This is a genomic window from Streptomyces sp. WP-1 (assembly GCF_030450125.1).
Lineage (GTDB): Bacteria > Actinomycetota > Actinomycetes > Streptomycetales > Streptomycetaceae > Streptomyces > Streptomyces incarnatus.
The window spans coordinates 7,338,194-7,450,497 of record NZ_CP123923.1 but is presented as its reverse complement, the minus strand read 5'-3'; the positions used below and the strand labels follow the sequence as shown (position 1 = coordinate 7,450,497).

The following is a 112,304-nucleotide window of genomic DNA, read 5'->3' as shown; positions in this document are numbered from 1 at the left end:
TCCCGTCCGCGCGGCGGGTCCCAGCGGGTGAGACTGGAGTCATGGCATCCGAGAGCACGCACGGCGAGGGCGCCGAGCTGGGCCGCTTCCTGCGCGCCCGCCGCACCCAGACCAGTCCCGGACACGTCGGCCTGACCGTCGGCACCGGCATCCGCCGCACCCCCGGCCTGCGCCGCGAGGAGCTGGCCACCCTCGCCGGCATCAGCATCGACTACTACGTACGACTGGAACGCGGCAAGGAGACCCGCCCCAGCCCCGCCGTCCTCGACTCCCTCGCCCGCGCCCTGCACATGGACGACCAGGAGCACCAGCACCTGCGCGAACTCGCCGCCCGCGCCGCCCGGTACGCCCCGCAGCCGCCGCCCGCCCCCAGCCGCACGGTGCGCCCGCATCTCAAGCTGCTGCTGGAATCGCTGCGCCCGGACCCGGCCTACGTCATCAGCCGCAGCATGGACGTGCCGGCCTGGAACCCGGGCGGCCTCGCCCTCTACGCGGGTCTGGACGACTGGCCGGTCACGCAGCGCAACCTCGCCCGCTATCTCTTCCTGCACCCCGCCGCCCGCGACCTCTTCCCCGACTGGAACCGCCAGATCACCGGCTGCGTCGCCCGCCTGCGCGCCATCGCCGGCACCGCGCCCGACGCCCCTGACCTGACCGGCCTGGTCGGCGAACTCGTGCTCAAGAGCCCCGACTTCGCGGGCCTGTGGGAACGCTACGAGGTGACCGGACGCAAACCCGCGCAGAAGACCTTCCGGCACCCCCAGATCGGCACGGTCACCCTCACCTCCCAGTCGCTGCACGTCGAGGGCACTCCGGGACAGCGCATCGGCGTCTACACCGCCGAACCCGGCACCCCCGACCACGACGCCCTGCTCCTGCTCGACATGACCGCGCCCCGCCCGGAACACGGTTCCTCCCCGGGAGCGATCCGCCGGCAACCGTGAGCCACCGCCGCAGGGCGACACCCGCCCGGGGTCAGCCAGGGCGCGCAGGTCGGCCCCGCGAACGCCGGGTCAGGCAGGGCGTTCCGCGCGCGGAGCCTGCGCCGTGGCCCTCCCCTGAGCCGTTCGGCCTCCTCCGCCGTGGCGGCGGGCGGCACGACGAGCAGGTCCCGGCGGCCCCGCCCGGGAGTGAGCAGGCACACGGTGTCCCCGGCTCGCGACGGGCCCCTCCCGCGCGGGTGCACCGGCCGGTCCTCGACGGGCACGCCGTCACCGGACAGCGACCACATCGCGCCGTTCACGAGGACGCTGGTGACGTGCCCCCAGCGCGGCGGCAGCGCGGCGAGCAGTCCGGGGAGTTCGGCGGTCAGATCGTACGAACGCGGCCACCAGGCCCCGTCGACGCGCCGGACCGCGACGCCGCACCCGGGCCGCACGCCCAGGCGCAGCCGGGCGGCGGGCGGAGGGAGCGAGGGAGCGGTGATGGTCATGCGGAGTCCTGAGGCGAGGGCGGCCGGGGGCTCGCCTCGGCCGGGTCCTTCGCCGGGGACTCGGCGGGCGCGGGCCGGACCGGCGGCGCCGGGCGGGGCGCGGTCTCGCCCGGGTGGGTGCGGTCGGCCTGTGGTCTGCTGGTCTCCAGCCAGGAGCGGAGCGGGCGGGCGCCTCGCGCGGGGTCGAGCGTGAGGTGCAGGCGCGTCCCCGTGCCCGACGGGAACGCCGGGTAGCTGCGTTGCTCGCCCCCGGCGAACAGCAGCCGGAGGGCGTCGGCGACCTGGCGGGCGGCTTCGGCGTCCGGGGAGACGATGCGGACCTCGACCCTGCCCTCGGCGGGCGGACCGTCCGCGGCGTCCTGGGTCGAGGGCGCGGGGCGCGGCGGCACGAATTCGGTGGTCATCGGGCGGAACCTGTCCCGGGCCGCCGGGCGGCCCGTGCGGTGTCGCGCGGCCCTTGCCGTGCCGCGCGCCGAGGACGAGACCAGCCCTGTCACCGGAGTACGAAGGACCCTCGACCCTCCCCACCGTACTCCTGGCACCTTGCGGCACAGCCGTTTCCGGTCACGGGCGGCGTACGGTGGACCTACCGAGGGCATCACGCACTCCGGCCACCACGCCGGGTCGTCCCCGGCGAGCAACGGACTTCCGGGCCGCACCAGTGGTCGGCACGGAGACGGGTCGGCACCATGTCCCCTGCGATGACTCTCTCCCCGCTGGACATCCACCGGCGAAACCGCGGGGAGCGCACGCTCGTCACGCTCGCCGGGGACATCGGACCGGCCACGACGCCGCTGCTGCGGGCCGCGCTGGAGCAGTGCCTGCTGGACGGGGTCACCGTGATCGACGTCGACCTGGCCACGGTCGGCTCCTGCGACGCGCGGGGCCTGGACGTCCTCATGTCGGCCTCCCGGCGCGCCGGGCGGGTGCACACCCGGCTGCGGCTGCACCATGCGTGCGCCCAGATCGTCCGGCTCCTCGCGGCCACCGACCCCGCTTCGCCCCTCCTCGCGGCTCCCGCGAGTCCCGGACCGCTCGGCGCGTCCGGCGCATCCACGGACACGCTCACCGTGACGGGGACGCCCGGGGAACCGGCTCACCGGCCGGGCCGGCGGCCCCTCAAGGACGCGATCCGCGTGCGCCGGCTGACCCGGCGGCAGGCCGAGGACATGGGCGAGGACATCGCGGACCTGGCCGCGGTGTCCGTCGCGGGCACGCCCGGCGAGGCGTACCACGACCGTACGGACTTCCTGCGCCGCCTCGCGGTCACCGCCCGCCGTCCCGGCTTCACGTTGTCGGTCGCCGAGACGACGGAGCTGGTCGGGTGCGCCTTCGGTTTCCCGGTGGGCCCGGACGGCTCCGGCCGCCGGGGGTCCGACGCGACGCTCCAGGGGATCGTCCAGCGGCTCACCTCACGCGCGCGGTTCGTCGTCGTCACCCAGGTCGTGGCCCATCCGCACACCCAGAACCGTGAGATAGCCCGCTGCCTGCAACAGCGCCTGCTGGCGGACCGGCATGTCCCTCTCGGCGTCACCCTGCTCCATCCCGCCGACCGGGCGGGCCAGTCCGCCTTCTCGTCCTGGGGCTGGAAGAACATGGGCGAGGTCGTCGGGCTGCCCGGACCCGTCGCGCCCTGCGTGCTGGTCCTGCCTGCCGAAGGGCCGGTCCCGGCGGGCCGCTGATCCTTCGGGTGGGGCGATGAGCCGGGCGGTCGTACCGTCCGGATGGTCCCGTGGCCCGTTGGTGCGCCGTAGGGCCGCGTCCCGGTGCGACGTCGCCCGCCGCGCCGTACGTCAGGGCCGGGAGTAGCCTGGCAGGTACCGAGAGCTTTCGGGCCCGCGATCGCTGCGGCGCCGTTCCCGGCGAGTGACGATACGGGCATCCGGGGGCCGCCCGGGACGGGATCGCGCGATGGACGCCAGCAGCAGGCCCCCCGAAGACACGGCGCCCGGCGCCGGACACACGTACCGGATGCCCTTGCCCCGCCTGCGCCTCACGCCGGACGGCAGCCATGGCCCGCTGGACGGGGCGTGGTGGCCGCGCTGCGACGCGCTGGAGCTGGAACTGCCCGCGCTGGTCGGCTCCCTGGACCCGAGCACCGGCGCCGTCACCCGCGTCACCGTGGAGTCCGCGGCCTGGCCGGACGCCCCGCACAAGGTGATGACGGCACCCGGGCATGTGATCGAGGTGGCCCTGACCGACGGAGCCGCCGAAGCGCACGCGATCACCGTGGACTGCGGGACCGTAGGGCGCTGGGAACTGCTGGTCGTCCCCCCGGACGAGCCGGCCGGAGCGGCCGCCCAGCTGCTGGCCGCGGCCTCCGACCCCGCGAACCCTTTGTCGGCCCGGCGTCTGCTGGCCCTCACCGAGAGCGGCCCCGACGGACAGGCCCTGTGGGAGTCGGAGGGAGGAGCCGGACCGAGGTGAAGCAACCGGAGCCGGCCGGTCCCGTCCGACCGGCGGGACCGGGCGTCGACGACCCCGTGATGGAGCGATGGCACCGACAGACCCTTTGTCATCCCTGCCCGGCCTCCCGCGCAAGGCGAACCACAGCGGGGGAAAGGCGACGGCGGGACGGCGCGCGGACCGCTCCGAGAGCTTCGGGGAAACTCTTCTCGGACAGATCCTCGACAGCGCGCACGAGCTGCCGCCCCACCTCATCGGTCCCCTGGTCGCCGACGTGGTGGAACGGCTCGGGGCCCGCCGACCCCAGGTGCTGCTGCAGGACTACGGCCAGCTGCTGCCGGCCCCGCTGCCCGGTGACGGCCTCGTGGGCGGGGAACCGCACCGGATCGACGGCTCCGAAGCGGGCCGCTGCTTTCTCGACGCCCGGCCCGTCGAGGCGGCCGAGGCCGACGGGGTGCGGGTCCATCTGCCGCTGCTGGACGGCGGGGATCAGGTCGGGGTCATGGCGGTGACGCTGGACAGCGTCGACGACGGCGACCGCCGCCTGCTGCACAGGATCGCCGCTCTGGTCGCCGATCTGCTGGTGACCAAGCACGGCTACTCCGACCTCTTCTTCGGGGTACGACGCGGCGAACCGATGAGCGTCGCCGCCGAGATCCAGTGGGCCCTGCTGCCACCGCTGGCGATGATCATGCCGCGCATCGCGGTGGCCGGGATCCTGGAGCCCGCCTACGACGTGGCGGGTGACGGCTTCGACTACGCCCTCAACGGCGACGTCCTCCATGTGGCCATGATCGACGCGATGGGGCACGGCCTGGACGCGGCCACGATGGCCACCGTGACCATCGGCGCCTACCGGCATGCCCACCGCGCCGGGATCGGGCTGCCGGAGATCTACTCCTTCATGGACCGCGCCGTGGCGGACCAGTTCGGCTCCGAACACTTCGTCACCGCGCAGATGATGCAGCTGGACACCGCGACGGGCCATCTGCAATGGGTCGACGCCGGGCACCCGCCGCCGATGCTCGTACGAGATCACCGTGTCGCATGCCGGCTGACGGGCCCGACGACCCTCCCGGTCGGCTTCGGCGGTCCGGACCCGCGGATGAGCGAGGCGAGGCTGGAACCGGGAGACCGCCTCCTCTGCTTCACCGACGGGCTGACCGAGGAACACACGGCGGGTGAGAGCCGTTCGGGGAGGAGCAGTTGGTCGACCGGGTGAATCACCTGGAGAGGACCGGCCGCGGGATCCGGGCGGTGGTGCGCTGCCTGTCCCGCCATCTCGAGCGAGCGCGCGGCGGACACACCACCGACGACGCCACGCTGCTCCTGGTGGAGTGGCGCGGCTGACCGTGCCGCCGGGCACCCGCCTCGCCCGTTTTCAATATCTGTAGTGGCGACATGAGAAATCACTGCGGTGCCCGATGACTATTCCTGCGGCCGCACTCCGCACAGAAATATTCTCGTGATCGGGCCGCCATCGACGTGCTACTGTCGTCATCAGTTGCAGGTGTGGTTGCCAGAAGTTATTTCCGACGGCCGATCATCACGGCGACACGGAATACGCACAGGGCGTGTTCCCGACACCGTCTCCGAAGGGAAACAAAATGGCTACTGGCACCGTGAAGTGGTTCAACGCGGAAAAGGGCTTCGGCTTCATCGAGCAGGACGGCGGCGGCCCCGACGTCTTCGCCCACTACTCGAACATCGCCGCCCAGGGCTTCCGCGAGCTCCAGGAAGGCCAGAAGGTGTCGTTCGACATCGCGCAGGGCCAGAAGGGCCCGACGGCCGAGAACATCGTTCCCGCCTGACACAGCGGCACTGACGCATACTTCACAGCTGGGGCCCGCACCTTGGGGTGCGGGCCCCAGCTCGTTTTTTTCAGGGTCGATCCGACCCTGCTTTTCGGCTCGTTCTCGCGATTCTCTGCGCCGCTCCTTCTGCTGCGGAAATTCCTTGACACGCGCCCGCATCGAGGAAGGTTCCGCATGAACCGCACACGCACGACTCGAACGTACAACCGCTTCGGAGGAAGTTCCGCCGCGCGCCGCTCCGGCGGGTCCGGCGGGGCCGGAAAGCGACAGCCCCTCCAGGGTGAGTTCGCACTGCCGGTGACCGTCACACCCGCGTTGCCCGCCGTCGACGCCTTCGCCGATCTCGCCATGCCGAGGCAGTTGCTGAGCACCCTCGGGCAGGAAGGCGTGAGCGTACCGTTCCCGATCCAGGCGGCGACCCTGCCGAACTCCCTGGCCGGCCGGGACGTGCTCGGGCGCGGTCGCACCGGGTCGGGCAAGACCCTGGCCTTCGGGCTCCCGGTGCTGGCCCGCACAGCTGGGCGACGCGCCGAGCCGCGCCGGCCACTGGCCCTGGTCCTCGTCCCCACCCGGGAACTGGCGCAGCAGGTCACCGACGCGCTCGCCCCCTACGCCCGGTCCGTGCGGCTGCGGCTCGCCACCGTCGTCGGCGGCATGTCCCTCGGCAGGCAGGCCGGTGCGCTCCGTACCGGCGCGGAGGTGGTGGTCGCCACGCCCGGACGGCTCAAGGACCTCATCGACCGCGGGGACTGCCGGCTCGACGACGTCGGCATCACGGTGCTCGACGAGGCCGACCAGATGACCGACATGGGCTTCATGCCGCAGGTCACCGCCCTGCTCGACCTGGTGCGCCCCGGCGGCCAGCGGATGCTGTTCTCGGCCACCCTGGACCGCAACGTCGACCGGCTGGTCCGCCGCTATCTGAGCGACCCGGTGGTCCACTCGGTCGACCCGTCGGCCGGTGCCGTCAGCACGATGGAGCACCACATCCTCCATGTGCACGACACGGACAAGCACCGCACGACCACCGAGATCGCGGCCAGGGACGGCCGGGTCATCATGTTCCTGGACACCAAGCACGCCGTGGACCGGCTGACCAAGCACCTGCTGGACAGCGGTGTCCGCGCCGCGGCCCTGCACGGCGGCAGGTCCCAGCCGCAACGCACCCGGACCCTGGCCCAGTTCAAGGACGGACACGTCACCGTCCTGGTGGCCACCAACGTCGCGGCCCGGGGTATCCACGTCGACAGCCTCGACCTGGTCGTCAACGTCGATCCGCCCAGCGACCACAAGGATTACCTGCACCGTGGCGGGCGGACGGCCCGCGCCGGTGAGTCCGGCAGTGTCGTCACCCTCGTGACCCCCGGCCAGCGCCGGGGCATGACCCGGCTGATGGCCTCGGCCGGTATCACCCCGCAGGTCACCCCGGTCCGCTCGGGCGAGGCGGAGCTGAGCCGCATCACGGGCGCGCAGGCCCCCTCCGGCATTCCCGTGGTCATCACCGCGCCGGTCGTGGAACGTGCCCGGCCCACGTCCTCGCGGTCCCGGTACCGCCGGAGCCGTGCCGGTCAGGGCCGGCCGGGCGGTGCCGGGACGGGCCGCGGGGCACGGCGACAGTCCGGGGACGGCACTGCCACCCGGGCCGGCGCGGCCCCCGGAGCCGCCATGGCCTCCCGGTAGCCCCGGGGGCTTCGACAACCGCGACCCTGCGGCCTTACGACAACCGCACCACCGCGCACGTCCGACGACCGCGCGCCCCGCGGCCTCTCGGCGACCGCACCGGCCACCGAGCCGACCGGCCCCTCCCGAAGGAGACCCTCTTGACGCCAGCGCGGACGCACTACCGCGACGTAGTACGCGTGACCACGGTTGACGACATCGCGGGACCCGGTGGTCCCCGGGTGCCGGACGACATGACCGTCGAGGTGGCTCTGGCCCTCATGGCGGGCGCGCGGGTCGACTACCTGACCGTGTGCGACGGGGACGACCGGAGCACGGGTTTGATCACCCTGGTCGGGCTCACCGTGCTGCGCGAGAGTGCCGCGTACACGGACCGTATCCGTCTGCGGGACGTCCTCGGCGGCTCCCTGCCCCCGCTCGGCTCCCGCGCCGGGGCCCGCACCGGTGGCCGCGGTACGTACGGCCGGGTTCCGGGCGTCCTCGCCGTGTCGTCCTGATCCACCTGGCCTGAGGGCCCGTCACGACTCCTCCCGCGACCGCTCCCCTGTGAGGCCTGCCCCGTTTCGCGGAGCCGGGTGTGGCGGCCTCCATGGCTTCGTGCGCTGTGTCGTCGCCCGGTATCCGTTCGGCCTGGCGAGGAGCGGACCACCATCTCGGTCCCCCGGTGGGGGCTCTGCCGACGCGCGTCGGCAGAGCCCCCACCGCTATGTCACCGCCCGGGAGACACCACCGCCCCGGAGACGGCGCCTCACTGGTCGACGTAGGTGAGGTCGCCCACGGTCCACGCGCTCACGTCCTTGACGGCCACCCGGTACATCCCGCCCGACTGCGGGATCCCGAGGCTGCCCTGAAGGATCCGGGCGAGATGGAAGTGCAGGTACGCGGGCGCCTCCTCGCGACCGGGCCGGCTGTGCGGCGGTCGCCGCGCGAAGACGTCGGAGAACGGGCCGAGACGGTCCGAGTCCTTCAGCACCTCCGCCACCCGCTCCCGCCATACGGCCTCGGGAGCCAGCCGACCGGTGATCACGGCGCCGCCGACGACCACGGTCATCGACATCTGATTGCTTCGCTCGGACTCCACCGCGGCGGCAATGGCCATGAGCAACTCATCAGGGTTCCACATGACAGCAGAGTTTATTCAGTCCCCGCTTCCTTCCGCCGGGCCGGGCACCGGAACGAGAAGGTCCGGGGCGGCGGCGGGGACGGCCGATGGTGTTGAATCTTCCCCGGGGCCCTGGTGCCGTACGGCGCCGGGCCCCTCGACGCGTTGCACAGCGAGGTGACATGACATCGGACAATCCCCTGAATGATCGTCTGGACGACGACGACTACCCCGCGTACACGATGGGCCGGGCGGCCGAGATGCTCGGCACCACCCCGGCCTTCCTGCGCGCCGTCGGCGACGCCCGGCTGATCACTCCGCTCCGCTCGGAGGGGGGACACCGCCGGTATTCGCGGTACCAGCTGCGGATCGCCGCTCGCGCCCGCGAACTCGTGGACAAGGGGACCCCGATCGAGGCCGCGTGCCGGATCGTCATTCTTGAGGACCAGCTGGAGGAAGCGCAGCGCATCAACGCCGAGTACCGCCGTGCCGCCGACGAGGCGGCGGGCGACACCGGCTCCGGCTCCGGCTCCGGCTCCGGGTGAAATAGCCGACGGGGGCCGCCGTGCCCAGGGGCCGCGAGGAACCGTGCCGACGCCCCCGGGCCCGTACGTACGGCTCAGGCGGCGACGTCCCGCATCTCCTCACCGGACCAGGCCGGCCATACGGTCGGTCTCCCGCACCGGGTCTCCGGGGGCCCGCCGCACCCGGGGGGGGGGACGGCCTCAACTCTCCCGCCGTCCCGCCCGGGTGCGGAGGGCGCCGCTCGTCCAGGGCCGCCGTGGCAACCGTACGGCCGGGTTCCCGAACGGGACCATCGGAGCAGCGGAGTTCCGGTGCGCCGCGCGCCGGATCCCGGTGGCGGAGTACGGCCCGCGAGGAAGGGCAGTGTGGTGTGGTGGAGGGCATGAGGCCGGACGGAGAACACCGGAAGTGGCTGTCGGCGACGGATCCGGACCTGTGGCGCCGGGTCGTCGAGCAGCTGGACAAGGCCGTGGCCGTGACCGACCCGGCGGGACGCGTCGTCGCCGTCAACCCGGCCGCCGCGCGGCTGCTAGACCGGCCGGCCACGGCCATGCACGGGCAGGATCTGCACGACCTGTGCCACCGTGACCCGGCAGGCGCGCGGATCCCGAGGGAACACTGTCCGCTGCTGCGGGCCGCGGCCGGGGCGCGCTCGGCGCGCGGCGACGACTGGTGGCTCCGGGGTGACGGACGGCTCGTCCCGGTCTCGTGGTCGGCCACCCCCCTGATCCGGGACGGTGTCCTCCAGGGGATGGTCGTCCTGGTCGCCGGGACCACCGCCGACCGCTGTGCCCACGGCGAGCGCTCGGCGCCTGCGGAGCGGGCGGACCGTACGGACCAGGCGGATCGTACGGACCAGGCGGAACGAGCCGCCCGTACGAGCGCGCTGGAGAGCCTTGCCGAACGGTTGACCCTCGTCGCGGAGATCACCGATGTGCTCGGGCAGACCCTGGAGGTGGACGAGGCCCTCGCCCGGCTGAGCCGGCTCCTGGTCCCCCGGCTCGCCGACTGGGCGGCGGTGGATCTCCTGGCCGGGCCCCGGCAGGTGCACCGGGTGGCGGTGACGGGGCCCGAGGGCCGCGACGCCGGTCAGGAGGACTGGCACGGTCAGCTTCCGCCACCGGCCGGGGAGGCGTCCGCCTCACCCCTGGTCCGGGTGCTGCACGGAGGCGCTCCCGTGCTCCAGGAGCGGGCGGGCGCGGGCGTACTGCCCGGCTCCCCCCTGGCCGCCGTGCACAGCGCCTTCCTCACGGCGACGGGCGCGGCCTCCGTCATCACGGTGCCGCTGGGCACCAGACGGCAGGTAACGGGCGCCCTGACCCTGGTGCGTACCGATCCGGCCCGGCCCTTCGGCACCGGTGACCTGGAGGTGGCCGGGGACATCGGGCGCCGGGTCGGCCTGGTCATCGACAACGCCCGCCGGTTCGGCCGCCAGCGCGAGGTCGCCGAGGCCATGCAGCACAATCTCCTCGCCCCGCTGCCCGGGCACGGCCGGGTCCAGCTGGCCGCTCGTTACCAGCCCGCGCCGGCCGGTTCGCAGGTCGGCGGCGACTGGTACGACGCGTTCACGCTCCGGGACGGCACCCTGGCCCTGGTGATCGGCGACGTGGTCGGCCACGATCTGACCGCGGCGGCCGGCATGGCGCAGCTGCACGGCATACTGCGCTCCCTCACCTGGGACCACGCCGGGCCGACCGGTGCCGTGGTGGACCGTCTCGACAGCGCCATGCACGCCATCACCACCGTGCCGATGGCCACCCTCGTCCTGGCCCGGCTGGAAGGCCCGGACACCGGTCCGTGGACGCTGTACTGGACGAGCGCCGGGCACCCGCCGCCCCTGCTGCTGACTCCCGACGGCAACGCGCAGTACCTGGAGGCCGGTCAGGGGCTGCTGCTGGGAACCCAGTTCGGCGGTGCCCAGCGGCCGACCGCCGCCCACGCCCTGCCCGCGGGCTCCACACTCCTGCTCTACACCGACGGCCTGATCGAGGTCCCCGGAAGCGACCTGGACACCGGGTTCCGACGGCTGCGCCGCCACGCCCTCGCCCTCGCGGAGGAATCGCTGGACACCCTGTGCGACCAGTTGTCGGCCCGGGTGCCGGCCGGCAGCACCGACGACATCGCCCTGCTGGCCCTGCGCCTGCCCGGCGCCCCCTGATCCGGCGGGCTAACGCCGGGGCGCTCGTATCTCCGGGGCCGCGGCACCAGCGCGCGCGGCGGACGGGCCGTACGGCCGCGAGGGTGCCGCTTCCGGCGTACGGCCACCCACCCCCGGGACCGCGATGTCTCGACGGCGGAGCGCGGCGCCATGATCGGCGAGCAGCCGCCACTGGAGGCGCCGGGCCGGGTCCCGGGCACGGCCTTGGTTCTCGGGGCACGCCCGGGGGCGGCCCGGTCGGTCCGGCCGGGAGCCGCCGTCGCGGTGCGGGCGGTCTCCGGCGGGGTGTCACCCGGCGGCCTGCGACATGTCGGAGGGGGTGTCCGCGGCGATGCCGTGCTGTTCGCTCTCGGGGCGTCCCTGCTCGGGCAGCAGGAAGGTGACGGCGAGGAACGCGGCCAGGAGGCACGCCTGGACGATGAGGGCGCGCTGGAAGCCGCCGCCGAAGTCGCCGGTCTCGGCCCGGGCGAAGAACACGGAGCCGAACACGGCGACGCCGAGGGAGCCGCCGAGGGACTGGACGGCGGACAGGACTCCGGAGGCGGAGCCGATCTCGTCGTCATCGACGGCGGCGAGGACGAAGCTGAACAGGGCGGCGATGACCATGCCGGCGCCGATACCGGAGACGGCCACGCCGGGGGCGATGTCCCAGATCGTGAACGAGCCCGGGGTCAGGCCGTCGAGTTCGGCCCAGAGCAGGGCCGCGCCGGCGAGCTGGACGAGCGGGCCGGTCTGGAGGACCTTGCGGCCGATCCTGTCGGCGAGGACGGCGCCGCTGACCGCGCCGCCGATGGCCGTGCCCACCGCGAGCGGCAGGTTGCCGAGTCCCGCGTCACCGGCGGTGAAGTGCCGGCCGATCTGGAGGTAGAGGGTCAGCACGAGCTGAGTGCCGACGAGCCCGGCGAAGAACAGGGCGATGCCGCCGAGCCCGACGGTGAAGGCGGGTTTGCGCAGCAGGCCGGGGGCGACCAGCGGCTCACGGCCCGCCGCTGCGGTACGGCGCTGGTGCAGGGCGAACAGGGCGAACCCGATGGCCGAGGCGGCCATGCACAGCCACGTCCACAGCGGCCAGCCGTCCTCCTGCCCCTGGTTCAGCGGCAGGACGAGCAGCGCGCAGGACGCCGCGACCAGCGCCGCACCGGCCGAGTCGACGCTCACCGTGCGGTCACCGGCCTTCCTCGGCACGAACTTCGCGGCGACGATCAGGGCCGCGATGCCGATGGGCAGGTTGACCAGGAACACCGACCGCCAGCCCAGGCCGAAGAAGTCGCCCTCGACGAGGAAGCCGCCGAGGACCGGGCCGATGATGCCGCCGAGCCCGAGGACGGGGCCGAAGACCGCGAAGACCTTGGTGAGTTCCGGACCGGAGAAGTTCTCGCGCAGCAGGCCGAGACCCTGCGGCAGGAGCATCGCGCCGGCGGCGCCCTGCACCAGCCGGAAGACGATCAGCGACCCGATGCCCGGCGCGAGGGCGCACAGCAGCGAGGCGGCGGTGAAGGCGGTCAGGCCCAGCAGGAACATGCGACGCCGCCCATAGCGGTCGCCGAGCCGGCCGCCGAGCACGAGCCCGGCGCCGAGGGTGAGGGCGTAGCCGCCGATCACCCACCGCAGGCCGACGGGACCGGCGCCGAGTGATTTCTCCAGGTCCGGACCGGCGACGTTGACGATCGAGGCGTCCAGGAGATCCATGATCTCCGCGACGAGCATCACCGCCAGGATCAGCCACCGCCATCGGTAGGGCTCGGTGGTCCGGTCAGGGGCGGGGAACGGGTCACGCACGCCAATTACCTCCATGGTGAAGTATTTCTATGATGAAGGTAAAGTGGGCACGGTAGGTTGTCAAAGCGGCCCGGTCGGTGGACCGCACCGCGGAGAGAACGGCGGAGGGGCCTTCATGGAGGAAGTGATGCGCGACGGCGTCGCGGCACAGCGTGAGCGGCTGATGGAAGCGCTGCGGATCTACGGCGGCCACTACGCCGAACTCAGCCGGCGCTTCGCCGCCTGGCTGGGCCTGCACTCCACCGACGCGACCGCGGTCCTGCAGATCGCCGCCGCCGAAGAGCGCGGCACCCCCCTGTCACCGGCGCGGCTGAGCGAGCGCATCTCCCTGTCCACGGGAGCCACCACCGCGCTCCTGAACCGTCTGGAGGCGGCGGGGCACATCACCCGCGTCCGCGAACACTCCGACCGGCGCATCGTCACCCTGCGCAGCGGCGGGCACATCCAGGAGCGGGCGGACGAGTTCTTCGGCCCGCTCGCCGGCCGCCTCGACACCACGATGTCGCACTACCCGCCCCGGCTCCTGGAGCAGTTCGAGACGTTCATGGCCGACCTGAACGCCACCATGGACACCCACCTCGCGGAGCAGGGAACGGCGGCACCGCACTCCCCCGCCACCCCTCCCGACCGGACTCCCTGACCGGCCTGCACACTCGCAAACGTCCTGTTAGTACGGGACGAGGGGATCGGCGATCAGGTGCGGGCCGGGGCGGGCCCGAGGCTCGTTCCGGGCACCAAGATCATGCCGATTCGCCCCGATTGCCGGCGCGGCAGGTTCATCGGCAGCGGCCACCCTCCGGGGGAGGGCCGTACGTCGAGCCCCGCGACCTCCGCAGAGTCCGACCGACGAACAGCGGGCTGCCGGGCTGAGCGGCAGGGGTGTGGGTACCCGGACGCCGTCGCGCATCCGGTATGCACCGCCCAGCCGGACGCGGCCCGTGAGCCGGGAAGGACGCATCAGCAGCATGACCGCGCAAACCCCCCTCCGCCGCCCGCCTCCCCGCGGCGGCAGTGATTTCGCCCGCCTGTCCAAGAAGATCAACGCGGCCGGTCTGATGGACCGGTGCCCCGGCTACTACACCGTCCGGTCCATCGCCGTGGCCGTCGCCTACGCGGGTGGCTGGAGCGCGTTCGTCGTCATCGGCGCCGGCTGGTGGACCCTGGCGGTGGCCGCGTTCCTCGCCGTGATGTTCGGGCAGGTCGCTCTGCTCGCCCACGACGTCGCGCATCGCCAGGTCTTTCGCCGGCGTCGGCCCAGCGAGACGTCCGGCCGCGTCGCCGGGGCCGCGATCGGGATGGGCTACGGGTGGTGGCAGGACAAACACACCCGCCACCATGCCAACCCCAACCACGAGGACCTCGACCCCGACATCGCCCCCGACCTGCTGGTGTGGTCCCAGGACCAGGCGCGCGCCGCGACCGGACTGCCGAGGATCCTCGGCCGCCGCCAGGCGCTCCTCTTCTTCCCCCTGCTCCTGCTCGAAGGGGTCAACCTCCACGTCTCCAGCGCGCGGGCACTGGGCAACCGGGCCCTGAAGAACCGCGCCCTGGACGGCACGCTGCTCTACGGGCACACCGCCGCCTACCTGACCGCGGTGTTCCTCGTCCTCCCGCCCGGCATGGCGATCGCGTTCCTGGCCGTCAACCAGGCCCTGTTCGGCCTCTACCTCGGCTGCCTCTTCGCCCCCAACCACAAGGGCATGCCGATCCTCACCGGCGACGACCGCCCCGACTTCCTGCGCCGCCAGGTCCTCACCGCACGTAACGTACGCGGCAACTGGTTCACCGACCTCGCCCTGGGCGGCCTGAACCATCAGATCGAACACCACCTGTTCCCCAGCATGCCCAGCCCCCATCTGCGCAAGGCCCGGCCCATCGTCCGCCGCTACTGCCAGGACCTGGGGGTCGACTACCTGGAGACCGGGCTGATCGCCTCCTACCGGCAGGCGCTCGCCAGTCTCCACCGGGCGGGAGCCCCGCTGCGGCGAGCCCGTACCAGCAGCGCCCGAGCATGACGCACCCGCGCCCGCAGATGATCTCGCCGCCCTCCCCGAATCGGGCGGCAACCCCGTCGAACCGCTCACGCGAGTCGCCGACGTCACCGAGGCGTCAGGAGTGATCGAACAGCGTGACCACACTCCGCGGTGCTTCCCGGCCGAAGAAGACCTCCAGGTTCTTCGCCGAGCGGTCGGCGGCCTCACTGCCGCGCCGGAACAGCCGCTCCTCGTAGGCGGTGAGCGCGGCCTCGATGTCGGGTTGCTCGATCAGCTCGCTCGCCAGGTCGGCGCCGTCGTACATGGCGAGGTTCGCCCCCTCCCCGGCGAAGGGCGACATCAGATGCGCGGCGTCGCCGACGAGCGTCACGCCGGGCATCCTGTCCCAGGTGAGCCCGACGGGCAGGGCGTAGACGGGCCGGAGCCACGGTTCCGCGTCGCTGTGCGTCACGAAGGCGGTCAGCAGCGGCGACCAGCCGTCGAACTCGTCGGCGAGTCGACGGAGACCGGCGGACGGGTCGCCGAAGTCGATCGAACTCATCCACGCCTCGGGCTTGTTCAGCGCCACGTATCCGCGCACACGCCCGTCGGCGTAGCGATGGGCGATGATGCCCTTGCCCGGCGCGACCGCCATCAGTGTGCCGCTGCCGATCGCGGCCACGCTCGCCCGACAGTCCTGGTCGCCGTCGGTGGCGAGGGCGATCTCGACGAAGCACGTTCCGCTGTAGCGAGGCGTGGCGGGGGTAAGCAGCGGACGCACCTTCGACCAGGCGCCGTCCGCGCCGACGACCATGTCGGCGCGGGTGGCGGAACCCTCCGCGAAGGCCAGGTCGTAGCCGCCCTCCGCGCGGCGATGGAGCGAGGTGAGCTTGTGGCCCCACCTGATCGTCCCGGGCGCCAGCGCGTCGATGAGCAGGCGCCGGAGTTCCCCGCGGTCCACCTCCGGGCGGGCCGAGTCGGGGTTCGCGGGCATGTCGAACAGGATCGTGCCGTGGCGGTCGACGACGCGCTTGGCGTCCTCGCCCGGGCGGACCAGGGTGAGGAACTCGTCGTAGAGACCGGCTGCGCGAAGCGCGACCTGTCCGGTTTCCACGTGGATGTCGAGCAGGCCGCCTTGTGCACGGGTCTCCGCCGACGGCTCGCTCTCGTAGATCGTCGCGGCGACGCCGTGGGCCTGAAGCACTCGTGCGAGCGTCAGCCCGCCCAGTCCGGCTCCGACGATGGCGATGGTCTTCCGCATGCTGCGCTCCTGTGTCGCGCCGACACACGTCGGCGATGGTCAGCGCCGAAAGCGGGCGGGATGCCCGGTCTCGGCAAGGAGACGCTCACCGATCAGAACCATCTGCGTCGATGTATGCGCGATGTCCGGCGGGATGGATCCGCGGGGACATCGTTTTTCGCGACCCTGTGACTATAGCCCGGCGTCCGCCTCGCGATGACCGGGACCGGGCACGCTGCGACGGACGGCGCCGGCCCCGGAGTCTTCATCACCAACCCCCTTGGATCACGACGACGCGGGCGGTGTGCGGACTCAGGACGGCCGGGTGCGTCAGCCGGCCTGGTCGCAGTCCTCGCTCCCCCGGCCCGCGCACACCCCGGGCGGGAAGCGGCGCGCCCGGCGCCTGCCGATCCTGCCCGTCATCATGGTCCTGTCGGACGCGCTCCATCGCATCGGCACCGTCCGCCTCACCGGCATCCACGCCCTCGTGCCGCTGCACCGGGCCGGGGACGCCCGCGTCGAACTCGCCGAGACGGCCGACTGGTTCGCGCCCACGGGTCCGCGAGGCGGCGCTTGAACGCACGTACCGGCATATGGAGATCAAGCCCCTCAAGTCCGCCGGGACGACGATTCCGGGGCTCGCCCGTCCCCTCGCCGGTGTGGTGCAGTCCGAGGGCTGCGCCACGCGCTCGCCTTCCGTTGCGACGGGCGCGAGTGGGCCACGGACGTGGTCGCGTGGACGACGGAGGTGTTCGCGGACTCGATCCGGGCGGTCACGGGACTCTTGGGCCCGGTACTCATCACTCATCACGGTCTCTTCGGAGGTCTGATCCGAACCCGCGGGCGGCAGCGGCGCCCCGGCGACACCGACGGCACGGGCCAGCGCGGTCACCGCCCGGGGCATCCAGCCGATGTGCAGCACCGGGACCTGGGGCGCCGCCTGGTGAGGGGTCATCAGTCGAGACCCCGCACGATGTGGGCGTCGTCCGGGTCGTCCGGGTATCCCGCGAGGTGGAGGGGGCGTGGAGCGAGCCACAGGCCGCGTGCGCAGACCTCGCCGAGCCGGGACGGCACCCCCGAGCCGGGCTGTTGGGGGGTGGCCGGGCCGGGCTGGTCGCCGGGCGGTTCGGTGCCGAGGGCGGGTGCGGTGCTGTCCAGGGTGGTCATCGCTCGTTCCTCCTCGATCGGGTGGGTGCCTTTTCCGGTCAGTTCAGTGCCTGGGCCGGGTTCGCGGTGCGGGCTCCGGGCCGGGCGGCGAGGATCACGGCGCCGGTGACGGCGACGACGGCGGCCGCGCCCCACATGACGGCGGGCGCGTGTCCGGCGCCCAGGCCGAGTCCGCCGAGGACCAGGACCACGGTGTTGGCGCTTCCGGTGAGCTGCTCCATGCGCACGGTCACCCGGCCCCGGGTGGGGCCGTCCAGCGCGGACAGGCCGTCCTGGGTGAGCGGGCGGGCCGCTCCCGCGCCGAGGCCCAGCAGGGCGATGGCGATGATCACCGGCACCAGGCGGGACGTCGTCGCGAGCAGGACGAGCGAGGCGGCGACACAGGCGAGGGTGGCGGCCAGCAGCGGGGCGGCGGGCGTGGTGCGCAGCAGTTTCGCGGTCCAGCGGGCGACGAGCAGCGCCGCGACGTTGAACACCGCGAGCAGGACGCCGAACAGGGCGAGGGAGACCTTGGTGCGCACGAACAGCAGGTACGGGATGAAGCCGACGAACGCGGCCAGGGCGACACCGCGCAGGCACACGTAGTAGGCGATCCACCATCCCGCCCCGCCGGTCCAACCCCCGCTCGTCGCCGGAGCGTCGGCGTTGGGGGTGGTACGGGCGGCGGGGAGCCGTACGGAACCGACACCGGTGGCGGCGGTGGCGGCGGCCGCGCAGGCGAGCGCGGACAGCAGGAACACGGTGAGGCGGGTGTGCTGGAAGATCACGGCGCCGGCGATGCCGGAGCCCATGACGACCGCGAAGATCCAGCTCTGGGTGCGGGCCTGGATCTTCGAGGCCCGCTCGCGGTCCGGCTCCAGGACGCCCACCAGCGGCGACTCGACGCTCGCGGTGAGCGCGTAGCCGAAGCCGCTGAGGATCTGTCCCGCGACCAGGCCCGGCGTGCCGCCCGCGACCGTGCCGATCAGCAGCAGGCCCGCGGCCTTGACGATCTCCCCGCCGACCAGCAGGGTGCGGGGGCCGAACGCGGCGGAGAAACGGCCGACGAACGCCCCGGACACCATCACGGTGAACCCGTACAGGGCCAGCAGGGTCTGCGCGAGGGCGATGCCGAGGTGGTGCAGGTAGAGGAAGGCGAACAGGACCGGCAGATGGAAGTAGGCGCGGGAGATCAGCCGGTAGACGAACAGGGCGCGCAGGGCGCCGGGGCGGGGCGTGTCACCGGCCCCGTCCGGAGCGGCCTCGGCTCCGGACGGGGTGGCGGACCGGCGGGCGCTGCTCACTCCATGGCCCCCGAGGAGGCGAAGTAGTTCTTGTCGGCGCCGCTCTGGGTGGTGAACACCGAGGAGGAGTCCTTCGCACCGGGCAGCGGCAGGTGGACCGGGACCTGGGCGAGGCGGACCTGGCGGTCCTGGCCGCGCACCAGGAGGTCCTGGTAGGCGTCCCAGTCGCCGCCCGCGCACAGGTGGCGGTCGCCGGGGGCGCCGCAGCCCACGAGCGGCCAGGCGTCGGCGGCGGCGTAGTTCTGGAAGATGACGCGGCGCGAGCCGGTGGAGCGGTTGGGGCCGCTGGCGTGGACGGCGCGCACGTGGTGCAGGGTGATGGACCCGGCGGGCGCGGTCAGCTGGACGGCGTTGTCGAGCATGTCCTTGATCTGGGTGTGGTCCAGGGCGCCGGCGAAACGGCCGCCCTGGTTGTGGGAGTACACCTCCCCCAGGTGCGAGCCGGGCACGACCAGGAGGGGTCCGTTCTCCTCGGTCATGTCGTCCAGGAGGACACCGACGGCGACCAGGGAGTCGTTGGTGTGCGGGTAGAAGCCCCAGTCCTGGTGCCACTGGATGGCGTCGCCGGTGCCGGAGGGCAGCTTCAGGTTGATCTTGCTGCCGTACAGGCGCAGGTCGTCGCCGAGGAGGCCGGCGACGATGTCGAGGATGCCGGGGTGGCGCACCGTCGCGTCGTAGACCGGGTGGTGGCGGTGCGGCGACTTGACGCGCCGCACGTAGGGGCGGCCCTCGTGCTCGCCGATGTCGAGGATGCGGCGGTCGGCGTTCTCGTCGCCGGCCTGGGCGGCGAAGCTGTCGGTGACCTCGCGCAGTTCCTGGAGTTCGGAAGCGCTGAGGACGTTCTCCACCACGAGGTAGCCCTTGGCGGCGTACTGGTCGAGCTGCGTTGCGTCGAGAGCGGGCATGTCTCACCTCTGCGTCAGGAAAAGAGATGCGGGGCCGGGGCGGGATGCTCCGGCGGGGGCCGGTCCGTGTCGGTACGGGTGTCGTGACCGCACGGTGCCGGCCCCGGGAGGTCGGCCCGGGCGGACCGGCCGCTGGGTGGCCGGTGCCCCGGGGTGGATCAGGTCGGCTGCGGGACGGGCCGGGCACCCGGCGGGTGGCCGGGCCGTCCCGGGGACCGGCCCGCCGCCCGGGGGCGGTTGGGCCGGTCCGCTGCCGGTCAGGCGGTCGCGGGGACGGTGAGCTGTTCCGTGAGGAAGGTCAGGGTGCGCTTCCAGGCGAGCTGGGCCTGGGTCTCGTCGTACGTGCCGAGGAGGTTCTCGTCGTTGTGGAAGGCGTGACCGGCCGGGTAGAACTGCAGCTCGACGGGGGCGCCGGACTGGCCGCGGATCTGCCGGGCCAGGTCCTGGGCGCGCTCCGGCGGGGCGTAGGTGTCCTTCTCCCCGAAGTGGCCCAGTACGGCGGCCTTCATGCCGGAGAAGTCGGGGTCCTCGCCGGCGAAGACGCCGTAGAAGGGGACGGCCGCGGCGATCTTCTCGCCGGCGGCCGCGGCGAGCGCGAGCACGAAGCCGCCGCCCATGCAGAACCCGACGGTGCCGAGGGCGTCGCCCTTGACGGCCTCGTGCTCCAGGAGCCAGTCCACGGCGCCGACCAGGTCCGCGACGCCCTGTTCCAGGGGGAGGTCGCTCATCATCTTCCCGGCCTCGTCGGAGTCGTGGGTGGTACGGCCGCCGAACAGGTCGGGCGCCAGGGCGACGAAGCCCGCCTCGGCCAGCCGGTCGGCCACATCGGCGATGTGGTCGGTCAGCCCCCACCACTCCTGGATGAGGATCACGCCGGGCCCGCGGCCGGAGGCGGGCAGCGCGAGGTAGGCGTGGATCTCTTTGCCGTTGCGGACGAAGTGGGTGTTCTGCCGTGCCTGGGGGGCGCTCATCTTCTGCGGTTCTCCTTGAAGGGGACGGGTCCGGTGGCCTGGGCGGCTTTCGGGGGTGAAGGGGGGCCGGGGCCCCGCCGGGGCGGCAGGGCGTCAGCGGCTGGGCTGCAGGGCGCGCCGCACCAGCAGCGCGGTCAGCCGGCGTACGGAGTCCAGCGCGGCCAGGTCGCCGACCATCTCGCGGATGCGGACGGCCTGTTCGCCCGCCAGGGCGTCGGCGGTGATGCGGGAGAACTTGCCCCAGACCTCCTCGCCGGTCATGGGGTTCTGCGGGGTTCCGGTGGCGTAGCGCACGCGGCGGCGGAAGGTGCGCCCGTCGGTGGTCGTCAGGGTGACGACGCCGCCCCAGTTCTCCGGGTACTCGGCCTCCGCCACCGGGTCGGTCTCGACCTTCACCCGGTCGGCGAAGGCGTGGAAGCGGGTGTCGGCGAGCTGCTCGTCGCTGTAGCTGTCCAGGCCGGGCAGTTCGCCGTAGGCGGCCATGCCGAGGGTGAACTGGACGCTGAACTGGCCGCCGAGCGGGTCGACGGGGTGCACGATGGTGCCGACGTGCACGGCGCCGTGCGCGGACAGTCCCACCGTGACCTCGGCGATGTCGTCCGGGGTCAGGTTCTTCTGCCGCATGAGGAACTGGAAGGCTTCCAGCGGGGCGTGGATGAAGTAGCAGCAGTTGTACGACTTCAGGCCCACCTTCTCGATGATGTACCGGCTGCCGAGCCGGTCGGTGAGGCGCTCGACGCTGCCCTTGTCGGCGAAGACGTTCACGAAGCCCTTCGCGCCGTCCAGGACGGTCAGGGGTCCGGTCATGCCGCGCCGGGACAGGGCGACCGCGCGGATCCCGGCGGTGGTCGGGATGGCGGTGTGGATGCGCTTGACCGAGCCCCCGGACTGGGTGTACTCGATCAGGCCGCCGGAGAAGCTGCCCGCGATCGCCAGCGACTGCGCCAGCTCCTGCGGGTTCTGGCCGTGCAGAAGACCCGCGGCGATCGCGGCTCCGAAGGGGCCGGCCGCCGGCGGTGTGTGGTGCCCGCGGCGCAGGCAGTCCGGAGAGACCGCGTGCGCGGCGCGGAGCATGACCTCCAGGCCGGCGGCGGTGGCCCGCAGCAGCTGCTCCCCGGTGGCGTCGACTTCCTCGGCGACGGCGAGCGCGACCGGGATGATGACGGCGCCCGCGTGGGTCTGCACCATCTGGCAGGTGTCGTCGAAGTCCTGCCCGTGCCCGAACGTCGCGTTGGCGAACGCCGCGTGCTCGGGGTGCGTGCGCAGCCCGTGGAAGAGCACGGTCGACGAGCCCGTCGCGCCGAACTCGCGCACGTAGTCGTAGGCGGCCCGGCTCCACGGAAGCCGTGAACAGGCCAGCTGGAGACCCAGCTGATCGATGATCAGCTTCGTCACGTACTCCTGGACGGACGACGGAATTCCGTCGCGGTATATCTGGTGTGCGAACTCCGCGAGTGTCTCCGCCGCGGCGGCCCGGGATTCGTTCTCTGAAGGTTCTTTCCGCTGCTCCGGAATGAACACTGTCACCCTTTCCCTCCCCCTGGGGGATCGACTGCACCCTCGCCCCACGGAACTCAGACGCTCATGGGATCTCGAAGGCGCTCGACTGAGATATTCGCCGCAGGGAAAGAATCCGGTCAAGGTTGATCGGCGAATCAGTATCAGTGAAAGTTGATCCATACACGAAAGCAAGAAGGTGCCGGTCGGGTGCGGAGGGCCGTACGACGGAAAGCCACATGGAACACCACGGAAAAGAGCACGAAACAATGGCGTGCGACGAAAGAAAGGACACGGTCACGGGGCGGGCGCCGGAAAACGGGCGGGATGCCGGACGGGAGAAAAGCGGAATGGCGGGAACCGGAATGGCGCGGGGCCGCCGGGCCGGGCGAGGGGCTGCGCGCGCCTCGGTGAGGGAGAGACGCGCGCAGCCGTCCGCGGGGCGCCCTTCGGTGGCCGTGTGCACGGCGGGGGCGCGGGTGGGGCGGTGGGTCAGAACTGGAGGTCGCGGGTCCCGGGCCCGGTGTACAGCTGGGCGGGCCGGCCGATGCGGCGCTCGGGGGCGGTGGCCGCCTCCGTCCAGTGGGCGATCCAGCCGGGCGCGCGGCCGACGGCGAACAGCGCGGTGAACATCTCGACCGGGAAGCCCATGGCCCGGTAGATCAGGCCGGAGTAGAAGTCGACGTTCGGGTAGAGCTTGCGTTCGAGGAAGAACGCGTCGTTGCGAGCGATCTCCTCCAGCTCCAGGGCCATGTCGAGCAGCGGGTCGTGGGCCGCCTTCCCGCACACCTCGCGCGCCACCTCGCGGATCACGCGGGCGCGGGCGTCGAAGGTGCGGTACACCCGGTGGCCGAATCCCATGAGCCGGAAGGGGTCGTTGCGGTCCTTGGCCCTGGCCACGTACTTGCCCAGGTCGCCGCCGTCGTCGCGGATGGCCTGGAGCATCTCGATCACGGCCTGGTTCGCGCCGCCGTGCAGGGGCCCCCACAGGGCGGAGAGGGCCGCGCTGACGGAGGAGAAGAATCCGGCGTTGCTGGAGGAGACCAGGCGCAGTGTCGCGGTGGAGCAGTTCTGCTCGTGGTCGGCGTGCAGGACCAGCAGGGTCTCCAGGGCGTGGACCATCGCCGGGTCGGTGGCGACCGGGCCGTCACCGAAGCACATGCGCAGGAAGTTCTCGACGTATCCGGCCGACGGGTCGTACGGGCGCCGGGGCCGGTCCTCGATCCGGGCGAAGGCGTGGGCGGCCAGGACCGGCATCGTCGCGAGCAGATCGAAGCCGGCCTGCTCGATGGAGGACGCGCCGTCGGGGGCGAGCGAGGTCATCACGGAGGTCGCGGCGGCGAGCATCGCCATGGGATGCGTCCCGGCGGGCATCGCGTCGAACAGCGGCCCCCAGATCGGGTTCCCGGGCAGCGTGCTGGCCGCGATCCGGGACAGCCACTCCTCCTCCTGGGCGCCGGTGGGCAGTTCACCGGCGGTCAGCAGGTGGGCCGTCTGGAGGAACGTACACTTCTCGGCGACCTGCTGCGCGGGATAGCCGCGGTAGAGGAGGATGCCCGCGTCGCCGTCGATGTAGGTGATCTCGGACCGGCATATCGCGGTGTCGGCCAGGCCCGGGTCGTAGACCAGGTAGCCCTCGCGTGCCAGATCCGCCGCCGCGACGGCCGGGCGTCCCATCACCGGCTCGCTGATGGCGAGTTCGGCTTGTACGACGTTCTTCCCGGCGGCGGTCCGCGGCTCGGGTACCCCGGGCGTCTCGTGCGCTGTCCTGCTCATCCAGGTCGTCCCCTAGTTCGTGTGTCCGTGGGCTGCGTCGGCGGTGTGGGCCGGGTGGCTCACAGCGCCACGCTCAGGCGTTCGGCCAGCGCGGCCTTGTAGGCGTCGGTGTCGAGGACCAGGTCCGGGATGACGGGCAGCAGCAGCGAGGGCGGGTAGGCGCCGTCGCGCACCAGGTAGGGCCGCTCGAAGGTGAAGTCCACGATGGTGTTCGACGGGTTGACACCCTCGGCCTCGACATCGACGCACTCGTCGTCGCGGTCGTTGACGAGGACCGCGTCCACCGCGCCGCCGACGTCCGCGATCGCCTTCTCGCGGGTGACGACGAAGTTGCCCTGCCCCGAGAGGTTCGCCGAGGTCAGCGCGACCGGCCGGCCGAACACCTCCAGGAGGCGGTTCAGCGCGCAGGAGCGCTGGTACATCACCGCGACGGTGTTCGCGCCCATCGTCATCCGCGGCGAGAACGCGTACGTGAGATCGAAGATGAAAGAGATCTCCGCCGGCCATATCCGCTTCAGTTCGGGCAGCCCGAATCCCTCGGGGAATCCGACGTACTTTTCCGTGTCCTCGATCCTCGGCACCGCGAGTGTCAGCGGGCCGAATTTCGTGCGCTTCTTCGCCTCGAAGACACGGGCGATCGCCTTTTCGTTCTCCGCGTCACAGATCAGCACATAATTCGTCCGGCTCGGGACGACAACGACACCGCCGTCACCGAGAATGCCCGCCACCTCGGCCAGGGAAGACTCGGATTCCTCAAGGATCAGGCCCGCCATGACACCTCCATTCAAAGCCGCCGCTTACCGGCCGGACGCAGATCGCAGCCCGGTCTCGATCATTACCCAGTCTCCGCAGCGCCCCGCACCCGGTCAATCGTGATTAGCAAATCAATCAACATCCACAACCGGCGAAACGGGGCGCGCATACACAGCGGCGATACAGGTCCGCGACAGGGCGAGGGAAAGCGGTTTCGCGGGACGGTGACACAAAGCGAAGGAGCGGTCACGGAAACGGCTCGCCGGGGCGGGCGGGCAGGCCCGGCAGGGGCCCCGGCGTCGGAGCGTCATCAGCATGATGTTCAAACGTCTGATGTTTGTGTAGGTTGTTCCCATGAAACGCATCAACGCACCGCGCCGGACGGCCAGTCTGTCCGCCCAGCTCGTGGACAGTCTCCGCTCGCACATCGAGGCCGGGGGCTGGCCGGTGGGGTCCCGGATCCCCTCGGAACAGGCCCTCATCGAGGAACTCGGGGTCGGACGCAGCACGCTGCGGGAGGCGATCGGTGCGCTGGTGCACCTGGGGCTGCTGGAGCCCCGCGCCGGGGACGGCACCTATGTCCGCTCGTCCAGCGAGCTCCAGTCGGTCATGGTGCGGCGGGCGAGCGCCGCGCAGCGGGACAACGTGCTGGAGCTGCGCACCGTACTGGAGGAGTACGCCTCGGGGGCCGCGGCCCTGCGCCGCGACGAGGCACAGCTGCGGCAGATGCGGGAGCTGCTGGCCGACGCCGACGCGGCTGCCGCCGGTGCGGACACCGCCGCGGCCACGAGCGTGGACGCGCTGTTCCACCGGGCCGTGGTCCGCGCGAGCGGCAACGAGCTGCTGGTCGAGGTGTACGACTACCTCGGTACGGCGCTCACCTCGTCCCTGGGCGGTCTGACCTGGGACGCCGCCCACGCGGAGGACCACGCCCGGCTGCACCGGCGGCTGGTCGACGCGATCGAGGCCCAGGACGTGGGCGAGGCGCGCGAGGCGGCGGCCGCGGTCGTCCGGCTCACCCGCGACCACGAGAACGGCGCACCGGGAGCGACGCAAGAGCAGTGAGCTCTCGGGCGGACGTGGTGCCCGAACGCCGCCCCCATCCACAGGATTTCCCTGTCACAGAAGGAGATGCCCCATGCCCCTCTCCCGACTCCCCGCCGACGAACTGGACGCCCGCGCCCGCCGACGAGGCGCCCATCTGTACGCAACCGACGCGCAGTTCCGCGACACCGCGCCCCTGGACACCGTCACCGAGGCGATCCGGCGGCCCGGACTGCCCCTCGCCGCCCTGGTGGCCACGGTGATGGAGGCGTACGCGGACCGCCCCGCTCTCGGCGAGCGGGCCACGGAGCCGTTCACCGACCCGGAGACGGGCCGCACCGCGCCGCGCCTGCTGAAGCGGTTCGACACGCTCACCTACGGCGCACTGTGGGAACGGGCCGGCGCCGTGGCCTCCGAGTGGCGGCACCACCCCGAACTCCCCGTGCGACCCGGGGATTTCGTAGCCGTTCTCGGTCGCCCCGGCATCGAGTACACCGTGGTGGAGCTGGCCTGTGTGCGCTCCGGCGCGGTGTCCGTTCCGCTGCCGGCCGGTGCCTCCGCCGAACACCTGGGCCCCATCATCGAGCAGACCGGACCGCGGCTGCTCGCGGTGGACGCCGACCATCTGGACGTCGCGCTCCGGATCGCGGCGAACGCCCCCTCGCTGGGCAGGATCGTCGTCGTGGGCCACCGCCCCGAGGTCACCGCGCACCAGGAGGCCCTGGGCTCCGCGCGCGGCCGGGGCGTCGTCCTGGACACCTTGGCGTCGGTCATCGACCGGGGACGGGGCTTGCCCTCGGTCCCACGGGTTCCCGCGACGTCGGCGGCCGACGCGCTCAGCACGCTGATCTACACCTCGGGCAGTACGGGCACCCCCAAGGGCGCCATGTACACCGAGCGTGTGGTCAGCCAGTTCTGGGTCGACTTCGTGCCCGGCCAGGCGTCGTGGCCCGCCATCGTGCTGAACTATCTGCCGCTCAGTCACATGATCGGCAGGGGCGTGCTGTTCGGCACGCTCGCCAAGGGTGGCCTGGTCTGCTTCCCGGCGGCCGGCGACCTGTCGACGCTGTTCGAAGATCTCTCCCTGGTGCGCCCCACCGAGTTCGTCATGGTGCCCCGCATCGCCGACATGCTTCTGCGCCACCACCGGGACGAGCTGTCCCGCCGTGACGAGACGGGCCGGGACGCCACCGAGTCCGAGGAGCAGGTGACGGAGGAACTGCGGGAAAAGGTCATGGGCGGGCGCCTCTTATGGGCCGTCAGCGCCTCGGCTCCGCTCAGCACGGAGATGACGGCCTTCGTGGAGAGCTGCCTGCACGTGCGGCTGCTGGACGGCTACGGATCGACGGAGGCCGGGATCGTCTTCCTCGACGGCCGCGTGCTGTGCCCGCCGGTGACCGGCCACAAGCTGGCCGACGTTCCCGAGCTGGGATACTTCGGCACCGACTCGCCGTATCCCAGGGGCGAGTTGCTGATCAGGTCCGAGCGGCTCGTGCCGGGCTACTTCCGGCGCCCGGACGCCACCCGTGAGGTCTTCGACGAGGACGGCTTCTACCGCACCGGCGACATCATGGCCCGCGTCGGTCCCGACGAGCTGAGGTACGTGGACCGCCGCGCCAACGTCCTCAAGCTGTCGCAGGGCGAGTTCGTGACCGTCTCCCGGCTGGAGGCGCTCTTCGGCGGCAGTCCGGCCGTCCGGCAGATCTTCCTGTACGGCAACAGTGCCCGCCCCTGTCTGCTCGCGGTCGTCGTACCCACGCGGGACGCCCTCGACAGCGCCGCCGGTGACCCCCGGCGTCTCAGGGCGGTGCTGCGGGAATCGCTGCGGAGCCTCGCGGCCGAGGCGGGACTGAACTCCTACGAGGTGCCACGGGATCTCCTGGTGGAGAGCGAGCCGTTCAGTCAGGAGAACGGGCTGCTCTCCGGAGTGCGCAAGCCGCTGCGACCGGCCCTGACGAAGCGCTACGGCGAGCGTCTCGAAGCGCTGTACGCCGAGTTGTCCGACCGTGAGGCCACCGAGCTGGAGGCACTGCGCCGCATCGGCGCCGACGTGCCGGTCCTGGACACCGTGCTGCGGACGGTCCGGGCGCTTCTCGGGCAGGAGGACGCCGCCGTGGCGCCCGGCATCCGCTTCCTCGAACTCGGCGGTGACAGCCTCACGGCACTGTCGTTCTCCCAGACCTTGAAGGAGATCTTCCACGTCGACGTCCCCGTGGACGTGGTCATCAGTCCGGTCAACACCCTTCGGCAGGTGGCGGATCACATCGAGCGGGCGCTCGCGTCGGAACACCGTCGCCCCACCGCCGACAGCGTCCACGGCCCGGCCGCGACGCGACTCGACGCGGGCGATCTACGGCTGGACGCGTTCCTCGACCCCCGCACCGCCGCGCACCGGCCGGCCGGTCCGCTGCCCGAGGCCCGTACCGTCCTGCTGACCGGCGCCAACGGCTACCTCGGCCGTTTCCTGTGCCTGGAATGGCTGGAGCGCCTGGCCGAGCGGGACGGGACGCTGGTGTGCCTGGTCCGCGGCTCCTCCGCCGAGGCGGCCCGGGCACGGCTCGACGCGGCGTTCGACAGCGGCGACCCGGAACTCCTCAGGCGTTACCGCGAGGCCGCCGACGGGCATCTGCGCGTGCTCCCCGGCGACATCGGGGAACCGGGCCTCGGGCTCGACGAGGAGACCTGGCGGCGACTGGCCGACACCGTGGACCTGATCGTCCATCCGGCGGCACAGGTCAACCACCTCCTGCCCTATGACCAGTTGTTCGGCCCCAACGTAGGGGGAACGGCCGAACTGATCAGGCTCGCGGTCACGTCCCGGATCAAGCAGTTCACCTATCTGTCGACGGTCGCCGTCGTCTTCGGCGACGAGGCAGCGGCCGACGAGTCGGCGGACATCCGCACCGCCTGCGCGACCCGCGATCTCCAGGGGGCGTACGCCGACGGGTACGCGGCCAGCAAATGGGCCGGTGAGGTGCTGCTGCGCGAGGCGCACGACGCGTTCGGCCTGCCGGTCGCCGTCTTCCGCTCGAACCTGATCCTCGCCCACCCGCGTTACGCCGGCCAGGTCAACATCTCGGACGTCTTCACCCGCCTGCTGCTGAGCCTGTTGGCCACAGGGACGGCGCCCGGCAGCTTCTACGCCCGCGGCACCGGCGACGACGGCGGCGGACACTACGACGCGCTCCCCGTGGACTTCACGGCCCGGGCCGTCACCGCGCTGGGCGACGACGCACGGGCGGGCCACCGGACGTACAACGTGGTCAACCCGCACGAGGACGGCATCTCGCTGGACACGTTCGTCGACTGGCTGTCGGCAGCGGGCCACCCGCTGGCCCGTGTGGCGGACTACGCCGAGTGGTTCGGCCGCTTCGAGACCGCTCTGCGTGCGCTGCCCGACCGTCAGCGGCAGCAGTCGCTGCTCCCCCTGCTGCACGCCTTCGCCACTCCGCAGCAGCCGCTGCGCGGATCCGCCCTGCCGGCGGACCGGTTCCGCGCGGCGGTCCGGGCCGCGTCCCTCGACGGGACGGACGACATCCCCCACCTGTCACAGGAGTTGATCACCAGATACGTGACCGAACTAGGCACTGTCCGGCGGATCACGTGACTTTCTGGCTGGCTGCTCGTTGGATCGAGCATGGGTCGGGGGGATCTGACGAATCGCGAGTGGTCGCTGCTCGAGCCGCATCTGCCGTCCGCGGGCGGTCGGGGAGGCCGGTGGAGCGACCATCGCACAGTGATCAACGGGATCCTGTTCCGGGTTCGGACCGGTGTCCCGTGGCGTGACCTGCCGGAACGCTATGGGTCCTGGAAGACGGTCTATGAACGGCATCGCCGCTGGTCGGCGGACGGCACCTGGGACCGGATCCTGCAAGCTGTCCAGGCCGACGCCGACCTTGCGGGGCGGATCGACTGGTCGATGGTCGGAGTGGACTCGACGTCCTGCCGGGCTCACCAGCACGCGGCCGGCGCCCGCAGGGCCAGGCCGCGGGTTCCGAAAAAAGGACGACGCCCCGGCACCACCGCCCCGATGAGGGACTCGGACGGTCCCGGGGCGGTCTGACCTGCAAGATCCACCTCGCCGGCGAGGGTGGATGCCGTCCCATGGCCCTGCTGCTCACGCCGGGTCAATGGGGCGATGCCCCGCAGATGATCGAGGTCCTGGACCGGATCCGAGTCACCCGGCCGCTGGGCGGACGGCCCCGGACCCGGCCCGGTCACGTCAGCGGCGACAAGGCTTACAGTTCCCAGCGCAACCGCCGCTACCTGCGAAGACGCAGGATCAAACACACGATTCCTGAGCCGAGGGACCAGCGGGCCAACCGTCGGCGCAGAGGCAGCACGGGCGGCAGACCCGTCGGGTTCGACCGCGAGCGCTACCGGCGTCGCAACGAGGTCGAGCGGACCATCAACCGGCTCAAGCACTTCCGCGCTGTCGCCACCCGTTACGAGAAACGGGCCTACGTCTTCCACGGCACGGTCACCGCAGCAGCGATCCGCTTATGGCTCCGCCCATGATCCGCCGGACAGCTCCTAGGGGAGCGGCGCCTGATCTGACGTGACACGTGAACGCCGCGGTGCCCGTCATCGGCGACCCCAGGGCGCCGAGGCGGGCCCGCCTGGCACCGCGGCACAGACCGGAGGCGGCCGGGGCGGTTCTCCCCTCGGCCACACGCCCGGCCCGGGATCGCTCGGGGCGTGCGGGCGCCGCCGTCGGTCGTGGCGGCGCCCGTGGACGGGTCGAGGGTCAGCCGTTGCTGCCCCGCAGGACGGGGCCGGTGTACACGAAGTGCATGCGGAAGTTGGTGTTCTGGGTCAGCTGTTCCAGCAGATGGGCGACCCACCCGGAGATGCGGGCTATGGAGAACAGGGCCTCCCCCGCCCCCGGGCTCATACCGGCGACGAAGCACAGGGCGCTCACGGCGAAGTCGAGGTTGACCGGGACCAGGCCGGCCTCGCGGATGTCCGCGAGGGCCTCGCGCAGGGCGGCCATCCGCAGCGCGCCGCCCGCGGGCAGGTCGGTGTCCGGGGGCCACTCCGCGGCCATCCGCTCCAGCAGGATCGCCGCCCGCGGATCCCGCTGCCGGAACGCCAGATGCCCGATCCCCGGCACCGGCTGGTCCGAGGCGATCAGCTTGGCCACCTGTGAACAGCCCGGATTCTCGTGGTAGCGGCCCAGCAGCTCCTCCACCCGGTACGCCGCCGCGCCCGGTGCGGTGCCCCGCATCGCGCACAGCCCGGCCAGTACGGCCGCCTTCATGTCGCCGCCGACCGAGGCGACGATCCTGCTGCACACCGTCGGCGCCGCCAGCCCGTTCTCCGCCGCCAGATTCAGCGCCACGTCCACGAGGGACACCAGCGCGGGCGGCATCACCGCCCACCGCGACGCGGGCAGCAGCCCCTGTGCCAACGCCCCGGCCACTCCGCCGCGTTCCACCGGCGGCACCCCGGTCGCGCAGTACACGGCGTAGGCGATGAGCCGCTGCGCCTCAAGGGTGCAGTCCTCCTCGATCACACTGCTGTGCCCGGCCCCCGACAGGGCGGCGAACCCGGACACGATCCGGTCCAACGGCAGCGGGAAACGCTCCCGGTCGACATCGGCGACCGACCGCCACTCCCGCGGGAACGCCCACGCGCGCGGCACCGCGGGCAGCGCCTCCACGCTCGCTCCCCACAGCAGTCGGGACACGTTCTCGAACCCCATCCCCCGGCTCAGCAGCAGCACGTCGTAACCCCGGTAGAACAACCGGTCGTTACGGATCAGCGCGATGCTCGACTCCAGTACCGCCCGCGAGCCCTCCCGTTCCCGCGTCTTGCGCCCCCGCGCCGCAAGACGCTCGATGTCGTCGCGCCGGAACCTGCTCCCCCGCGCCCCGTCACTCGCTCTGCGCAGCAGCCCCCGGCTCGTGTACGCGTAGATCGTCTCCCGCTTCACGCCCAGCCGTCTCGCCGCCTGCTCCGTCGTCAGCCACATCCCGTCGTCCATCCCGGACTCCTCGACGCTCACTCCGCATGTCCCCCTCTGATCAATGTGGACGAGACCCTCACGTAGAAGTTGCGGAGCACCCACAGAACGTTGACACGAAGGTGTAAGTTTTCGGCCGGATCCTGCCACGCAGGCACCACCACAGCAACGCAACGACGGGGGCCCACAGGATGGGGACAGTTGCGCACGGAACCAGCCGGAGGAGTCGCCTCCTCGTACGCCGGCACACCCGCGCCGGGAGCGGCGCACAAGCGGCAGGGCCGCCGGCCGTGGAACGCGCCGGTGTGCCCGCTCACCAGGCGCGATCACCGTCCCACCGCCCGCGCGTCCCTACGGCCGGGAGGTTGGAGGAAGCCGGTGGACGGTGTGCGGGCCGGGGCGCGAATCGGCCTTCGCGCACCCCGGTCGGGGACACGCACCTCCCTCAGCGACGTGCTGGGCGGGGAGCGGTCGGCCGGTATCGGAAGGAGCGAATCCGGACACCGAACGCCGTCGAAGCGACCACGCACCGACTCGACAGGAGAACACCGCACGCGCCGACTTGACAGCAGATCACCGCGCACAGCGGTTTGACCCGGGAACGGATTGACAGCAACGAGCCGGACAACGCCAGGGACCAGCAGGCCGCTTACTCCCTCTTGCACTCCAACTCCACGTAACAACAGTGGTGTTGGGCAGCTCGGCAGTACGCCGGGGAGGCAGGGAGATCCAGGGGTCGTGGGCCGTGGCGCGGCTACGCAACAGGGGATGTCAACACTTCATGACCGGCACCAGACGCACAGCACGCGCGACCATCGCCGACGGACCAGCACCGGCGGCGTCCACGAACGACGACGCACCACAGCAGACACCGGAGCAGTTACCGGAGCAGTCACCGGAGCGGGAACGGGATCCGCGACCTGAGTCGAGGCCGGGCCGGGACGCGGAGGAAGGCGACCGGGAGACGGTTCTGACCCGGCTCTTCCAGACCCAGTACACGTCCCTGCTCCGCCTCGCCGCGAGCCTCGGGGCCGACGACCCCGAGAACATCGTCGCCGAGGCCTACTTCCAGCTCTGCAAGCGCTGGCAGCACCTGCACCAGAAGCAAGCCGCCACCGCCTATCTCCGCACCACCATCCACAACCTGACCCGCATGCATCACCGGCGCCAGCACACCATCCACCACCACGCCCGAGCCACCCCCACCGAAACCGTCCTGTCCGCCGAGACCACCGCGCTCCAGCACCACGACCACCACACTCTCCACCAGGCTCTCCGGCAGCTCCCCGACCGTCAGAAGCAGGCCCTCGTCCTCCGCCACTGGCACGACCTCAAACAGAACGAGATCGCCATCCTCCTCCAGGTCACCGTCGGCACCGTCAAGACCCACACCCACCGCGCCCTCACGACCCTCACCCACACTCTCGCGCCCCTCCAATGACCCGCCGGCCGCCACGGGGGCGGCCCGGCGTTGCCCACCGAGCGGGCTCCGTTCGGCCGGCGCGCACCGCAGAGCAGTGGGGCGAGCCAGGGCCGGGCGACCCGGCCTCAGCGGAGCGGACGCGGTGGTGCCAAGTCCCTGACGTAGCGCACCTCCGGCACCGCGACTCCGTCGACCGGCCAGTCCGAGGAGCCGCCGTCCGGCAGGAAGCCGGCGCGTTCGTAGAAGCGGCGGGCGCTGGTGTTGGCGGCGAGCACCCAGAGGACGAGGCGCTGGAAGGAGCGTTCCCGGGCGGCGGTCAGCGTCTGCCGCATCAGGGCCCTGCCGATGCCGGTGCCGAGGCGGTCGGGAGCGGCGTAGAGGGCGAGGAGTTCACCGTCCGAGGGTTCGCGGTCGTCCTCGCGGGAGGGGCCCAGCGCTGCCCAGCCGACGACGGTGCCGTCCTCCTCCGCGACGAGGTTCAGCACCGTGTCCGTGGCGCGTTCGAACATGTCGCGTCGCAGGCGGGCGTCCTCCGCGACCGTGAGCGCGTCCAGGTAGCCCTGCGGCACCATCCCCGCGTAGGCGGCCTGCCAGCCCTTCACCCGTATCGTCGAGACGCCGTGGATGTCTTCTTCACGCATGGGGCGCACCCGTATCATCCGCTGATCGTAACGGCCGGGTGGGCGCGGCTCCGGTGCGGTGAGCACGTCGTACGGGCTGCGCGTGGCCCGCGGTCACGACCCGCCCCGCCGGGCCCTGTCACTCGGCCGGGAGGTCAGCGGTTGCGTCCGACAGGGAGTTCCAGGTGAAGTTCGTAACCGCCCTGTGCGGTGGGGCCGGAGACGACGCTGCCGCCGAGGAGTTCGGCCCGCTGCGCCAGGCCGACCAGACCGTGCTGGGCACTCGGCAGCACCAGTGCCCGCCGGAGCGGGGCGGTGTTGGTGACGGTGGTGCGGACGCGGTCGCCGCGGTGGACGATGCGGACGGTCGCCGTGGCACCGGGGGCGTGCTTGCGCGCGTTGGTCAGCGCCTCCTGCACGGTGCGGTAGACGGCGCGCTGCAACGCGGGCGGTAGGCCCTCGGGCAGATCGGTCTCCAGTTTCGCCTCGATGCCGCTGGCGTCGATCAGCCGCTCCAGGTCGGCGAGGGACGGCTGCGGTGTCAGTTCGCTCGGGCCGCCGCCGGAGTCGCGCAGGACGCCGACCATGTGCCGCAGTTCGTCCAGGGTCTGCACACTCAGCCGGCGGATCGTGGCCGCGGCCCGCCTCGTCTCGGTGTCCCTGCTCCCCACCTGGAGCGCTCCGGCCTGTACGGCGATCAGGCTGACCTGGTGGGAGACCACGTCGTGCATCTCCCGGGCGAGCTGGGCGCGTTCCTCGGCGAGGACGCTCCGGGCGGTCAGCAGCCGTTCCTGCTCGCGGGCCGCGCCGATGTCGGCCAGGCGCAGGGAGAGTTCGCGCCGGGCCTGGACGAGCTGGCCCAGGAAGACGGGGGCGGCGGCGGTGGCCAGGGTGTAGCTGAGGTGGAAGAGGTTGTTGGTCTGGGACAGTTCGGTGGCGTCGAGGGAGGACCACGGCCAGGGCAGGTAGTCGATGACGGCATAGGTGAGGGCGCAGCCGGCCAGCAGGACGCGGTGGCGGTTGAGCGAGGAGAGCGTGTACAGCGCGGCCATGGGCGCGAGGACCGCGTCGGTGACCAGGGCGGTGGGGAGCGTGAGGGCGAAGGTCGTCAGGGGCAGCCGGCGGCGGGCGCCGAGGGCGAGCGCGCCGAGCAGCGCGCAGGCGGCGGACGGCTGGTCCGTGATGCCGACATGGGCCAGCGCGTCGACCAGCGCGAGCCCGACGAGGAGCACATCGAGCTGCCGGTCCGAGGGCCGTCGGGGGATCACCGGGCGCCGTCGCCCCCTTCCCGGGAGAGCAGACCGGCGCGCTCGGCGATCAGCACGGCCTGGACCCGGCTGCCGACCCGCAGTTTGCCGAGCAGATTGGTGACGTGGCCTTTGACGGTGCCGGTGCTCAGGTGCAGCCGCTCGCCGATGTCGGTGTTGGCCAGTCCCTCGGCCATGAGGGCGAGGACCGCGCGTTCGCGCTCGGTGAGCCGGTCGGTGAGGCGGACCGCGGTGGGCTCGCGCACACCGCGGTCGAGGTAGCCGTCGACCACCCTGCGCGTGACCTTCGACGACAGTACGGTCCCGCCCTGTGCCAGTGTGCGCACCAGGTGGGGAAGCTCCTCCGGGTCGGTGTCCTTGAGCAGGAAACCGGCCGCGCCCGAGCGCAGTGCCGTGGCCACGTAGTCGTCGGCGTCGAAGGTGGTGAGCATGGCGACCACCGGGGGCTCGGGCATGCGGCGCAGGTCGGCGAGCACGGACAGCCCGTCGACGTCCGGCATCCGGATGTCGAGCAGGACGACGTCGGGCCGCAGTTCCCGCGCCGCGTGCACGCCCAGACCGCCGGGCACCGCGCCGACGACCTCGATGTCGTCCGCCGCGTTGAGAATGTGCGTGAAACCCGTACGGATCAGGGCCTCGTCATCGATCACCATCACCCGGACCACGTGCGCTCCGCTCGTCGCCTGCCTCCGTGCGATGCCTACCCCCGCGGGGGCCCGCCGGGGACGGGCGGCGCGCGGTACCCGCCGATCGGCGGCACGGACTCAGCCGGTCGGCGGGGGCGCCCCGGGCCGGTCGGCGGGCGGGCGGCCGTCCGGTGGGCGGAGGTGTTTGCGGACGCGTGGCGGGGGGTCTCGGGACGGCTGCCGGAGTGGTTCGGGCGGTGCCGCGGTGAACCCATCGGTACATGGCCCGCAAAGCACCGGCTCGCAGAACGACACCGGCCCCCACCGCACCGACTCGCAGAGGGACACCAACCCCAACGGCGCCGGACCGCAGGGCGACACCGGCCACCGCGACACCGGCTCGCGGAGCGGCCCCGGCCCCCGAAACACCGGCTCGCGGAGCGACACCGGCCCCCGAAGCGCTCCCGGCCTCGTCGTCCCGTATGCCACCGCCGCCCGCGCGAGCCGGTCGCGCCGCCCCGGCTCCCGTCCGGGCCGGGAGCGTCCCGCCGGGGCGGCTCGTCGGGATCGACCTGGCCCGTGGGCTCGCGGTCTTCGGCATGTTCGCGGTCCATGTCGGTCCCGACCCGGCGGTGGGCGGCCCGGTGGGGTTCCTGCTGGAGGCGGCGAGCGGCCGCTCCTCCGCCCTCTTCGCCCTGCTGGCCGGATTCTCCCTGATCATCATCACCGGCCGCCCGGGGCCCCGTACCGGCCGGGCGGGCCGGCAGGCCGTGGCCACGGTCGTGATCCGCGCCGTCGTGCTGCTGGCGCTCGGCTACGCGCTGACCGCCCTGGGCACCGAGGTCGACGTGATCCTCAGCTACTACGGGGTGCTCTTCCTCGCCGCGCTCCCGCTGTACCGGCTGCGGGCCGGGACGCTGGCCCTCCTCGCCGCCGTGACCGCCCTGGTCCTCCCCCAGGCCCTGTACGGGATCCGGGCGGCCGTCGCGGACGGCGGCTGGGCGGACGCGATCACGGCCCACGACCCCCTGGCCCTCCTCACCGGCACGGGCGGCACCATGGACCTGCTGTTCACCGGGGACTATCCGGTGCTCACCTGGATACCGTTCCTGCTCGCCGGAATGGCGCTGGCCCGGCTGGACCTGCACCGCCCGCACGCCCGGTCACGGCTCGCGCTGACCGGCGGGGCACTCGCGCTGCTGGGCTACGGCGGCTCCTGGCTGGCCCTGCGCCTGGTCCCGCACGCCCTGCCCGCCCTCGCGTCCGCCACACACAGCCCGGCGTCGTCCCCCTGGTGGTGGTCCGACACCGCGGGCGAACCCGGGGGCCGCCCCCCGCCGGCCTGGCTGCTGGTGGCCGTCCCGCACAGCGAGACGACGCTCTCCGTCGTCGGCGGCACGGGAGTCGCCGTGGCCGTGGTCGCCGCCTGCCTGACCGTCGCGGAACGCACGCCCCGGCTCGCCCGCGCGGCCGGCCCCGTCGCCGCGGTGGGCATGATGGCGCTCACCTCGTACGTCCTGCACATCCTGGCGCTGTGGTTCTTCGACGACGTCTGGTACGTCCCCGCCATCGACGGCGACGGCATGTCCGCCCTCGCGGTGCTGGCCGTCCTCATCGCGGCCACCATGCTCCTGGCGACGGCGTGGACCCGGCGGTTCCGGCGCGGGCCCATGGAGCAGCTCCTGCACCTGCTCACCCGCCCGGCCAGGTCGGTCGGGTGAGGCGCCCGGCCTCACGCGTGCGTCGCGCCCGGGGCGGCGTGGTCGGCCACCCAGCGGTCGACGCGGGCCCACTGGGCGAGCAGCCACTCGCTGCGGGGGCCGTCACCCCGCGGAATGCGGCTGGCGGGTATGCGCCACCAGTGCGCCCGCACGGTGTCACGCAGCGGCAGCCGGGTCCACGCGGTGCGCGCCGAGTGGACGACGTCCAGGCCGGTGTGGGCGACGAAGACGACATCGGCCGTGGGCGCGGCGGCGAGCGCGGCGAGGGCACCGGCGTCCCTCGGCGGCAGGACATGGCGCATCCGCTCCGCGCGGCGCGCCCGGCCCGGCAGCCCCCGGCGGCGCAGCGAGGCGATCGCCCGCCGCCGTCGGCGCGGCGTGAAGTTGCCGCCCTCCGGGAAGACGACGAGCGCGTCACCCGGGCCCAGACCGGCCGCCAGCTCCCCGATCGCCTCCTCGTCGCGGCCGTCGAGGGACGGGAGGAAGCAGTGGGGTACCTGCCCGATCAGGACATCGAGAGCGGGGTCGGCGCGCAGGGTCCGCTTCAGGACGATGTGGGGGCGCAGTCCGGCCTGGCCGAGCAGCGTCTGCATCAGCAGGAAGGAGTCGCCGACGCCGGCGTGCCGTACGAAGACCAGCAGCGGCACCGCCGGGTCCCGGGACGGGGCTCCCGGCGCGGGCGTCACCTCCAGCCGGAGCCGGAAGACCGAATCGGCGGCCCGCCGCAACAGCCGTAGCAGCCGTTCCAGCACGGCGAACGCGTCCGCGACGCGGCGCTGCTCGCGGTGCCGCCGGTCGGGCAGCCGCCGGGCCCACAGCACGGTGGCGGCGACCAGCCCGCCCAGCTCCGCCAGCAGGTACAGCAGGGCGAAGCCGGTGATCCGCACGGGTCGCCACGGCTCGCGGGTGACGGGCGCGAGCAGGGCGCAGAGCACTCCGGCGGCGACGAGGAGCCCGGCTGTGACGGGGACGAGCGCGAGCAGCAGCGCGATGGTGGTCGCGCGGCGCAGACCGGTGACCGCCGCACCGGCCAGGCGCGCCGGGCGCCCGCGGGGTGCTCCCGTGCCGGTCACGGTGAGCCGAACGCGGTGTCGAGGTACCGGGAGGAGGCCGCGTAGGCGCGTTCGATGCGTTCGGCGGTCCGCCCGAAGCTACGGTGCCGCAGCTGCCGCAGTGTCGCCGTGCCCTCGTCGTGGCCCGACCCCGAGGGCAGCACATGGACCGTGACCCCGTCCGGGAGGTCCGCCATGTCACGGGCGAACCGGTGCCTGCGGGCGATCTCGAACGCCACCAGAGCCACCTGCCAGGGGGCGCGCGGTGGCGAGAGGGCCCGCTCGACGCGGCCCACCTGGAGGACGTACACCTCGGTCGCCCCGAGGGCCACGGCGCGGCCGACGGGAATGCTGTTGACGAGGCCCCCGTCGACGTAGTGCTCCCCGTCCATCCGGACGGGCGGCAGCAGTCCGGGCACCGCGCACGAGGCGAGCACGGCGTCCGCCAGCGGCCCCTCGGCGAACCAGTGCTCGGCGGCGCGCTCGATGCTCGCCGCGACGCACTGGAACGACAGGGGCAGCTCCTCGATGTGCGCGACCGGGACATGGGAGGTGAGCAACTCGCGCAGGGGCGTGGCCTGGTAGAGGTGCGTGCCGCTGCGCGCGGCGGTGCCCAGCCGGCCCAGCAGCGATCCGGAGAACACCCCGGCACGCCCCAGGCCGGTCCACAGGTCGGCGAGCCGGGCCACGGACGAGCTGGACGGATCGGCCGCGACGGCGGCGCCGTTGATCGCGCCGACGGAGGTACCGACGACGAGGTCGGGGCGGATGCCCGCGGCGAAGAGGGCCTTGAGCATGCCGACCTCGTACGCGCCGAGGGCGCCACCGCCGCCCAGCACGAAGGCGCGGGTCGGCGGGGTCGGTGGACGGGTGGTGCGGCTCTCCTCCATGACGGGAGGGTGCCCCGAGACGGCGCCGTCACGCGCGCGGGCCCCGGGGCGAGGTGCCCCGGGGCCCGGCTGTCGGTGGTTCGTGTCAGTGCTCGGCCGTGCCGTGGCCGCCGTAGGAGCGCCGCACCGCGTCCGCGGCCTTGTCGGTCTGGGCGTCGTACTTGTCGCCCGTGCGCTCGTCGACCAGCCGCTCGGCGCGCTCGACGCCCTTGTCGGCCTGGTCCGGGTGGCTCTCGGCCATCTCCTTGGCCTTCTTCGCGATGTCCCCGAGCTTGCCCATGAGTTACCTCCCGCAGTGCCTTTCGTACCTGACCGCGGGTACCCCGCGCGCCGGGCGGAATGCGTCGGAACCGGGAGCGGACACCAGTGCGCCCCGACCCCCGTTCGTGCTCAGGCCCGCGGTGCCGTGTCCGGGTCGGCGTCCCGTGCCGCGCGCTCCAGGCGGTCGCGGTAGTCCTCCCACCACGCCGGGTCGTCCGAGGCCATGTTGTCGTTGCCCTGGCGCACGCCGACGTCGCCGTCGATGAGTTCCCGGACGATATCGGCGTGTCCGGCGTGCCGTTCCGTCTCGGCGATCACGTGGACGACGGCGCGGTGCAGCGTCACCTCGTTCCTGCCGTCCGGCCACCACGGCACCTTGCCGGTCGCGTCGAGCGCCAGCGCCTCGATCGTGGCGTCCGCGTGCGCCCACGCGCGGTGGTACAGCTCCACGACGAACCGGCGCGACTCGTCGGCGGTGGCCCACATGTCCGCGTTCGGCTCGGCGTCCTCGGCCAGCCAGGGCAGCGGTTCGCCGGACGGCCGTCCGAAGACGTCGCCGAGGTAGCCGAGTTCCATGGTGGCGACATGCTTCACCAGGCCGAGGAGGTTGGTGCCGGTCGGGGTGAGCGGGCGGCGGCCGTCGTACTCCGAGAGTCCGTCGAGCTTCCACAGCAGGGCGTCACGGGCGGACTGGAGGTATCGACGGAGGTCGGCCTTGGCGTCTGGGGTCGTCATGGGGCCACTCTGCCGTTCCGCCCGTCGGCTGCGGCTCCATTCGGCCATCCGCTCGGCCATCCGCCCCGGTGGCACTCGCCCAACTCCCCGTCGTGGATCGGTGAGCGAGGCCCGGGTGATCACCGTCTGGAGGTCGGGCCCGGGACGGTGGTTCCGGCGGCGCGGGCCAGTACGTCGGCGGTCCGCGCTCCTGCCTCGACGGCGTGGCCGGCGGTGCTCGGCAGGCAGCGCTGCCGCTCGGGCACGAACTCGGTCATGATGACCCCGGCGTGATCGGTCGCGACCTCGTCGAGGGACGCCGGCCGGCCGTGTCCGATCAGTGCCGTGTGCAGCTCGCGCGAGCGCTCGACGTCCACCGCCGGGTCGGCGGTGCCGTGCACCAGCCACACCGGTACGGCCGGCAGCGAGCCGCTGTTCTGGAGGTCCTCGATCGGGACGGTTCCGGTGCTCGGGGCGGCCGTACCGTACGCGCCCGCGATCCCTACGGCGGCTCGCGGCCGCCAGCCGCCGAACGCCTCGGGGTTCAGCGCGACGCCCACCGCCGCCTTGCCGCCGAGGGACCAGCCGGCGAGCACGATCCGCTCCGGGTCCCCGCCGAGACCGGTCACGTTCCGTCGTACGAAGTCGGCCGACTCCCGCAGGTGCGCCCGGCCGCCGTCCGGGGCGTCGGGGCGCCAGTCCGGCACCAGTACGACGACGCCCCGCTCCGCCGCCGCGCGGGCGACCGGCGCGAGGACGTCCCGTTCGTCGGGGCCCCGGCCGTGCCAGAGCAGCACCGCGGGCACCGGCTCCGACGCGCCGGCGGGCTGATACACGTCCAGGAGCTTGCCACTGGGCCCGTACGTGAGCCCCTCCCTGACGACGACCTCCGTGGCCACCGCACCCTCCGATCGATCCCCTCGCGAACCAGGTCACGCTATCAATCGGCGGTGCGGCGGGGACAACGGCGGCCAGGGGCCCGGCACCACCCCCGCGTGCCGGCCCCCTGTCCGCCCCGGGATCAGCCCGGCAGCTGACCGCCGCAGGTGGAGGTCCAGTTGCCGAGCTCCACCTGGGAGGGGTCGTTGGCGCGGTGGGCGGCGTAGTACGCCTGGCTGACGGCGTTCTTGACGGCGGCACCGGTGTTCGGGCCGACGACGCCGTCCGCGCTCAGGCCGTGCTCGCTCTGGAAGTGCACGACGGCGTTGCGGGTGAGGGTGCCGAACTGGCCGTCCTGGCCGAGGCCGGCGCCGTCCACGTCGTCCAGGGCGCGCTGGAGGCAGGCGACGGCCGGGCCGCTGCTGCCGGTCGCGAGGTTGCCGGCGGCGTCGGCGGAGCCGACGGTCAGGGCGAGGGCGGCGGCCGCGCCCAGGGTGAGGGCGGCGGTACGGCGGGTCCAGGTGTGCATACGCATGATCGGTGTCTCTCCTCGGAATTGCGCGGATACCGGCCCGGCGGCGGACCTTCCTCGTCCGCCGTCCGGCCGTCTGCGTTCAGCTGCCGATGACGATGCGTCGGCGGGAGCGCCCGGGGCCACGGTTTCGTTTCTGGTCGAATCCCTTGCCGTGCGGCGGTGACGAGCCCAGGATCGGGAGGTGCTGAAGATCCGCTTCACCGATCAGGACCTCGCGCGTACCCGGATCGCACCGGCCGCGGACATGTCCTCGGAACTGGTCCTGAGCCTCCACATGCTGGCGACCCGCCGGTCCGAGGGCAGCCTCGGGCAGTGGCGCGAGCAGCTCGGCCGGCGCTGGCGGCCACGCTCGGCGATGCTGTTCGATCTGTTCTCGACGACGGACCTGCCGGAGTTCCTGACCGTACGGCAGGACGCCCGCGACACCGCCGAGGCCACCGCGGCCGGGCTGGACCGGACCGGCCGCGCCTACGTGAACGGGCTGGGCCGGCTGCGCCGGCTGACGCCGTTCGCCAGGGATCTGGCAGCCGGGGACCGCAGATCGCGGGTGCTGCTCGGCGAACTGACGGCGGAGTACCAGGCGGCGGCGATCACCCCCTACCGGGAGCGGATCGACCTGCTGGTGGCGGCCGAACACCGGTACCGGGCACGGCGGTTGGCGGCCGGGGGCCTGGACGAGGTGCTGTCCACGCTGCGCCCGGACATCCGGTGGGAGCGGCCCGTGCTGACCCTGCCGATGTCGCCCTGTCTGACCGAGGTCGACCTGGGCGGGCGCGGCCTGCTGCTCCAGCCGGCCGTCTTCGCGTCCGGGCGGCTGGTGATCGCCGGCTTCGAGGCCCCGCAGGAGCAGCCCGTGCTCATCTATCCGATACCGGGCGACCGGCACCTGCTCATGGACGACCAGGTCAGCCCGCCGCCCGCGCTGACGGCCCTGCTGGGCCGGACCCGGGCCGCCGCGCTCTGCACCCTGGCCGCGGGCGGCCCCCTGAGCACCACCGAACTGGCCACCGCCCTCGGCATCTCCCCGGCCACCGCCAGCCAGCACGCCGGCATCCTGGCCGACGCCGGCCTCACCACCAAGGAGCGGCGGGGCGGGACGGTGGTGCACCACATCACACTGCTGGGCGAGGTGCTGATGAAGGGAGACGTGGAGGGCGGTACGGCGCCCCGACCGAGCAGGCGGCTCACGGCGTTGCAGCGGCCGAGCAGGGCGCCGGACGCGCGGTGCCGACCGACCGTGCGCAGGCCCGACGGCACGCGGCCGTAAGCCACCTGGCGTGGGCCGACACCACCGTTCCGTTCCGGACGCAGGGGGGCATCGGTGCGCTCGTCCCCGCCCTCCTCCTCGGCCACCCGGGCACCGCCGGATTCTCGCCGGCTGTCTACTATGTCGTCCTCGCCGGGTCCCCAGCCCCCCTCCGGCGAACCGGCGCACCCCCGCACCCCGACCCCTCGCGCCGCCCGAGCCCCAAGGACGAGTCAGAACCATGCGCGTGCTCCTGGTCGAGGACGAAGAAGATCTCCGGCATGTCATCGAGGCCGGGCTGCGGGGCGCCGGATACGCCGTGGACGCCGTCCCCGACTGGCCGGACGCGGACGTCCTGCTCGACCTCGCGCCGTACGGCTGCGTGGTCCTGGACCGCATGGTGCCGTCCGGGGACACCCTGGACGCGCTCCGGGAGCGCAGGCGCCGGGGCTGGACGACGCCGGTGCTGTGCCTGACGGCGATGAACGAGGTCCCGGACCGGGTGGACGGCTTCCACGCCGGGGCGGACGACTACCTGGCGAAGCCGTTCGCGATGGTGGAGCTGGTGCTGCGGGTGGGCAGTCTCGTCCGCCGGGCACCGGACCGGACGCCCGTGCACCTGCGCCACGCCGACGTCGAGCTGGACGAGGCCCGCCGCGAGGTGCGCCGGGCCGGGATCCTGCTGTCCCTGACGCCCAAGGAGTACGCGGTGCTGCGCCAGCTGCTCCTGCGCCCCGAGGAGGTCGTCACCCGCTCGACGCTGATCGAGCAGTGCTGGGACGAGATGGCCGACCCCCTCTCGAACGTGGTGGACGCGGTGGTGGCGGGCCTCCGCCGCAAACTCGGACCGCCCTCGCCGATCCGGACCGTGCGCGGGCACGGGTTCCGGTTCACCGGCAGCGCGGATCCGGAGTGACGGGCGACCACCAGGGACAGCGCTCGGCGGGACGCCCGCGCCGGGCACCGCGGCGCGGGCTCCTGACCCGGCTCCTGACCGGGCGGCACGGCCGGCCCGCCACAGCGCGGCGCGCCGCGCGTCCGTCCCCGGCCCGCCGCCGCCTCGGCCGGCTCCAGTGGCGGCTGACACTGGCGTACACGCTGATCACGCTGGCCGGGGTGGGCGCGCTGTCGTGGCTGGTGATCCGTACCGACGGACGGTCCTGGCAGTCCGCCGAGTACGAGGACATGCACCGGCGGGCGGCGGTGGCCGTGTCGCTGATCTACTACACCGACGCGGGGATCCAGCTGGACGGCCTGTACGACGACGAGGCGACCAGCGCGGGCGCGCAGGTGATCGTGCTCCAGGCGCACGGGGACCGGCTGCGGCGGGTGTTCACCTCGCGCGGCCCCGGCGTGGACGTCGCGGCGGACGCGGTCGACCGGATCGCGCACCGGGCGATGGCCCACGACGACACCGAGAGCACACGGGCCCGTACCGGCGAAGGCGGTTCCGTGTACCTGCTGGCGCTGCCCTACTACCAGGACCAGTCGCAGAAGACGGCCGGCGCGGTGGTGGTGGCCGGTGACCCGGCGAAGGGGCAGGCCCAGCACCGGCGTCTGGCGGTGGCGGTGCTGTCCGGTTCGGGTCTGCTGGTCCTGCTGTCGGCGGTGACCGGATACGTGCTGTCGGGGCGGAGCATGCGGCCCGCGTGGGAGGCGCTGGACGCACAGGAGCGGCTGCTCGCGGACGCGGCGCACGAGCTGCGTACCCCGGTGGCGGTGATGCGAGGCTCGGTGGACATCGCGGACGCCGATCCGGGAGGTCTGCACTCGCATCTGCCGCGGCTGCGGCGGGCCGCGGACCGGATGACGGACGTCGTCGACAACATCCTCACCCGTGGCCGGCTCCAGTCGACGGGCACGTTCCGGCCGGTGCCGCTGCGGCTGGACCAGCTGGTCGAGCAGGTCTGCGAGGAACTGCCGGTCTCCCGGCACACCGTGACGACCTCGCTGGAGGCGTCGGTGGCGACGGCGGATCCGGCACTGGTGCGGATCGCGGTGCGCAATCTGCTGGCCAACGCCCTGCGGCACGGGCGGACTCCGGGGGATCCCGAGGACCGCGCCGAGGTGGACGTCATGGTGCGCGGTACGGCGGTGACGGTGGCGGACCGGGGCGCCGGGGTGGACCCGGACGGACTGCCCGGCCTGCTGGAGCGGTTCCGCTCCGACGGCGGCGGCACCGGCATCGGGCTGTCGCTGGTGCGGGAGGTCGCCGCCACGCACGGCGGGCAGGTGACGGTCCGGCGCAGACCGGGCGGCGGTTCGGCGTTCGTGCTGACGCTGGGGCCGCTCCAGCGGTCGGCCGGGCACCGCCGGACACCGCGTCCCTCATGAAATCCTCATGGTCGGCGGCCCAGGATGTGCGCGTCAGTACGACCGTTGCACAGGAGTCCGTGTGTCGAAGCACTCCGCTGTACCTTTCTTCCGCCGCACCAGCACCGTCGTCGCCGGTGCGGTCGGGGTCGCCGCCGCTCTCGGGGCGGGGCTGACGCTGTCCGACGTCTTCGCGGACACCCCGGCCGCGAAGGCGGCACCGAAGGTGGTGCTCCCCGCGGCCAACGCCACGTTCGACTACCAGATCGGCGGCGCGTACACCCCGGCCAAGGGCGTCACCGCCGTGTCGCGCGACCGGTCCGCGGAGCCCGCCAAGGGCCTCTACAACCTGTGCTACGTCAACGCGTTCCAGGCCCAGCCCGACGCGCTGAGCTGGTGGACGAAGAACCACCCCGACCTGGTGCTGCGGGACAAGGGCAAGCGTCCGGTGCTCGACCAGGACTGGGACGAGGCGCTCCTGGACACGTCCACGGCCGACAAGCGCTCCCGTCTCGCCGAGGTCGTCGGCGGCTGGATCGACGGCTGTGCCAAGAGCGGCTTCCAGGCCGTCGAGCCGGACAACCTCGACTCCTACGAGCGTTCCGGCGGACGGCTGACGAAGGCGGACAACTCGGCCTTCGCGAAGCTGCTGGCCGACCGGGCGCACGCCGCCGGTCTCGCCATCGGGCAGAAGAACACGGCCGACATGCTCCCGGACCGCACGAAGATCGGCTTCGACTTCGCCGTCGCCGAGGAGTGCGGGCAGTACAACGAGTGCGGTGAGTACGCCAAGGCGTACGCCGACCGGGTCTTCGTGATCGAGTACAAGGACAGCGGTTTCAGCCGTGCCTGCTCGGGCTTCGGCTCGAAGCTCGGCATCGTCCGGCGCGACCTGGACGTCTCGGTCCGCGGCTCCGAGGACTACACCTTCCGCACCTGCTGACCGGCCCCGGCGACGGGCGGCCGGTGCTCGGCCGCCCGTCGGTCCGCCGGGGCGCGGCGCCCCGGCGGACCCTCGGGGTCACAGGCTCGGCGGACACATGCGCCGGGCCTTTCCGCCCTTGATCACCGCGTCGACGCAGCCGCCGGGCAGGCCGGCGTGCGTCGTGGCGGAGAAGTTGGCGGTCACGGTCAGGGCGCCGTCGCCGAAGGCCGTCCGCTGCACCAGGCTGTCCGGCGTCAGCCGGCTGAAGCCGGTCATCGGCAGCGTGGCCGCGGCCTTGTGCAGCGGCTCGAAGTACTTTTGCAGCGCGGCGATCTGCTTGCCGTGCTCGTCCAGTTCGGACTGGTCGAGGACCAGGTTGAGCGGCACGTTGTACAGCATCGCCAGCAGCGCGCGGGTGCGGCTCTGGTCCGGCAGCTTCGACCAGGACAGCTCCCAGCGCTCGGTGCTGATCACCGAGTCGTGCAGCACGGTCTGGTAGAGCGGCACCCGGTACCTCGGGTCGTACATCGCCTTGGCGATGTCGTCCGGCAGGTGGACGGGCTTGAAGTAGACCCCGGGCGCCCCGGCGGGCGCATAACCGCCCCAGGTGGCCCGGTCCCGCTCCAGCGCCCACAGTCCGTCGGTGACGGGCGTGCCGGAACCGTGGCTGAAGGACACCACCTTGTTCGCCCAGGAACCGGCGCTCTCCGAGCCGAGGACCAGCTTCCCGTCGCCGGACAGCCGTGCCATGCGCTCCAGCCGGTTCCGGCGGTCCTGCGCCTGGGTCATCGGGTGCGCCGGGGACCGGTCGGTGAACAGCTCGCCGGCCGCGTCGACGTCGAGGAAGTAGCTGTCGGCGCCGTTGGCGGTCATCTCCCGGGTCCGCTCGGCGAGATAGTGCTTCGACGGTTCGGCGCGCTTGAGGGCCTCGGAGCTGACGTAGCAGCCGCGCCCGCCGAAGCCGGTGACCGGCTTGCCGTCCGCGTCCCGTACGCAGGCGTCCGGCCACACCGGGGACGGCCACTTCGAGACCGGGGTGTCGGCCGAGTCCGGGTCCTGGGCGTTGGCCCAGGAGTCGTACGGTCCCACGAGGTAGCCGGAGCGTTCGGCGAGGGCGACGGCCTTGGCGTCCATGGGCGAGCCGTCGGCGTCGTAGCCGAGCCACATCCGGCCGATGCCGAGGTCCCGCAGCCGGCGCACGCCCTCGGCGGTGCGTGCCTGGCCCCAGGTGTAGGCGTGGAAGGCCCCCACCAGCCTGCCCACCCCGGGGTTCGCGGCGATCTTCGCGCGCAGGGTGGTGATGCCGCCGTGGCCGAGCAGCCAGGCGCGGTAGTCGCGGGCGGCGGCCACCGGCGAGCCGTCGGTGAGCGCGAAGGTGATCTTGTAGTTCCCGGTGCCCTCCCGCGCCGAGAACGCGTGCCGTGCCTCGGCGCGCAGACGGCCGCCGGAGGAGACGAACGTCAGCGTGCTGCCGATGTCGGACTCGGCGATGTAGCTCGAACCGTGCCCGCTCGCGCGGCTGGTGCCCCAGAACGGCATGGTCAGGCCGTCGGAGAGGCCCGCCTCGCTGCCGGCGAGCCCGGCCTTCGACGAGTTCCACCACCGGTCGGCGACCGGTACCGACAGGCCCTCGCCGCGCGGTATCTGCATCTCCCGGGTGGCCGGGTCGCCGCCGGTCACGGGCCAGTTCAGCGTGGTCTCGCGGGCGGAGCGCACCGACACCGCCAGGCGTCCGTCGCGGGCGGCGGCCGTCACGGTGAAGCCCGTCGACGGGTAGCGCCAGGTGGCCTCGTTCCCGCGCACCGACACCTTCCCTGCGGGGCCCAGGCCGTCCGCCGCGGGCGCCGAGAGCTGCCAGCCGCTGCCGTCGTCGGCCTGTGCGCGCACGGCGAGCGAGGCGGTGTCCACCGTCGCGTGTCCGCCCGCGACGGGTACGGTCACCCGGCCCCCGTGCACCTCGACGCGCTGCCGGTCACCGGTGCCGTCACCGAACGCGGTGGCCGTGCCGACCACGCCGAGCACCGCGAGGGCGCCGCTCAGCGCGACGGCCTTCTTCCTGGTCTTCCTGATTTTCCTCGCCTTCATGGTCCGTCACTGTGGTGATCCGGGATAAGAGACTTGTGAGAGGCCGTCGGGCCCGGCGGAGTCGGGTATCCGCAGCCGGAAGAGCGCGCCGCCGCCGGGCGCGGGTCCCGCGGTGAGGTCGGCGTGATGCGCGCGGGCGATCTGGCGGGCCATGGCGAGCCCGAGCCCGGAGCCGGGCAGGGCGCGGGCCGTGCGGGCCCGGTAGAAGCGGTCGAAGACGTGGGGCAGGTCCTCGGCGGCGATGCCGGGCCCGTGGTCCCGGATCTCCAGGACCACGCCGTGCGCCTCGCGGGCCAGGGTGACCTCGACGGGGCGGCCGGGCGGACTGAACTTGGCCGCGTTGTCGAGCAGGCTCGACAGCAGCCGGGACAGCCTTGCCGGTACGCCCGCCACCGTCACGGTCTCCGTGTCGTGAGCGATCCGCAGCCGGAAGGGGGCGTCCGGCCAGTGGTCGCGGGCCGCGTCGACCGCGTGGGCGACGACCGACGCCAGCTGGACGTCCTCCACCAGCGGGTCCGGCTCCTCGTCGCGGGCCAGTTCGATCAGGTCGTTGACGAGGACGGTGACCTCGCGCAGCTGGCGGCCGAGCGCGCCGGCCGCCCGCTCGCGCTGCGCCCCGGTCAGCCGGTCGGAGCGCGCCAGCAGGTCGGCGTTGGCGCGCAGCGCGGTGAGGGGGGTGCGCAGTTCGTGGGAGGCGTCGGCGACCAGTCGGCGCTGCGCGGTCACGGACTTCTCCAGCTCCCCGAGCATGGTGTTGAAGGCGGCGGCGAGCCGGGTGATCTCGTCGTCGGCGGCAGCCCGCCCGGGGGGCAGCTCGATGCGGTGGCGGGCGTCGCGGGTGGCGGCGATGCGTTCCGCGGTCGCGGTCAGCCGGGCGACGGGGGCGAGGCCGGTCCGGGAGACCCAGAAGCCGAGCCCCCCGGCCAGGACCACACCGGCCGCGCCGACGGCACCGAGCAGTGCGGCGGCCTGCCGTACCCCTTGGTCGACGGTGTCGGCACGTACCGCGACCTGGAGGGCGCGGCCCGCCCGCAGTGGAGTGGTCAGCATCCGGGCGCGGTGGCCGGCGAGGCGGAGTTCGCTGTAGTACGGGCCGCGGGTACCGGCCGCGACCTGGCGGGTGGCGCCGGTGACGGGCAGCAGATAGGGGTCCGCCGGGTCGTCTCCGGCGCGGGCGGGCACCAGCTGGGTGCAGGCCGGGGCGGCGAGGTAGCGGCATTCGCCCTGGACGACGCCGGGCGGCTCGCGGCGGTACTGCTGGGCGGCCAGCCGCGCGGACTGGGTCAGGTGCAGGTCCAGCTGGTGCAGCAGCTGCTGACGGATCACCAGGAACGCGGCGGCGCAGACCCCCACCACGACGACGGCGACGGCGGCCGAGGCCGCGAGGGTCAGCCGGGTGCGCAGCCGGTGGCGCGGCCACCGGCCGCCCGTCCGTCCGGCCCGGCGCCACGGCAGGGCCCTCACGGCAGGTCCAGCCGGTAGCCGACGCCGTGCACGGTGTGCACCAGCCGGGGCTCGCCCCCGGCCTCCAGCTTGCGCCGCAGATAACCGACGTACACGGCCAGCGAGTTGGACTCCGGCCCGAAGTCGTGGCCCCACACGCGGTCCAGGATCACGCTTCTCGGCAGCACCTGTCCGGGGTGGCGGAGCAGCAGTTCCAGCAAGGAGAACTCGGTGCGGCTGAACTCGACGGTGCGTGCGCCGCGCCGACCGGTGCGGGTGACCGGATCGACGACGAGATCGGCGAAGGACAGCTCCGTCCCGGCCACGGGCCCGGTGGACGCGGAGCGGCGCAGCAGGGCCCGTACGCGTGCCACGAGTTCGTCCAGGGCGAAGGGTTTGACCAGGTAGTCGTCGGCGCCCGCGTCGAGGCCGTCGACCCGTTCGCGCACCGAGCCGAGGGCGGTGAGGACCAGGACCGGGGTGCGGTCGCCGAGGTTCCGCAGCCGCCGGCAGACCGCGAGCCCGTCGAGGCCCGGCAGCATCACGTCGAGGACCACGGCGTCGGGTTCCCACTCGGCCACGGCGGACAGCGCGCCGGGCCCGTCCTGTGCCCCGCGCACGTCGTAGCCCTCCACCGCGAGGCCGTCCTCGACGGCGTACCGCACCTCGGGCTCGTCGTCGACGACCAGGATCCTCGCCGCGGACACCCGCTCACCAGCACTGTTCATGCGGCCAGCTTGCCAAACCCGGCCCGCAGGTTCGGCGCAGGACCGTCGGGAGGGCCGGGTGTCAGACGCGGTCGGCGGCGATCAGGACGTACTGGAAGGAGCCGTCGCGGTAGGACTCGATGAACGCCTCTTCGATGCCGGTGACCAGCGAGGAGGTGGCCCGCAGCTCCCAGTAGGGCAGCGTGTCGGGGGTCAGGTCGATGACGGCCTGGGGCACGAGCCGGTTGTCGGCCATGGCGCGCAGGTACTCCCGGCGGGAGTGGATGTTGCACTCGAAGTGGGCGTTGATCCGGGAGACCCACTTGGACGGCTGGCCGTAGCGCGGGTTCCAGCAGCCGGTGATCGTCACATAGCGGCCGCCCACCTTGAGGAAGCGGGAGTGCTCGGCGAACAGGTCGTGCAGGTCGACGTACATCGTGGACTCGTTGTTCCACGAGGCGGTGACACTGCCCTTCTCGAAGGGGGTGTCGAGCATGTTGCAGACGTGGGAGCGGACGTGGTCCTGGATACGGAGGTCCCGGGCGCGCCCGTTGCCGAACTCGGCCTGTGTCTCGGACAGGGTGACGCCCTGGACCCGGCAGCCGAAGCGGCGGTGGGCCATCACCATGGAGCCGCCGCGCCCGCAGCCGGCGTCGACGAGGGTGTCCTCGCTCGTGACGGCGCCGAGGTGGTCCAGGAGCAGCTCCGCCTGGGCGGACTCCAGCCGGTGCAGCTCGGCGATGAGTCTCTTCTCGTACTCGCGGTGCTCCGGGTCGCCGAGCGCGGCACGGTCGACGGCGCCGATGCCGTAGTGGTGGTGGTAGAGGCCGTCCACGTCACCGAGGCGCAGGTTGACCGGCCTCGCCTCGTTGTTCCAGTACCGGGCGATGTCCTCCTGGTAGGGGGTCGCCGGGGCCGGGATCGTCGCGGAGAGGCCGGGGGTCGTTTCCGTGGTCACAGGTGTTTCCGTTCTTTACCAGAAGTCGGGCAGGCTGTAGCGGTAGGTGTTGGTGCGGTGCCAGTCGTGGTTGCCGTCGACCCAGGTGGCCACGCCCTTGAGGAAGCGCAGCACGCTGGGCAGGGGGCACTCCGCGGCGACGTCGGCCGCGGCGGCCTCGAAGGCGTGCATGAGCTGGTTGTGGACCTCGACGGCCTTCAAGTACGCCTCGCGTTCGGAAAGTTGCTCGCGCTTCGCGATCACCACCGGCAGGTTCAGGTGCAGGCCGGGGCTGTCGAGTTCCTTGGTGTAGGAGTAGAGGTCGTTGACGATGGTGGCCGCGTTGCCGGCGAGGGCGATGGCCCGCTGCATCGTCGGCAGGGCGTGCAGGTCGGCCGGCAGTTCGTAGCCGCCGACGGTGTCGGTGATGGTGGGGCAGGGGCGGAAGTTGTTGAACTGGCGCATCGCCAGGTACTCCCAGACCTCCGGCACGTACTCGGTCTGCGCCCACGCGGCCTCGGCCAGGTAGCCCATGTGCAGCCGGGCCATGTCGTGCCGGTAGCGGTCGGCCTGCGAGGGCGTGGCGGCGCGGACGAAGTAGTCCATCGCGCTGCGGTACGCGCGCCGGGGCGCGTCGGAGCCCAGTGACTCCTCCCACGCCGGGGCGTACTCCGGTGTGGTGTGGAGGTGGTCGAGCGTGGTGTGCGCGAGGAGGATGCGTCCGCCGAGGCCGACGGGCGAGCCGCCGTGGTCCTCGCAGTAGCAGTCGTCGAGGGCGTTCTCGGCGACCATCAGCCGGGTGGCGAGCATCAGATGGTCGATGTCGGGGGCGTCGGGGTGGCACGCGACCATGTAGCGCCCCACGGAGAAGCCGTCGAACTGGCCTTCCCACTCCTCGGGGTAGAGCTGGACCTCGTCCTCGGCCCAGCGCTTGATCCGGCGGCTCACCTCCTCGACACGGCCGGGGTCGGGCTCCGGGACGGGGTGGTGGTAGAGACCGGGGACGACCGGGCCTTCGGCGGAGGAGGGGGCGGGGGATGCCTGTTCCGATTCCGGTGCCGATGCCGGGTGCGGGGGCGCTGCCGGGTGGGGGGTCACTGCCGGGTGCGGGGCCGAGGCGGGTGGTTTGAGGGCGCGGGCCAGGGAGAGTGAGGACGTGCCCAGGCCGGTCGGTCCGCCGAGGATCCGCTGGTGACCGGGGTCGGCGGCGCGGGCAGGGGCGGGGGCGGGCGACGCGGCCGGGTCCGTGGGCGTGGAGACGGCCGCCTGGATCGAGTGCGTGGGTGGCTGCTGCGCGGGTGCGGCTGGTCCGGTGACGGTTGGTCCGAGGGGCCGGGGAGCGGGCATCGGCGACTCCTTGCTACGGCGGGGAGGAGGACGGACACGTGCTGCGCGGGCCGGGGTTGGGGGCCTCCTCGCGAAACGGTTCCGTGAGGCCCTAGCCCCGCCTGCGGGCGATGTGCACGTTCTCCAGGACACCGAGCGCGTCGGGGACGAGGACCGCGGCGGAGTAGTACATGCTCACGAGGTAGGAGGTGACCGCCTGCTCGTTGATGCCCATGAAGCGCACGGAGAGGCCCGGCTCGTGCTCCTCCGTCAGGCCCGTCTGCCACAGGCCGATGACGCCCTGGTTCTCCTCGCCCGTGCGCATCGCGATGACGGAGCTGGTCTGCTCCTCACTGATCGGGATCTTGTCGCAGGGCAGGATCGGGACCCCGCGCCAGGCCGGGACCATCTGGCCGCCGACGTCGACATGGTCCGGGTAGAGGCCGCAGGCGGTGAACCCGCGTCCGATCGCGGCGATCGTCCTCGGGTGGGCGAGGAAGAACTTGGTGCCGCGGCGGCGGGTGAGCAGTTCGTCCATGTCGTCCGGGGTCGGCGGCCCGGAGCGGGGCTGGATGCGCTGCTGGAAGTCGGCGTTGTGCAGCAGCCCGAACTCACGGTTGTTGATCAGCTCGTGCTCCTGGCGCTCGCGCAACGCCTCCACCGTGAGGCGTAGTTGCTCCTCGGTCTGGTTCATCGGCCCGTTGTAGAGGTCGGCGACCCGGGTGTGGACGCGCAGGACGGTCTGCGCGACGGAGAGCTCGTACTCGCGCGGGTTCAGCTCGTAGTCGACGAAGGTGTGCGGCAGTTCGGCCTCGCCGACGTGACCGGCCGACATCGCGATCTCGGCCTCGCCGTACTTGTTCTGCCGCCTGCGGGTGGTGGAGCTGAACCGCTCGATGTGGGTCCGCAGGCTCGGCGCGGAGTCGTGTACGGCGGCGAAGTCGGCCCGGGAGAGGGTGAGAAGGGTGCCGGAGGTCTCGGCGGTGGCCGTGTAGAGGTGCCGGGAGTCGCCGTCCAGGAGGGCTTCCTCGCCGAAGTGCTCGCCGTCCGCGAGTACCGCGAGGGCGACTTCCGCGCCGTACTGGCCCTGGCCGGTCTTGCTGACACGGCCGTGGGCGATCATGTGGAGGCGGTCGGCGGGCGTGCCGCGTTCGACGAGGACCTCGCCGGCGGCGAAGTCGCGCTGGGTGCAGCGGTCGGCGAGGGCGGTGAGGGCGTCGAGGTCCTCGAAGCCCCGCAGCAGGGCCAGTTCACCGAGCTCGCGGGGGATCACACGGACGGTGGCGCCCTCTTGGACGAACTCGATGCGTCCGTCGCCCAGGGTGTGGCGCAGCCGTCGGTTGACCCGGTAGGCGCCGCCCTTGGTCTCGACCCAGGGGAGCATCCGCAGCAACCAGCGGGAGGTGATCTCCTGCATCTGCGGGGCGGACTTGGTGGTGGTGGCGAGGTTGCGGGCGGCGGCGGTGCTCAGGGACTGCTGCGGTACGGTCCGGGGCTCCGGGCTGCTGTCGACGGTCATCGCGGTGGGCCTCTCCTTGCGTGACAGGGCGGCCGGCGCGCACGGGGGCGCGGACCGCGAAAGGGAGGGATGGTGAAGCGGAGGATCTCCGGGATCCGCCCACGCAGAGGACCGTAATGGCCGGTCAGGCCGTGTCTCCGGAATGCCGGCGCGCTTCCTTCGAAGCGGTGATAAAAAATTGAACACGGTTTATCGGGCCGATAGGCGGCATTGCGCCACCCTCGCGGGAGCCGGGGCGGGACACGGCGGGCCGCGCAAGACGATCACCGCGCCGCGCCCGTACATGATCAGGCCAGCACGCGGGGGAACCGGGCCTCGGCGTTCGATTTCGTACCGGGGCCCGGGAGCCTCAGGTGAGGACCAGCCGGCGGCGGCCGTCGAGGAGTTCGCGGGCCGCGTCGAGACGGCCGGCGTGGCACGCGGTCTCGGTGATGACGTGCGGCAGGACGTCGCGCAGGGTGTGCAGGTGCGGTGCGCCGAGGAGGCCGTGGGGCCACCAGACCAGTGGGGCGTCGGCGGGGGTGATCGCCGTGCCCGTGTGAGCGGTTCCCCGATATTCGGACCGCTCGGTCGGCCCGGGGCGCGTTTCGGGATTCGGCGGTGGTCGGTCATACTCCCGGGGGCCCGCACCGGCCGGGGGCGCGAGATGGTCGTGCTCTCCCCGGGGCGGCGAATGGAGGAGGAAGGTGCGGCACCACATACGCCGGACGGCGCTCGTCGCGGTGGTCCTGGTCCTCGCGGCCGTGCTCGGGGGCTGCTCCGGCCAGCCGCGGAAGGTGTCGGGGCTGCTGGACACCACCCGGCGGGTTCCGGCGACGAGCAGGCTCGTGACCCGGCCGCACCTGGTCAAGCGCTGCCGTTCCGGATCCGAGCGGGTGCGGCACACGTCCGGGCGCGGCGGCAGGAAGCGCACCTGGTACACGACCAGGACCACGACCGAGTGCACGAAGGTGCGGCAGGGCACGGAGACGTACCGCCGCGTGATCCGCCAGGAACGCTGGTGCGTCATGCTCGACGACGTGGGCGGCAAGCGGTCCCGGGACCATGTCTGGTACCGGGTCACCAGGAAAACCTATGCGGATGCCCAGGTGGTCAGGGCCGGCAGCCGGATGACGTTCGAGCCGGAGCACGACGGCTGCTGAGCGGCGGAGGCCAGCGCGCGGCCGGGCCCGCCGGGCGGAAGCCTCCCGGCGGGCCCGCGGCCGAGGTCAGCGCAGCCACGCGTGGTCGCGTACGACGGGCAGCCCGGCCCACCGGCGGCCCAGGCCCCAGGCGGTGCCCGCGCCGGTGGCCGCCACGGCGATCAGCGCCACCGCGTAGACGAGGTGATAGTCGGCGAACGGGTTCGTCGACATGCTCGGCGAGCCGTCGGCCAGATGCCGGGCGGGCGGCCATTCGGCGGCCCACATGAGGGCCATCATGGCGGTGCCCGCGACCGCGGCCGGCCGCAGGGCCACGCCGGTTGTCACCGCCACGCCGATGCCGAGCATGCCCAGCATGAACAGCCAGTCGGCCCAGCCGGCGCCGGCCCACGCGTGGAACGTGGACCGCAGGGGGCCCGCGGCGACGGAGGCGAGGAAGCCCTTCGTCGGGGACACGCCGTCGATCCACGCCTTGCCGGATGCCGTGGCGTAGCCGAGGCCGAAGGTCTTGTCGAGGAACGCCCACAGGAAGACGAACCCGGTCAGGATGCGCAGGGCCGCGAGAGCGCGGGCCTGCCCGGTGTGCGTGTCGATGCCGGCCGGCGCGGCGGGCGCGGTCGCGGTCCGGTCGTTCCGGAACGACGGGCGCGAGCCCGGGTGGCGGTGGGAGTGCTCGTGCACGGCCATGATGGTGGTCCCCTCTGGCATGCCCAGCTGTCCTGTTGTCGTTGACGACTCCACTTTCCTGGTGAGCGCCGCCCGGCGCCGCGGGCCGAAGGGCTCCGGTGAGGGGGCCCAATGTCCCTGTGCGCGGGGGCGGTTCGCGAGGGGCGGGCCGGGGCAGGGTCCGGTGGACCGGAGAGGGCGGCACCGGCACCCACTCCCCTGTCCGGGCACACAGAGGAGTTTGGGACACTCTTTGCGCGGGACACGCAACTGAGGTCCGCCTTCTCCTTGTCTGGCAGGGAGTCGGGCCCGTCAGGGCCGAAGGTACGAGAGAGCGGGGTAGGCAGTGGGACGGCGCAAGGGCAGCATAGGGATCGCACTGGTCACGGGTGCCGTGCTGATGGGTGCGAGCGCCTGCGGCGGGGGCAGTGGCTCCGACACGGTCGGCGGTGACGCGAAGGCGCCGGGCAAGTCGACCGCGAGCGCCTCGCCTTCGCCGACGAAGCCTGCGGGTCCGCCGATGCTGCTGGACACGATCACCCCGCAGAGCGGTACCACGGTGGGCGTGGCCATGCCGATCTCGGTGGTGTTCACCGATCCCGTGGCGGCCAAGGCGCGGGCCGCGGTGGAGAAGCACATGAAGGTGAGCGCCTCCACCCCGGTGGCGGGCGCCTGGCACTGGTTCGGCGACAAGCGCGCCGACTGGCGGCCGAAGACCTACTGGCCCTCGGGTACGAAGGTGAAGATCGACGCCGACATGAAGGGCGTCAGCAACGGCGCCGGACGCTACGGCGTGCGCGACTACACGCACACCTTCACGATCGGCGACGACGTGCGCGCGGACGTCTCGGTCACCGGCCACACCATGAAGGTGACCCGCGACGGCAAGCTGGTGCGCACCCTGTCCATCAACGCGGGCAGCCCCCAGTACCCGACGTGGAACGGCACGATGGCCGTCATCGACAAGCAGGAGAAGGTCCACATGACCTCCTGCAGCGTCGGCATCAGCTGTGACAAGGGCAGCCCCAACTACTACGACCTGACCCTGCCCTGGGACGTGCACCTGACCCAGAGCGGTACGTACGTCCACTACTCCACCGGCGACCCCACGCCGGGCGGTGGCAGCGCCCGTGGTTCGCACGGCTGCGTCCACCTGTCCCTGTCGGACGCCAAGTGGTTCTACGGCCAGGTCAAGCAGGGCGACCCGGTGACCATCACCGGCTCGTCCCGCGCCAAGGCGGACCCCGACAACGGCTACGCGGACTTCAACCTGGACTGGGGCCAGTGGCTCGCGGGCAGCGCCTCCGGGGAGGGCACGACCTCGGCGCTGTGATCCACCGCCGCTCGGTGTGTCGGACGGCCCTCGCCGCAGCAGTGCGGCGGGGTGGCCGTCCACCGGCCGCGTCGTTTCGGTGAGCGCGTGGGCAAGGACGAGAAGTCGTCGCCCACCTCGTCGTTCGGCGCGGCCGCGGTCGCGTACGCCGGGCATCGTCCCGACTACGCGCGGGCCGCGGCGCGCTGGGCGCTCAAGGCGGCGCCCGGCACCCGCGTCCTCGGCCCCGACGCCGGTAGCGCCCAGGTCCGGCATGGCGGTCGCCGGTCCGGAGACCGCCCGGGTCCTCGCGCACGGCGGCACCCTGGCGGGGCTGTGGAACACCATGGACGACGGGGTCGCGTAGGTCGCCGAGGTCGGCGGGAGCGCGGCCGTCGGTCCCCGGGACACGCCCGCCGGTCGGCGTGCCGAGACGGCCCGCATGCACCTTCCGGGGTCCGGTGGCCCGGCCCGGTTCGGCTCGCCGGAACAGGCCCCGTTCCCGCACGGGCAGCGTCGTACGGCTGACGCTCTCGTCGCCGCCCTCGGCACGCGCGCGGGGAGTTCACGCTGCCGATGCCGACCGGTGTGCCGCGCGTGCGACGGCTCTGAGGGGTCGAGTCGGCGGCGGCCCCGGGCCGGTCTCCGGTACCACGACCGGTTACCGAGCCCTCCGGTCGCCGCCTCCCGAGGCCCCGGGGACGCGGTCCCTCACTCCCCCGGCCTCCCGCCGTCCCGCTGCCGGGCCGCCCACGCCGTCAGCGTCCGGTAGCAGATCTTGCCGGTGGGGCCGAGTGGCATCTCGTCCACCGGCAAAAGGAGTTCGGGGTGTTTCCGGCGGCCCAGGCCATGGGCCAGCAGATGGGCGGTGAGGTCGTCGAGCGTGGGCGCGGGCGCGCCGGGGGCCGGGCGGACGCAGGCGCACAGGCGTTCCCCGAGGTCCGGGTCGGGCACCGGGACGCAGACCGCCTCGGCGACGGACGGGTGGCCGCCCAGTCCGTGTTCCACCTCGGCGAGGCTGATGTTGAGGCCGCCGCGTACGACGATGCGCTTGAGCCGGCCGAGGACGTGCAGCCTGCCGTGCTCGTCCAGGCGGCCGAGGTCGCCCGTGCGCACCCAGCCGTCGTGGGTGCGGTAACGGGCGTTCAGCTCGGGTGAGTCGACGTAGCACAGGGGTGTCATCGGGCCCCGTGCCTCGATCTGGCCGCGCTGTCCGGTGGGCAGCGGGGTGCCGTCGGGGCCGGTGATCCGGATACGGGCCACCTCGGGATCGGGGGTGCCGACGCTGTCGCCCGGGGGCCCGCTCTCCCCCGCCGTGTGGCAGTTGACGCCGTCGGAGGAGCCGTAGACGGTCACCACCGGGCGGCCGAAGCGCCGGTGGCAGGCCGTCGCGATCGCCGGTGGCAGGGCGGCGCCGCTGGAGACGACGGCGCGCAACGACGAGGTGTCCTCGCCCGGTCGGGCCGGGAGGTCGGCGATGCGGCGCAGCATGGTGGGTACCGCGAACAGATGGGTGGGGCGGTGCTCGGCGATCAGTCGCAGCGCGTCCGCCGGGTCGAACCGTGACGGCACGATCAGGGTGCCGCCGAGGACGGCGAGGGTGACCGGTGTGCCGAGGGAGCCGAAGGAGGAGGCCAGCGGGACGAGGACGAGGTGGCGGGGCGGCACCTCGGGGTCCGGGTGCAGGGCGCGGACGTAGCGGGCCCGGCCGCCGGCGAGGGCGTGATGGCTGTAGGCGACCATCTTGGGCTCGGTCTCGGAGCCGGACGACACCAGGATGCGGGCGGGCCCGTAGGGGTCGACGGGTCCCGGGCGCCAGGGCTCGGGGGCGCGGGGCCGGGGCGGGTGCAGGCCGAGCGCGTCGGTGTGGTCCGGGCCGGGGACGTACCGGGTGACCAGGTGGGGAAGGTCCGCGAGGGCCGGGAGCTGCCGGGCGGAGCCGAGGACGGCGGCGCGGGCCCGGGAGCGGGCGAGCAGGGCCCGGGTGTCGCGGTCGTCGCCGCTCGGGGGCAGGGGCAGGGCGACCGCGCCGAGCGCGTACACGGCGAGTTCGGCGGCCACGGCGTCGCGTCCGTCGGGCAGCCGCAGCGCCACCACGTCCTCGGCGGCGAGGCCCGAGCGGGCGAACAGGGCGGCGATACGGCGGACTTCGGCGCCCAGCGCCGCGTAGGTCAGCGTCCCGGTGTCGTCCACCAGGGCGGCGCGGTCCGGGTGTGCGCGGACGCGGGCGGTGAACAGCGTGTACAGATCGGCGTCCGGGCACAGGCCCTCGGACACCCAGGCCAGGCGCTGGGCCCGGGGCACGAGGTCGGGGAAGGGCACGCCGGCGCGTGAGGTCCACACCGGTCGTCCGCGCCGGGCCGCGGGGAGGGTGGCGGGGGCGGTGGTCATGCGAACTCCCAGGGCGCGTGCGGCCGGGCGTGGCCGATGAGCGGATCCGGCGGTGCGACGGCCGCCTCGAAGGCGGGGTCGTCCGCCAGGGCGGCCAGGTCGGTGCGGACGGGGGTGGCGGTCAGGCCCGCCGCGGCCAGGCGGTGCGTCCACTCGTCGGTGGTGCGGGCCGAGCGGTCGGCGCGCTCCAGCAGCCGGCGCGCCGCCTCCGGGTTCGCGCGGGCCTCGGGGCCGAGGTACAGATGGCCGTCCGCGGTGCGCAGAGGGCGGTCCCGTGCCGTCCAGCGGACCCGGTGCGCGGGGCGCGGGACCAGGGCGGCGGCGGAGACCAGGCTGGAGTCGACGCGGCCGCCCCGCCCGGTCCGTTCCCGGTGCGCCAGCGCGGCCAGCACGCCCTGGGCGCACACCAGTCCGCCGAGGACGTCGGTGAGGGTCATCAGGGAGGGGGCCGGGGGTTCGTCGGCCGGACGTACGGCGGCGGCGAGTCCGCTGTGCACCTGGGCGAGGTAGTCGGTGCCGAGGGGCGGCCGGTCGCCGAGGGTGTCGCCGAAGCCGGAGGCCCAGGCGTACACCAGGGCGGGACGGGCGGACAGCAGGTCGGGGGCGTCGAGCCCCAGCCGGCCGGCCTTGCCGGGGGCCCAGTTGTGCACGAAGGCGTCGGCCTCGGCGGCCAGCGCGCGTACCGTCTCCCGGCCCCGCGCGGTCGTGAGGTCGGCCTCGACGACCCGCTTGCCCGCGTTGAGGGCCGTGAACCGGGCGGAGGTGTCCCCGGCCAGCGGGGGCAGCCAGCGCATCGGGTCGCCGCCCGGTGGCTCGATCCGGATCACCTCGGCGCCCAGCATTCGCAGGACGTGCCCGGCGAGGGGTCCCTGCACCCGGCGCGTGGACTCCACCACCCGCAGGCCCGCGAGCGGCAGGGAGCGCGGGAGAGCATCGGGGGCCGCGTGCGCTGGCGGAGGAGTTCCCCACCGGGGAACCGGGGGGACGGCCGGTACGGGAGTTCCCCGCCGGGGAGCCGGGGGGACGGCCGGTGCGGGGGTGAACCGCCAGGGTTCGGGGCGGACGGCCGGGTCGGGGTCGGTGCCGAGGGTGAGGAGGCTGACGCCGGTGTCGTACGCGGCGGCCCGCAGGTCCGGCAGGGTGCGGCGGCGGGCGGCCGCGCGCAGTTCGTCGGGCAACGGGCATACGGCGGTGGCGAACCGCTGCTGGAAGGGCAGCCAGCCACGGCCCGCGACGGCGGGCGGCACACCGAGCCGGGTCCAGAACTCCCGCCAGGCCAGCGGGTCGAGGGTCTCCACCTCCACGCGAGCGCCGTCGCAGGTCTCCAGGGTCGCGAGCCCGCCCGCACACGGCTCCGGTGCCGCCGTCGTCGGGGGCGGTCCGTCTCCTTCGCGGGCCGTAGCGGCGGCGAGGTACTGGCCGGCCGCCAGCAGCGCTCCCTGCGCGACCGAGGTCCGCACCTCGCGCAGGTCGAGTCCCCGGGCCCGTCCGATCCCGGCGGCCGTGACGCCCTGGGCGGCGAGGACCCCGGCCACCACCGAGGCGTAGTCGACGGCGAGCGGGGCCGGTCCGCCGGTGGCCCGGCCGTGGAGGTGCATGAGCCCGCAGGCGGCCTGTACGGCACGCTCGTCCGGCAGGTCCATCCCGACCGGCCCGGCCCAGTCGAGGACGAGGCGCGTCCCCGGGACACCCGGGGCGGTGTGCCGGAGCAACCGGTCGGCGACGGCGGCGGCGACCACCGGCCGTACGGCGGTACGCGGACTCACCGGCCCTCCTCGCCGGGCCGGCGGCCCTGCACCGAGTAGAAGACGCTGGAGGCGGCACGGAAGGAGGGGTCCCGCATCAACTGCCGTACCCGGTGCAGCTCTTCGTCGGTCATGCCCTGTTCCACCAGCCGGTCGCGGAGGTTGCGGGTGTGGTTCGACTGGAGCCCGAGGCCGGGGTCCTGGGCGTGCCGGACGCCGATGTGCAGCTGGACGTCGATGCCGGTCAGCCCCGCCGCGCACAGGGCGGCGGGCACGGCGCGCCCCCAGTGCGGATCGCCGCCCGCGGCGCGCATCGCGGCCGACTTGGCCCGCAGGAAGCGGACGTACAGTTCCCCGGCCGCCGGGTCCGGGGTCAGCAGCGGGGGTTCGTAGGAGGCGTCGATCTCGTCGATCTGGAGCAGTCCGCCGGGCCGCAGGGCTCGTACGAGGCGGGGCAGGACGGCCTCGCGGGAGGGCACGTGCTGGAGCACCAGGCGCGCCACGATCAGGTCGTAGGCCGCCTCGGGCAGCGGATCGCGGGCCACGTCGAGCGCGGCGACCGCCAGCCGCGGGCCGGGGACGAGGTCGCGGGGGTCGCGGTCGGTGGCGAGCACCGAGCCGCCCGGCGCGACCCGCTCGGCCAGCCAGCGGGCGATGCTGCCGCCGCCCGCGCCGATCTCCAGGCAGTGCCAGCCCGGGCCGACACCGGCGGCGGCCAGGCGGGGCAGGGTCACCGGGTCGTAGGCGGCCTCCAGGCAGCGGTGCTGGTCGCGGCTGTGCGCGGTGCCGTTGCCGAAGACCGCCCGGGCGGGGGCCGGCGGTGCCATGGGGGTGGCTCCTTTCATCGAGGGGTCGATCGAGAGGGGCGGCCGGTCACGACGCGGCCGTGGGGAGGGGTGGCCGACGGATTCGCGGCCGGACGGGCCGTCCGTCAGGTCCAGCGCCCGGTGTCCGTGAGCCCGGTGCCGGTGAGGCGGCGTGCCAGGGCGGCGCGGCGGACCTTGCCGGTGCCGGTGCGCGGCACATCGTCCCAGGTGAGGACGGCCGGTTCACGCAGCGCCGGTAGCCCGTTCGTGGCCTCTTTCCAGGCGCCCGGGTCGAGTCGGCCGTCGGCGGTGACCACGACGGGCAGCGGATCGCCGTCGGTGGCGCCGAGGACGACGCATTCCAAAGCCCCGGGCAGCCGTTCCTCCAGCAGGTCCTCGGTCCGCAGGCAGCTCAGGCCGGGCATGCTGTCGACCTCGCGGTCCAGGACGCTGACGCTGCCGTCGCGGTGCAGCACGCCCATGTCGCCCGTGGACCACCAGTCGCCGACGCGTTTGGCGTCCCAGCGTTCGTCCTCGGCGACGTAGCCGACGGCGAGGGCGGCGGTGCGCACCAGGAGCAGTCCGGGGCGGCCGCGCGGCACGGGGCGCAGGGTCTCCGGGTCCACCGCGCGCAGCCGGGTCCGGCGCGGCACCGGGCGGCCGAGGCGGCGGGCCGTGGCGTCCGTGTCCCGGGCGAGCGCGGCGCGCCGGGTGTGGAAGCGGAAGGTCAGCGGGCCGGTCTCGGTCTGGCCCCAGCCCTGCATCCACACCGGGCGGGCGTGCCGGGTCGTGTTCAGGTAGGCGCGCAGGACGGGCGGGTGCACGGCGTCGTAGGTGCTGATGTACAGGCGGACCCGCCGGAAGGGGTTGTCCAGGCGGGTGGTGAGCGGCCGCATCCGGACGTAGGTGGCGGGCAGGGCCTCGACGACGGTGGGCGGGTGGGCGCGCAGCAGCGGGTCGGCGGTGTCCGGGTCGTCGCCGGTGAGCAGGACGACCTCGGCGGGCGGCGTCGACAGGACCACCGCCGTCCAGCAGAAGGTCCGTCCGTGTGCGTACGCGCTGGCGTTGAGCAGGACGTCGTCGCGGCGGATGCCGATGCCCGGATAGCGCACCGCCTCGAAGCGGGCGAGTTTGTGCACGAGGGTGCGGGTGGAGTGGACGACCAGCTTGGGTACGCCGGTCGTGCCCGAGGTGTGGTGGATGACGAGGGGGGCGTCGTCGGCCCGCCGTACCGGTGGGCCCGGCCGGCCGGCGTCCAGCGCGGCGAGGTGGACGGCGCCGGGTGCCTCGGCGTCGAGGGTGACACGGACCGGTGGGCTCGCGGCCCGGCAGTGGGCGAGCAGCGCGGAGGTGGTGACGAGCGCGGCCGGGCGCAGCCGTTCCAGCAGGGTGCGCAGGGTCTCCGGCTCCAGCCGGGCGGACAGCAGCGCGGGGACGGCGCCGACGCGGACGGCGGCGCAGGCGAGCAGGTCGTAGTCCCAGTGGTTGTCCTTGACGATCGCCACCCGGTCCCCGGCCCGTACTCCGGCGGCGGCGAGCCGGGCGGCACTCACCCGGACGAGGTCCGCGAGTTCCGGGACGCTCCAGCGGGTTCCGGCGTCCGGGGCGATGTCGAGGGGCCGGTCGAGACGGAACACGGTGCGGGCGCCGCCCGCCGCGGCCTCGTCGAACAGGGTGCCCATGTCATGCGGTCGCAACGGACTTCTCCAGACGATCGGGGCCGGCCGGGCGGGGCCGGCCGAGCCTGCTCAGGACGCGGGACGCGGCGAGCGCGCCCGCGCGGACGGCGCCTTCGGACGCGGGCCGCAGCATCACCCAGTCGCCGGCGTACTCCACCGCGCGCGCCGGCCGCTCCAGGAAGGCGGCGCGTTCGGCGAGGGCCGCCGGGGTGGCTTCGGGCAGGCCGTCGCGGAAGGTGTGCGTGAAGTGGTGGCGGCGGGCGGCGCCGATGCCGGGGACGTAGCGTTCGGCCGCCCGGACCAGCAGGTCGGCGGTGTCGTCCGGGTCGGCGTCCAGGAGTCCGGGAACCCGCTGCGGAGCGGCCACGAGGGTGATGAGGCCACGGCCGTCGGGGGCGCGGCCGGGGTCCTTGGCATGGTCCACGACGACACCGGAGAGGGTCTGCTCCTCGGCGGCCGGGGTGAGCAGGATGTGCACCGGGCGGCGGGCGGCCGGGGCGAGCGGGCGGTCCAGCAGGCAGCTGACCTTCAGCATCGGGGTGAAGGTGCAGGCGGTGAGGAACGGCCGTTCGTCGGCGGGGAGTTCGGGGCGCAGGGCCGCCGCGACGGGCGCGGGTACGGCGAGCACCGCGGCCCGTGCCCTGACCTCGCCGTCGTCGCAGCGCAGCACGGCGTGCCCGCCCGTGTCGACCACCTCGCGCACGATGCGCCCGGTGACGACCTCGGTCTCGGCGGCGAGCCGGCGGGCGAGGAAGTCCATGCCCTCCCGGTAGGTGCGCCAGCTGCTCGGGGAACCGGCCTCCAGCAGCAGGCTGACCAGCGGGGCGGCCGCCGAACGGGCGGTGTCCCAGCCGAAGAAGCAGCCCGCGACCGGCTGGAAGAGGTAGTCGTGCAGGTCGCGGTGGTGACGCGCGGTCGCCTCGCGCACGGTGGTGGCGCCGAGCGGGGTGCGTTCGGGGCGGTCGCCGTCGAACCCGGCGGCGCGGCGGCCGGACCAGGCGGAGAAGGCGGCCAGGTCGCGGCGGGCACGGACGGAGAGTCCGGCGCCGGTGAGGACGGCGGTGCGCTCCCCCACGCCCGGGCGGGCGCGCCCGCCGCGCCAGACGGCCACCCCGCCCCCGACCCGGGGCACGTCGGCGGGGCTGACGCCGAGGCGGCGCAGCAGCTCCCAGGTGGCGCGGTAGCCGTGGGAGGCGACCTGTTCGGCGCCGGTGTCCACGGTCCAGCCCTCGTGGCGCAGGCTGCGCATCCGGCCGCCCACGTCGGGGAGTTGCTCGTAGACGCGGACGGAGAGTCCGGCGCGGCGCAGTTCGTGGGCGGCGGTCAGTCCGGCGATGCCCGCGCCGACGACGGCGACGTCCAGTTCGGGTGTCATCGGGTGGCCCCCCAGCCGACGAGGGCGTTGGCCGCGGTCATCAGGACCACGCTGAGCCGGTGCACGGTGAAGCCGGTCCGGCGGGCGGTCATGATGTCGCCCCGCACGAACCCGGTCAGGTACTGCCGGGTGCGCAGCGCGGTCGCGGGCAGCATCAGCAGCACGAACCACCAGGGGGCGGTGCCGGTGAGCGAGGCGAGCGCGCCGATGAGGAACTCGGCGGCCGACAGCGCCCCGATGAAGACGGCGTTGCCCCGCTCCGAGACCAGCGCGGCCACGGTGGGACGGCCCACGGCCCGGTCGCCCTCGACGTCGTTGGTGTTGGAGTAGACCCCGAACATCAGCGGGCCGAACCCGAACAGCACCGCCTGCACCATCAGAAAGCCGGTGAACTCCCCGGTCAGCAGCCCGTAGGGGACGATCACGAGCACGGCGCCGAGGGCGACCAGGAACGCCTCCTGGAAACCGTGGTAGCTGATCTTCAGACCGTACGAGTACTGGAGTGACACCACGAACAGGGCGCCCGCGGCGACGAGCGCCCACAGCGGGCGGTGCGGGGCGAGCGCGGAGGCGGCCGTCCACAGCAGGGCGCCCGCGACCGCGCAGGTCCAGGCGAAGCGCAGCGCCTGGGGCACCGTCAGCGCCCCGGCGACCAGGGGCTTGCGTGCCTTGCTGCGCAGGGGGTTGTCGGGGCCGTAGTTGGCGAGGTCGCTGCCGTCGCGGAACCCGGTGACGTCGTCCAGGGCGACCATCGCCATGAGGACGGCGATCTCCCCGGCCAGGAACAGCGCGAGGACCAGCGTCTTGCGGGCGGTGAAGGCGTCGAGCGGGAACAGGGCGGCGGCCAGGGCGAGGAAGATGCCGAGGTAGTAGTCGTACACGTCCAGCTTGCCGAGCCGCGCGTAGGTGCGCAGCCTGCTGGGAGCGTGGGTGGTGGCCGTGGGACGGCCGGCCACGATGCTGTCGGTCATGGGGCCTTTTCGGGTCGGGTCTCTGGGAGGGGTGGTCGGTGGTCGGGGGGTCTTCGGGCGCGCGCGGCCGGGTGGTCGGTCGGTGCCGGGCGGGTGGCGCGTCGTACCGGCGGGTGGCGCGCCGCTCCGGGCCGTCGGCCGCCTCGGGTCGGCGGTGACCCGGGACGGCGGTCCCCCAGGGCGGCGGTGACCCGGGACGCACCGCCGCCAGGCGTCGCCTGCTCGGTGAGGGCGTCCGCCCTATCTCACCGGTGCTCGGCGCCGGGTGGTCCGCCGTGCGCCGGGACGGCGTGGTGGCGGGCAGCCGTCGTACTCCGTACCGGCGGGGCGCCTTCCGTCAGCCGTGCGCCGTGGCGAAGGCGCACACGAGGTCGGCGACCTGCCGGACCTGGGTGTCGGTCAGCAAGTGGTGCACCGGCAGCGACAGATGGCGGCGGGCCGCCCGCTCCGCGGCGGGCCAGCGGGTGTCCGGTGGGGCGTAGGGCGCGAAGGCGGGGTGCGCGGGCAGGGGGCTCGGGTAGTACACATGGGTGGCCACCCCGTGCTCGGCGAGATGGGCGGCGAGGGCCTCCCGGGCGTCGGCGAGGACCGTGTACACGTAGAAGCAGCGGCCGTCGCGGTCGGGCGGCGGCGGGGTCACACCGCGGTCGGCGAGCGGGGTGAAACGCTCGGTGTAGTACGCGGCGATCTCGGCCCGCCGCGCGAGGCGTGCGGGGAAACCGGCGTAGCGGTGCGTCTGGAAGGCCGCCTGGATCTCGTCGAAACGGCTGTTGACGCCGAGGGCGTGGTGGACGAAGCGCCGCCCGGGCCGCTGGCCGTGGTTGCGCAGCATCCGCACCCGCTCGCCGAGCGCCGGGTCCCGGGTGATCACCGCGCCACCCTCACCAGGCATCCCGCACGTCTTGACCTGCACGAAGGAGTAGACACCCGCCTCGCCCCACAGCCCGGCCGGCACTCCGCGCAGCACACCGCCCTGGGCGACCGCCGAGTCCTCCAGCAGGCGCAGTCCGTGCCGCCGGGCCAGCTCGGTGAAGCGGGGCATGTCGGCCATCACGGAGAACATATGCGCGGGCAGCACGGCCCGGGTCCGCTCGGTGACGAGGCGTTCGGCGGCGTCCGGGTCCATGGTCATGGTGTCCGGCCGGATGTCGGCGAAGACCGGGACGGCCCCGACGGCGACGACCGAGGAGGCCAGGGGCGCGCAGCCGAAGGCGGGGACGATCACCTCGTCGCCGGGGCCGATGTCCATGGCCCGCAGCACCAGCGAGAGCGCGGAGGTGCCGCTGGAGCAGGCGACCACGTCGGCGGCGCCGAGGTCGGCGCGCAGCAGCTCCTCGAAGGCGGCGGTGCGCGCGCCCAGGATGAAACGTTGCTCCGGATCGAGGCCCACCTCGCGGACCAGACCGATCAGTGCGGCACGGTCGGCCTCGAAGAGGGCGGGCGGGAAGAAGGGGACGGCGGTGGCGGGCGTGGTCGTCATGCGGTGGTCCTCGTCGTGGCGAGGAAGGAGCCGATGGTGTCGCAGACGCGGTCCAGGTCGCCGGGGCGCAGATCCGGGTGGAAGGGCAGGGCCACGGCGCGGCGGGCGGCGGCCTCCGCGTGCGGGAAGTCGCCGGGCCGGTGGCCCAGGTGGCCGAGGACGGGCTGCTGGGGCAGCGGCAGCGGGTAGTAGACCTCGGTGCCGATGCCCTGTGCGCCGAGGTGTGCGACCAGGGCGTCGCGGTGCTCGGTCTCGATCAGGTAGACGTAGTGCACGTCGCGGTCGTCGGGTGTCTCCGTGACGGCCCGCGGCAGGCGGAGGATGCCGGGCACGTCCCGCAGCCGGGCGGTGTAGGCGGCGGCCAGTTCGGCGCGGCGCGCGATGTGCGCCTCCAGCAAAGGCAGTTTGGCGAGCAGGACGGCCGCCTGGATGTCGTCCATCTTGCTGTTCGCGCCCGGCAGCGCGCTCTCGGTGGAGATGGCCGGGAAGTCGTTCAGCGTACGGCCGCCCCTGCCGTGGTGGCGCAGGGCCGCGACCGTGTCCGCGATCCGCGGGTCGTCGGTGAGGACGGCCCCGGCGTCGCCGATCGCGCCGAGCGTCTTGGAGGGGAAGAACGACAGGACGCCGCCCCTGCCGTGCAGCCCCGCGTGGACTCCGCTCCGGCGCATGCCGATCGCCTCGGCGCTGTCCTCGACGACGGTCAGGCCGTGCCGCCGGGCGACGGCGTCGACGGCCGCCATGTCGGCCATGGTGTGGAACAGGTGCACCGGCATCACGAACCGGCTGCGGGGGGTGACGGCGGCGTCGAGCGCCTCGGGGTCCATCGCGTACGTGCGCGGGTCGATGTCCACGAACTGCGGCCGCCCGCCCGCGAGGACGACGGCCGAGGCGGTGGCGAAGAACGAGTACGCCGGCACCAGGACCCCGTCACCGGGCCGCAGTCCGCAGGCGCGCAGCAGCAGCACCAGGGCGTCGGTCCCGCTGTTGACGCCGATCACATGGCGGGCGCCGGTGTACTGCGCGAGTTCCGTCTCTAGTTGCCCGACCTGTTTCCCATGGCTGAATTTGCCGCTGTCGAAAACGTCGCCCAACGCCTTTTCGATGGACGGCCACAATTGTTCGAAAGTAGCGGCCTGGGAGAAGAAGGGAATCGATTCGGCCGCCCCCGGAGGGGTCGGTGCCACGCCCCCGGCCGGCGCCCGAAGCTGTCCACTGGAAGGCAAACTCTCACCCGTCCCGTCGTTTCTGTGGAACGGCCACGCTAGTCGGATCTTCCCGCAGACGGAGAAAGGAAAGGATCATCTTCACACTTTGTGGGTAACGGCGTTCCGGATCGCTTGACCCTTTCCCCCCGGGACGACAATAGTCGGGCGGCGCGCCGGAGTTGCGCGCCCTGCCCGACCGACCGCGTGCCTCGCGACAGACGACCGCGCGCCTCGCGAAAGACGTTCGTGTCCTCTTCCTCTCCGCTTCTCCCAGGAGGCCCTGTGCTGCAGCCCCTCGTGGTCGGGCTCGGCCGCTCCGGGTCCGGACTGCATCTGAAGACCCTCGCCCGGCTGGCCCGGCGCACCGAGGCCGCCGGTGATCCGCTCGTCGCCCTGCCCGTGGTCGGCTGCGACCCGCGCGCCGAGGCACCGGGGAACGCGGGCGCGGCCGGTGAACTCACGGCCTTCGGCACGCTGGACGAGGCCCTGGCCCGGATCGACCCCGCCGCGACGGTCGCCCATGTGTGCACTCCGCCCCGGCTGCGGTACGACGTGATCGCGCGCCTCGCCGGACACGGGATCCGCCGGCTGGTCGTGGAGAAACCCCTCGCCGCGTCCCTGGCCGAACTCGACGCCCTGGTACGGCTGCGGGAGCGGGCGGACCTGGACGTGGTGGTCGTCTCGCACTGGACCGGCTCCCGGCTCACCGGCCGACTGCGCCGACTGGTCCGCGACGAGACGCTCGGACCCCTCCGCCGTATCACCGTGGACCAGCACAAGCCCCGCTTCCTGCGGTCGCTGACCACCGACGGGCACCCGAGCGCGCTGGACGTGGAGATCCCCCACTCCCTCGCGCTCGCCCTGGACCTGGCCGGTCCGGCCGAACTCCGCGCGGCCCGGTGCTGGGACCTGCGCTGCGAGGACCGCGTGCTGCCCGCCCTCGGCGGTGCCCATGTCGAACTGGAGCACCGGTCGGGGGTGACGACCCTGCTGCGCTCCGATCTCGGCGCGGCGGTCCGGCAGCGCAGCGTGGTCTGCGCGTTCGAGGGCGGCACGGCCACGGCGCACTTCCCGCTCAGCGAGGACGACGACCACGCCCAGCTCATCGTCCGAGGCGCGGACGCGGAGGCCGGGCACCAGGTCTTCCGCGACGACGCCCTGACCGACTTCCTGGCGGCCGCCTACCGGGGCTTCGCGTCGGGGACGGCCGGTGCGATGAGCTTCGCGCTCGCCTGTACGACGGCGCGGCTGCTGTGCGGGGCGCGCGAGCACTGTGCCGTCGTAGGGCGGCCGGACGCGGTGCCAACGGCCGCCGCCGCGCCGACTCCCGTACCACCGGCCACCGTCACGCCGACTCCCGTACCACCGGCCCGTGTCGGGAGCCGCTGACATGCGTCCGCGACACATCGGCACCCCCGGCTTCGGGCCGCTGGCCGGCATCGGCGACGAGGCCGCGCCCGACATGGACGGTCAACTGGCCGCGCTACGACGCCTGGGCTGGACCTCCGTCGAACTGCGCCATGTCGACGGCACCGCGCTCGCCGACCTCTCCCCCACCGCGTTCGCGGCGCTCGCCCGGCGCCTCGCGGACGACGGGGTCACCGTGCTCGCCGTGGCGTCCCGGATCGGGAACTGGTCGCGTCCGGTCACCGGCGACCTCGGCCCGGACCTCGCCGAACTCGATGTGCTGGCCGAGCGGTGCGCCGCCCTCGGCTGCCGGCTGGTGCGGATCATGTCGTACCCGAACGACGGCCTGCCGGAGCGGGAATGGGCCGACCGCGCGCTGGCCCGCACCGCCGTCCTCGCGGACCGGGCCGCGCGCGCGGGACTGGTGCTGGTGCACGAGAACTGCGCGGGCTGGGCCGGGGACCGGGCCGACCGGGCGCTGCGCCTGCTGCGCGCGGTCGACAGCCCGGCCCTGCGCCTGCTGTTCGACATCGGCAACGGCGTCCCCCACGGGTACGACGCCCCGGCCATGCTGCGCGATCTCGCGCCGTACGTCGCACACGTGCACATCAAGGACGCGGTGCGCCTGCCGGACGGCTCCACCGCCTACACGCTGCCCGGCGAGGGCACCGCCGGGGTCACCGAGTGCCTGCGGATCCTGGCCGCCCACGGCTACCGCGGGGCGCTCTCCCTCGAACCGCACCTCGCCGTACGGCCCCACGAGGGGCTGACCCGGGCCGGTGCGGACGCCGCCGATCTCTTCGTGCGGGCCGGGCAGGCCCTGGTCGCGCTGCTGGCGGACCTCGCGGACGGCCCGGCGTGAGCGCTCTGTTCACCGGCCGGTACCGCGAACTCCTGCTCGACCTGCTGCGCCTGCCGAGCGTCAACCCGCTGGAGACCGGCCCGGACGAGCCCCCGTCCCGGCTGCCGCAGCTCCTGGAGCGGTACGCGGCAGCCGCCGCCGAGGCCGGGTTCCGTACGGTACGGCTCGCCGCGCCGCCCGCCGGGTGCCTGGACCGGCCCGGCGTACCGGCCACGGTGCGCGCCGCCGCCCGGGATCCGCGCTTCCTCGCCGGTCAGCCCAGCCTGCTGCTGCGCCTGGGGCCCGAACGCGCCCGCACGGACACGGTGATGTTCAACGTGCACCTGGACACCGTCGCCGGGCACACCCCGCCGGACTTCGACGGCAGCCGGTTCACCGGGCGGGGCGCGGTCGACGCCAAGGGCCCCGCGACCGCCCTGCTCGCGGGGCTCGCGACCGCCGCCGCGCATCCCGCGGTCGGGCGTGACGTCACCGTTCTGGTGCAGGCCGTCGCCGGGGAGGAGGGCGGCGCGCTGGGCACCTACGGGACCCGGCCGCTGATGGAGGCCGGGCACCACGGGCGGCTCAATGTGTTCTGCGAGCCGACCGGGCTGCGCGCCCTGCCCCGGGCGACGGCCGCCATGACCGCGCGGATCACCGTGGCGGGCGAGGACGCGGTGGACGACCACCCGGACGCCGGGCACAACGCGACCGTGCTGCTCGGCTTCCTCGCCCAGCATCTCGCCGCCCGCCTGGACGGGGCCGTGCCCGGTGCCCGGGTGTGCGTCGCCGGGCTGCACACCGGCCACACCCACAACCGCGTCCACGGCACGGGCACGCTGCTGCTGAACCTGTCGTACCGCACCACCGCCGACGGCGACCGGCTGAAGTCGGCACTCACCAGGCAGCTCACCGACGGTCTCGACCGTTTCGCCGAACTGTTCGGCGCGGGACGGGAGTTCGCCCGCACCGCGCGGGACGCGGCCCGCATCACCCGGCTCGGCTGGGACAAGCAGGGGCTGCCCGCGCTGGACAACCGCGACCCGTGGGCCGAATCGCTCCTGGCCCGGGCCGGGGCGCGATCCCCGGCCGACGAGCCCGGCTTCACCTGTGACGCCGTGTGGGCGGCGGGCCTTGAGGACGCGTTCACGGTGGTGCTGGGCCCCGGTGACCTCGCCGCCAATCGCGCCCACGCGCCGGGCGAGTTCGTGGACCTCGCCGACCTGGAGGACTTCGCCCGGGTGGTCCACCGGCTCGTCACGTCCTTCGCGGAGGAGCTGCGTCCGCCGGTGGGGCGGGACGAGCCACCGACGGCCGGTCCACGGTGAACCACCGTACGGAAACCCGGTCCACGGTGAACCGCCGCGCGGAAACCCGGTCCACGGTGAACGACCGCGCGGAACCCCGGTCCGCGAAGATCCACCCCCTACAGAACCGACCCCCATCCCCTAAGGAATCCGGATGACGGCACCCCCCGCGCCCCGAGCGGCGGCCGAGCGCACCCCTGTCCTGGTCGACCACGCCGAGCTGCACGCCGCGCTCACCGACCTGTTCGCCGCCCATGGCATCCCGGCCGCGCGGGCCCGGCTCGCCGCGGACGCGCTCTGCCACGGCGATCTGACCGGGCTCGACTCCCACGGTGTGTTCAACCTCGGCCGCCTCTACCTGCCGTTGCTCGCCGCCGGCCGCTGCGATCCCCGTGCCGAACCGGAGACCGTCACGGACCTGGGTGCCTGCGCGGTCGTGGACGCCCGCCGGGCGCTCGGCCTGTGGGCGGCGGCGGAGGCCATGGACGACGCCGTGGCGCGGGCCGCCCGGCACGGGATCGGCCTGGTGTCGGTGCGCGGCGCGACCCACTTCGGGTGCGCCGGGTTCCACGCCGCGCGCGCCGCGCACGCCGGGATGATCGGCGTGGTCGCGAGCAACTGCGGGGGCCAGCGCATCGCACGGCCCCCGGGCGGCGCGCTCGCGATGCTCGGCACCAACCCGCTGAGCGTCGCCGCGCCCGCGCTCGACGGGCATCCATTCCTGCTGGACATGAGCACCACGGTCGCGCCCACCGGGAAGGTGCGGGTCGCCGCCCGGCGCGGCGAGCCGGTGCCCGCGGGCTGGCTGGAGGACGCGGCGGGCGAGCCGGTGACCGACCCGGCCGCCTTCGACCGCGGCGAGGCCTTCCTGCGCTGGCTCGGCGGGAGCGCGCGGACCGGCGTGCACAAGGGCTTCGGGCTCGGCATCGCCGTGGAACTGCTGGCCGCGGTGGTCTCCGGTGCGGCCGTCGGGCCCGCGCCCGCGGCGCTGGAGGGGGACGGCCGGCCGCACGGCAGCGACGACGACATCGGCTTCTTCCTCCTCGCCATCGCCCCGCAGGTGCTGCGCCCCGACGCGGATGTGGCGGCGACGACCCGGTCCCTGTTCGGCGCGCTCACCGACTGCCCGCCGGTGCGCGACGGCGAACCGGTGCGCTATCCGGGCTGGTGGGAGGCGGAACTCGCGGCCGAACGCCGCCGCGACGGCATCCCGCTGCCGCCGCATCTGTACGAGGAGCTGACCAGCCTCGGTCTGCTCGGGGGCCGCCGATGAACCGGCCGCTGCGCCTCGGGGTCATCGGCCTCGGCGCCATCTCCCCCTACTATCTGGCCGCCGCCGAACGGCTCCCCGCGTGGGAGCTGACCGCCGTGTGCGACGCCCGCGCGACGACCCTGGAGGAGTTCTCCGGCCCGGCGGCGCGCTTCACCGACCACCGGGTGCTGCTGGCCGAGGCCCGGCCGGACGCCCTGGTGGTGGCCGTCCCCAACGATGTCCATCTGCCCGTGTGCCGTGACGCGTTGAACGCCGGTGTCCCGGTGTGCGTGGAGAAGCCGCTGGCCCTGACCGCGGCCGAGGGGCGGGTCCTGGTGGAGCTGGCGCGCCGCGGTGGGGTTCCGCTGATGACGGCGTTCCACCGCCGCTACAACACGGCCGTCCGCCATCTGGCGCGCCGGATCGCGGGCCGGGAGGTCCGTTCGGCCCGGGTGCGGTACCTGGAGCGCATCGAGGAGCATCTCGGCGGCGAGGACTGGTACTTGGACCCCGCCCGCTGCGGCGGGGGCTGCCTGGCCGACAACGGCCCCAACGCCCTCGACGTGGTCCGGCTGTTGCTGGGCGACCTCACGGTCACCGGATGCGCGATCGAACGCGACGGCCGGGCCATCGACCGCCGGGCGGTGGTCCGCGTGCGCGGCGGTACCGGGGCGATGGCATCGGTCGAGCTGGACTGGTCGTACCCGGGGGAACTCAAGGACGTCGAGGTGGAGTTGACCGACGGGGAGGTGCTGGGCGCCGACATGCTGGCCGGGCACACCGCCTTCAAGGGGTCGCTCTGGCACGAGTACGAGGCGATCCTCGGCGAGTTCGCGGAGCTCGTGGACGGGCGCGGCACGGCCGGTCCGGGGGCGCACGGGGGCCTGCACGCGCTGGAGTTGGTGGAGGCGGCGTACGGCTGCGCCCTGCCCGCGGCGCGAGGGGTGAACCGGTGAACCCGGCGGAGGACGGCCCGAAGCGGGTGGTGCGCGGCACCCTGGTGAAGGTGCTGGTGCACCGGCGCACGGACCGGGGCATGCGGGTGGAGGAGCACGCGGCGCGCTGTGTACGCCGCGGTGAGGTGCACGAGCTGGTCACCACGGACCAGTGGGAGCCCTACCCCGGCGCCCGGATCGACCGGGTGGGCTTCCTGGGCTTCGTGGAGCTGGGCTGCGGCGGGGTGATCGACCGAGGTGACCTGGTGTGTGTCGGGGACACGGTGGTCGGCACGGTGCTCGGGTTCGACGCCTGCCATCTGCCGAACCACTACAACATCCTGATCCACGCCGGGCGTTCGGTCAGCGGCCGTGACCTGGAGCTGCTGCCGGAGCAGGCCGTCACCTTCACGCAGGGCGGTGGCGCCTCTCCGGGTTCCTGACCGCGCGTGTGGGCCCCTGTACCCGGAGCCGGGTGCGGGGCCCACGTGCGGCCGGACCCGTACGGGTCCGGCTCTCACCGGTGTCGTCGCGCGCGGGGTGACGCCGGCCGGGGAGCCCGGCGGTGGCGCCACCCCGTGTGACCGGGGGCGGTCCGGCAGGTCAGCCGAGCAGCTCGACCTCGAGTCGGCCGAAGTGGAAGTCGCGGACGACCGTCAGGAGTTCGTCCTCGGACAGCTTGCCGTCGCCGTTCGTGTCGACCTTCTGGAACGCCAGACCGGCCTCGGACAGCGGCACGCCGACGCCGGACAGCCACGCCTGGAACTCGCGGGCGTCGATCTGCCCGTCGTGGTCCTCGTCGCACAGGCGGATGAGCGCCTTGACGATGGGCGACAGGGCGCGGTTGAAGCTGGCCTCGCCCTCCTTGAACAGCATCTCCCCGGTGGCGTCGAGGAACTGCTGGCGGCTGATGGCGCCACCCGCCTCGACACCGGCCTTCTCGGCGAGGTACTCGTACAGGCCCGTGAAGGCGCTGTGGAGTTCCTGCACCTCCGGCGCGTCGGCGTCCTTGCCGAGGTTCTGGGCGATGCGGCTGGCCTCGCTCTTGAAGTCGGCGGCGTCGAGGACCCCGTTGCCGTCGGTGTCCCACTTCTCGAAACGCTTGACCAGACGCTCGTTGGCGGCAGCGGTGCTCATGGGTGTCTCCTTGTTCGCGATGGTGTTGCGGTGGTGCTGAACTGCGGCGCCTGGGCAGGGCCGCGTCCACGCACGGCGGTGCCGGTGCGCGGGCTCTGGGGGCCGGTTTCGGATCGGCCGGAGGGGTGCCGGGCGGAGCCGGCGGGGGTGAGAGGTCAGAGAAGGGTGACTCTGCTGCCCACGGCCTTGCCGCGGGTGTCCAGCAGGGCGCAGCGGGCCTGGCCCAGCGTCTCTCGCGCGTAGCAGGCGTGGTCCTGGAGCAGGATGGCCACGTCTGCCCGGTCCAGGGCGTCCCGCAGATCCTCGGTGCGGGGCAACGGCACCCCGCCGACGGTGAATTCGGGGACATGGGGGTCGTGGTACGACACCTCGACGCCGGCGGCGAGCAGTCCCGCGGCCACCTGGCGTGCCGGTGTCTCGCGGATGTCGGCCACATCGGGTTTGTAGGTGACGCCGAGCAGCAGGGCTCTCGCCCCCTCGGGGCGTCCCGCGGTCTTGGCGAGGATGGTCAGCGCGCGGTCCACGACATGGTCCGGCATGCGGCTCAGTACGTCCTGGGCGGCGGCGAGGGTACGGAAGGCGAAGCCCTGGGACTCCGCGCGGGCGGCGAGATAGCGGGGGTCGACGGGGATGCAGTGGCCGCCGACGCCGGGTCCGGGGCTGAACGGCGCGAAGCCGAACGGTTTGGACGCGGCGCAGTGCAGGACGTCCCAGATGTCGATGCCCGTCTCGTGGCAGAACAGGGCCACCTCGTCGACCAGCGCGATGTTGACGTAGCGGTAGGTGTTCTCCAGGAGCTTGGCCATCTCCGCCTCGCGGGTGCCGCGGGCGACGACGAGCTGGTCCACGAACCGGGAGTAGAACGCCACGGCGTGTTTGGCGCACAGCGCGGTGAAACCGCTCACGATCTTCGGGGTGTTGCGGACGTCCCAGGTCGGGTTGCCGGGGTCGATGCGCTGCGGGGAGTACGCGAGGTGGAAGTCCTCGCCGGCCCGCAGTCCGCTGCCGCGCTCCAGCAGGGGTCGTACGACGTCCTCGGTGGTGCCCGGGTAGCTGGTGGACTCCAGGACGACGAGGGTGCCGGGGCTCAGGTGGGCGGCGACGGCCGCGGCCGCGTCCTCGACCGCGGAGAGGTCGGGCAGGCCCTTGTCCGTGAGTCCGGTGGGTACGCAGATCACGACGGTCTGCGCGCCTTCGAGGACCGCGGGGTCGTCCGTGGCGTGGAAGCCCACGCGGAGCATGGCGGCGACATCGGCGTCATCGACCCCGCCGACGTGCGAGCGGCCGTCGGTCAGGCCGTTCACCACCGGGCGGGACACGTCGTATCCCGCGGTCGCCAGGCCGGCCGAGAGCGCGGCTCGGGAGAGCGGCAGCCCGACGTGCCCCAGCCCCATGACGACGAGTTCGGCGGCCATGTGTGCAGGTTCTCCAAGGTGTGGAAGCGGGTGTGGCGAAAGCGGACGGCCGTTTCGGTGGCGTCGTTGAGTTGATTATTTTCTGCCGGAACACCGGATAAGCGCAGGAACTCACGCAAGCACCTGAACCGGCGATACAGTCACATGGAGTTGACGTCAGTTTCGGCCACACGCCGTTTGGCCTGCGCCGACTCCTGTGGTTTCGGGGAGCTTCTTGGTGTCCGAAAACGACGATGACCGCCGTCCCGGACGGGCGGCGGTCATTTTTATGGCGGTCCTCTTCGGTGGTCCTCTCCAGGAGCGGACCGGGGAAACTCAGTGCTTGACCGGCGGGCAGTAGCCGGTGTCCTCGCCGATCGAGTTGATCTCGGCGTTGGAGCGGGGGTCGCCCGCGTAGTCGATCTGGTTGGTGCAGCTGACACCGGGCTTCTTCGGGGTGCCGGCGGGCTTGGTGCCCTTCTCGGGGGCGGGGCAGTGGCCCGTCTGCTCGCCGATGCTGTTGATCTCGGCGTTGGAACGCGGGTCACCGGCGTAGTTGATCCGGTTGGTGCAGCTCACCCCGGACTTCTTCGCGGTTCCGGCGGCCTTGGCGGGGGTCGAGTGCCGGCCGAGGGCGGAGACGGAAGCAGCCGCGGAGGCGGGGGCCGAGGCGTCGGCGGAGGAACGGGGCTGCGTGGGCGCCGTGGCGGTGGACGAGGCGGGCGAGGCGGTCGAGGCGCTGCCGGAGCCACCGCCGCAGGCCGTGAGCGACAGGCCGAGAGCGACACCGGCGACAGCGAGCATCGAGATCTTCTGGACGCGCATCGGTTCCCCCTGGGGACGGGCCCCGCTCCCGGTGAGCGGGCCTTGCGCCTATCGAGACAGATGCCCCGTCGCCCCGGTTGCCCGGCACCCGGCCCTGCGACATTCCTGTGACACTCATGGCCGATACACATAGCAACTGCCCGGAACGGGGGCGGAGAAGAGGCCCGTCAGACCCTCGTCAGCGCTCCGTCAGCGCCGTCCGGCAGTCTCTTCCCTGTGAACGGCGAAGGGGGGACCGCCCCGGAGCCGGGAACGAGGAGAGGTGCCCGGAGTGGCTTATCGGGGACCGCTGAGCACGTCTCATGGTCGGACCCCCAGGGGTCCACGCAGGTTCAAATCCTGCCCTCTCCGCCGCCTCCGCTCCGAGGAGCCCCCATGTCACACGGCCGACGCTTCCCCGGGACGGTCCTCGTGGCCGCCCTGCTGTGCGCGGGCACCGGCATCACCGCTCCCCCGGTCCTGGCCTCCCCCGCACACTCCGGGGCCCACCGGGCCGTACGCGCGAGCGGAACGTCGTACTACGTCGATCCGGACGGCAGCGACGCCGCGGACGGCCGCACCCCGGCGACGGCGTGGCGGAGCCTGGCGAAGGTCGACGCGCAGACCTTGCTCCCCGGGGACACCGTGCGGTTCAGGGCGGGTGGCCGCTGGACCGGGCAGCTCGGTCCGAAGGGCTCGGGCACCGCGGCCGACCCCGTCGTCCTGACCTCCTACGGCAGCGGCGCGAAACCGCTGATCGAGGGCGGCGGGGCGGTGGACGCCGCGATCAAGGTCAGTGACGAGCACGACATCGTCGTCGAAGGCTTCGAGGTCACCAACTCGGGTTCCGGTACGACCCCGAGGACCGGGATCGGGGTCGTCGCCACCGACATCGGGGCGGTGCCGGGCGTCGTCGTACGCGGCAACCAGGTGCACGCGGTCCAGGGCGCTTCGTCCGGTGGCCAGGCGTCCGATCCCTCCGCCGGGGGGATCATCGTCAGCGCCCGGGGCAAGCGGACGCCCACGTACTACGAGAACCTGGCCATCGAGGACAACGAGGTCTACGACAGCCGGTCCTACGGCATCGTCACCTGGTCGCAGTGGATGCGGCGGGAGGGCTGGAACTCCCTCTGGCCCGACCTCATGGGCGTGCCCGCCGCCGACTTCCGGCCGTGGACGCCGAGCACCGGGGTGGTCGTGCGGGGCAACGCGGTGCACGACGTCTCGGCGGGCGGCATCACGGTCATGCAGGCGCGCGGCGCGCTGATCGAGCGCAACCGGGTGGCGCGGGCCGCGCAGAACCACGGCAACGTCGGCATCTGGTGGGCCGGGGCGGACGACACGGTGGTGCGGTTCAACGAGGTGTCGGGCACGAAGTACTGGGGGCTGTCGAACGACGGCACCGCCTTCGACGCCGACGCCTCCGTGCATCGCAGCCTGGTGCAGTACAACTTCAGCCACGACAACGAGGGCGGCTTCTTCATCGCGGTGTCGACCGGGAGCGCCCCGGCCGAGGCGACGGTGCGCTACAACGTCAGCCAGGGCGACGCCAATCAGGTGTTCGCGCTCTCCACCAACGCCAGGAACATCGATGTCTACAACAACACGGTCTGGGTGCCGTTGACGCCGTTCATCGCGGACAACCCCGACCGGGCGTCGTTCAGCCTCGTCAAGGTGTGGAGCGGCACGGTCCAGGGGGTCAGGTTCCGCAACAACGTCATCTACGACGGGGCCCGACTGCCGTACGACGGCTCGGGTGCCGTCGCCTACGACCGCAACCTCTACCAGGACGGCCCGGTCCCCTCGGCGGACAAGGCGGCCCTGACCGGCGACGCGCGGCTGACCGCGCCGGGCGCCGCCACCTCGATGGACGACCTCGCCGGATACCTGCCGACGGCCGGCTCCCCTGCCCTCGCCCGAGGTCTGGACATCGCCTACGACGGCGGCCGGGACGTGATCGGTACGGCGCTCCCGGCGGGCATGCCCGACCTCGGCGGCCTCCAGCGCACCGCGGGCACCGGCCGAGACGAGGCCGCCCCGACGGCGGCCACCAGTTTCGGCGACGGCCGGTCGACCACCCCGGCCGCCCTCACCGACGGTTCGGATCAAGCCACTTGGGCCAGCCCCGCCACCGGCGTCACCTACCCGGGAACCATCACCCTGACCTTCCCGAGCCCGCGCGATGTGTCGGAGGTCGTCCTGGCCACGCACTACGGCCAGGGCCAGGGCATCACCAGGCTCGACGTCCAGACCTTCGACGGCACCGCCTGGACGACCCGGTTGACCGACACCACGATCGACTGGGCGGGCAACAGCGGGACCGTCGAACTCGCCACGCTGCCCCTGCCGGCCACGGTCTCCACCACCGGCGTCCGCCTCGTCGTGAAGGCCGCGAACCACACCTGGGGTGATCTGTCCGTCAACGAGGTCTCGACCCGCTGACCGTGGCCGGCGGCAGATCCTCACCGCTCGACGGACGCAGCCCATCGGTAACGGTTGCTTCGCCTCTTACTCGTACCGGTACTTGAGCGAGTCCGCCTCGGTCTGTTCGATGTCGGCGATCGTCAGTTCCGGCATCCGCAGCTGCGCCAGTGTCACCTCGGCCGAGGTGGGCTGGGCGTCCGCCGCCAGCCACTGTTCCGGCTTCCAGGCGCCGCTGCGCAGCAGCGACTTGGGGCAGTGCGGGTAGACCTCCTCGATGCCCACGACCAGCGCGCTGGCCGGCGGCTTGCCCACGGCGGTGAGCTGCGACAGCAGGTCCGGGCGGGTGGAGACGCAGGCCCGGCCGTTGACGCGCAGCGTCGTGGTGCGTCCCGGGACGACGAACAGCAGCCCGGCCCGGCCGGTGGCGATGACGTTCTGCAGGGTGTCCAGACGCTTGTTGCCGGTCGCGTCCGGTATCGCCACCGTCCGGGCGTCCAGGACGGAGACGAACCCGGCGGGGCCGCCGCGCGGGGAGACGTCGCAGTTGCCCTCGGCGTCCGTGCTGGCGACCAGCACCAGCGACGAGCAGCCGATCAACTGCCGGGTCTGCTCGGTGAGTTCGGTCATCTGCTTGCGCACGGCCGCGGCGCTCGGGAGTTCGTAGACCCGGCGCAGCGTCTCCTGGTCGGTCACGGCGTCGAGACGGAGCGAGTCGAATGCGGTGCTGGCAGGAGTCGGCGTCATGATCCCGACCCTAGCGGCCCGGTCCCGCGACCGGACTCGGCCGATCCGTCGGGGCAGGTGCGGGTCCGGCTCGTGGTGCTGCGGTTCTCCTCCCGGGGCACCGAGTGGCTGCGCCGGGACGGTCGGGCGCTGCGGGCGCCGGCCCGGGACGTCCTGCGCAACGGCCGGCGCACCTGTTCGCGCCCCCAGGTCGTGTACGTCGACACGGACGACACGGAGGTGCTGTTCACCGAGGCCCACGCCCCCGCGGAGGCGTTGGCCGCCGAGGCGGACGCGTTACCGGCGCTCCAGCGGTACAGCCGCAGGGTCAGCACCGTGCTGCCGGGGGTCGCGGAAGTCGCCGGGGGCAACCGGCGCTGACATGCGGAATCAACGATCGGATGACCAGCCGAGAACGATCGTTGACAGTGCGTGTCCATCCGTAGCACGATCATGCGGCTGGGGCGGCGGCTACGGGGGTGCCGTCGCCCCCGCCGTGCCACCGGCTTCGGCCGGAGCCGGTGATCGGCCCACCGGACCTCGAACTCCGACTGGCCCTCGTGCCATGACCGGGCGCGATCGGTGTCCTCGCGGATGCCGGACTCGTCACGGATCACGCCTTCCCGAAGAGCCTGCGTTCGAACAGCACGGTCAGCTTCGGGGACAGGCGGGGGAAGAGGCGGACGACGAGGTCGGCGGCCTGGGCGTCGCGGCCCACCATGATGCGGGGCCGGCCGGCCGCCACGCCGTCGACGATGATGGTGGCGGCCTGCGGAGCGGGCATTTTCAGGAGCTTCTCGTTGTAGGTGCGGGCGCGGGCCAGCTGCCGGGCGGGGATCTCGATGCCCTGGCTGCGGGCCGCGTCGAGGACCGCGGTGGCGATGTTGGTCCTGACGCCGCCGGGGTGGACGACGCTGACCCGTACGGGATGGCGCCCCGCGAGCATCTCCGTGCGCAGCGTCTCGGTGAAGCCGCGCACCCCGAACTTGGCGGCGCAGTAGGCGCTGAGCGTGGGCTGCGCCATGATCCCGTTGAGGCTGGAGATGTTGACCACGTGCCCGTCGCCCGAGGCGATCAGATGGGGCAGGAACGCCTTGGTGCCGTGGACGACCCCGAAGAGATTCACCGCGATCGTACGGTCGTAGACGCTCCAGTCGGTTTCGAGGACGGTGCCGCCGCCTCCGCCGATACCGGCGTTGTTGTACACCTGGTGGACGACCCCGAAGTGCTCGGCGACGGCCGTGGCGTAGCTCTCGACGGCCGCCCGGTCGCTGACGTCGAGCCGCGCGGTGTGCGCCTCGGCGCCGAGGGACTCGACCTGTGCGGCGGTCTCGGCGAGGCCGGTCTCGTCGACGTCGCTGAGGGCGAGCCGGGCGCCGCGGCGGGCGAGTTCGGCCGCGAGGCCCCGGCCGATGCCGGAGCCGGCGCCGGTGACGACGGCGACCTTGCCGGTGACTGTGCTCATGCGGCTTCCTCTGTCCGGGTGCGGGTGACGGCGGCGCCATGGCCGCGGGCGAGGTCGGTGGTCAGGCCGACGAGACGGTCGAGGACCCCGGGGGCGAGATGGTGGCCCATGCCGGTGATCTCCACGTGCCGGGCGCCGGGGACGGCGGCGGCCGTCGCGCGGCCGCCGCTCGGGTGCACCATGGGGTCCCGGGTGCCGTGGACGACCACGGTGGGGGCGGTGATCCGGCGCAGTTCGGCGGTGCGGTCCCCGGATGCCTGGATGGCGCCGATCTGGCGGGCGACGCCCGCGGCGTCCCGGCCGCGTTCCCACACCCCGTTGGCCCAGGCCCGCTCCCCCGCCTCGTCGGGCGGGAAGACGCGGGAGCCGATGTGGGCGAGCAGGGCCAGGTGCCGGGTCACCGATTCCTCGGGTGTCCTGGCGGGGCGCTTGGCCATGCGCACCAGGGTGGAGAGCGCCGGCTGCCCGACCTTCCTGCTGCCCGTGGTGGAGAAGATGGAGGTGAGGGTGGCGACGCGGTGCGGGTGCCGGGCCGCGAGGGTCTGCGCGATCATGCCGCCCATCGACATGCCGGCCAGGTGGACCCGTTCGATGCCGAGGTGGTCGAGGAGGTGGCGGGTGTCCTCGGCCATGTCGGCGAGGTCGTAGGCGTCCGGGCGCGGCCGGGCCAGCGCCTGGCGCAGCAGCCCCGGCGGCGACGTCCCGACGCGGTCGGAGCGGCCGATGTCGCGGTTGTCGGGGCGGACGACCCGGAATCCGCTGCCGGTGAAGGCGTCCACCATCGGCCGCGGCCAGGAGGTGAGGTCCAGGCCGAGCCCGGCGATCAGCAGCAGGGGCACACCGTCGGCGGGCCCGTCGACGCGGTAGCACAGGCGCAGGCCCGCCGGGGTGGTGAGGAAGCGGTCCCCGGTGTCGCTCATCGGGCCACCGCCCGGCGCTCGTTGGCGGGAACCCGGGTGAAGCGCAGTTCGGGATCGGTGACGCTGTCGGAGCGCAGCAGTTCGACGTCGTCGCGGTAGCCGGTGGAGGTCAGCCAGGGCATGCGGTCGCCCTGCCGGGGCAGTTGGTCGACGGCGCGCTGGATGTAGCCGGCCCCGAAGTCGAGGAACGGCCGGGTGGGCATGGCGGGGTCGGCCGGTTCGGGGCGGCAGATGTCGTACCCGTGCGTGCTCATATGGGCCAGCAGGCGGCAGAAGTGCTCGCACAGCAGGCCGACCTTCAGGGTCCAGGAGGAGTTGGTGTAGCCGATGGCGTAGGCGAGGTTGGGGACTTGGGAGAGCATCATGCCCTTGTAGGCGACGGTGTCGGGCAGATGGACGGCGGCTCCGTCGACGGTCATCGGGATGCCGCCCATCGCCTGCACGTTCAGCCCGGTGGCGGTGACGACGATGTCGGCCTCGATCTCGCGGCCCGATCGCAGCAGGACGCCCTTCTCGGTGAAGGTGCTGATCCGGTCGGTCACGATCGAGGCGCTGCCGTTCCTGATGGCCTGGAAGAGGTCTCCGTCCGGGACCGCGCACAGCCGCTGGTCCCAGGGGTCGTACGGCGGGTTGAAGTGCTCGTCGACAGGGTAGCCCGCGGGCAGTTGCCGGGCGTTGACCCAGCGGATGATCCGGCGTGCCGCCTTCGGGTGCCGTTTGCAGAAGGACCAGACGGCGCGCTGCCGGGCGATGTTCTTGCGCCGGGCGAGCGCGTATCCCCGCCGGTCACCGAGGAGCCTGCGCAGCGCGTTGGCGACCGCGTCCTCGCGGGGCACCGGCATGATGTACGACGGGGTGCGCTGGACCATCGTCACCCGGGCGGCGGTGCGGGCCATCGACGGTACGAGGGTGACCGCCGTGGCGCCGCTGCCGATCACCACGACGCGCTTGCCCGCGTGGTCGAGGTCCTCGGGCCACTGCTGGGGGTGCACGATCGCCCCGCGGAAACGTTCCCGCCCCTCGAAGTGCGGGGTGAACCCCGCGTCGTAACGGTAGTAGCCCATCGCGCAGAATAACCAGCCGCAGGTCAGCGTCGTCCGCTCGCCGGTGTCGGTGCGCTCGATCTCGACCGTCCAGCGCGCCTGTTCGCTCGACCAGGAGGCGCCGAGCACCTTGTGGTGGTAGCGGATGCGGGATTCCAGGCGGTTCTCGCGCACGGTCTCCCGCAGATAGGCGAGGATCCGCGGCGCGTCGGCGATCGACTCCGCGTCCCGCCACGGCTTGAACGCGTAGCCGAAGGTGTGCAGATCGGAGTCCGAGCGGATGCCGGGGTAGCGGAACAGGTCCCAGGTGCCGCCGAGGTCGGCGCGCGCCTCCAGGATCGCGAAGCTCTTGCCGGGCAGTCCGGTCGTCAGGTAGTGGCCGGCGCCGATGCCGGATATTCCGGCGCCGACGATCAGGACGTCCAGATGTTCGACGGCGGGCGCGTCGGCTTCGCAGGACATGGGCGGCTCCCTCACAGCGGCGGTGGATCGCTCCATGGTGGAAACGAACACGGCCCATGCCTAGAGGCAGTTCGCACCACAATTCGCTCTCCGCTTGTGCACTCTGCACTGCTACGTTGCCTGCCATGTCGTGGATCGCGCCGTCGCCCCGGATCCGGAAGCTGATCCGGCAGGGCGCCGAGATCGTCCTCACCCCCCGGCCCGAGTGGCTTGCCGAGCTGGACGCGGCCACCCTGGCCGGCGAGCAGCGCATGCCGATCGCCGAGGATCCGGTGCTCTCGGCCGGTATCCGGCGGGCCAACCGGGCCAATCTGCTGCACTGGGCCGCCGCCAACATCAACCTGCCGGGCGCGCCCGTGCCCGCGCACGAGAGCGAGGTGACCCGTGCCATCGCCCGGGACATCGTGCGCCGCGGCCTGGCCGAGCCCGCACTCGACTCCTACCGCGCGGGCGAGAGCGTGGCCGTGCGCGTGTGGACGCGCATCGCCTGCTCGCTCACCGGCGACCACGAGGAACTCGCCGAGCTGCTCGATGTGTCCCTGCGCTCCATCTCCGACTTCGTGGACCGGACGGTCGCGGCCATGTCCGCGCAGATGAACGCCGAGCTGACCGAGCTCACCAGCGGCACCCACGCCGAGCGCCGCGCGACCGTCACGCTGCTCCTGGACGGCGCGCCCATGACCCGCCGGCGCGCCGAGGCCCGCCTCGGCTATCCGCTGGACGCCACCCACATCGCGGCCGTCGTCTGGACCGACGCCCCCGACGCGGAGCTGCGCCAACTCGACCGCGCGGCCGACCTCTTGGCCGCGGCCGCGGGCCCCTCGCATCTGCTCAGCGTCATGGCGAGCGACGCCACCCGCTGGGTGTGGCTCACCGCGCGGCCGGACACCGACCGGGTGCGGGCCGGGCTCGGCCGGCTCCCCGCCGTGCGGGTCGCGCTCGGCTCAGCGGCCCCGGGCGTCGACGGTTTCCGCCGCAGCCACCTCGACGCCCTCACCACCCAGCGGATGCTGGCCCGGCTGGCCTCCGCCCAGCGCCTCGCCTCGCACGACGAGGTCGAACTCGTCGCCCTGCTCTCCCAGGACCTCGAACGCGCCGACCGCTTCGTCCAGCGCACCCTCGGCGATCTGGAGCACGCCCCGGACGACCTCACCGAGGCGGTCCGCGCCTTCCTGGCCGAACAGTGCAACGCCTCGCGGGCCGCCACCCGGCTGTTCACCCACCGCAACACCCTGCTGCGCCGCCTCAACCGCGCCGACCGGCTGCTCCCCCGCCCCCTCGCCGAGCATCCGCTGGACGTCGCCGCCGCGCTGGAGATCCGGCACTGGCGCGGCTCCGCCGGATGACACGCGGGTGACTCCATGATCACATCGAGTATCTTTCTGGCGTGTCCATGCCTTCGGCGCCGCAGTCGGCGCACCTCGACCCCTGGGGCGCACCGCCCCTGCCCCCGCCGCGTACGAGACCGGTCGGCCTCATCGCGGCGATCGTCGGCGGGGCCTTCCTGCTGATCGCGGCGATCGTGGCGGCGGTCGTGCTGTCCGGGAAGGTCTTCGACCGGAACTTCCCCCGGGCCGAGTCCACCCTGACGGTTCCGCACACGGTGCTCGACGGCCGGTACGAGCTGCGCCGGAACGACTCCGCGACCGCCGGCCGGGCCGTGGCGCGGAGCTGGCGGTTCGGCCTGGACGCCGAAGCCGTCCACGGCGTCGTCGCGTCGTACCGGCTGAAGGGCGCCGACTACTACGATGTGGTGGTGACCGGCATGTACGGCCGATTCAGGAACACCGCCTCGCTGCGCACCCGTCTGCTCACCGCGAACGGCTCCGCGACCACCACCGTGAAAGTGGTCGTCCCGCCCAGGGATCTCACTTCGCCCGCCTCCCCCGCCGGGGTCAGCTGCGAGTACCTGACCCGCAGTTGGTCCGGCGGACAGACGCTCACCTACCCGGTCTGCGTCTGGGCGGACGGCAACACCGTGGCCCGGGTCGCGTACATGACCGCGTCGTACATCGACCTGAAGGACGCCGCCGAGCAGACCCTTCGGGTCCGCTCCGAGATGCTGCGCCCGATCCGCTGACCGACCCGGAGGACCGCCCCGCCATGTCCGGCACCCGCCCGCCCCTGCCGCCCTTCGACCTCGACGGCGCCCTGGCCAAGGTCCAGGCCGCCGAGGACGCCTGGAACACCCGCGATCCGCACCGGGTCGCCCTCGCCTACACGGAGGACTCCGTCTGGCGCAACCGCGACGTCTTCCTCACCGGCCGCGCGGAGATCGTCGCCTTCCTCACCGCCAAGTGGGAACGCGAACTGGACTACGCGCTGCGCAAGAGCCTGTGGAGCTTCGACGGCAACCGCATCGCCGTCCGCTTCCAGTACGAGTGGCACGACACCGGGGGCCGCTGGTTCCGCTCGTACGGCAACGAGTTGTGGGAGTTCGCCGACAACGGCCTGATGTGCCGCCGCGAGGCCTCCATCAACGACGTGCCCATCGAGGAGACGGAGCGCCGCTGCTTCGGCCCCCGACCGGACAGCGAGCGGGGCCCGGGCCACGACATCCCGCTCGCCTGATCGATCGTCAATTTCACTGTACGGCAAGGCAGTTCTCCTGTGTGCTGCCGGTACCATCCCCCACCCGTGTCGATCCCGTGGACATGCCGTACCTCGGCTACGAAGGCGGCGTCCACAAGCCCGACCAGATGGAGGCGCCGTCATCTCGCGGCCGCCGATCCCCCACGGACGGCTGGTTTTCGGCACGGGGAGCGGTATTTCACCAAAAACCACGCTGGCCGTACCCTCCGCTCGGCAGGATGGGGGCATGGACCTTGGGAATGTCAGTCCGGACGGGGTTCGGCCGGTGGTCGTGCGCGTTCCGGTGGAGCCGGTCGAGGCCGCCATGGAGGCCGACGCCCTCGACGCCGTGCTGAACGCCGGTGAAGTGGCGGTGCGCGGGCCGCTGTTCGGGGTGGTCTCGCAGACCGCCGAGGACGGGCAGCGCTGGCGGGCGGTGACCCCGATCACCGCTCCGTTCCCGCAGCTGTCGCGCGACAGCCTGAACTCCCTGCTGTGGTTCCGCGCGAAGGACGAGACCGAGGACCGGGCGGAGCGCCGTGCCCTGATCGCGGCGGTCGCGCGGCTGGAGACGGAGCCCGTCGACGAACTCACCGTGCTGGGCACGCGCTACCGGATCGTGCGCGCCGAGGAATGGGCCGGCTCCGGCGCGGGCGGCATCGAACTGCCGCGCCCGACCGATCCGGAACCCCTCACCCCCGACTGGAGCCACGGCAGCCGCGAACCGGAGGTCGACGCCGGTCTGGTCCTGGACCCCGACGCGCCGCTCACCCCGGCGCAGGCCACCGAACGGCTGGCGCTGCGCGACTTCGTGTACGCCGGCTCCCGCTTCCCCGACTTCGTGATCCGCGAGTCCCGCCGGGCCCGCAAGACCCATCCGGACGTCGTACTGCTGCCGACCACGTTCACCGTCGCGGAGCGCAACGGCAAGGGCTGGGAACCGGCGAGCCGCCCGCACACCACCGCGCTCGGCGCCCGCAAGTCGCTGGATTTCCACCTGACATGGCTCGAACCGCGTACCCGGGGCCTGATCCCCGTGGAGGCCGACCGGCTCGTCGACGCCCGCACCGTGGCGGCCGAGGACCCCGATGCCGATCCGGTGTTGTCCGCGTACGCCGAGGCCTCCGAGCGGCTGCGCTCCGGCCGGGTCAACCAGCTGGAGGTCCTCGACACCACGTACCGGATCATCCGCACCCGCCGCATGCTGCGCTGGGGACCCGACGGTCCCGAGGGCCCCCGCCCCTCCGACACCAGCGAGCACGGCCCCGAGCCCATCCACCCCCGCCTCGACGAGGACGGCGTCGTGCATTACGACGAGGAGGGCAACGGCTGACGTCCCGGGGCTGGGCCGCTGGAGTCGCGGGAGGCGACGCCGGAGGCGGGCGAGAGGGCGGCGCCGTGAACGCGGGCCCGGCTCCCGGGGCCGTCCCGGACCTCATGGTCGAGGTGGAGGGTGACGACGCCAACGTCCTTTAGTCAGGGGGTGGTTGGAAGCGCTGGCGGAGCCGGACGACGGCGGTCCGCCCGGATGCCGGCCGGCACGGTGTCAGCAGCCGCCGCAGCTGTAGTACAGGGCGTCCCAGTGGGTGCCCTCGTCGGCGTAGACGTTGCCGGAGGCCGCGGTCCACATCGGGTAACCGTCGCCGCGCAGGCCGGAGTACGTGAAGTTGTTCTTGATGTAGTTGGTGATGCAGGTGTTCTTGCCGTAGTCGAGCTTGTAGCCGTTCCAGTGGGAGTACGTGCCGGAGGCGTGCCCGGTCTCGGTGCCGCCGGTGATGTTCAGGGCGCAGCCGCTGGAGTGCTTGAGGGTCACGGCGCCCTGGGCGGTGGCCAGGTTGAGCTGGTCGAACGACGTACAGGTCGAGTTGTTGCGGTCGGAGCAGCCACCGGAGGACGACCAGGTGATGCCCGCGTCACGGAACATCTGGGTCGCGGTGGCATTGCTGATCTTGGTGACCGCGAAGGCGTCCGTGGCGGTGCCGAGGACGGCGACACCGGGAGCGACGACCAGCGCGAGGGCGGTCAGGGCCGAGCGGACCTTCATGGGGGATCCTCCTGCGAAAGGCCGGGCAACGTGTGGGCGACGGTGCAGGTGGTGCGTGGGGATGATGCCAGAGTCCGCCGCGCCGCCGCCAGGGATCGCGGACATCGTCCGCACCACCGGCCCCGGTCCGCGCGGCCCGCCGGATCACCGGACGGCACCCCGCTCACCGACCGTCCGGTACGACGGCACGACGGCCCCTTTCGCGACGGCGCGCCGTGCCGACACCTTCTGCGCCAGCCCGTACACCAGGGCGACCAGTAGCGCGTGCGGCTGCCCGGGCAGCGCCTGTACGACGACGACCGTGCTGACGCTGACGTTGCTCATGCCGCACGCCAGGGTGACCGTGGCCGAGGCGCCGGGCGGCAGCCGCAGCGCGCGGGCGGTGAGCGCGCCCGCGAGGAAGGCCAGCCGGCACACGCCCCACCCCACGGCGACGCAGAGCGCGACGGCCGTCCAGGGCTCCCGGCGCAGCACGGGAGCCGCGGCGGTGGCGTTGACGTACGTCAGCGCGAGCATCGCCGTGACCGCCACCGGCGGCGCCCCGGCGAGCAGGCGCCCGGTGACGGCGGCGGGGACGATCCTCCGGGCGAGCAGGCCGAGCGCGCAGGGCAGGGCGACGGCACCGGTGAGCAGCGCCCGCGCCTGCCCGGCCGCGCTGTCGACCAGCGCCCGGGTGTGGCCCGCCGACGGCAGGACGTGGCCCAGCAGTCCCAGCGTCGTGGGCATGGTCAGCGGGCTGAGCAGCGCGGAGAGCAGGACGACGGCCAGCAGGGCGGTGACATCGCCGTCCCGGCCGATCCAGACCGTCGCGGCCGCGGCCACGGGCGCCGCCGCGATCAGCGCCACGGCGGTGGACAGGCCGCCGGCCGGTCCCCGCAGCCCGGCGCCGTACAGCACCAGGGCGGTGACCGGCGCCAGGACGAAGGCCGTCAGCAGATGCGTGGCGAGGCCCGCGAGCACGGACTTCGGCTGCCGGAGGGCGGCCAGGACGCGACCCGGCGGCACCTGGAAGGCGGCGGCGAAGAGGATGACGAACAGCGCGACGGCCGACGCGTCGAGGCGCAGTCCGAACAGGCCGAGCGCGGTTCGGCGCAGCCGGGCCCCTGGTCCGGGGACGAGCAGGGCGAGCAGGTGACAGAGGAGGACGGCGGGGCCGAGACGCCGGTGGAGCCAACCGGAGGGCCGGCCGCCGCGGGCAGCGCGAGCGGGCATGGGGGTTCCTTGGTGTGCCGCAGGAGGTTTCGGGGGCGCGCGGCGGCCAAGCGGGCGCCCCTTGGACGGGCGCTCGCGGCCGGGAACTCCTAGACCCTGAGCAACGGTTCCGGACGACCGCCGGGCATCCGCCGGGGCGCTCGTGGCCCCGGGGCCGGCGGCGGGGCGCTCGCGAGCGCGCCTCGGTGTGTGCCGTTCGAGGCGCACGCGTGGGCGCGCGGAGCGGGGGCAGGGGCCGGGGGCACCGCGGTGGTCGTACCGCCGCCGTGGCACCGGGAGCCTGCCGCCTCCCGCGTTCCTACGGCCGTGGCCTCGGGCGCGCTCGCGATCCGGGAACCGGGCACGGCCCGGGGCGCGGTCGCGATCCGGGGAACGGGCACGGCCCGGGGCGCGGTCGTGGCGAACGGCCGGTGATTCGTGTCGACGGCGGATCCGGTCAGGGCCCGCATCCGCGGGCAGCCGCCGAGCGCGGCGGTGAGGACGGCGCAGACGAGCGCGGCGACGAGGAGGCCCGCCCAGGCGGGGCGGGTGCTCGTCGGCGGCCTCGGTTCCTCGCCCCGCACACGCATGCCTCGGACGCTACGACGCCCGCGCGGGAACAGGGCGTTCGCGTCGCGCGGCGCGCTGCCGCGTCCCCCCGCACGGGTCTACGACGGGCCCGCTCGGACCCGGATTTACCCCTGAGGCAAATACCCGCTGGGGTATTTGACCACCTCGGCGGGACCGTCATAGCTTCGGTCACGGAAACCCCCCGGGGTATTTGAGGAGACAACCAAACCACTACAGGAAGGACTCCAGCCATGGCCGCAAGCCCCGCCCCCGGCACCGAGACGATCACCGGCCGGCATCGCGTCGCCATCGTCGGCGGCGGCAGCGCGGGAATCAGCGTCGCCGCCCGGCTCCGCCGCGCGGGCGTCACCGACATCACCCTCGTCGAACCGTCCGACAGCCACTGGTACCAGCCCCTGTGGACCCTGGTCGGCGGCGGCCAGGCGACCCTGCGCAGCACCCGCCGCGCCGAGGCGTCCGTGATCCCGGACGGGGTGCGCTGGATACGCCGGCACGCCCTCGCCGTCGATCCCGAGTCGCGGACGGTCACCCTCTCCGGTGGTGCCGAACTCGCCTACGAGCACCTGGTGATGGCCCCCGGGCTGCAACTGGACTGGGACGCCGTACCGGGTCTCGCCGAGGCGGTCGGACACGACCGGGTGGCCAGCAACTACGCGCCCGAGTACGCCCCGCGCACCTGGGAGCTGATCAGGAACATGCGCTCCGGCACGGCCGTCTTCACCCACCCGGCGACGCCGCTCAAGTGCGGCGGGGCGCCGCAGAAGATCGCCTACCTGGCCGCCGACCACTGGCGCAGGCGAGGGGTCCTGGATCGCATCCGGATCATCCTGGTGATCCCCGACGCCACCCTGTTCAAGGTGCCCGAGTGGGGCCGCGTCCTGGAGCGGGTGGCCGGCCGGTACGGCATCGAGGTGCGGCTGCGCTCGGAGATGACCGCCGTGGACGGCGACCGCCGCGAGATCACCGTCACCGACCATGCGAGCGGCCGCGCGGAGACCATCGGATACGACCTTCTGCACGCCGTGCCCCCGCAGAGCGCGCCCGACTGGGTCAAGCGGAGCCCGCTCGCCGATCCCGCCGCCCCGCTGGGCTTCGTCGCCGCCGACCAGTACACCCTCCGGCACCCGCGCCATCCGGAGGTGTTCGCGCTCGGCGACGTGGCGAACCTGCCGACCTCCAAGACCGGCGCGGCGGTGCGCAAGCAGGCCCCGGTGGTCGCCGCCAACCTGCTCGACGTGATGAACGGCCGGACACCGGCGCATCGGTACGACGGCTACACCTCCTGCCCGCTGGTGACCGCCCGCGACCGGATGCTGCTCGCCGAGTTCGACTACGACCTGACGCCCCGGCCGACCTTCCCGCTGATCGACACCTTCAAGGAGCGGCGCGACATGTGGGTCTTCAAGCGGTACCTGCTGCCGCAGATCTACTGGCACGGCATGCTCACCGGCCGCCTCTGACACCCCGGCACGCGTACGCAATACCCCCCGGGGTACCCGTGCTATGGTCCGGATATACCCCGGGGGGTACTCAGCGAAGGGAACGTTCCCGTGTTCTTCATCGACACCATCGAGCTCCAGGGCCTCGGAAACCGCAGCTACCTGGCCGGTGGCCGGCGGGCCGCCGTGGCGGTGGACCCGCCGCGCGACATCGACCAGGTGCTGGCGGCGGCGGTGCGGCGCGGCGTACGGATCACCCACGTGGTGGAGACCCATGTCCACAACGACTACGTCACCGGCGGCCTGGAGCTGGCCCGGGTGACGGGCGCCGCCTACCTGGTGCCGGCCGGGGCGCGGGTGTCGTTCGCGCGGATGCCGGTGGCCGACGGCGACACCGTCGCCCTCGACGACGCGCTCGAACTGCGGGCGGTCGCCACCCCCGGACACACCCCGCACCACACCTCCTACGTCCTGCTGGAGCGGGGGCGCCCGGTCGCCGCGTTCACCGGCGGCTCGCTGCTGATCGGCACGGTGGGCCGGCCCGATCTGGTCGAGCCCCGCCTGACCGAGCGCCTCGCCCGCGCCCAGCACGCCTCCGCCCACCGGCTGGCCGCCGAGCTGCCGGACGAGACGACCGTGCTGCCCACGCACGGCTTCGGCAGCTTCTGCTCCTCCGCGCAGGCCGAGGGCGACACCACCACCATCGGCAAGGAGAAGTCGGCCAACGCCGCGCTCACCACGGACGTCGACTCCTTCGTCGCCCGGCTGCTCGCCGGCCTCGACGACATCCCCGCGTACTACACCCACATGGGACCGGCCAACGCGGCGGGCCCCGCGCCGGTGGACCTCACCACGCCGGCCCTCGCCGACGCCCGTCAGATCGCGGACCGGCTCACGGCCGGCGAGTGGGTCGTGGACCTGCGCAACCGGATCGCGTTCGCCGAGGGCCATGTCGCCGGATCCTTCAACTTCGAGGCCGAGGGCAAGATCGCCACGTATCTGGCGTGGCTGATCCCGTGGGGCAAGCCGGTCACGCTGCTCGCCGAGTCTCCCGAGCAGCTCGCCGCCGCACAGCGCGAGTTGGTGCGGGTCGGCATCGACCGGCCCGCCGCCGCGGCCACCGGCGCGCCCCAGGATTGGGTGCCCGAGGGCGAGGACCTCGTGTCCTTCCCCCGCGCCACGTTCGCCGCACTGGCCGAGCGCGGCACGGACGGCGTCGTCGTCCTGGACGTGCGCCGCGACTCCGAACGCGCCGCCGGGCACATCGAGAAGTCCGTCCACATCCCGATCCACCAGTTGCACAAGCGGCTCGGCGAGGTACCGGAGGGCACCGTCTGGGTGCACTGCGCGGGCGGTATGCGGGCCGCCATCGCCGCCTCGCTGCTGCACGCGTCCGGCCGGGACGTGGTGGCCGTCGACGACGGCTTCGGCTCCGCCACCGCCGCCGGACTGACCGTCGTCACCGGCTGACCCACTCCCCCCGCCCGTCCCGATCCATCCGTTTTCCCGAGAGGCCGAGTGATGTCCCTCCTCCCCCGCGCCGAGGACCGCGCCAGCGCCGCCGAGACCGTACGGCACACCGAGGGCACCGACGCCCCGGCCCCGCTGCCGGATGTGTGCGAGCGGGAAACCGCGCCCGCGCCCGGTGCCGTACCCGCGCCGCTGTCCGGCCCGGTGACGGGGGCCGGCGGTTCCATAGCATGACCGCCCTGATACTCGCGCTCGTCGCCGGTGCCGTCGTCGGCCTGGCCCTGGGCGGTCTCGGCGGGGGCGGCAGCGTCCTCGCCGTACCCGCCCTCATCTACCTCCTCGGATTCACCACGGCCGAGGCGACGACGGCCAGCCTGGTCATCGTCACCCTCACCTCGGTCACCGCGCTGACCGCGCACGCCCGGGACGGTCATGTCGCCTGGCGCACCGGACTGCTGTTCGCCGCGGCGGGCGTCGTGCCCGCGATGGCCGCCGGAGCCGCCGCCGGGCGACTGCCCCAGGCCCTGCTGACCGGCGCGTTCTCGGTCATCGCGGCGCTCGCCGCGCTGCGCATGCTGCGCCCCGCCCGCACCGCCCCCGACTCCGGCGCACGGATCGAGCCGGCCAGGGCCGGTGCGGTGGGGGCCGGGCTGGGCGCGGTGACCGGGTTCCTCGGCGTGGGCGGCGGCTTCCTCGCCGTACCGGCGCTGGTGGGTGTGCTCCGGCTGCCCATGCGCCGGGCGGTCGGCACCAGCCTGCTGGTCATCACGATCAACTCGCTGGCCGCACTGGGCGCCCGCGCCGGGACCGGCACGCGCCTGGACTGGGCGGTGGTCGCGCCGTTCACCGCGGCCGCCATGCTCGGCGCCTGGGACGGAAAGCGCCTGGCCAGGAAGGTCCGGGGCGGAACGTTGCAGCGCGTCTTCGCCTGGGTGCTGCTCGCCGTCGCGGTCTTCATGCTCGCCGACGTACTCGTGTGACACCGCCGTCACAGAGCCCTGGCACAGTGGAAAGCGCCGGGCGTCCCCGCACCCTCCCCACCCCCACGGGTCACTCCCCGCCCCGGGACGCCCTCGACAACGCAAGGACGACGACTGTCATGACGACCCTCACCACTCTCGCCCCCCGTCAGGCGAAGGACCGTCTGCACGAGCTGACCGTGATCGACGTCCGCACCCCGGGCGAGTACGCCGGCGGTCGCATACCCGGCGCCCTGAACATCCCGCTGGACCAGCTCGACCGCGCGCTGCCCGAGATCCGCGCCGCCGCCGAGCGCGGTGAGGTCCTCGTGGTGTGCGCCTCCGGTGCCCGTTCCGAGAACGCCTGCCGGAAGCTCGCCGGGCAGGGCGTCCACACGGCGACCCTGGAAGGCGGCACCGGCGCCTGGGCCGCCCAGGGGCAGGATCTGGAGCGCCCTGCGGCCCGCGACGTCAAGGCGGTCTGGAGCATGGACCGGCAGGTCCGGCTCACCGCCGGTTCCTTGGTCCTGCTCGGCCTGGCCCTGGGCGAGTTCGTCCACCCGGCCTTCCGGCTGCTGTCCGCCGGTGTGGCGGGCGGCCTGGTGTTCTCCGCCGTGAGCAACACCTGCGGCATGGCCGCCCTCCTCGCCAGGCTGCCCCACAACCGGCCCGGCAGGACGGACCTCGACGCGACGCTCGCGCGCCTGCGCGCCCTCTGATCCCAGCTCCGGCACGGCGTTCGCCCGGTACGTCGGCGTACCGGGCGAACCCTTCGGGTGTCCCCCGGCCTACGGCTCGACGCCCCCCGCGAGGGTGCCGTTGACGTACACGGTCACCTTGGAGACATCGGCGTACGCCGTGTTGGTCGCGTAGCTGTAGTCGTCGCTCTCGCTGAAGTTCGACCAGTCGCTCTTGTTGATCCGGCTCTGGATGTCCCCGGTGTTCGCACCCGCCGCGAGGGAGCCCGCACCGGACGCGAAGCTGACCTCCAGGTAGTGGTCGGCGCCGGACTTCGGCGAGGACAGGGCGACGACCTTCTGCGTGACGTTTGAACACCCGACAGCCGCGTAGTCACACGACGTCGAGAAACCGGACGCGCCACCATCACCGGTGAAGTAGTAACGAACCGTCACCTTCGACAGATCCACCGCGGAACTCACGGTGTTGACGACCCGCAGCCCCGGCTTGATCTGATTGTCGGACGGCGAGCTGTCGTTGTTCTTGTACTGCACCCTCACCGCACCCGCGCCCGGCGTACCACCACCACCGGAGCCGGAACCAAGTCCAGGGGCCTTGATGGACGCCAGATAGCCGTCCTTGGCGGTGTCGACGGTCTGCCAGTCGTCCTTGAGGATGCCGCCGGTGTCACCGGAGTCGGGGTTCCAGCACCAGAAGGTCCACTGGAAGCTGTCGCCGCCGTACTGCGAGGTCGGGGGGAGCGCCGCGCCGGATCATCACCAACTCCGGTTTGTTCCACGGCGTTGAGTGTGGGAGCGCTCCCAGCAAGTGAGGAAAGTAACAACTCGGAACAGTGCTGTGAAGGGGCCGGGCGAAACCTGAGCGCAATGGCGCGTTCACGCGCCCCCCTCCGCGCGGGCGCCGGTGCGCGCGACGGCGGCGGGGCGTCTTCGCCCGGGACCGCGGTGAACTCGCCGCATCCGGCGGCGATGCACTCTCGGGGGCGACGCCTGCCGTCGGGTGGCGGCGGCGGGCCCTCGGCGGCCGAGCGCCGCGCGGGACCGGACGCAAGGCGGAGAAACAGCCATTCGGCACATGCATGGACGTCGATGGATCCGGTGGACCGTGCCGCGCCGCCCGCTCCCCCGGCGCTGCACGGGGACGGCGGGGCGTCCCCGTGCATGGCGCACCTGGACGGGCGCTACGGGTATCGGGGCGAACACCGGCGCGACACAAGGGGATCAGAGCGTTCCCCGGCATGGCGCACCGGCGGGCCCGACAGGTACCGGGGCAGACGCCGGTGCGACACAAGGGCGCCGGGGGCGCTCCCCGGGCTCGGCGCACAGAGGGCGGGGCGGGTCGCGGATCGGCGACCGGATGCCGCGACGGTACGGTCCCCCGTCGCCGCTCTCAGGCGGACTCGCGCACCACCAGGTCCGTGGAGAGCACCACATGACGCCGGATGCCGTTGCGGGACTCGATCTCCTCCAGCAGCACCCGTGCCATGGTGCGGCCCATCTCCTGCGTCGGCTGGCGCACGCTGGTGAGCGGCGGGTCGGCGTGCCGGGCCACCGCGGAGTCGTCGAAGCCGATCAGCGCCACGTCCTCGGGCACCCGCCGCCCCGACTGGCGCAGGATGTGCAGGGCGCCGCTGGCCATGACGTCGGAGGCGGCGAAGACGGCGTCGAGGCCGGGGTGCCGCTCCAGCAGGGCGCGCATGGCGGCGCGGCCGCCCTCCTCGGTGAAGTCGCCGTGGGCCACCAGCGAGGTGCCGCCGCCGAGGCCCGCGGAGTTCATCGCCTGGGTGTAGCCGTCGAGCCGGCAGCGTGCGACGTACATGTCCAGCGGGCCGGTGATGGTGGCGACGGTCCGCCGGCCCAGGCCGATCAGATGCTCGGCGGCGGACCGCGCGCCGCCGACGTTGTCCGCGTCGACGTACGACATCCACTCCCGCTCCGAGCGCCGGCCGTTGAGCACGGTCGGCACCCGCAGCCGCTCCAGCAGGCTGGGCAGCGGGTCGTTCTCGTGCACGGACACCAGCAGCACGCCGTCGACGCGGCGGGCCGCCAGATGCTGGCCCAGACGCCGGCGTTCGCGCGGGGTGCGGATCAGGGTGAGCAGCAACTGCATGTCGGTGTTGGCGAGTTCGGTGCTCACACCGCGCACGATGTCCAGGAAGTACGGCTCGGCGCCTAGCCTGGTCTCCGACTCGGGGATGACCAGCGCGACCGCGTCCGTGCGGTCGGCGGCCAGCGCGCGGGCGGCACGGTTGGGCACGTAGCCCAGCTCGGCGATCGCCGCCTCCACCGCCGCCCGCGCCTGGGCGCTGACGTGCGGGGAGCCGTTGACCACTCGCGAGACCGTGCCCCGCCCGACCCCGGCCCGCGCGGCGACCATCTCCAGCGTCGGCCGGCCGCCCCGCCCCTCGCCCGCAGTCATCACGCCCTTGCCCGTCACCATGGATGACAACCTGTCAGTCGCACCGACTCGAAGTGTTCGTTCCCCTGACACCCCCGCGGGAACGGTGGACCTTCATTATGCCGATCTGGGAGCGCTCCCACGGGAGCGCTCCCAGACAAAAGCCGGTGTGACCGAGCCGGAGCCCACGGCGAGACGGGTGAACGCGGGTTCCGCAGCAGCCATGGGCCTGGGCGCGCGGGTGCCCCGGCCGTGCGGGGGATGCGATCTCACCTTGCTCGCTCTGCGTGTGCCGGACCACCGGGCGCGGTGCGGCGCCCGGTGGTCCGGTGTCCCAGGAGCAGGAGCGGCGGGCCGGTCAGAACTTCGGGTCGGGGGACTGGGCCCTGACCAGTTCGGCGGCCTCGGCCTCGGACTCCACCGACGGCGGGGAGCCGGCCAGCGGCTTGTTCGCCGTCTCCTTCATGCACAGGACCGCGATGACGCCCACGGCCGCCGCGCCCACGGCGTAGAACGCCGGAACCAGATTGGTGTGGAAGGCGCCGATCAGGGCCGTGATCACCAGCGGGGTGGTGCCGCCGAAGAGCGAGGCGGAGAAGTTGTAGGCGACCGAGAGGGAGCCGTAGCGGACATGCGTCGGGAAGATCGCCGGGAGGGCCGCGGACATCGTGCCGAGCATGGCCACCAGGGACAGGCCCATCAGCAGCAGGCCCAGGGTGATCAGGACGATGTCGCCCTGCCGGATGAGCAGGAACGAGGGCACCGACAGCACCAGGAAGCCGAGCATGCCCGTCATCAGCAGCGGCTTGCGGCCGAAACGGTCCGAGAGGCGGCCGACCTGGTTGATCACGCACATCTGGAGGACCATCACGATCAGCAGGATCAGCAGCCCGTGATTGGTGTCGTAGCCGAGTTCGTCGGACAGATAGGTCGGCATGTACGACAGCAGCATGTAGTCGGCGATGTTGTACGCCGCGACGAGGGCGACGCACAGCAGCAGCGGCCGCCAGTAGTGGGTGAAGATCTTGCCGAGGTCGGAGGCGGCCGAGGTCTCCACCGCGTCGGCGGCCTCGGTCGCCTGGGCCTGGCCGCCCTCCAGCTTCTGGAAGGCGGGCGTCTCGTCCAGCTTGAGCCGCAGATACAGGCCGATGAAGCCGAGCGGCGCCGCGACCAGGAAGGGGACGCGCCAGCCCCAGTGCAGCATCTGGTCGTCGCTGAGCAGGCTGGTCAGGGCGACGACGAGGCCGGACGCCCCGACGTACCCGGCGAGGGTGCCGAACTCCAGGAAGCTGCCGAAGTAGCCGCGCCGTTTGTCGGGCGCGTACTCCGCGATGAACGTGGAGGCGCCGCCGTACTCACCGCCGGTCGAGAAGCCCTGCACCAGCCGGAAGAAGATCAGCAGGGCCGGGGCCCAGATGCCGATCGCGGCGTGCGAGGGGATCAGGCCGATGGCGAAGGTGCCGATCGCCATCATGATCATGGTGAGGGCGAGGATCGTCTTGCGGCCGATCTTGTCGCCGAGCGGCCCGAGGACCATGCCGCCGATGGGCCGTACCAGGAAGGCGACCGCGAAGGTCGCGAAGGTGCTGAGCAGCTGGGCGGTGTGACTGCCCGAGGGGAAGAAGACCTTGCCCAGGGTCGCGGCCAGATAGCTGTAGATACCGAAGTCGTACCACTCCATCGCATTACCGAGAGCGGCCGCCTTCGTGGCGCGTTTGACGGCCGATTCGTCGGTCACCGTGATGTCGCTGCGGCGCAGCTTCGGGTTGCGTCGTTTCTCGATGGCACGAAAGAGCATCCGGTGGCGCCTGACCGCGGCGGGATCCACCGGATCCACCGGGTTCTCGTGGTCAGTCGCCGTCATCGCGGTGTTCCTTTCGCCGGTCGCATTGCACAAGCCAACGCCTGTACAGATCTCACGCGCTCAAACTCACCGCTTCGTACCGCAGCCGATCGGATACTCTGAGTGGATGGCACTCCGGTCCGGTGGTCCTCAGGGGATGTCGCCGCTCCAGTCGAGACGGGTGCGGTCACCTGGGCGCGGGGTGTATGTCGCCCGGCCGCCGATGCCGAACCGGCCCAGCTCGGTGCGGAGCGGGACCCCGCTCGCGGGGGCGTCGTCGGCCCGGTCGGTGATGTCCAGCAGCAGGCCGTCCAGGGGGCCGCCGACCAGTTGGGCGTACCTGCGGTCGGGGCGTGGGCCGGGGTCCTCGTGGTCATGGCCGTAGACCCGGCCGCGCAGCAGCTGCTCGTCGTCGCCGTTCATGGTCCAAGCCTCGCAGCCACCACTGACAACGGGATCTTGCCGGCGCGGTCGCGGATGTGCGGCCGGGCGGACTTTCTTCCCGCCCTTTGCGGTTGCAGCTAGAGGTGTGTGCGCGTGCCCCGCCGGGGGAACTTGAATCCTTCGGGCGGCGCCCCAGCGGAGAGGAGCCCAGGTGAGTACGTCGACGTCGGCGGCAGGCGGCCGCGGCCAGGGGGCTCAGGACAGCGGCTACCAGCCGGATCCGCGCCGGTGGCGGGCCCTGTGGGTGACGCTCGTGGCCGGTTTCATGAGCCTGCTGGACGTGACGATCGTGGCGGTCGCCCTGCCCACCGTCCAGCGCGATCTGGGGGCCTCCCCCGCCCAGGTGCAGTGGGTGGTGTCCGGTTACGCCCTCACCTTCGCCCTCGCCCTGGTCACCGCCGGGCGGCTCGGTGACGCGTTGGACCGGCGCCGTATATTCCTGTTCGCGCTCAGCGCCTTCGTGCTGTTCAGCGCGGCCTGCGGGGCGGCCCCGAACATCACGCTGCTGGTGGTGGCCCGGCTCGCGCAGGGCCTCGCGGCCGGCTTCATGGCGCCCCAGAACTCCGCGCTGATCCAGCAGCTGTTCCGGGGCGCGGAACGCGGCCGGGCCTTCGGCTTCTTCGGCGCGACCGTCGGCATCTCCTCCGCCGTCGGACCCATCACCGGCGGCGCCATCCTGGCGCTGGCCTCCGGCGCCGACGGCTGGCGGTGGATCTTCTACGTCAATGTGCCCATCGGCATCCTCGCCGTACTGCTCGGCCGCCGGCTGCTGCCCCGCGTCCAGGGGACCGGGCGGGGCCATGTGGACGCCACCGGTGTCGCCCTGCTCGGCCTCGGCGTGCTCGCGCTGATGTATCCGCTGGTCCAGGCGGACTCCGGTGGGATCGAGCGGCTGTGGTGGCTGTTCCCGGTCGGTGTCGTCGTCCTCCTCGCCTTCGCCCAGTGGCAGCGGCGCCTGGTGGCCAGGGGGGATCAGCCGCTGCTGGATCCCCGGCTGTTCAGCACCGTGCGCGGCTACGCGGTCGGCGCGGGCGTCGGCACCCTGTACTTCATCGGCTTCAGCGGGGTGTGGCTGGTCTTCGCGCTCTTCTACCAGCACGGTCTGGGCTTCTCCCCGCTGCGCTCCGGGCTCGCCGTGACCCCCTTCGCCGTGGGCTCGGCGTTCGCGGCCGTGGTCGCCGGGCGGCTGGTCGAGCGGCTGGGCCGGCTGCTCACCGTGTGCGGTCTGGCGGGCGTGATCCTCGGCCTGGGCGGCACCGCGCTGCTGCTGCACTTCGTGGACCTCGGCACCGCGCCGTGGGTCGCCGCCCCGGTGCTGTTCCTCGGCGGCATCGGCGGTGGTTTCGTGGTCTCGCCCAACTTCACGATGACGCTGCGGGACGTACCGGTCCGGATGGCGGGCGCGGCGGGCGGCGCGCTCCAGACCGGGCAGCGGCTCGGCGCGGCGGTGGGCACGGCCGCGCTGCCCGGTCTCTACTACCTGGTGCTCGGACGGCACCACGACTACCGCACCGCCGTCGTCGTGGCGCTGGGCGCCGCGCTCATCGGCATGGTGGCGTCTCTGGCGCTCGCCACCTTCGACTGGCGGCGGGACCGGCGGGCGCGCTCCGGGGGCGGGAAGCGGCCGCAGGAGGCGGCCGACGACCCGGTGCGCTCCGGGCGGTCCTGACGGCTCACCCGCGGACCGGAAACGGCTCATTCGGCGGGCCGGCGACAGCTCACCCGGCGGCTCAGAAGAAGCCGCCGTCCACGGGGAGCGTACGGCCGGTCATGTACGCGGCGTCGTCGCTGGCCAGGTAGGCGTAGCCCGCGGCGATCTCCTCGGGCGTGGCGAGGCGGCCGAGCGCGCCGTGCACCGACAGCCACTGCCCGAGCGGCATCTCGCCGCGCAGGAGGGGGTGCTGGTACCCGGCCGCGTTCTCGGTGGCCATGTCGGTGTCGGTGCCGCCGGGGGCGATCGCGTTGATGGTGATGCCGCGCCGGCCCAGTTCGGCGGAGAGGTTGAGGACCATGGACTCCACGGCGGCCTTGGACGCGGCGTACAGGGTGTGCTCGAAGACCGCGCGGGACGCGCTGACCGAGGAGGTGAGCACGATCCTGCCGCCCTCCCCCATCCGGGCGGCCGCGTGCTGGGCGGCGAACAGCTGGCCGCGGGTGTTCACGGCGAAGACGCGGTCGAAGTCGGCCGGGGTGAGATCCGCCAGGGCGCCGAAGTGCTCGATGCCGGCGCAGGAGGCGAGGACGTCCAGCCGGCCGAATTCCGCGACCGCGCGCTCGACCAGGGCCTCGCTCTGAGCGGGATCGGCCACGTCCGCGCCGTGCGCCAGGGCCTTGCCGCCGTCCGCCTCGATCGCGGTGACCAGCGCGTCGGCCGCCTCCCTGTTGCTCCGGTAGCCGATGACGACGGCCGCCCCCTCCGCCGCCAGGCGCCTGGCGACCGCCGCCCCGATGCCCCTGCTGCCACCGGTCACCACCGCGGCCTTACCCACGAAACGTCCGGTGTCCCTTGCCGTCATGGAGGTCATCCTTTCCGTCCTTCACGAAGCCGTCGCCGCCAGTGTCCAACGCAGGTTGCGCACAGGCGAGTTGCGCATGGCTCGACAAGGCGTGCGAATCGGGCCATTCCCTGTCGCTGGCCCTGTCAGAGTTGCGGGCCCGGTGGGGTTATGTGATCAAATCTGCCGATGCGTACCCCCCACACCTCGACGCATCACACCGCTCACTCCGACGGACCCGGCCCCGACCGGGTTCCGTCCGCACGAAGTCCCTACGACGAACTGGCCGCGCTCGCGGAGGATCCCCGGGGCGGCCCCGAGGACGGCCCGCTGGACGACTTCCTCCGCGTGACGGATGCCCCCGACCAGCGGGACGACGACGCCGACGACGCCTGGGCACCACCCAACCACAGGCGCCGGGGCCGTCGCCGGAACCGCGCCACGGGGCTGCCCACCCTGCTCAGGCTGACCGTCTGGGCGCTCACCTTCGCCTGCCTCGTCGCCCTCGCCGACCGCTGGGCGCTGCTCTACGCCGAGCGGCAGGCCGCCGACCGGCTCAAGGACCGGCTGCATCTGACCGCCGCGCCCGAGGTGCGGATCGGCGGCTTCCCGTTCCTGACCCAACTGCTCGACCAGCGGCTGGACTCGGTGCGGGTCACCGTCCCGGACGTACCGGCCGACCGGGTCACCCTGACGCAGGTCACCGCCACCGCGCGTGACATACGCATCGACGGCGACGGGCCGACGGCCATAAGGGGAGCCCTCGTTCGGCAGATGCACGGCCAGGTCTTGCTGTCCTTCGCCGACATGAACCGTGAACTGGGCGCCTCCCAGGTGTCGTTCAGTGCCCAGGGGCCCGGCCGGATCAAGGCGCTCGGCTCGCTGCGGCTCGCCGGGCACGATGTGCGGGTGCGTGCCGACGCCCACATCCAGCGGGACGGGGACCGCGGGATCAGCACCTCGGTGGACGGGATGCGGCTGGACATCGGCGACCTCGCGACCTACCGGCCCGGCACCGGCCCCGCCGAGGGGCTGCACCTCACCCGGGCCGCCGCGCGCCGGGTCACCCGGGAGGCGGACAAGATCAAGGCGTTGCTGGGCGTCCCGGCGATCGTGCACCGCATGGGCGTACCGGACAGCGCGGTGAACGCCGCGCTGCACGACGAGGACAAGCTCCACCGGCTCACCGGCGCGCCGCGCTTCCTGCACCAGCTGACCCGGGTGAACCTCGTGGATCTGGCACTCGCCCACCCCGAGGTGCTCAAGCGGCTCGGCGTCGACCTCTCCCTGCTGACCTCGCTGACCAGGCTGACCCGCCCGCAGGTGGCCGACCGCTTCGACTTCGCCTTCCGGATCCCGAACCCGCCCTCCGGCGACCTGCGGCTCCAGCGGGTCGCGGTGGACAAGGACGGGATCCATGTCTACGTCAGCGGGGCGGGCCTGCTCCTGGGCAAGTGACCTGCCCCGGACGGGACCGGCCCGGGCTCAGACGGCCTCCTGCGACGGGAGCGGCACCGGGTAGGGCTCGCCGAAGTCGGCCGAGCGGCTCACCTTCTCCCAGGCGCTCGCCTCGGCGAGCTGCCGGCGGGAGTGGTCCAGCGCCATGGTCGCGGCGTTCACCCCGAGCAGGAGGTGGCCCGGGACCTCGCCGCGCCGCACCGTGCGGACGATGATCTCGGCGGCGCGGCGCGGGTCCCCGGCCGCGCCGGCCGTGTTCTGCCGCATCAGCCGGTTCATCGCGCCCACGGTCGCGTCGTACGCCTCGGGGACGTCGTGGACGGTCATCGAGGAGCCGGCCCAGTCGGTGGCGAAGCCGCTCGGCTCGACCACCATGACCCGCACCCCGAACGGCGCGGTCTCCGCGGCCAGCACCCGGCTGAAACCGTCCACGGCGAACTTGGCCGCCTGGTACGACGCGATGCCGGGCGAGCCGCCGACCCGGCCGCCGATCGAGGAGAACTGCACGACGGTGCCCGCACCCTGCGCGCGCAGGACGGGGAGCGCGGCCTTGGTGACGTGGTAGACGCCCCAGAAGTTGGTCTCGAACTGGGCGCGGAAGTCGTCGTCCTCGGTCGTCTCGATGGGCGACACGTTCGCGTACCCCGCGTTGTTCACCAGCACGTCGATGCGCCCGAAGCGGGCCACGGCCGCCTCGACGGCCGCGCGTGCCGCGTCCGGGCCGGTGACGTCCAGGGCGAGGGGCAGCACGCGGTCGCCGTACTCGGCGAGGTCCGCCGCGAGGGTGTCGGGGCGGCGGGCGGTGGCGACGACCAGGTCGCCGGCCGCAAGCACGGCGTCGACCAGGGCGCGGCCGAAGCCGCGCGACGAACCGGTGATGAACCAGACCTGGGGATCCTGTGTACTCATACCGTTAGTGAAACACCGTTCTCTTATTAGCGCAACGCCGTTGCGCTAAATCTTCCTATGATGTCCTGCATGAGTGAGCCTGCCTTTCAGCGTGCGCGCAGTGCCGAGGCCAAACAGGCACGGGAAGCGGCGATCCTGGACGCCGCCCGGACGCTCGGCCGGGTGCGCGGGGTGCGGGACGTCACCCTCACGGACATCGCCGCGGCCGTGGGCATGCACAAGTCGGCGCTGCTGCGCTATTTCGAGACGCGGGAGCAGATCTTCCTCGCGCTGACCGCGGAGGGCTGGCGGGAGTGGTCCGCCGCACTCCGTGCGGACCTGGGACGCCGGGAGCGGGCGACATCCGCCGAGGTCGCGGCCGTCCTCGCGGGGACGCTGGCGGCGCGGCCCATGTTCTGCGACCTGCTCGCGCAGGCGCCGCTGAACCTGGAGCGGAACGTGTCGATCGAGTCGGTGCGCTCCTTCAAGCTCGTCACCCTCAAGGAGGTCGAGCTGATCGGCGGCGAGCTGGGCCGGCTGCTCGGCCTGGACGAGCAGGAGAGCGTCGACACGATCGCCACCGCGACCAGCCTCGCCGGGGCCCTGTGGCAGATGGCCACACCGGGCCCGCGCCTGCGCGAGCTGTATCTGAGCGACCCCCGGCTCGGCCACGCGGTGGTGGAGGTGGAACCGCGGCTCGACCGGGTGCTCAGCGCGTATCTCACGGGGGTCGGGGCGGAGTCGGCGGCGGCGACCTGAGCGCGGGGGCCGGGGGATTTGCTCCGGTCTCGTTCAGCGCGGGGAGGGGCGGGCGGATTCCACGCGACCTGTGGCCGAGTCCGGGGCGCGTTCGGCTCCGCCCGCGCCCGAGGTCGTACCGCGACGCCTACGGCCGTACGCCCGGCCGCTCCTCCCCCGGCCCGGCCCCCGCCCTCTCCCCCGGACCTGTGTCCGCCCCCGCCTCCGGCCCCACGTCCGCCCCCGCTTCCGGCCTCGCCCCCGCCTCGCCGTCCGGCAGCACCGGAAGCAGCCGGTCCAGGGCCGTGAGGACATGCGCGCAGATCGCGTCCGGTTCGGCGGTCGCCAGTGGTTCCTGGCGTACGACGACCCGCATCAGGCCGATGCCGAGCAGCCAGGCCATGGCGAGCTGGGCGCGCAGGGTGCCGTCCTCCGCCTCGGAGAGCGCGGCGAGCGCACCGGCGTACTCCTCGCCGAGCGCGCGGACCGTCTCCGGGGCGGCGTCGGCGCTGCCGATGGAGCGGAGGTAGACGGCCAGCCGGTCCGCGTCGGCGCCGCCGCCCTCCGCGAGCACGCCGCGCAGCGCGGTCTCGAACAGCAGCTCGGGGGGCGTGGTGCTCACCTGCTCCTTGCCGTCCTGCGCCATCACCTCGGTGAGCAGGGCTTTCTTCGAGCCGAAGTAGCGGAATATGAGCGCCTGGTTCACCCCGGCGCGGGCGGCGATGTCCCGGACGGTGGCCGCCTCGTACCCCCGCTCGGCGAAGACCGCGCCGGCCGCCCGCAGAATGCGCGCGCGGGTCTCCCGGGCATCGCGCGGGCGCTGCGGCGGCTCCCTGTCCGGCGCGCCCCCGGCGCTCCGGTGCGTCTTCCGCGTGTACTCGCCGCCGTCCACCCGCTGCTCCTTCGCCGCCCCGCGCCCGACGCGCGTGCGCCGGGGACCCGCAGAGTAACGGCCGATTAGCGTCGTTGCGCGCCCGGTGCGCAGCTCCTAGCGTTGTAAGCGTGTGCTTACACAAGGGAGACAGCTGTGACGGCAACCGACCACGCACCCCTCGCCTACCCCTTCAACTCCGGCCAGGACCTGGATCTGTCCGAGGCGTACGAGCGCGCCCGTGACACCCCTGGGCTGCTGCGCGTGCGGATGCAGTACGGCGAGCCGGCCTGGCTCGCCACCCGGTACGCGGACGCCCGGCTGGTCCTCGGCGACCAGCGTTTCAGCCGTGCGCTGAGCCTCGAACACGACGAGCCGCGGGCCTCCGAGGGCCGCCGGGACAGCGGGATCCTCAGCATGGACCCGCCCGACCACACCCGGCTGCGCTCGCTGGTGGCGAAGGCGTTCACCGTGCGCCAGGTGGAGAAACTCCGGCCGCAGGTCCGGGAGTTGACGACCTCGCTGCTGGACGCGATGGAGGCGGCGGGCCCGCCCGTCGACCTGGTCGACCGCTACGCGCTGCCGATCCCGGTGGCGGTGATCTGCCGGCTGCTCGGGGTGCCGGAGCGGGACCGCCCCCAGTTCCGGGTGTGGAGCGACGCGGCGCTGTCCACCAGCTCGCTGACCGCCGAGGAGTTCGACCGCAACCGCGAGGAACTGCGCGCCTACATGGCCGAGTTGATCGCCGCGCATCGCGCCGAGCCCCAGGACGACCTGATGACGGCGCTGATCGAGGCGCGCGACCACGGCGACCGGCTGTCGGAGCTGGAACTGGTCGATCTGTGCGTCGGCATCCTCGTGGCCGGTCACGAGACCACCGCCACCCAGATCCCCAACTTCGTGCTCACCCTGCTCGATCACCCGCGGGCGCTGGCCCAGCTGCGCGCGGAGCCCGCGCTGATCACACAGGCCATCGAGGAGCTGCTGCGGTTCGTGCCGCTGGGCAGCGGGGCCGGGCAGGCCCGGTACGCCAAGGAGGACATCGAGGTCGGTGGCACCCTGGTGCGGGCCGGGGAGCCGGTGCTGGTCGCCATCGGGGCGGCCAACCGGGACGCGCTGCGCTTCACCGAGGCCGGGGCGCTCGACATCACCCGCGGCGGCAACGCGCATCTCGGCTTCGGCCACGGCGTGCACCACTGCCTGGGCGCGCCCCTCGCCCGGCTCGAACTCCAGGAGGCCATCGGGGCGTTGGTGGCCCGCTTCCCCGGGCTGCGCGTCGCGGGCGACATCACCTGGAAGACCGAGATGCTGGTGCGCGGGCCCCGCGTGATGCCGGTGAGCTGGTGAGGCGGCGATGAGCTGGCGACTGAGTGTGGACCGGGGCCAGTGCATGGGCTCCGGCATGTGCGCCGGGACCGCGCCGGACCTGTTCGTCGTCGACGGCGACCACGCGCGTCCGGTGCGCGAGCAGATCCCGGAGGGCGTCGAACCCGCCCTGGACGCGGCGGACATCTGCCCGATGCAGGCCATCACCGTCCGGGACGCCGACGGGACGGAGATCGGGCCCCGGGAGTGACGCCGGACCGGCTGTTACAAGACGGGGACAAACCATCAGTGAACGCCCGCGCCCGTGGTGACGTCGTTCCAAGTGACCGCGCCAATCGGCATGTTCCTCTCCTTTGGCGTGAACAGTCGAACTCACCACAGAAAAGGACAGATTCATGATGGTCACGAAGCGGCGTTCCCTGCGCGTTGCCGTCGTCGGCGTCCTGGGCGCGACCTCCCTCGCCCTCGCGGGCACGGCGATGGCCGCCACCCCGGCCGTCCGCACCGCGGCTCCCGCCGCCGCCCGCACGGCCGCGACCGCCGAGCCCGCCATCACGGCCACGCCGTCGGTGACCTCGGTGCGCGCCTGGACGCTGTTCCGGATCACCGGCAAGACCACCGGCATCAAGGCGGGCAGCAAGGTGACCCTCCAGCAGAAGCAGCACGGCAAGTGGGTCGCCCTGCCGGCGTCCACGCCCGTCAACAGCGGTGGCTCCTACGCGCTGCGCGTCGAGCTGGGCCAGAAGGGCAAGAACGATCTGCGCATGGTCAGCGGCGGCACGGCGTCCCCGGTCTTCGAGGTCACCGTCGGCTGAGCGACCGCTTTTCACCCGTGCCGGGACGGCCTCGCCGTCCCGGCACTCGCATGTCCGGAAGTTCTTACGAAGATTTTCATAGGGTTCCTATATAGGCGGGTGATACTTAAAGAGTGTGGATCACTCTCACAGAGATGCGGACGTGCAGCAGACCGCACAGTCACTGGCGGAGACGGCATCGGCCGTGATCAGGGTCGTGACGGATCACCGGGACCTCAGTTTCACCGCCGCCTCCACCCTGGCGCGACTGGAACGCGAGGGCCCGGTCCGGCTCACGCTCCTCGCGGCGGCGGAGGGCGTGGCCCAGCCGTCCATGACCCAGTTGGTGCAGCGGCTGGAGCGCCAGGGCCTGGTCATGCGCGTCGATGACGCGGTGGACGGCCGGGTGACGCTGATCGCGGTCACGGACGCCGGGCGGGAGGTGCTCGCCGCCCGCCGGCGGTCACGCGACGCACGCCTGGCCGATCTGATGGCCGGCCTTCCGGACGACGACCGGCGCGCGCTCGCCGACGCCATGCGCGTCGTCGCCCCGCTCGTGCAGCGCATGCTCAGCGACACCGCCAGGAGCGCCCAGCCTCCTCAGCCCGCCCAGCCCGCCCTTCAGCCCGAACGGCCTGACACCGGGAGCGACCGATGACGACCAAGGAGACCGACCGCATACCCGGCGCCTCCACGACCGGGCGGCACCGCGGACGCGGATGGATCGGCGCGGACCATCCCGGCTACAAATGGGTGGCGCTGACCAACACCACCGTGGGCATGCTGATCGCCACGATCAACAGCTCGATCGTGCTGATCTCGCTGCCCGGCATCTTCACCGGCATCCGCCTGGATCCGCTGGAGCCCGCCAACGTCAGCTATCTGCTGTGGATGCTGATGGGCTACATGCTCGTCACCGCGGTGCTGGTGGTGGCGCTCGGCAGGCTCGGCGACATGATGGGCCGGGTCCGCATCTACAACGCGGGCTTCCTGATCTTCACGATCACCTCGGTGGTCCTCTCGCTCGACCCCTTCCACGGCGGCAGCGGCGCGCTGTGGCTGATCGGCTGGCGCATCGTGCAGGCCGTCGGCGGTTCGATGCTGATGGCCAACTCGGCGGCGATCCTCACCGACGCCTTCCCGGCGCGCCAGCGCGGCATGGCGCTCGGCGTCAACATGGTGGCCGGTATCGCCGGTTCGTTCCTCGGCCTGGTGCTCGGCGGTGTGCTGGTCACCTGGAACTGGCGCTCGATCTTCTGGGTCAACGTGCCCATCGGACTGATCGGCACGGTGTGGGCGTACAAGTCGCTGCACGAGACCGGCATCCGCAGGCCGGGGCGGATGGACTGGTGGGGCAACATCACCTTCGCCATCGGCCTGACCGCGCTGCTCGCCGGGATCACCTACGGCATCCAGCCGTACGGCGGCCACACCATGGGCTGGACCAACCCCTGGGTGCTGGCCGGCCTGATCGGCGGGGCCGTGATGCTCGTGGTCTTCTGCGTCGTGGAGGCCAAGGTCTCCGAACCGATGTTCCCGCTGCGGCTGTTCCGAGACGCGGCCTTCGCCGGCGGCAACGCCGCGACCCTGCTCGGCGCGATCGCCCGGGGCGGGCTCCAGTTCATGCTGATCATCTGGCTCCAGGGCATCTGGCTGCCGCTGCACGGGTACGACTACGCCGACACACCCCTGTGGGCGGGCATCTACATGCTCCCGCTGACCATCGGGTTCCTGCTCGCCGGGCCGTTGTCGGGCGCGTTGTCGGACAAGTTCGGGGCGCGGCTGTTCGCGGCGTGCGGCTTCCTGGTGATGGCGGTGTCGTTCGCCGGACTGCTGGTCCTGCCGAGCGACTTCTCGTACTGGGTGTTCGCCGCGCTGATCTTCCTCAACGGGCTCGGCGGCGGTCTGTTCGCCGCCCCCAACACGGCGATCATCATGTCCAGCGTGCCGGCCGACGCCCGCGGCGCGGCCTCCGGCATGCGCGCCACCTTCCAGAACGCGGGCATGGTGCTGTCCATGGGCGTGTTCTTCTCGCTCATGGTCGCGGGTCTCGCCGGGACCCTCCCCGACACCCTCACCACCGGACTGACGGCCCAGGGCGTGCCCGCGGGCGCCGCGCACACGGTGTCCCAACTCCCGCCGGTCGGGGTCCTGTTCGCCGCGTTCCTCGGCTACAATCCGATCCAGCACCTGCTCGGCCCGGACATCCTGAGCCATCTGTCCCCGTCGGCCGCGGCGCATCTCACCGGCCGCGAGTTCTTCCCCCACCTGATCTCCCAGCCGTTCCACGACGGCCTGGTCGTGGTCTTCTCCCTCGCCATCGCGATGTCGCTGGCGGCGGCGGGCGCTTCACTGATCCGCGGCCGCCGGCCGGAGACGGTGACGGCGGGCTCACCGTCCCCGGCACCGGCCGGGACGGCACCGGCCGGGACGGCACCGGAGCCGTCCGCCGCCACCACCGAGGCCACGACCACGCCGCCGACGGGTGTGCTGCGCGGCCGGGTCCACGACAGCACCGGCCGGCCCGTCGCCCGCGCGACCCTCACCCTGGTCGACCGCTCCGGACGGCAGCGGGCGCTGGCCAGCACCGCCGAGGACGGCACGTACGAACTGACGCCGAGGGAACCGTCGTCGTACACCCTGGTCGTCTCGGCCACCGGGCACCATCCGAAGGCCGTGCAACTGGACGCCGAGGCCGGTCCCGTCGTACCGGACGTGACGCTGGCGGGCCTCGGCCAGGTCCACGGCACGGTGCGCCACGAGCAGACCGGCGCGCCGGTCCCGGACGCGCAGATCACCCTGCTCAGCGCCTCGGGCGAGGTGGTCGCCACGGCCGCGACGGACCCGGACGGCACCTACACCCTCCAGAACCTGGCCCCGGGCGCCTACACCGTCGTCACCTCCGGCTACGGCCCCGTCCTCGCGGACGTGACCCTGGGCGAGGGCAACTCCTGCGAGGTGGACCTCGATGTGGGCGACCACGACACCGACTGACGTCCGGTGACCGAAGGGGGCGCGGTTCGCGGAACCGTGCCCCCTTCGCATGCGCACGCGCGACATGTCGGCCTCGCCGGGGACGAGTTGGGCCAGCGATTTCCAGCCACCCGGGCACACAGCCAAGCGGTGGAGACCATGTCGCTCGTACGGGTGTAGCGGGGTGTGCCGTCCGTGGCGCGGGAGGGGTTGCCTCGTTCGGCATCTGTGTGATGTTCGACATGTGACCTGATGGAACGGGGAGAA

102 protein-coding genes and 2 pseudogenes are annotated in these 112,304 nt (G+C 73.1%); 49 read left to right on the top strand and 55 right to left on the bottom strand.

Features of this window, described 5'->3' with window-relative positions:
* Positions 1 to 41 precede the first annotated feature (41 nt).
* Positions 42 to 944 carry a helix-turn-helix transcriptional regulator gene (locus QHG49_RS33150; protein ID WP_301492493.1) on the top strand — a complete coding sequence of 301 codons (903 nt, stop codon included), beginning with the start codon at positions 42 to 44 and terminating at the stop codon, positions 942 to 944.
* Here the strand turns inward: QHG49_RS33150 and QHG49_RS33145 are convergent.
* Both QHG49_RS33145 and QHG49_RS33140 read right to left on the bottom strand, forming a co-directional pair.
* Entirely contained in the window at positions 833 to 1,432 is a 600-nt protein-coding gene (locus tag QHG49_RS33145) for a DUF5994 family protein (protein ID WP_301492491.1), read from the bottom strand. The two genes, QHG49_RS33150 and QHG49_RS33145, sit on opposite strands and share 112 nt — an antisense overlap.
* Positions 1,429 to 1,836 carry a hypothetical protein gene (locus tag QHG49_RS33140; protein WP_328707437.1) on the bottom strand — a complete coding sequence of 136 codons (408 nt, stop codon included), beginning with the start codon at positions 1,834 to 1,836 and terminating at the stop codon, positions 1,429 to 1,431. Before QHG49_RS33140 ends, QHG49_RS33145 begins: the two co-directional genes overlap by 4 nt.
* A gap of 297 nt (positions 1,837 to 2,133) precedes the next feature.
* Here QHG49_RS33140 and QHG49_RS33135 point away from each other — a divergent pair, with 297 nt between their 5' ends.
* The 6 genes and pseudogenes from QHG49_RS33135 to QHG49_RS33110 all read left to right on the top strand — a co-directional run bounded on the left by QHG49_RS33135 (position 2,134) and on the right by QHG49_RS33110 (position 7,829).
* Positions 2,134 to 3,114 carry an STAS domain-containing protein gene (locus tag QHG49_RS33135; protein WP_301492490.1) on the top strand — a complete coding sequence of 327 codons (981 nt, stop codon included), beginning with the start codon at positions 2,134 to 2,136 and terminating at the stop codon, positions 3,112 to 3,114.
* Between the two features lie 289 nt (positions 3,115 to 3,403).
* Positions 3,404 to 3,859, top strand: coding sequence for a DUF5994 family protein (locus QHG49_RS33130; RefSeq protein ID WP_301492489.1), 456 nt, complete (start codon positions 3,404 to 3,406; stop codon positions 3,857 to 3,859).
* Positions 3,860 to 3,926: 67 nt separating this feature from the next.
* Positions 3,927 to 5,188, top strand: a pseudogene (locus QHG49_RS33125) (PP2C family protein-serine/threonine phosphatase).
* Positions 5,189 to 5,445: 257 nt separating this feature from the next.
* A complete protein-coding gene (locus QHG49_RS33120; protein ID WP_030939356.1) occupies positions 5,446 to 5,649 on the top strand; it encodes a cold-shock protein in 204 nt (67 codons plus the stop codon).
* A 177-nt stretch (positions 5,650 to 5,826) separates the two neighbouring features.
* Positions 5,827 to 7,332 (top strand): DEAD/DEAH box helicase, encoded by a 1,506-nt coding sequence (locus QHG49_RS33115; protein WP_201300750.1) that lies wholly within the window; start codon positions 5,827 to 5,829, stop codon positions 7,330 to 7,332.
* A 179-nt stretch (positions 7,333 to 7,511) separates the two neighbouring features.
* Complete coding sequence (locus tag QHG49_RS33110) at positions 7,512 to 7,829, top strand: CBS domain-containing protein (protein ID WP_159707536.1); 318 nt, start codon at positions 7,512 to 7,514, stop codon at positions 7,827 to 7,829.
* Between the two features lie 251 nt (positions 7,830 to 8,080).
* Here the strand turns inward: QHG49_RS33110 and QHG49_RS33105 are convergent, their stop codons facing one another.
* Positions 8,081 to 8,455, bottom strand: coding sequence for a hypothetical protein (locus tag QHG49_RS33105; protein ID WP_145487774.1), 375 nt, complete (start codon positions 8,453 to 8,455; stop codon positions 8,081 to 8,083).
* 161 nt (positions 8,456 to 8,616) lie between these two features.
* Here QHG49_RS33105 and QHG49_RS33100 point away from each other — a divergent pair, with 161 nt between their 5' ends.
* Both QHG49_RS33100 and QHG49_RS33095 read left to right on the top strand, forming a co-directional pair.
* Entirely contained in the window at positions 8,617 to 8,979 is a 363-nt protein-coding gene (locus tag QHG49_RS33100) for a MerR family transcriptional regulator (protein WP_301492487.1), read from the top strand.
* A gap of 362 nt (positions 8,980 to 9,341) precedes the next feature.
* Positions 9,342 to 11,117, top strand: a complete 1,776-nt coding sequence (locus QHG49_RS33095) for a SpoIIE family protein phosphatase (RefSeq protein ID WP_301492485.1) — start codon at positions 9,342 to 9,344, stop codon at positions 11,115 to 11,117.
* Between the two features lie 288 nt (positions 11,118 to 11,405).
* Here QHG49_RS33095 and QHG49_RS33090 read toward each other — a convergent pair whose 3' ends face one another.
* Positions 11,406 to 12,911 carry an MFS transporter gene (locus QHG49_RS33090; protein WP_370530548.1) on the bottom strand — a complete coding sequence of 502 codons (1,506 nt, stop codon included), beginning with the start codon at positions 12,909 to 12,911 and terminating at the stop codon, positions 11,406 to 11,408.
* Positions 12,912 to 13,011: 100 nt separating this feature from the next.
* Between QHG49_RS33090 and QHG49_RS33085 the strand changes: the two genes are divergently transcribed.
* Both QHG49_RS33085 and QHG49_RS33080 read left to right on the top strand, forming a co-directional pair.
* Positions 13,012 to 13,536 (top strand): MarR family winged helix-turn-helix transcriptional regulator, encoded by a 525-nt coding sequence (locus tag QHG49_RS33085; protein ID WP_301492484.1) that lies wholly within the window; start codon positions 13,012 to 13,014, stop codon positions 13,534 to 13,536.
* Between the two features lie 325 nt (positions 13,537 to 13,861).
* Positions 13,862 to 14,911 (top strand): acyl-CoA desaturase, encoded by a 1,050-nt coding sequence (locus QHG49_RS33080; protein WP_159707528.1) that lies wholly within the window; start codon positions 13,862 to 13,864, stop codon positions 14,909 to 14,911.
* A gap of 94 nt (positions 14,912 to 15,005) precedes the next feature.
* On the opposite strand, the gene QHG49_RS33075 is transcribed toward QHG49_RS33080, so the two are convergent.
* The gene (locus tag QHG49_RS33075) at positions 15,006 to 16,130 is read right to left on the bottom strand and encodes an NAD(P)/FAD-dependent oxidoreductase (protein ID WP_301492483.1); all 1,125 of its coding nucleotides are present in this window, start codon (positions 16,128 to 16,130) and stop codon (positions 15,006 to 15,008) included.
* A gap of 304 nt (positions 16,131 to 16,434) precedes the next feature.
* Between QHG49_RS33075 and QHG49_RS33070 the strand changes: the two genes are divergently transcribed.
* Positions 16,435 to 16,686, top strand: a complete 252-nt coding sequence (locus QHG49_RS33070) for a hypothetical protein (protein ID WP_301492482.1) — start codon at positions 16,435 to 16,437, stop codon at positions 16,684 to 16,686.
* A gap of 377 nt (positions 16,687 to 17,063) precedes the next feature.
* Here the strand turns inward: QHG49_RS33070 and QHG49_RS33065 are convergent, their stop codons facing one another.
* From QHG49_RS33065 to QHG49_RS33035, 7 genes are all read right to left on the bottom strand, one after another.
* Entirely contained in the window at positions 17,064 to 17,276 is a 213-nt protein-coding gene (locus QHG49_RS33065; protein ID WP_301492481.1) for a hypothetical protein, read from the bottom strand.
* A 38-nt stretch (positions 17,277 to 17,314) separates the two neighbouring features.
* Positions 17,315 to 18,559, bottom strand: a complete 1,245-nt coding sequence (locus tag QHG49_RS33060; protein WP_301492480.1) for an MFS transporter — start codon at positions 18,557 to 18,559, stop codon at positions 17,315 to 17,317.
* A complete protein-coding gene (locus QHG49_RS33055) occupies positions 18,556 to 19,464 on the bottom strand; it encodes a phytanoyl-CoA dioxygenase family protein (RefSeq protein WP_159707522.1) in 909 nt (302 codons plus the stop codon). Before QHG49_RS33055 ends, QHG49_RS33060 begins: the two co-directional genes overlap by 4 nt.
* 257 nt (positions 19,465 to 19,721) lie before the next feature.
* Positions 19,722 to 20,435: a dienelactone hydrolase family protein gene (locus QHG49_RS33050; RefSeq protein ID WP_037652092.1), complete on the bottom strand. Its 714-nt coding sequence runs from the start codon at positions 20,433 to 20,435 to the stop codon at positions 19,722 to 19,724.
* 93 nt (positions 20,436 to 20,528) lie between these two features.
* Positions 20,529 to 22,115, bottom strand: coding sequence for an MmgE/PrpD family protein (locus QHG49_RS33045; protein ID WP_301492476.1), 1,587 nt, complete (start codon positions 22,113 to 22,115; stop codon positions 20,529 to 20,531).
* 309 nt (positions 22,116 to 22,424) lie between these two features.
* Positions 22,425 to 23,708 (bottom strand): citrate/2-methylcitrate synthase, encoded by a 1,284-nt coding sequence (locus QHG49_RS33040; protein WP_301492474.1) that lies wholly within the window; start codon positions 23,706 to 23,708, stop codon positions 22,425 to 22,427.
* A gap of 59 nt (positions 23,709 to 23,767) precedes the next feature.
* Positions 23,768 to 24,481: an L-threonylcarbamoyladenylate synthase gene (locus QHG49_RS33035; RefSeq protein ID WP_301492472.1), complete on the bottom strand. Its 714-nt coding sequence runs from the start codon at positions 24,479 to 24,481 to the stop codon at positions 23,768 to 23,770.
* 334 nt (positions 24,482 to 24,815) lie between these two features.
* Between QHG49_RS33035 and QHG49_RS33030 the strand changes: the two genes are divergently transcribed.
* The 3 genes from QHG49_RS33030 (at position 24,816) to QHG49_RS33020 (ending at position 30,023) form a co-directional block, all read left to right on the top strand.
* Positions 24,816 to 25,526: a FadR/GntR family transcriptional regulator gene (locus QHG49_RS33030; RefSeq protein ID WP_301492471.1), complete on the top strand. Its 711-nt coding sequence runs from the start codon at positions 24,816 to 24,818 to the stop codon at positions 25,524 to 25,526.
* Positions 25,527 to 25,599: 73 nt separating this feature from the next.
* A complete protein-coding gene (car, locus tag QHG49_RS33025) occupies positions 25,600 to 29,112 on the top strand; it encodes a carboxylic acid reductase (protein WP_301492469.1) in 3,513 nt (1,170 codons plus the stop codon).
* 30 nt (positions 29,113 to 29,142) lie between these two features.
* Positions 29,143 to 30,023, top strand: a protein-coding gene (locus tag QHG49_RS33020; RefSeq protein ID WP_301492468.1) for an IS5 family transposase whose coding sequence is annotated in 2 segments (ribosomal slippage) — positions 29,143 to 29,503 and positions 29,503 to 30,023 — 882 coding nt in all. Because the reading frame shifts where the segments join, the coding sequence is not laid out codon by codon here.
* 229 nt (positions 30,024 to 30,252) lie between these two features.
* Here the strand turns inward: QHG49_RS33020 and QHG49_RS33015 are convergent.
* Entirely contained in the window at positions 30,253 to 31,491 is a 1,239-nt protein-coding gene (locus QHG49_RS33015) for a citrate/2-methylcitrate synthase (RefSeq protein WP_301492467.1), read from the bottom strand.
* Positions 31,492 to 32,251: 760 nt separating this feature from the next.
* On the opposite strand from QHG49_RS33015, the gene QHG49_RS33010 reads away from it, so the two are divergent.
* Positions 32,252 to 32,911, top strand: coding sequence for an RNA polymerase sigma factor (locus QHG49_RS33010; RefSeq protein WP_301492466.1), 660 nt, complete (start codon positions 32,252 to 32,254; stop codon positions 32,909 to 32,911).
* A 107-nt stretch (positions 32,912 to 33,018) separates the two neighbouring features.
* Here the strand turns inward: QHG49_RS33010 and QHG49_RS33005 are convergent, their stop codons facing one another.
* The 3 genes from QHG49_RS33005 to QHG49_RS32995 all read right to left on the bottom strand — a co-directional run bounded on the left by QHG49_RS33005 (position 33,019) and on the right by QHG49_RS32995 (position 35,446).
* Complete coding sequence (locus QHG49_RS33005; protein ID WP_301492465.1) at positions 33,019 to 33,534, bottom strand: GNAT family N-acetyltransferase; 516 nt, start codon at positions 33,532 to 33,534, stop codon at positions 33,019 to 33,021.
* 134 nt (positions 33,535 to 33,668) lie between these two features.
* Positions 33,669 to 34,781: a sensor histidine kinase gene (locus QHG49_RS33000; RefSeq protein WP_370530547.1), complete on the bottom strand. Its 1,113-nt coding sequence runs from the start codon at positions 34,779 to 34,781 to the stop codon at positions 33,669 to 33,671.
* Entirely contained in the window at positions 34,778 to 35,446 is a 669-nt protein-coding gene (locus tag QHG49_RS32995; protein ID WP_301492463.1) for a response regulator transcription factor, read from the bottom strand. Before QHG49_RS32995 ends, QHG49_RS33000 begins: the two co-directional genes overlap by 4 nt.
* 443 nt (positions 35,447 to 35,889) lie before the next feature.
* Between QHG49_RS32995 and QHG49_RS32990 the strand changes: the two genes are divergently transcribed.
* Positions 35,890 to 37,128: a DUF418 domain-containing protein gene (locus QHG49_RS32990; RefSeq protein ID WP_301492462.1), complete on the top strand. Its 1,239-nt coding sequence runs from the start codon at positions 35,890 to 35,892 to the stop codon at positions 37,126 to 37,128.
* An 11-nt stretch (positions 37,129 to 37,139) separates the two neighbouring features.
* On the opposite strand, the gene QHG49_RS32985 is transcribed toward QHG49_RS32990, so the two are convergent.
* The 6 genes from QHG49_RS32985 to QHG49_RS32960 form a co-directional block, all read right to left on the bottom strand.
* Complete coding sequence (locus QHG49_RS32985) at positions 37,140 to 38,201, bottom strand: 1-acyl-sn-glycerol-3-phosphate acyltransferase (RefSeq protein WP_301492460.1); 1,062 nt, start codon at positions 38,199 to 38,201, stop codon at positions 37,140 to 37,142.
* Positions 38,198 to 39,070, bottom strand: a complete 873-nt coding sequence (locus tag QHG49_RS32980) for a patatin-like phospholipase family protein (RefSeq protein WP_145487814.1) — start codon at positions 39,068 to 39,070, stop codon at positions 38,198 to 38,200. The genes QHG49_RS32985 and QHG49_RS32980 overlap by 4 nt, the downstream gene beginning before the upstream one ends.
* Positions 39,071 to 39,155: 85 nt before the next feature.
* Positions 39,156 to 39,350, bottom strand: coding sequence for an antitoxin (locus QHG49_RS32975; protein WP_145487816.1), 195 nt, complete (start codon positions 39,348 to 39,350; stop codon positions 39,156 to 39,158).
* A gap of 110 nt (positions 39,351 to 39,460) precedes the next feature.
* Positions 39,461 to 40,066, bottom strand: a complete 606-nt coding sequence (locus QHG49_RS32970; RefSeq protein ID WP_301492458.1) for a DinB family protein — start codon at positions 40,064 to 40,066, stop codon at positions 39,461 to 39,463.
* A 119-nt stretch (positions 40,067 to 40,185) separates the two neighbouring features.
* Positions 40,186 to 40,944 carry an alpha/beta hydrolase gene (locus QHG49_RS32965; RefSeq protein WP_301492456.1) on the bottom strand — a complete coding sequence of 253 codons (759 nt, stop codon included), beginning with the start codon at positions 40,942 to 40,944 and terminating at the stop codon, positions 40,186 to 40,188.
* A 122-nt stretch (positions 40,945 to 41,066) separates the two neighbouring features.
* On the bottom strand, positions 41,067 to 41,459 hold the full coding sequence (locus QHG49_RS32960; protein WP_145487821.1) for a peptidoglycan-binding protein: 393 nt from the start codon (positions 41,457 to 41,459) through the stop codon (positions 41,067 to 41,069).
* Between the two features lie 181 nt (positions 41,460 to 41,640).
* Between QHG49_RS32960 and QHG49_RS32955 the strand changes: the two genes are divergently transcribed.
* The 4 genes from QHG49_RS32955 (at position 41,641) to QHG49_RS32940 (ending at position 45,961) form a co-directional block, all read left to right on the top strand.
* Entirely contained in the window at positions 41,641 to 42,726 is a 1,086-nt protein-coding gene (locus QHG49_RS32955; RefSeq protein ID WP_301492454.1) for a helix-turn-helix transcriptional regulator, read from the top strand.
* Between the two features lie 220 nt (positions 42,727 to 42,946).
* Positions 42,947 to 43,621 (top strand): response regulator transcription factor, encoded by a 675-nt coding sequence (locus tag QHG49_RS32950; protein WP_159707494.1) that lies wholly within the window; start codon positions 42,947 to 42,949, stop codon positions 43,619 to 43,621.
* Positions 43,618 to 45,039 (top strand): sensor histidine kinase, encoded by a 1,422-nt coding sequence (locus QHG49_RS32945; protein WP_370530546.1) that lies wholly within the window; start codon positions 43,618 to 43,620, stop codon positions 45,037 to 45,039. Before QHG49_RS32950 ends, QHG49_RS32945 begins: the two co-directional genes overlap by 4 nt.
* 61 nt (positions 45,040 to 45,100) lie before the next feature.
* Positions 45,101 to 45,961 carry an endo alpha-1,4 polygalactosaminidase gene (locus tag QHG49_RS32940; RefSeq protein WP_301492451.1) on the top strand — a complete coding sequence of 287 codons (861 nt, stop codon included), beginning with the start codon at positions 45,101 to 45,103 and terminating at the stop codon, positions 45,959 to 45,961.
* Positions 45,962 to 46,039: 78 nt separating this feature from the next.
* Here the strand turns inward: QHG49_RS32940 and QHG49_RS32935 are convergent, their stop codons facing one another.
* The 7 genes from QHG49_RS32935 to QHG49_RS34235 all read right to left on the bottom strand — a co-directional run bounded on the left by QHG49_RS32935 (position 46,040) and on the right by QHG49_RS34235 (position 54,660).
* Positions 46,040 to 48,028, bottom strand: coding sequence for a glycoside hydrolase (locus QHG49_RS32935; protein ID WP_301492448.1), 1,989 nt, complete (start codon positions 48,026 to 48,028; stop codon positions 46,040 to 46,042).
* Between the two features lie 6 nt (positions 48,029 to 48,034).
* On the bottom strand, positions 48,035 to 49,492 hold the full coding sequence (locus QHG49_RS32930; protein WP_370530545.1) for a sensor histidine kinase: 1,458 nt from the start codon (positions 49,490 to 49,492) through the stop codon (positions 48,035 to 48,037).
* Positions 49,489 to 50,199, bottom strand: coding sequence for a response regulator transcription factor (locus QHG49_RS32925; RefSeq protein WP_145487829.1), 711 nt, complete (start codon positions 50,197 to 50,199; stop codon positions 49,489 to 49,491). The genes QHG49_RS32930 and QHG49_RS32925 overlap by 4 nt, the downstream gene beginning before the upstream one ends.
* Before the next feature lie 61 nt (positions 50,200 to 50,260).
* Positions 50,261 to 51,136, bottom strand: a complete 876-nt coding sequence (locus QHG49_RS32920; RefSeq protein WP_159707483.1) for a geranyl diphosphate 2-C-methyltransferase — start codon at positions 51,134 to 51,136, stop codon at positions 50,261 to 50,263.
* A gap of 15 nt (positions 51,137 to 51,151) precedes the next feature.
* Entirely contained in the window at positions 51,152 to 52,462 is a 1,311-nt protein-coding gene (locus tag QHG49_RS32915) for a family 2 encapsulin nanocompartment cargo protein terpene cyclase (RefSeq protein WP_301492447.1), read from the bottom strand.
* Between the two features lie 91 nt (positions 52,463 to 52,553).
* Positions 52,554 to 53,960 (bottom strand): family 2B encapsulin nanocompartment shell protein, encoded by a 1,407-nt coding sequence (locus QHG49_RS32910; protein ID WP_159707479.1) that lies wholly within the window; start codon positions 53,958 to 53,960, stop codon positions 52,554 to 52,556.
* Positions 53,961 to 54,309: 349 nt separating this feature from the next.
* Positions 54,310 to 54,660: a DUF664 domain-containing protein gene (locus tag QHG49_RS34235; protein WP_370530544.1), complete on the bottom strand. Its 351-nt coding sequence runs from the start codon at positions 54,658 to 54,660 to the stop codon at positions 54,310 to 54,312.
* Here QHG49_RS34235 and QHG49_RS32900 point away from each other — a divergent pair.
* Positions 54,647 to 55,102, top strand: a complete 456-nt coding sequence (locus QHG49_RS32900) for a hypothetical protein (protein WP_236576602.1) — start codon at positions 54,647 to 54,649, stop codon at positions 55,100 to 55,102. The genes QHG49_RS34235 and QHG49_RS32900 overlap by 14 nt on opposite strands.
* 66 nt (positions 55,103 to 55,168) lie before the next feature.
* Here the strand turns inward: QHG49_RS32900 and QHG49_RS32895 are convergent, their stop codons facing one another.
* The gene (locus QHG49_RS32895) at positions 55,169 to 55,789 is read right to left on the bottom strand and encodes a hypothetical protein (RefSeq protein ID WP_301492995.1); all 621 of its coding nucleotides are present in this window, start codon (positions 55,787 to 55,789) and stop codon (positions 55,169 to 55,171) included.
* A gap of 379 nt (positions 55,790 to 56,168) precedes the next feature.
* Here QHG49_RS32895 and QHG49_RS32890 point away from each other — a divergent pair, with 379 nt between their 5' ends.
* Positions 56,169 to 57,101, top strand: a complete 933-nt coding sequence (locus QHG49_RS32890) for a L,D-transpeptidase (RefSeq protein ID WP_301492444.1) — start codon at positions 56,169 to 56,171, stop codon at positions 57,099 to 57,101.
* A gap of 690 nt (positions 57,102 to 57,791) precedes the next feature.
* Here QHG49_RS32890 and QHG49_RS32885 read toward each other — a convergent pair.
* From QHG49_RS32885 to QHG49_RS32850, 8 genes are all read right to left on the bottom strand, one after another.
* Positions 57,792 to 59,471 carry a class I adenylate-forming enzyme family protein gene (locus tag QHG49_RS32885; protein ID WP_301492441.1) on the bottom strand — a complete coding sequence of 560 codons (1,680 nt, stop codon included), beginning with the start codon at positions 59,469 to 59,471 and terminating at the stop codon, positions 57,792 to 57,794.
* The gene (locus tag QHG49_RS32880; RefSeq protein WP_301492436.1) at positions 59,468 to 61,237 is read right to left on the bottom strand and encodes a CoA transferase; all 1,770 of its coding nucleotides are present in this window, start codon (positions 61,235 to 61,237) and stop codon (positions 59,468 to 59,470) included. The genes QHG49_RS32885 and QHG49_RS32880 overlap by 4 nt, the downstream gene beginning before the upstream one ends.
* Positions 61,234 to 62,043 carry a class I SAM-dependent methyltransferase gene (locus tag QHG49_RS32875; RefSeq protein ID WP_145487835.1) on the bottom strand — a complete coding sequence of 270 codons (810 nt, stop codon included), beginning with the start codon at positions 62,041 to 62,043 and terminating at the stop codon, positions 61,234 to 61,236. The genes QHG49_RS32880 and QHG49_RS32875 overlap by 4 nt, the downstream gene beginning before the upstream one ends.
* Before the next feature lie 104 nt (positions 62,044 to 62,147).
* Positions 62,148 to 63,719 (bottom strand): class I adenylate-forming enzyme family protein, encoded by a 1,572-nt coding sequence (locus tag QHG49_RS32870; protein WP_301492433.1) that lies wholly within the window; start codon positions 63,717 to 63,719, stop codon positions 62,148 to 62,150.
* On the bottom strand, positions 63,706 to 65,076 hold the full coding sequence (locus tag QHG49_RS32865) for an NAD(P)/FAD-dependent oxidoreductase (protein ID WP_301492431.1): 1,371 nt from the start codon (positions 65,074 to 65,076) through the stop codon (positions 63,706 to 63,708). Before QHG49_RS32865 ends, QHG49_RS32870 begins: the two co-directional genes overlap by 14 nt.
* A complete protein-coding gene (locus QHG49_RS32860) occupies positions 65,073 to 66,047 on the bottom strand; it encodes a UbiA family prenyltransferase (protein WP_301492430.1) in 975 nt (324 codons plus the stop codon). The genes QHG49_RS32865 and QHG49_RS32860 overlap by 4 nt, the downstream gene beginning before the upstream one ends.
* 337 nt (positions 66,048 to 66,384) lie before the next feature.
* Positions 66,385 to 67,527 carry a DegT/DnrJ/EryC1/StrS aminotransferase family protein gene (locus QHG49_RS32855; protein WP_301492429.1) on the bottom strand — a complete coding sequence of 381 codons (1,143 nt, stop codon included), beginning with the start codon at positions 67,525 to 67,527 and terminating at the stop codon, positions 66,385 to 66,387.
* On the bottom strand, positions 67,524 to 68,618 hold the full coding sequence (locus QHG49_RS32850) for a DegT/DnrJ/EryC1/StrS aminotransferase family protein (protein WP_301492427.1): 1,095 nt from the start codon (positions 68,616 to 68,618) through the stop codon (positions 67,524 to 67,526). Before QHG49_RS32850 ends, QHG49_RS32855 begins: the two co-directional genes overlap by 4 nt.
* 396 nt (positions 68,619 to 69,014) lie before the next feature.
* On the opposite strand from QHG49_RS32850, the gene QHG49_RS32845 reads away from it, so the two are divergent.
* From QHG49_RS32845 to QHG49_RS32820, 6 genes are all read left to right on the top strand, one after another.
* Positions 69,015 to 70,121, top strand: a complete 1,107-nt coding sequence (locus QHG49_RS32845) for a Gfo/Idh/MocA family protein (RefSeq protein ID WP_301492425.1) — start codon at positions 69,015 to 69,017, stop codon at positions 70,119 to 70,121.
* A gap of 1 nt (position 70,122) precedes the next feature.
* On the top strand, positions 70,123 to 71,001 hold the full coding sequence (locus QHG49_RS32840; protein WP_301492424.1) for a sugar phosphate isomerase/epimerase: 879 nt from the start codon (positions 70,123 to 70,125) through the stop codon (positions 70,999 to 71,001).
* Positions 70,998 to 72,308 (top strand): M20/M25/M40 family metallo-hydrolase, encoded by a 1,311-nt coding sequence (locus tag QHG49_RS32835; protein WP_301492423.1) that lies wholly within the window; start codon positions 70,998 to 71,000, stop codon positions 72,306 to 72,308. Before QHG49_RS32840 ends, QHG49_RS32835 begins: the two co-directional genes overlap by 4 nt.
* A gap of 133 nt (positions 72,309 to 72,441) precedes the next feature.
* Positions 72,442 to 73,560 (top strand): Ldh family oxidoreductase, encoded by a 1,119-nt coding sequence (locus QHG49_RS32830; protein ID WP_301492421.1) that lies wholly within the window; start codon positions 72,442 to 72,444, stop codon positions 73,558 to 73,560.
* A complete protein-coding gene (locus tag QHG49_RS32825; RefSeq protein ID WP_301492419.1) occupies positions 73,557 to 74,495 on the top strand; it encodes a Gfo/Idh/MocA family protein in 939 nt (312 codons plus the stop codon). The genes QHG49_RS32830 and QHG49_RS32825 overlap by 4 nt, the downstream gene beginning before the upstream one ends.
* Positions 74,492 to 74,917 carry a hypothetical protein gene (locus QHG49_RS32820; RefSeq protein WP_145487853.1) on the top strand — a complete coding sequence of 142 codons (426 nt, stop codon included), beginning with the start codon at positions 74,492 to 74,494 and terminating at the stop codon, positions 74,915 to 74,917. Before QHG49_RS32825 ends, QHG49_RS32820 begins: the two co-directional genes overlap by 4 nt.
* Before the next feature lie 160 nt (positions 74,918 to 75,077).
* Here the strand turns inward: QHG49_RS32820 and QHG49_RS32815 are convergent, their stop codons facing one another.
* From QHG49_RS32815 to QHG49_RS32805, 3 genes are all read right to left on the bottom strand, one after another.
* Positions 75,078 to 75,611 (bottom strand): EF-hand domain-containing protein, encoded by a 534-nt coding sequence (locus tag QHG49_RS32815; RefSeq protein WP_145487855.1) that lies wholly within the window; start codon positions 75,609 to 75,611, stop codon positions 75,078 to 75,080.
* Positions 75,612 to 75,766: 155 nt separating this feature from the next.
* Complete coding sequence (locus tag QHG49_RS32810) at positions 75,767 to 77,026, bottom strand: nucleotide sugar dehydrogenase (protein WP_159707457.1); 1,260 nt, start codon at positions 77,024 to 77,026, stop codon at positions 75,767 to 75,769.
* A 315-nt stretch (positions 77,027 to 77,341) separates the two neighbouring features.
* Positions 77,342 to 77,830 (bottom strand): hypothetical protein, encoded by a 489-nt coding sequence (locus QHG49_RS32805; RefSeq protein WP_301492416.1) that lies wholly within the window; start codon positions 77,828 to 77,830, stop codon positions 77,342 to 77,344.
* Between the two features lie 256 nt (positions 77,831 to 78,086).
* Here QHG49_RS32805 and QHG49_RS32800 point away from each other — a divergent pair.
* Together QHG49_RS32800 and QHG49_RS32795 are read left to right on the top strand one after the other, a co-directional pair.
* Positions 78,087 to 78,181 (top strand): annotated as a pseudogene (locus tag QHG49_RS32800).
* 24 nt (positions 78,182 to 78,205) lie between these two features.
* Positions 78,206 to 80,251 (top strand): right-handed parallel beta-helix repeat-containing protein, encoded by a 2,046-nt coding sequence (locus tag QHG49_RS32795; RefSeq protein WP_301492414.1) that lies wholly within the window; start codon positions 78,206 to 78,208, stop codon positions 80,249 to 80,251.
* Positions 80,252 to 80,317: 66 nt separating this feature from the next.
* Here the strand turns inward: QHG49_RS32795 and QHG49_RS32790 are convergent, their stop codons facing one another.
* On the bottom strand, positions 80,318 to 80,977 hold the full coding sequence (locus tag QHG49_RS32790) for an MSMEG_1061 family FMN-dependent PPOX-type flavoprotein (RefSeq protein ID WP_159707453.1): 660 nt from the start codon (positions 80,975 to 80,977) through the stop codon (positions 80,318 to 80,320).
* Between the two features lie 57 nt (positions 80,978 to 81,034).
* Here QHG49_RS32790 and QHG49_RS32785 point away from each other — a divergent pair, with 57 nt between their 5' ends.
* Complete coding sequence (locus QHG49_RS32785) at positions 81,035 to 81,337, top strand: acyl-CoA reductase (protein ID WP_301492413.1); 303 nt, start codon at positions 81,035 to 81,037, stop codon at positions 81,335 to 81,337.
* 232 nt (positions 81,338 to 81,569) lie between these two features.
* Here the strand turns inward: QHG49_RS32785 and QHG49_RS32780 are convergent, their stop codons facing one another.
* Genes QHG49_RS32780 through QHG49_RS32770 form a run of 3 tightly spaced genes read right to left on the bottom strand, consistent with a single transcriptional unit; the run spans position 81,570 to position 84,846 of the window.
* The gene (locus QHG49_RS32780; RefSeq protein WP_301492412.1) at positions 81,570 to 82,421 is read right to left on the bottom strand and encodes an SDR family oxidoreductase; all 852 of its coding nucleotides are present in this window, start codon (positions 82,419 to 82,421) and stop codon (positions 81,570 to 81,572) included.
* Positions 82,418 to 83,341: an alpha/beta fold hydrolase gene (locus QHG49_RS32775; RefSeq protein WP_301492411.1), complete on the bottom strand. Its 924-nt coding sequence runs from the start codon at positions 83,339 to 83,341 to the stop codon at positions 82,418 to 82,420. Before QHG49_RS32775 ends, QHG49_RS32780 begins: the two co-directional genes overlap by 4 nt.
* Complete coding sequence (locus tag QHG49_RS32770) at positions 83,338 to 84,846, bottom strand: NAD(P)/FAD-dependent oxidoreductase (protein ID WP_301492410.1); 1,509 nt, start codon at positions 84,844 to 84,846, stop codon at positions 83,338 to 83,340. The genes QHG49_RS32775 and QHG49_RS32770 overlap by 4 nt, the downstream gene beginning before the upstream one ends.
* A 125-nt stretch (positions 84,847 to 84,971) precedes the next feature.
* Between QHG49_RS32770 and QHG49_RS32765 the strand changes: the two genes are divergently transcribed.
* The 4 genes from QHG49_RS32765 to QHG49_RS32750 all read left to right on the top strand — a co-directional run bounded on the left by QHG49_RS32765 (position 84,972) and on the right by QHG49_RS32750 (position 88,750).
* On the top strand, positions 84,972 to 86,192 hold the full coding sequence (locus QHG49_RS32765) for a CdaR family transcriptional regulator (protein WP_301492409.1): 1,221 nt from the start codon (positions 84,972 to 84,974) through the stop codon (positions 86,190 to 86,192).
* Between the two features lie 41 nt (positions 86,193 to 86,233).
* Entirely contained in the window at positions 86,234 to 86,926 is a 693-nt protein-coding gene (locus tag QHG49_RS32760) for a hypothetical protein (protein WP_301492408.1), read from the top strand.
* A gap of 23 nt (positions 86,927 to 86,949) precedes the next feature.
* Complete coding sequence (locus tag QHG49_RS32755) at positions 86,950 to 87,417, top strand: nuclear transport factor 2 family protein (protein WP_301492407.1); 468 nt, start codon at positions 86,950 to 86,952, stop codon at positions 87,415 to 87,417.
* Between the two features lie 247 nt (positions 87,418 to 87,664).
* The gene (locus QHG49_RS32750) at positions 87,665 to 88,750 is read left to right on the top strand and encodes a DUF5954 family protein (RefSeq protein ID WP_186337758.1); all 1,086 of its coding nucleotides are present in this window, start codon (positions 87,665 to 87,667) and stop codon (positions 88,748 to 88,750) included.
* 213 nt (positions 88,751 to 88,963) lie between these two features.
* Here QHG49_RS32750 and QHG49_RS32745 read toward each other — a convergent pair whose 3' ends face one another.
* The 3 genes from QHG49_RS32745 to QHG49_RS32735 all read right to left on the bottom strand — a co-directional run bounded on the left by QHG49_RS32745 (position 88,964) and on the right by QHG49_RS32735 (position 91,242).
* The gene (locus QHG49_RS32745) at positions 88,964 to 89,461 is read right to left on the bottom strand and encodes a hypothetical protein (protein ID WP_145484736.1); all 498 of its coding nucleotides are present in this window, start codon (positions 89,459 to 89,461) and stop codon (positions 88,964 to 88,966) included.
* Between the two features lie 144 nt (positions 89,462 to 89,605).
* The gene (locus tag QHG49_RS32740; RefSeq protein ID WP_301492405.1) at positions 89,606 to 90,673 is read right to left on the bottom strand and encodes a sodium-dependent transporter; all 1,068 of its coding nucleotides are present in this window, start codon (positions 90,671 to 90,673) and stop codon (positions 89,606 to 89,608) included.
* Between the two features lie 89 nt (positions 90,674 to 90,762).
* Positions 90,763 to 91,242 carry a hypothetical protein gene (locus tag QHG49_RS32735; protein WP_301492403.1) on the bottom strand — a complete coding sequence of 160 codons (480 nt, stop codon included), beginning with the start codon at positions 91,240 to 91,242 and terminating at the stop codon, positions 90,763 to 90,765.
* A 231-nt stretch (positions 91,243 to 91,473) separates the two neighbouring features.
* Between QHG49_RS32735 and QHG49_RS32730 the strand changes: the two genes are divergently transcribed.
* The 5 genes from QHG49_RS32730 (at position 91,474) to QHG49_RS32710 (ending at position 95,830) form a co-directional block, all read left to right on the top strand.
* Complete coding sequence (locus tag QHG49_RS32730; RefSeq protein WP_301492402.1) at positions 91,474 to 92,703, top strand: FAD/NAD(P)-binding oxidoreductase; 1,230 nt, start codon at positions 91,474 to 91,476, stop codon at positions 92,701 to 92,703.
* A 90-nt stretch (positions 92,704 to 92,793) separates the two neighbouring features.
* A complete protein-coding gene (locus QHG49_RS32725; RefSeq protein ID WP_301492400.1) occupies positions 92,794 to 94,152 on the top strand; it encodes a rhodanese-like domain-containing protein in 1,359 nt (452 codons plus the stop codon).
* 51 nt (positions 94,153 to 94,203) lie between these two features.
* Positions 94,204 to 94,386 (top strand): hypothetical protein, encoded by a 183-nt coding sequence (locus tag QHG49_RS32720; RefSeq protein WP_301492399.1) that lies wholly within the window; start codon positions 94,204 to 94,206, stop codon positions 94,384 to 94,386.
* On the top strand, positions 94,383 to 95,132 hold the full coding sequence (locus QHG49_RS32715; protein ID WP_301492397.1) for a sulfite exporter TauE/SafE family protein: 750 nt from the start codon (positions 94,383 to 94,385) through the stop codon (positions 95,130 to 95,132). Before QHG49_RS32720 ends, QHG49_RS32715 begins: the two co-directional genes overlap by 4 nt.
* A 119-nt stretch (positions 95,133 to 95,251) precedes the next feature.
* Entirely contained in the window at positions 95,252 to 95,830 is a 579-nt protein-coding gene (locus tag QHG49_RS32710; RefSeq protein WP_301492396.1) for a rhodanese-like domain-containing protein, read from the top strand.
* A gap of 69 nt (positions 95,831 to 95,899) precedes the next feature.
* Here QHG49_RS32710 and QHG49_RS32705 read toward each other — a convergent pair whose 3' ends face one another.
* From QHG49_RS32705 to QHG49_RS32690, 4 genes are all read right to left on the bottom strand, one after another.
* Complete coding sequence (locus QHG49_RS32705) at positions 95,900 to 96,343, bottom strand: cellulose binding domain-containing protein (RefSeq protein ID WP_370530543.1); 444 nt, start codon at positions 96,341 to 96,343, stop codon at positions 95,900 to 95,902.
* A gap of 856 nt (positions 96,344 to 97,199) precedes the next feature.
* Positions 97,200 to 98,228: a LacI family DNA-binding transcriptional regulator gene (locus QHG49_RS32700; protein WP_370530595.1), complete on the bottom strand. Its 1,029-nt coding sequence runs from the start codon at positions 98,226 to 98,228 to the stop codon at positions 97,200 to 97,202.
* Between the two features lie 337 nt (positions 98,229 to 98,565).
* Complete coding sequence (locus QHG49_RS32695) at positions 98,566 to 100,071, bottom strand: MFS transporter (protein ID WP_301492392.1); 1,506 nt, start codon at positions 100,069 to 100,071, stop codon at positions 98,566 to 98,568.
* A gap of 129 nt (positions 100,072 to 100,200) precedes the next feature.
* Positions 100,201 to 100,473: a hypothetical protein gene (locus QHG49_RS32690; RefSeq protein ID WP_159707425.1), complete on the bottom strand. Its 273-nt coding sequence runs from the start codon at positions 100,471 to 100,473 to the stop codon at positions 100,201 to 100,203.
* A gap of 172 nt (positions 100,474 to 100,645) precedes the next feature.
* On the opposite strand from QHG49_RS32690, the gene QHG49_RS32685 reads away from it, so the two are divergent.
* The gene (locus QHG49_RS32685) at positions 100,646 to 102,163 is read left to right on the top strand and encodes an MFS transporter (RefSeq protein WP_301492388.1); all 1,518 of its coding nucleotides are present in this window, start codon (positions 100,646 to 100,648) and stop codon (positions 102,161 to 102,163) included.
* Positions 102,164 to 102,224: 61 nt separating this feature from the next.
* On the opposite strand, the gene QHG49_RS32680 is transcribed toward QHG49_RS32685, so the two are convergent.
* Positions 102,225 to 103,010, bottom strand: a complete 786-nt coding sequence (locus QHG49_RS32680) for an SDR family NAD(P)-dependent oxidoreductase (protein WP_301492386.1) — start codon at positions 103,008 to 103,010, stop codon at positions 102,225 to 102,227.
* Positions 103,011 to 103,178: 168 nt separating this feature from the next.
* On the opposite strand from QHG49_RS32680, the gene QHG49_RS32675 reads away from it, so the two are divergent.
* Entirely contained in the window at positions 103,179 to 104,447 is a 1,269-nt protein-coding gene (locus QHG49_RS32675; protein WP_301492385.1) for a DUF2993 domain-containing protein, read from the top strand.
* A 27-nt stretch (positions 104,448 to 104,474) separates the two neighbouring features.
* Here the strand turns inward: QHG49_RS32675 and QHG49_RS32670 are convergent, their stop codons facing one another.
* Complete coding sequence (locus QHG49_RS32670; RefSeq protein WP_145484715.1) at positions 104,475 to 105,356, bottom strand: SDR family NAD(P)-dependent oxidoreductase; 882 nt, start codon at positions 105,354 to 105,356, stop codon at positions 104,475 to 104,477.
* Between the two features lie 69 nt (positions 105,357 to 105,425).
* Between QHG49_RS32670 and QHG49_RS32665 the strand changes: the two genes are divergently transcribed.
* A complete protein-coding gene (locus QHG49_RS32665; RefSeq protein ID WP_159707417.1) occupies positions 105,426 to 106,094 on the top strand; it encodes a TetR family transcriptional regulator in 669 nt (222 codons plus the stop codon).
* A gap of 127 nt (positions 106,095 to 106,221) precedes the next feature.
* On the opposite strand, the gene QHG49_RS32660 is transcribed toward QHG49_RS32665, so the two are convergent.
* Positions 106,222 to 106,965, bottom strand: a complete 744-nt coding sequence (locus QHG49_RS32660; protein ID WP_370530542.1) for a TetR/AcrR family transcriptional regulator — start codon at positions 106,963 to 106,965, stop codon at positions 106,222 to 106,224.
* 135 nt (positions 106,966 to 107,100) lie between these two features.
* On the opposite strand from QHG49_RS32660, the gene QHG49_RS32655 reads away from it, so the two are divergent.
* The 5 genes from QHG49_RS32655 to QHG49_RS32635 all read left to right on the top strand — a co-directional run bounded on the left by QHG49_RS32655 (position 107,101) and on the right by QHG49_RS32635 (position 112,058).
* Positions 107,101 to 108,291, top strand: coding sequence for a cytochrome P450 (locus QHG49_RS32655; protein ID WP_145484712.1), 1,191 nt, complete (start codon positions 107,101 to 107,103; stop codon positions 108,289 to 108,291).
* 7 nt (positions 108,292 to 108,298) lie between these two features.
* Positions 108,299 to 108,520, top strand: a complete 222-nt coding sequence (locus QHG49_RS32650; RefSeq protein WP_145484710.1) for a ferredoxin — start codon at positions 108,299 to 108,301, stop codon at positions 108,518 to 108,520.
* Positions 108,521 to 108,665: 145 nt separating this feature from the next.
* A complete protein-coding gene (locus QHG49_RS32645) occupies positions 108,666 to 109,085 on the top strand; it encodes a hypothetical protein (protein WP_159707415.1) in 420 nt (139 codons plus the stop codon).
* 163 nt (positions 109,086 to 109,248) lie between these two features.
* Positions 109,249 to 109,722 carry a MarR family winged helix-turn-helix transcriptional regulator gene (locus QHG49_RS32640; RefSeq protein WP_370530594.1) on the top strand — a complete coding sequence of 158 codons (474 nt, stop codon included), beginning with the start codon at positions 109,249 to 109,251 and terminating at the stop codon, positions 109,720 to 109,722.
* Entirely contained in the window at positions 109,719 to 112,058 is a 2,340-nt protein-coding gene (locus QHG49_RS32635; RefSeq protein WP_370530541.1) for an MFS transporter, read from the top strand. Before QHG49_RS32640 ends, QHG49_RS32635 begins: the two co-directional genes overlap by 4 nt.
* The last annotated feature ends 246 nt before the right edge of the window (positions 112,059 to 112,304 follow it).

Coding starts and splice junctions, on each gene's coding strand:
- QHG49_RS33150 (WP_301492493.1), top strand. CDS start 42: ATGGCATCCGAGAGCACGCACGGCGAGGGCGCCGAGCTGGGCCGCTTC.
- QHG49_RS33145 (WP_301492491.1), bottom strand. CDS start 1,432: ATGACCATCACCGCTCCCTCGCTCCCTCCGCCCGCCGCCCGGCTGCGC.
- QHG49_RS33140 (WP_328707437.1), bottom strand. CDS start 1,836: ATGACCACCGAATTCGTGCCGCCGCGCCCCGCGCCCTCGACCCAGGAC.
- QHG49_RS33135 (WP_301492490.1), top strand. CDS start 2,134: ATGACTCTCTCCCCGCTGGACATCCACCGGCGAAACCGCGGGGAGCGC.
- QHG49_RS33130 (WP_301492489.1), top strand. CDS start 3,404: ATGCCCTTGCCCCGCCTGCGCCTCACGCCGGACGGCAGCCATGGCCCG.
- QHG49_RS33120 (WP_030939356.1), top strand. CDS start 5,446: ATGGCTACTGGCACCGTGAAGTGGTTCAACGCGGAAAAGGGCTTCGGC.
- QHG49_RS33115 (WP_201300750.1), top strand. CDS start 5,827: ATGAACCGCACACGCACGACTCGAACGTACAACCGCTTCGGAGGAAGT.
- QHG49_RS33105 (WP_145487774.1), bottom strand. CDS start 8,455: ATGTGGAACCCTGATGAGTTGCTCATGGCCATTGCCGCCGCGGTGGAG.
- QHG49_RS33100 (WP_301492487.1), top strand. CDS start 8,617: ATGACATCGGACAATCCCCTGAATGATCGTCTGGACGACGACGACTAC.
- QHG49_RS33095 (WP_301492485.1), top strand. CDS start 9,342: ATGAGGCCGGACGGAGAACACCGGAAGTGGCTGTCGGCGACGGATCCG.
- QHG49_RS33090 (WP_370530548.1), bottom strand. CDS start 12,911: ATGGAGGTAATTGGCGTGCGTGACCCGTTCCCCGCCCCTGACCGGACC.
- QHG49_RS33085 (WP_301492484.1), top strand. CDS start 13,012: ATGGAGGAAGTGATGCGCGACGGCGTCGCGGCACAGCGTGAGCGGCTG.
- QHG49_RS33080 (WP_159707528.1), top strand. CDS start 13,862: ATGACCGCGCAAACCCCCCTCCGCCGCCCGCCTCCCCGCGGCGGCAGT.
- QHG49_RS33075 (WP_301492483.1), bottom strand. CDS start 16,130: ATGCGGAAGACCATCGCCATCGTCGGAGCCGGACTGGGCGGGCTGACG.
- QHG49_RS33065 (WP_301492481.1), bottom strand. CDS start 17,276: ATGACCACCCTGGACAGCACCGCACCCGCCCTCGGCACCGAACCGCCC.
- QHG49_RS33055 (WP_159707522.1), bottom strand. CDS start 19,464: ATGCCCGCTCTCGACGCAACGCAGCTCGACCAGTACGCCGCCAAGGGC.
- QHG49_RS33050 (WP_037652092.1), bottom strand. CDS start 20,435: ATGAGCGCCCCCCAGGCACGGCAGAACACCCACTTCGTCCGCAACGGC.
- QHG49_RS33045 (WP_301492476.1), bottom strand. CDS start 22,115: ATGGATCAACTTTCACTGATACTGATTCGCCGATCAACCTTGACCGGA.
- QHG49_RS33040 (WP_301492474.1), bottom strand. CDS start 23,708: ATGAGCAGGACAGCGCACGAGACGCCCGGGGTACCCGAGCCGCGGACC.
- QHG49_RS33035 (WP_301492472.1), bottom strand. CDS start 24,481: ATGGCGGGCCTGATCCTTGAGGAATCCGAGTCTTCCCTGGCCGAGGTG.
- QHG49_RS33030 (WP_301492471.1), top strand. CDS start 24,816: ATGAAACGCATCAACGCACCGCGCCGGACGGCCAGTCTGTCCGCCCAG.
- car (WP_301492469.1), top strand. CDS start 25,600: ATGCCCCTCTCCCGACTCCCCGCCGACGAACTGGACGCCCGCGCCCGC.
- QHG49_RS33015 (WP_301492467.1), bottom strand. CDS start 31,491: ATGGACGACGGGATGTGGCTGACGACGGAGCAGGCGGCGAGACGGCTG.
- QHG49_RS33010 (WP_301492466.1), top strand. CDS start 32,252: ATGACCGGCACCAGACGCACAGCACGCGCGACCATCGCCGACGGACCA.
- QHG49_RS33005 (WP_301492465.1), bottom strand. CDS start 33,534: ATGCGTGAAGAAGACATCCACGGCGTCTCGACGATACGGGTGAAGGGC.
- QHG49_RS32990 (WP_301492462.1), top strand. CDS start 35,890: ATGCCACCGCCGCCCGCGCGAGCCGGTCGCGCCGCCCCGGCTCCCGTC.
- QHG49_RS32980 (WP_145487814.1), bottom strand. CDS start 39,070: ATGGAGGAGAGCCGCACCACCCGTCCACCGACCCCGCCGACCCGCGCC.
- QHG49_RS32975 (WP_145487816.1), bottom strand. CDS start 39,350: ATGGGCAAGCTCGGGGACATCGCGAAGAAGGCCAAGGAGATGGCCGAG.
- QHG49_RS32970 (WP_301492458.1), bottom strand. CDS start 40,066: ATGACGACCCCAGACGCCAAGGCCGACCTCCGTCGATACCTCCAGTCC.
- QHG49_RS32960 (WP_145487821.1), bottom strand. CDS start 41,459: ATGCGTATGCACACCTGGACCCGCCGTACCGCCGCCCTCACCCTGGGC.
- QHG49_RS32950 (WP_159707494.1), top strand. CDS start 42,947: ATGCGCGTGCTCCTGGTCGAGGACGAAGAAGATCTCCGGCATGTCATC.
- QHG49_RS32935 (WP_301492448.1), bottom strand. CDS start 48,028: ATGAAGGCGAGGAAAATCAGGAAGACCAGGAAGAAGGCCGTCGCGCTG.
- QHG49_RS32925 (WP_145487829.1), bottom strand. CDS start 50,199: ATGAACAGTGCTGGTGAGCGGGTGTCCGCGGCGAGGATCCTGGTCGTC.
- QHG49_RS32915 (WP_301492447.1), bottom strand. CDS start 52,462: ATGCCCGCTCCCCGGCCCCTCGGACCAACCGTCACCGGACCAGCCGCA.
- QHG49_RS32910 (WP_159707479.1), bottom strand. CDS start 53,960: ATGACCGTCGACAGCAGCCCGGAGCCCCGGACCGTACCGCAGCAGTCC.
- QHG49_RS34235 (WP_370530544.1), bottom strand. CDS start 54,660: ATGTGGTGCCGCACCTTCCTCCTCCATTCGCCGCCCCGGGGAGAGCAC.
- QHG49_RS32895 (WP_301492995.1), bottom strand. CDS start 55,789: ATGGCCGTGCACGAGCACTCCCACCGCCACCCGGGCTCGCGCCCGTCG.
- QHG49_RS32890 (WP_301492444.1), top strand. CDS start 56,169: ATGGGTGCGAGCGCCTGCGGCGGGGGCAGTGGCTCCGACACGGTCGGC.
- QHG49_RS32885 (WP_301492441.1), bottom strand. CDS start 59,471: ATGACCACCGCCCCCGCCACCCTCCCCGCGGCCCGGCGCGGACGACCG.
- QHG49_RS32875 (WP_145487835.1), bottom strand. CDS start 62,043: ATGGCACCGCCGGCCCCCGCCCGGGCGGTCTTCGGCAACGGCACCGCG.
- QHG49_RS32865 (WP_301492431.1), bottom strand. CDS start 65,076: ATGACACCCGAACTGGACGTCGCCGTCGTCGGCGCGGGCATCGCCGGA.
- QHG49_RS32860 (WP_301492430.1), bottom strand. CDS start 66,047: ATGACCGACAGCATCGTGGCCGGCCGTCCCACGGCCACCACCCACGCT.
- QHG49_RS32855 (WP_301492429.1), bottom strand. CDS start 67,527: ATGACGACCACGCCCGCCACCGCCGTCCCCTTCTTCCCGCCCGCCCTC.
- QHG49_RS32840 (WP_301492424.1), top strand. CDS start 70,123: ATGCGTCCGCGACACATCGGCACCCCCGGCTTCGGGCCGCTGGCCGGC.
- QHG49_RS32830 (WP_301492421.1), top strand. CDS start 72,442: ATGACGGCACCCCCCGCGCCCCGAGCGGCGGCCGAGCGCACCCCTGTC.
- QHG49_RS32825 (WP_301492419.1), top strand. CDS start 73,557: ATGAACCGGCCGCTGCGCCTCGGGGTCATCGGCCTCGGCGCCATCTCC.
- QHG49_RS32815 (WP_145487855.1), bottom strand. CDS start 75,611: ATGAGCACCGCTGCCGCCAACGAGCGTCTGGTCAAGCGTTTCGAGAAG.
- QHG49_RS32810 (WP_159707457.1), bottom strand. CDS start 77,026: ATGGCCGCCGAACTCGTCGTCATGGGGCTGGGGCACGTCGGGCTGCCG.
- QHG49_RS32805 (WP_301492416.1), bottom strand. CDS start 77,830: ATGCGCGTCCAGAAGATCTCGATGCTCGCTGTCGCCGGTGTCGCTCTC.
- QHG49_RS32795 (WP_301492414.1), top strand. CDS start 78,206: ATGTCACACGGCCGACGCTTCCCCGGGACGGTCCTCGTGGCCGCCCTG.
- QHG49_RS32790 (WP_159707453.1), bottom strand. CDS start 80,977: ATGACGCCGACTCCTGCCAGCACCGCATTCGACTCGCTCCGTCTCGAC.
- QHG49_RS32780 (WP_301492412.1), bottom strand. CDS start 82,421: ATGAGCACAGTCACCGGCAAGGTCGCCGTCGTCACCGGCGCCGGCTCC.
- QHG49_RS32775 (WP_301492411.1), bottom strand. CDS start 83,341: ATGAGCGACACCGGGGACCGCTTCCTCACCACCCCGGCGGGCCTGCGC.
- QHG49_RS32770 (WP_301492410.1), bottom strand. CDS start 84,846: ATGTCCTGCGAAGCCGACGCGCCCGCCGTCGAACATCTGGACGTCCTG.
- QHG49_RS32765 (WP_301492409.1), top strand. CDS start 84,972: ATGTCGTGGATCGCGCCGTCGCCCCGGATCCGGAAGCTGATCCGGCAG.
- QHG49_RS32755 (WP_301492407.1), top strand. CDS start 86,950: ATGTCCGGCACCCGCCCGCCCCTGCCGCCCTTCGACCTCGACGGCGCC.
- QHG49_RS32750 (WP_186337758.1), top strand. CDS start 87,665: ATGGACCTTGGGAATGTCAGTCCGGACGGGGTTCGGCCGGTGGTCGTG.
- QHG49_RS32745 (WP_145484736.1), bottom strand. CDS start 89,461: ATGAAGGTCCGCTCGGCCCTGACCGCCCTCGCGCTGGTCGTCGCTCCC.
- QHG49_RS32740 (WP_301492405.1), bottom strand. CDS start 90,673: ATGCCCGCTCGCGCTGCCCGCGGCGGCCGGCCCTCCGGTTGGCTCCAC.
- QHG49_RS32735 (WP_301492403.1), bottom strand. CDS start 91,242: ATGCGTGTGCGGGGCGAGGAACCGAGGCCGCCGACGAGCACCCGCCCC.
- QHG49_RS32730 (WP_301492402.1), top strand. CDS start 91,474: ATGGCCGCAAGCCCCGCCCCCGGCACCGAGACGATCACCGGCCGGCAT.
- QHG49_RS32720 (WP_301492399.1), top strand. CDS start 94,204: ATGTCCCTCCTCCCCCGCGCCGAGGACCGCGCCAGCGCCGCCGAGACC.
- QHG49_RS32715 (WP_301492397.1), top strand. CDS start 94,383: ATGACCGCCCTGATACTCGCGCTCGTCGCCGGTGCCGTCGTCGGCCTG.
- QHG49_RS32710 (WP_301492396.1), top strand. CDS start 95,252: ATGACGACCCTCACCACTCTCGCCCCCCGTCAGGCGAAGGACCGTCTG.
- QHG49_RS32700 (WP_370530595.1), bottom strand. CDS start 98,228: ATGACTGCGGGCGAGGGGCGGGGCGGCCGGCCGACGCTGGAGATGGTC.
- QHG49_RS32695 (WP_301492392.1), bottom strand. CDS start 100,071: ATGACGGCGACTGACCACGAGAACCCGGTGGATCCGGTGGATCCCGCC.
- QHG49_RS32690 (WP_159707425.1), bottom strand. CDS start 100,473: ATGAACGGCGACGACGAGCAGCTGCTGCGCGGCCGGGTCTACGGCCAT.
- QHG49_RS32680 (WP_301492386.1), bottom strand. CDS start 103,010: ATGACGGCAAGGGACACCGGACGTTTCGTGGGTAAGGCCGCGGTGGTG.
- QHG49_RS32675 (WP_301492385.1), top strand. CDS start 103,179: ATGCGTACCCCCCACACCTCGACGCATCACACCGCTCACTCCGACGGA.
- QHG49_RS32670 (WP_145484715.1), bottom strand. CDS start 105,356: ATGAGTACACAGGATCCCCAGGTCTGGTTCATCACCGGTTCGTCGCGC.
- QHG49_RS32665 (WP_159707417.1), top strand. CDS start 105,426: ATGAGTGAGCCTGCCTTTCAGCGTGCGCGCAGTGCCGAGGCCAAACAG.
- QHG49_RS32650 (WP_145484710.1), top strand. CDS start 108,299: ATGAGCTGGCGACTGAGTGTGGACCGGGGCCAGTGCATGGGCTCCGGC.
- QHG49_RS32645 (WP_159707415.1), top strand. CDS start 108,666: ATGATGGTCACGAAGCGGCGTTCCCTGCGCGTTGCCGTCGTCGGCGTC.
- QHG49_RS32635 (WP_370530541.1), top strand. CDS start 109,719: ATGACGACCAAGGAGACCGACCGCATACCCGGCGCCTCCACGACCGGG.